The following is a 109,060-nucleotide window of genomic DNA, read 5'->3' as shown; positions in this document are numbered from 1 at the left end:
AAAATTACATCACAAAATTCGTAGGTACAACTATTGGTGCTTGTGAAGGTGTGAAAATTGATTTTGAAATTCAGTTCATAGACAAAAAATTCATATCGGCAGTACTACAAGCCTATCCATTATCAGAAAAAACGAAAGATAAGGTATATGAAAGAGTTGTATTAACAGCCAAATCAGATATTTATTCTAAAACTTTAGAACAATTAGCCAATGCTTCAACATGTGGTAGTGGACAATATGGTCACACGCTCTCCTTAACTCCTGATGGATATCTTACTGTAACATTTTATGACACATTTCCATATTTTCCAAATGCAGGGATTGTTGTAGTTTATAATATTGAAAAAACAAAATATAACTAATAAAATTAAATAGTTTTAGAAGTAATAAAAAGTTTACTACATATACACTTGACAAATCTTTTAAAATACAAGTTAATTACTTTTCAAAGTTTTTATTACTTCCAAAAACTAAAAAACATAAAATATTTAATACTGTCTCTTTCTAAAAAAAACGATACAACCTACCTAATTTATTAAAATCAGAATTATAAAAAATTTAACAACCAAGACAGTCAAGAAAAAGTATCTTTGCACTTAACTATGACAAAAAAGTTCTACATATTGCTACTTGTAATGCTTGGTTTCCTAATGGGACCAACGTTTACTTATGCACATGAGACAAAAAATGAAATGTCATGTTGTAAAAAAGAATCTCCAGTAAAAGATTGTTGCAATAAAAAAGATTCTACAAAAAAAGGGCACAATTGCGATAACAGCTGCTCAGGAAGCTCTTGTAGTTCTACAACCGGAAACTGTGGCTTTTCGACAATAGCTATATTTCAAACAGAAAACAATTCACTTTTTGATTTTTCTGAAAGAAAGCAAAATTATTATTATACCGAAATCTTTATTTCTTCGGATTTCCGTTCTATCTGGCTTCCACCTAAAATAAGCTAGATTTTTTTCCCGACAGCCATAAGTCTGTCTTATTCAAAAGCTATTTATAGGCTTTAAATCAAAACATTTTTTAATCCCGATTCTATTTACAGAAATAGCTTTATTTGCTATGTTTTCTGTTGTATTTTAGGATTAATCCATCCAAAAAAATTACATACAATGAACTCAATAAAAAAATTATTGATGGTAATGATGCTATTACTATCAGTTACTTTCGCCAATGCGCAAATAAAAAATAAATCTACCGAAACTGTAAAAATCAATGGTAATTGTAGCATGTGTAAGAAAACTATCGAAACTGCAGCAAACATCAATAAAGAAGCCAAAGTAAACTGGAATGAAACTACCAAAGTAGCAACCATTACTTACGATAACAAGAAAACGAATCTTGATGCTATACTAAAACGTATCGCAGATGCTGGATATGATAATGGCAAATTTACAGCTCCTAAATCAGTTTACGATGAACTACACGGATGTTGCCAATATGATAGAGAAACAAGCCCTAAAAAAGCAGAGTAATCACAATCAAATAATTGCCTGTTTATTGTAATTCGTATTTTTTTTACCACATAAAGACATAAATTTTATGTGTAAAAAAGATTCCAAAAAGAAATACATTTCTCTAGCTATGTGCATTTAAAATAAGTGAAACGTCTATTTTGAGAGTACAAAACCTATGACTCTATGTGTTAAAATCAATTACACTCAAAAATAAAGCATTAAAAAAAAATCATGTTCAAAACAAAACATATAATTACATTATTCGTCCTTGTAGCAACTATTTCTATAGCAAATGCACAAATAAAGATAGGAGACTCTTTTCCAGATATTCAACTTCAAAACAATAAAAACGCTACAATTAAACTAAATTCTTTTAAAGGAAAAACAGTTTTAGTAGATTTCTGGGCATCATGGTGTGCTCCTTGCCGAATGGCCAACAAAAAATTAGTGAAATTATATGACCAATACAAAGGTCAGAACTTTGAAATTGTTGGAATATCAATAGATATCGATAAAACAAAATGGTTAAAAGCCATAGAAAAAGATAAACTGAAGCACCAGCAATTAATCGACCCTAAAGGTTTTGATGCCAAAACGGCTGTAACTTTTGGAGTTGATGCCTTGCCTGCTACCTATCTTTTTGACGCATCAGGAAAACTGATTGCCATAGACCCAACTGAAGCGCAAATTATTGCTCAAATCAAAAAAAACAAAAAATAAAATGAAAACCATAAATATAAAATTCATAGCCGTTACACTTGTACTATTATTGACAAGTGTAAATTCTTATTCTCAAATTACTAAAGCCGAAATAATGGCAACAGGATTAACTTGTTCTATGTGCTCTAATGCCATCAACAAACAATTAAAATCTTTTACCGAAGTAGATAGTATCGCTACAGACTTAAACACAAATACGTTTACCGTTTACTTAAAAAAAGATAATTCATTACAGCCTAAAATATTGAGAAAAGCAGTTGAAAGGGCTGGTTTCTTTGTAGGTTCACTAGTTTTAACAGCTAAGTTTCATACGGATAAAATCGATGATAATACAACTCTAAAAGTAGATGATGCTACCTATACTTTTATCGATATAAAAAGCCCTGTAGCTCATGCTGAAGCAAAATACAGAGTACTGAATAAAGGTTTTGTAACTCAAAAAGAGTACAAAAAACTAGTTAAATCATATTCTAAGTATCCTGGTTATGCTACAGAAAATGAGGGTAATTATTACTTAAAAGCACTATAAAATGAAATATTTATCAATAGTCTTTATATTCCTTATTTCTTATAATATAGACGCTCAAGAATTATTTGTAGTAACCGAACCCGCCAGTAATGCTCCAGCGGGTTCTATCGGGGTACGTGTTGGACAATCGCTTATGGATAACAAACACGAAAGTGGCTCTATGTATAATTTAACACCTGAAGTGACATGGGGAATAAATAAAAATCTAATGGTTCGTACCTCAGCTTTTTTAAGTAACCAAGAAAACGGATTAGGAATTAAAGGGGGCGGTTTTTATGCCAAATACCGATTCTTTTCTGTAGATGATTTACAAAGTCATTTTAGAATGGCTGCGTTTGGAAGATACAGTTATAATACCTCCTTTTTTAATCAGGAAGCTATAGATTTAGCAAATGGAAATTCTGGTTACGAAGCTGGTTTAGTAGCAACTCAGTTAATTCATAAAGTTGCCTTGAGCTCATCTGTAAGTTATGTGCGTGTACTTAACAATCCTGATTATAGTTTTCCAGATGCTTTAGGGAAAAATGCAGTAAACTATACATTTTCAGTCGGTAAATTAATGTATCCTAAAAAATATACGAATTATAAGCAAACTAACATTAATGCAATGTTGGAATTTACTGGACAAACAATTACCGAAAACGGAAAATCATATCTAGATGTAGTTCCTTCTATTCAGTTTATAATAAATAGTCAGGCGAGAATTGACCTTGCTTACAAAAAAGAATTGTATAGCTCGATGCAACGCGCCGCATCGGATGGTATTTTTTTAAAACTAGAATACACTTTCTTTAATGTGACAAAATAATTTTTAAACTGTAGGTGAATTTTATTTCACGCAGATTTAAAAAGATCTAAGCTGATATAGGCAGATTTATTTATGATCTAAATTAAATCTGCTTTAATCTGCAGACCCGAGCGACATTGCGAATGGGCGAAGAAATCTGCGTAAAAAAAAATTGGCTAGAAAAATGTTTATATAGAGATCTCTTTTTAGTTGAGTAAAAGGTCGTTTTACTCAAAAGATTAGATCTCATTCCAAACCTAACAGGTTTACAAAACTTGTTAGGTTTATTTTAATAAAAGTCTAATCAACATCAGGACAAAACGTTCTGATTAAACGTATAACATTTACATCAAAATTAACAACCATCTGTTAATTAAATTTTACTTTCGTATTTCTTATGACAAAAAAATTCTACATACTATTAATTATAACGTTTGGTTTCTTTATGGGACCTACGCTTAATTTTGCACGTGGAATTAAATTAGAAAAGATATGTTTTAAAAACAAAACATTCTTAAAAGCCGATTGTAAAAAAGCCGATTTAAAAACAAAAGAACACAGATGTGCTAAGGGTTGTATAGAAAGTGCTACCGATTGTCCTGTAGTTTACTGTAGTTATTATTCACCTATGATTTCTTTTCAAATAGATAATCATTCTTTTTTTAATTTTTCAGAAAGAAAGCAAAACTATTATTATTCAGAAATCTTTATTTCTTCAGATTTCCGTTCCATTTGGCTTCCGCCAAAAATAAGCTAAATTCCTTTTACGACAGCCATAAATGCGTTTAATCCAAAACCATTTTAAAGCTGTAAATCATTAAAAAAATCCAATTCTTCAGGATATAACAGTATTTGTTATGTTTTTTGTTGTGTCTTGGAATTAATTCTTTCAAAATTATAAAAACAATGAATTCAATAAAAAATGTATTGATAGCAATGACTCTATTACTATCTATCACAGCTATTAATGCACAAATTAAAAAAGGTGATTCTTTCCCGAATATCCAATTACAGAATGATAAGAATAAAACAGTTAAACTAAATTCTTATACAGGAAAAATAGTTTTAGTCGATTTTTGGGCATCTTGGTGTCCGTATTGCCGAATAGCCAATAAAAATTTGGTGAAATTATATGACAAATACAAAGGACAAAGTTTTGAGATTGTTGGGATATCTGTAGATGTTGATAAAGAAAAATGGTTACAAGCCATAGAAAAAGACAAACTAAAAAATCCACAATTAATTGATCCAAAAGGATTTGATGCTAAATCAGTAGCTACCTTTGGAGTAAGAGGAATACCAAGTACATATCTTTTTAGTAAATCAGGAAAACTAATTGCTATCAATCCAACAGAAACACAAATAATTACTCAAATCAAAAAGAAATAAGTGTTTTACTAGAAGACACTATCTAAAATCAAATCATCACCAGAACAAACCGTTCTGATTAAACATACAAAATGAAGAAAATCTTATATTTATTATTACTGGTTTTTGCTTTTGCAAAAGTTCAGGCACAGATTATAAATCCTGTAAAATGGGAAGCTTCAATTGAGAAAAAATCCGACTCTGAATATTTGCTTTCTTTTAAAGGAGCTATCGAATCAGGCTGGCATGTATATTCTCAATTCACTCCCGAAGATGGTCCGCTACCTGCCGAATTCATATTTCATGATAACAAAAATAATTATGACCTTGTAGGAAAAACAACAGAAAGCGAAACCCAAAGAGAATTTAATGAAATATTTGGTGTAGATGAAATATTCTTTTCGGACAAAGTAGTTTTTACTCAATTGATTAAACAAATTAATCCTGAGAAAAAAACAATACAAGTAGAACTTTCATATCAAGTTTGTAAAGAAAATTGCATTAGCGAAACTAAATATTTTGAGTTTAATCTTAAAACACTTGCTGCAAAAGAAATCCAAGCTTCCGACATTGTAAACGAAAAAACGACTAAAAAGGATGTTGCCTCTGCGGCAGAAAAACAACCCGAATCGAAAGAATCTGATTCTAGTTTATACATGATTTTCTTTATTGCTTTCTTGTCTGGATTTGCAGCACTACTTACTCCTTGTGTATTCCCGATGATTCCAATGACGGTAAGTTTCTTTACAAAACAAAGTAAAACCAAAGCCAAAGGAATTAAAAATGCTATTATTTATGGTGTCTCAATCATTTTGATATATGTATTTCTTGGAACAGTAATTACCTTGATTTTTGGTGCCGATGCACTAAATGCACTATCTACCAATGTTTGGTTTAATGTTCTTTTCTTTGTGCTGTTGGTTGTATTTGCCTTATCTTTTTTAGGTGCTTTCGAAATTATGTTGCCTAATTCATGGGCAAATAAAGTAGATCGTCAGGCGGATAAAGGAGGAATATTAGGAATCGTATTCATGGCATTGGCGCTGGCAATCGTTTCTTTTTCTTGTACTGGCCCAATTATAGGTACTTTACTCGTTGAAGCAGCTTCTAAAGGTGGAATTGCTCCAATTGTAGGAATGTTAGGTTTTTCATCTGCTTTGGCATTGCCATTTATGTTATTTGCTATGTTCCCAGGATGGCTAAATACATTACCAAAATCTGGCGGCTGGCTAAATACAGTAAAAGTCTGTTTAGGTTTTCTAGAACTGGCTTTAGCATTTAAATTTTTATCTAATGCCGATTTAGTATTGCAATTGCATTGGTTTGAAAGAGAAATTTTCTTAGCTATTTGGATTGCAATCTTCGGTACTTTGGCATTCTACTTATTCGGAAAGATAACCTTGCCACATGATTCACCTTCTACTTCTATTTCGGTAGGTAGATTGTCTATGGGATTAGTGGTATTGGTATTTACAATATATCTTATTCCAGGTTTATGGGGAGCGCCTTTAAAATTAATTAGTGGTTTTCCGCCCCCAATGACTTATAGCGAATCGCCTTATGGTGTAGGTGGTTCAAGCAAAGGTTCTACCTCTGCAATAACACTACCTGATGGAGCTCATAAAGGACCACATGATATTATAGCTTTTACCGATTATGAAAAAGGATTGACCTATGCTAAAAGTGTAAACAAACCTATTCTTTTAGACTTTACTGGTTTTGCTTGTGTTAATTGTCGTAAAATGGAAGATTACGTTTGGTCAGATCCACGTATTTTATCAATATTAAATAATGAAGTCGTTTTGATTTCTCTGTATGTTGATGATAAAAGAGAATTACCTATCGAAGAACAATACACTTCAAAAGAAACAGGTAAAAAAATAAAATCAATAGGAAATAAATGGAGCGACTTCCAGATTACTCGCTATAAAGCAAATGCACAACCGTATTATATTATATTAGATACTAATGAGCAAAGCTTAAATAAACCTACAGGATATACACCAAACATTGCCGAATATGAACAATGGTTAAACTCAGGAATACAGAGTTTTAAAAACTAAATTATGAGTTCCGGATAGCACTCGGAAAAAGGTTTCTTATATTGTGAATAATCTAGAAAACACTAAGGTTCTGAGTTACAACTAAACCTGACAATAAATAAAAAAGCTGTCTAAATTTATATGCCTTCAAAAAGTTAAACACTATTTGGAGGCATTTTTATGATAGTTCGAATCTTAAAATTATCTTATTTTATGCATTTGGAGGTTAATCTACAAAATGAAATAGTAACTTTATGGCGATGAAAATTTTAATTATAGAAGACGACCAAAGAGTAGCCGAATTAATACAAAGAGGATTAGATGAGCATGGTTTTACACCTACACTTGCTTACGATGGTATTTCAGGAAAAAAATTAGCCCTTAATAATCAGTATGATCTAATTATTACTGACATTGTTTTACCTAAACTTGACGGTTTGGATTTATGTAGAGAAATACGCCAGGTAAAACCCAATTTACCAATCATAATGCTAACAGCTTTAGGTACAACTGATGATAAAGTAGAGGGCTTTGATGCTGGTGCTGACGATTATCTGACAAAACCATTTGAAATGAGAGAGCTTTTGGTTCGCATAAGGGCTTTATTAAAACGCAGTAATGGGATAATAAATAATACAGGATTCATTTTAAAATATGATAATCTTGAAATGAATTTGCAAACAAAAAATGTAAAAAGAAATGATATCGAAATAAATCTTACTCCCAAAGAATTTAAACTCTTAGAGTATATGATCCAAAATTCAGAACGTGTTTTATCCCGAACAGAAATTGCCGAAAAAGTTTGGGATACTCATTTTGATACTGGAACAAACTTTATTGATGTATATATTAATTACCTAAGGAAAAAAGTTGACAAAGATTTTGATAAAAAGCTTATTCATACCCGATCCGGAATGGGATTTATTTTAAAAGTAGAATGAAAATAAGAACTCGATTAACCCTATTATTTACGTTTACAACAGCTACTGTTTTATTAGTTTTTACCACTATTATCTTAATTTCCGCAAAGGAAAACAGAGAAAAAGAATTTTATGCATTACTAAAAAAGGAAGCCATTACTAAAGCCAATTTGTTTTTTAATGCTAAGGTAAACAGTAAAACATTACAAAATATTTATAGAAACAATCGAACTACATTAAATGAAGTAGAGGTTGCTATATACACTCCTTCTTTTCAATTGTTGTATCACGATGCTGTTGATATAGATGTTGTTAAAGAAACAAAACCAATGATTGAAGAAATAATTCATAAAAACGAAATACAATTTTATCAAAATGATTGGCAAGTAATAGGAATGAAATACAAATTTCAGAGAAAAGAATACATTATTACAGCAGCTGCATACGATGAATTTGGATATTTAAAATTAGAAAACTTACTAGAAACTTGTGTTATTGTATTTATCGTATCTATTTTACTCCTTTATATTGTGGGCCGTTTTTTTTCTAAGAAAGCATTCGAACCTATTGTTGAAATGACAGATAAAGCAAAAACTATTTCTGCTACAAATCTCCATTTACGATTGTATACTAACGAAAGTAAAGATGAAGTTTCGGAATTAGCAACTACTTTTAACAAAATGCTAAATCGCTTAGAAAACTCCTTCGATTCTCAAAAACAATTTGTTTCTAATATTTCTCACGAGTTACGAACGCCACTTTCAGCTATCATTACTGAATTGGAGCTCTCGACCAACAAGGAACGTAATAATGACGAATATAAAATTGTTATTCTTAATACGTTACAGGATGCCAAAAAAATAGCAAAACTGTCTAATAGTTTACTCGATTTTGCTAAAGCTAATTATGATCCTTCAGAGATTGCTTTCAAACAAGTTCGCATTGATGAAATTTTATTAGACGCAAGACAGCAGGTACAAAAAACAAATCCAAATTATAATGTTGCAATACATTTCGAAAATGATTTTGAAGATGATAAACAAATAACTGTTAATGGAAATGAATATTTATTAAAAGTCTCCTTTCTAAATCTGTTTGAAAATGGCTGTAAGTTCTCCGAAAATAATCAAAGTAAAGTTGTCATATCATTAAAAAAGGAAAAGATTATTTTACAATTTACGGATAATGGTATCGGTATTTTAGAAGAGGATTTAAAATATATTTTCAAGCCATTCTATAGAGGATTAAATAAAATATACGCGGAAGGAAACGGCATTGGACTATCTTTAACTCAAAAGATTATCTTACTTCATAAAGGGACTATCTCTGTTACATCTGATAAAAAATCGGGTACGATATTTACCGTTGAACTTTATCATGATATAAAAAATAACCTCGATTAGTTTTTAGACTTTGTAAGCTATAATTATAGCTGTTATAATAATTAAGTAACTGAAATGATTTATTGTCGCAATTACCGAAACTATCTAATTACTTGAAAAACAAGACACACCATTATATCATTTTCACTACTTATTTCTTTTATTAAACTTTTCATTTTAATTTATTAAACTGAGTAAACATGTAAGAACAATAGTACTATATTTAAAGCTAAGTTTTTAGAAGGTTTAAATTTGAAATTGAAAAAACAAAACACAACTACATCGAATAGAGCTTGTTTGGGATTATCGATTAAAACAAACTATCTAGAATGGTTTAAATCACAAAGAGAGAAGAATTAGACAATAATATTGATGAGTTAGTAGTAATTTCAATAAATTTAGTAAAGAAATGTTTTAGTTTTATTATTCTTGTCTTTTTTATTTCTTGCGGAAATCAAACAACTACAAATTAAATTTTGAATGTTGGAAAAGAATTAACTACGAATGATTTATCAAAAACAGATTCCACTGAAAATATTGTTTTTATTGGAAAAGAACTAAAGTAATAAATAAATTAAAAAAGCAAAACTCTAAATTTAAATTAGAAGTTAAAAATGGGGACTTAAATTATCCTTTTGGAGATTCCAAAGCCGAGAATGTTTTAATATTAAATAATGGAACCCAAAAAATTAATGTGAGATTAAAATATAATTCAAATAAAAAGAAATTTGAGATTTTAGGTTATACTTCTGAATAAAAACTACTGCTACTATAACGGATTAGGATAATTGGCTTTATGAAAAGTCGATTATTTAATTGCAATTAGATGTTTTTTGCTTTTTATAACAAAGTAAGTTGTTTGATGTTTTCAGCTTATTATTATTGGCAAAACATATATGTGGAATTCAAATCTGCTATTCCAGTAGACCTTGGACGTCCTCTAATTGTTTTCTCTCAAAATGAGTTTTACAGAATTGCATAACCAAATGAAATACCCCCAGATTTTTATAAAAACATTGAGGGAACTTTAAAAGATTGTGATATAGATTACATGTTCAAAAATGGTGTAATATATGCTAAGTATAAGCAAATAAATAATTATGAAACTATTTGGAATTATACAACTAAAACTAAAGATTCTGCTTGTTTTAATAAAAGAGCTTGGTGGAAGAAAAAAGTAAATTGATTAAAAAATGCATCAGGAAATAGGTCTTTTGTCTTCCAAACTATTTAAATATAATAAAAATTCTGCTCGGTTTTAAACCAAGCAGAATTTTATACTTACACCGTTTTTGGTACAGTGTCTATTGTTTTGTAAACCCATTTCAAATTAAAACAGGCTTAAAATCAATTTAATATTTTAATTTAGCAATAGCTGTAATTTCTCCACCTTCTACTTTCATTCCTCTAGCAGCCACCGCTGTAGTACCGTTAATTGTATAAACCCAGTTACCATCAGGTGTATTTATACCAAGTATAATAGAGTTATTATCTTCTGTAGCAATATTATATTTTGTAGTAGTCGAATTAATTACTTTAGGCACATTAGTTACCCAAATAAAAGTTTGATTATATACATCGGCTACTGCCAATTTAGGTACACCGCTATCTTTACCTATATCACCATACATTTGTAACAATACTTTTCCCTTACCGATATAACTGCTTGAAGAAATTTTATATCCACCAGATTTTTCCTGTACATTAAAGAAATAAGTCTTGTCAAATTCTGTAGTTCCCTTTTTAATTTTTACAACAGCAGATGGCTTAGTAGAAGTTATAACATTGTTACTTGTTGCGGTTGCACTAGAAAAACCATAAGCATCGCCATTCTCATCCTGAATTAATCCATTGGTAAAATAAGACCCTAAATAACTTGTACGGTCGTCTTTAATTACTTTTTCTAATTTTAATTCAGGATAGTTGTATACAGCAACCCATGTACTATCTGGGTAATTAGTCCCAAAAGTATCTACTCCATCTCCTTTAATACTCATGTAAGGCATAAAAACTTTATCTCCTACCTGTGTTGCCCATGTATAATGTGCTCTTTCTCCGTTTTTAGCCAATTTTTTAATGTCCTGTTGTGCTCCACCGACAATAAGTGATGATGTTGCATCAATTCTGTACATAGATGCAATTGCTGAAGCACCACTTCTTGGTACTTTAATTGTTAAAATCTCTTTGTTTACTGTAGCAAAAACCTGTACAGTTTCAGCTTGAAAGTTAGATGTTTTAGCCAACTTACCTTCTGTTGTTAGTGCATAAGTAGTTACAGCTCCAGGATTTCCTTGCCCATAAAGTAAACTAAAAAATTTATTCTGGTTTGTAATATAAAAACGGTATGAACCATCTTGTTCTAATCCATTGCCCTGAGTAGTGATAGATCCTTTAGTCACATCATCAGTAGTTAGTAAATAATCTGCCACGCCAGATGCGCCAGTAGTAACGGTAACAATATATTTTGTTTTGTCTGTTCCTGTACTTGGCGCTCCTCCATTAGGTGAATTGGAGTCACTGCTACAAGAGAACGATGTAAAAGCTATTAAGGCTGCGAATATCGCTAATGTGCTACTTTTCTTCATGATAGTTATTGTTTGATTTATTAAAATTATTTATTTGATTTGGTAAAAAAATACCTGAATTTTATATTGAAAGAACGACTTGGTTTTTGCAATGAAAAGTTGTCGTAAAGTTTATTATCCAACATGTTTTTACACTCTAAGGCAATATTATATTTCCCATCTGCAAAGGTGTAAACTGCATTTAAATCATGATTAAACTGTGCTGGAATATCGAATTTACCGACTTTTCCCCCACTACTTGGCCAATACAAATAATAGTCATGTACATATAATAAATTGTAACCAACTGAAAGATTATTACCCTTTTTTATGAAGTCATTAAAAAATACTGTAGCATCGGCATTACCAAAAAGAAAAGGAATATTTGGAACTCTATCTTTATAATTTAAGGATACTATATCCTTACCTGGTTCATATTTTATATTGTTACGAAGGTTTTGATATGTCATATTTACACCAGCGGTAAATCTATTCTTATATGAATATCTTATCTCTGTATCAATTCCATAATTTGAAACACCTTTTTGATTGACATTAGTTACCATCGTTTGATTTAAATTCAGCTCAGGTCGAATAAAATCAGCAGCTTCACGATACATAAGATTTACATCAAATGTCATCGCATTTACTTTCTTAAAACTAGTTTGGTAACTAAGTCCTACATTAAAGTTCTCACTCTGTTCTGGTTTTAAACCAATATTTCCTGATAAATTATCATTTACACTTCCAAAAACTTCCTCTGGAGCTGGTAGTCTATAACTTTTTTCAAAAGATGCCTTTATTTGTAAATTATGTTTTAAGTAATAACTACTCGCAGCACCATATCCCCAATAACTTTTATTATCAACATGTTTTATATAAGCAATATCTCCCCAATTACCTGAAGGATTATAACTTTCTGAATAGGTGTTTTTTAAAGTGTAATTTTTAATAAATACTGAAGTGCTCCATTTTTCGTTATAATCGAATTTATAACCTACTCCTAAAATATTTTTTTGAGATTTTTTAGGCTGCTGATAAAGTAAAGATTCAGGAACCAGTTCATCACTTTCTTTACGATCAAAAGTAGTAAACGTATTATTTAACATAAACGAATGTCTTTCTCCTAAACGATAAGTAAGGTTTGCTGTAGCAATTCCATTATTATTTTTGAACTTACGTAAGGTACGACTACGCTCTCCTCCTAAACCTTCTAATTCTATATAATCTCCAAACCAGTTGTATCTTCGATAAACGGTATCAATATTTTGTTCTTGTCCAAAATTATAATTACCCGTCACACTAAAATCTAATCCTTTTGTAAAGAAATCTTTTACCTGATATTTTACTGTTGGCATCAAAATATTTCCTTTTCTATAAACCTGTCCAAATACACTAACCATTCGTGCTCCTGTCTGTATATCTGCTTTATTTTCACCTGCTGTAAAACCAAATAATAATTTATCGGCATACTTTTTACCTGTCACTCCAATATTAAAAATTACAGTTTCATTACGATATTTGTCATGAAATCTTCTCACCCGCTGATTTGGATAATACTGTCCAGTCTTTAAATCTGCTACATCTACATTTACCCAATAGTTATTATCTGAGTAATTTTGGAAAGCATTAATTTCTGTAGTAAAACCACTCTTGGCGGTATAACCTGCATTTACAGTGGAACGATGTGTATTGAATGAACCAAAAGAATAGGATGCATCCAAATAGGTACGTGGCTTAGAATTTGTAACGATATTAATCGCACCTCCAAGAGCATCGCCTCCTAACCAAATAGGCACAACTCCTTTGTAAACCTCTATTCTATCAGCAAGATTTACAGGGATATTATTAAGTTGAAATGATGAACCAAAATTGTCCATCGGTACTCCATCAATAAAGAGTTTTATCTGATTGCCTGAGAATCCATTAATAGAAAGTTCTGATCTAGATCCTACTCCTCCCGATTCACGAACACGAACACCCGAAACTCTATCTAACGCATGGGATAAATCTAGTGTAGAGTTATGTAACTTTTTAGCATCAATTGCAGTTACGCTATATGATTGCTTATTTACTTTTTCGGTTTGAGTACGTCCCATTACCGTTATATTCTCTAATTCATTTAATTCGCTTTCTAAACGAACTGAAAGAATAATTTCGTTTGTTCCCTTAACTTCTATATGTTTTTTTGAAGTTGTAAACCCTATCGCTGAAACTTTTAAAATATAATTCCCTGCTTTAACATTCTTAAAATTATACTTGCCATTTTCATCGGACATAATTATAAAATCTGTGTTTTCGAGACTTACTGTTGCGAATGGAATACTTTGTCCTGAACTCTCCGTAACCTGTCCTGAGACTACGATTCCTTCATTTTGTTGGGCTGATAAAAAAAATGATATTAAAAAAAATATACTAAAAATTGAAATTTTGTGAGTTGACATGATTTTATTTAGACTAATTATAAATAACTTTGTTGCAAAAGTACCATGTCTCTCCCAATTAATTAGAGGGAAAAACGGATTATTATTTTGTAAAAAAGGATTATTATTATGAATATTAAATCGAAACTTCTAAAACACAACCAATCAATAGTTTCTATTGAGATACGTGATAGCTATGATCCAAAAAGTCACTTAACTCAAGAAAACATATCTATAAAAAATACCCCTTTAGAAGAAATAAAAAGCTTTCATTTAATAACTGACGGACTTGTAATTCTAGATACCCAAATGTACTTCTCAGAACCACAAACTATTTTATTTGAGATTAGTTCTGAATCAATTATAATGAATTTTATATATTCTAATAACGTCGAAACTCATATTGATCAACTAGAAACTGAAAAACTTACACGAGAAAATACACACAACATCTTCTATACGGCAAACTATAAAGCAACTTTTAAAATCCTACCATTTGAACAAATAAATTTCTTTTCAATCATTTTATCAAAAGATTTTTATTACAATATTATCAATGAAGATTGGGAACTTCATAGGAAATTCTCAAAAAACATTCTTTTAAAAAAATCCAGTTATTTGATTTCTAAATACATACCTTTTACAGCATCTATCCTATGGGTAATTCATGAAATTAAAAATTGCAACTATCAAGGTCCCTTAAAAAGAATGTACATCGAAACAAAGATAAAAGAGCTTTTAATTTTACAACTAGAAACTCTTATTGAGAAAGTGACTCCAAAAGAATTTTTAGGCGAAGATGATTATGACAAACTTCAACAGGCTAAATTAATTTTGGATAAAGATTATGTACATGCTCCTTCTCTACCTGAACTTTCAAGGATGATTTCTCTAAACGAATTCAAACTCAAAAAGGGATTTAAAGCTTGTTTTGGAACCACTGTAAAGAGTTATATTATTGAGCTTCGGATGAAACACGCTAAAGAATTATTTAAATCTAAATCCATAAGCGTTAGTGAAGTAGCCTATAAATGTGGTTACAAAGATGTTTCTCATTTCTCTGCAGCTTTTAAAGTTTTTTATGGTTTTTCTCCTCAAAAATTCAAGATCAATTGGAGCAGTATTAACGTTTTAGTAACTAGTTTTTTATTACTTGGTTAGTATATTAAAACAAACCATATAAATGATATATGTTCATTTAAGAATGGTTTAAATAAAAAATACCTAACATATTTTAAAAATCTGTTAGAGTAAAAAAGGAAATATTATATAAATAAGTTGAAAATTACTTATTTTGAGATATAATTCTTTTAGCACAATCAGAGGCACATAACAAGCCTCCTGCCATCATTATAATATCTTTAATAACTAATCGTCCAGCTCCCGATAAATACGGAAAACCATGCGTTGCTGTTCCTAAATCTGGCACCCAGGTTTCTGGAGTAGTAATTAAAAAAGTAAGTGTTACTAATGCCATACAAGCTGTAAGAACTCCACCTATAAGACCTATTTGGGTATTAAAAATTCCAAATAAGGTAAGTAATCCAATAATTATAATTACACCTCCTAGTGCATAAGAAAAGACATAAGTTCCATTCTCCATATGCCATTTGATATTTTCTTCGACTACTTCGCCTTCTTTATTTTTATGGTCTTTATATTCATTTGGGTTATTATAAAAGAAACTCATTAAGGGGCTATTTGCAACAAATGGCACAATTCCATCTGCTTCATATTGAAAAGCTTTAAGTCCACCAATCCAAACCATTACTATAAAAATGGCGATACGCATTAAATTAAAAAACTGACTTTGCAATTCTGATAAGATCGATACTATTTTCATGATTTTTATTCTTTATAAGGTATTAAATATAAAAAACAAAATTAGCCTCGTTACACTCTTCTCACAATGGACAGATAGGGATATTACCTAGACAAATCTGCTACGATAGATATGCCAACATTCTCTCGAAATGCAGTTGGCGCAATACCAGTATGCTTTTTGAAATAACGGCTGAAATAATTTTCGTCATCAAAATTAAGCTCTGCTGCGATTTGCTTCATGCTTTTATAACTAAGGTGAATGAGTTTTTTTGCCTCAAGGATCACTCTTTCGTGAATGAGCGTAGATGGTGTTTTTAAAAAATACTGTTTACATAATTTGGAAAAACTATTAGGCGAAATATTCATTTGAGCAGCATAAAAAGATGGTTGTCTTTCTTTATGAAAATTATTTTCTAATAAGTTTTTAAACTGAATTAGCGGGTGATGTAGGTTTCTTTCTTCATGAACAAGATTATCTTCTGATTTTATTTTACTGCATAATGCTAATATCAATTGCAAATAAGAACGCACTACTGCAATACCATAGCTAGTAGTGTTTTCAAGCTCTATAATTAGTTTTCCTAAAATATAATCTAATTCGATATAATTTTTAGGCTCTAGATTTACATAAGGTTGCTGGTATATATTATTAAATAAAAGTCCATTACAAGCAACTTCTTTTTTATGATATTCTATACAATAAAAATCTCCGTGAAATTGTAATCTCCTAGTTTTAATTGACTGTTTCGTATCAAAATGAACAATTTGATAGGGCGTTGCAAATAATATAATTTTTCCATCAAAAGTATATTCTATCAAATCTACGCTTACTTTTCCGTTGCCTTCAAGAAAAAAAATACTATACATTGGTGAACTACCATACAAGTTAATATAATCTGTATCGCATTCCTGAACCATGCAATATTTATGAGCTATTTCATTTTCTTTCATTAATTTTTTATTTACTATACCTTTTTATCTTAAAATAATTTTCAATAGTACTTTCTTATAACAAATCACTTTTTCGAAGCTTCACTCCTACTGCAACTTGTTTCCAAAAAAAAGCTGAATCTTGAGGATATTGAATTTTGATAAAATGGTTTTTTGATAATAAATTTGCTCTATCTCCTTGTTGATATATACATGCATTTACATAATCTATAACATGAAATGTATTAAAATTTTATCGAAACTGGGGCGAACTTCATCATTATTTGCAAAACAAACTTCTTCTTCGGTATAGATATCTAACATAAAAGGAATACCAATTATTTGTTTTATTCTCTCTAAAATTTCTTTATCAAAGGTAGGTATCATATAGCATTCTAAAAGTGATTATTCTAAAAATAGTAATTCTCTAATATATTATTAAATAAAAAAGCCGCTTCGAATTACGAAACGGCTTATTAAACTCAATATTTTAATTTAGCATCCAGTTACAGAACCATCTTCTAAAAGTGTTGGTAAACAAGGTATTTCTTGAGGACCAATACAAGGATAATTAGGGTAATCTGAAGGATTGGCACCTACAGGCGCCCAATCATTCTTATCACATCTAGGAACAGGTATTGGACCATTATAACCTTTGCCAATACTATTTTTTTGTTGATTTTTACTTAGTAATTCTACTCCATTTAAATTCAAAATTGTTTTTAACATAATAAATTAAATAATTAGATTTTTAAATTCATCAATCCTTTTTAAGTCCATTGATATTTAGACTTTTAAACATTTAAATATAAGAAAACGCCCTCGAAAATACCTGATTATTTTACAAATATATCGACTATATGAATTAATAATGTCGTCTAAAAATACTTTGATAAAGCCTAAAGAACCGCAATTAGAATTAACAAAAAAAATACCGAATTAGGATTTGCAAAATTAATTGTCCATTCCATTAATTTTATTCTTTTAGGAGGAAATATTTTTTTGTCTTCTTTATTAAAATAAAAAATCCCCCATATCCAATTTGTCGGATCTTGATGCCATTTATCTTTGGTCTCTTTACTTGGTTCCATAATTTACAAATTTGGCATTTTTGTTATAATCGTTAGAAAACAATATTTCACTTAAAAAAAAACAGGCCATCCTAATTAAGATGGCCTGTTGATTTATTCAAAACTAATTTTTCCATGTGGTCATCCTAAACGGACTAGAAGCACTTGTAAAAGTGTAAACAGTATTAGTATAATAAAGTCTAAAACTTTCTTTATTAACATAAATCCCTTTTGCATCTAAAAAATAGTTATCAAAGTCTGCTAGGAAAGCAGGAGTTGGATTAGCTACATTACCATTCCAAGATTTATGAGTAAGAATCAAGGTTTTATTAATAGGATCTTCTTTAACATTTACATAATGAAAGATTGAACCACCATCACTAAATAAATATTTAATAAAATTACCTTTAGAATGATTAAAATAAAGCTCTACAGCAATAATTATAGCACCTGCAGGTAAACTTGCATTTATTTTTTTTATTTCATTTTTAAATAAAATAGAATTTGTAGGCGCAACTTTTGTAACATCAACTTCATAATACCCAAAATCACTTGAAGGCTGTCCATTCAAAAGAATTTTATAATCCTCTGTTAAAACAAGAGGCTTATTACTATACTTAATAGTAGCCGATACTCCATTTGTTCCATTTGCGGTAAAACTTCCATCCGCATCATTATAAACAAATTCAGATAAGGCTTGCCCTTTAATCTCTATAGCAGGACTCACTATTATTCCGGTTGGAGAATATCCAATACCTACATTAAAACTTTTAGAAAGACCTGCTGCAATAGGGTCAGCAGTAGCAAAACGAGTGATATCATTAAAATTAAAATCAAATTGATTTACAGCTGTTCCGTCATTAGTTTCTAAAAATCTAAAAAGTGAGCGTGTGTCTGCTCCAATTACATTACCCTTCATCAATATATTTTTTGACAAATTAGCCCAATCTGCTGCAGTAGCTTTTATAAAACGCAATTCCTCAAACTTACGATTAGTTCTAAAAACAATATCACCTTTATCTTCTCCATAAAACAAAAACTGAAAATCGCCTAGATATCCTTGCCCTTTTAAATCTTTGGTTGGGTATGAATTTGAATCAGATAAAAGATGTATTCTGTTGGCTGTTGTAAAAACAAGACTTACAGTACTGCCCAGCTGAATCTCATATTGACTATCATGTTTTTTTGTGTCACTATCAAAATCTGATGCCATTGTTACTTTTCCTCCAGGAGAAAATTTAAACAAATGAGTATATCCTCCTAATTGTGTATTATCTGTAAAATAAACAGCTTTCCATCCATACTCTGATGAGAGCAATAAGTCGTCTAATTTTTTGGACTCAGCATTTGTTCTTGCAGTAGGCGTTTCATTAAACTTTTCTTCAGTATCACCGTTACTGCAAGCAACTAATTGAATTGCTACAAAAGCAACAATTAGCAACTTATATAAATATTTTATTTTCATACTATTTTTTTAAAAGTTAATATTTTCGAACTTAATATTCCAATTAATAATTGCCTTTAATTACATCTGTTGTATTTTTTTCAGCCTCATCTCTCAATGCATAGAAATCCATATTAAAAGTATCTTTGAAGTACTTAACTACTATGGCTTCCTTCTTCTTAATATCATTTCTTGCTTTTTCACTTCCTATACCTGCTAAAATAGCTTCATAATCTTGTTTAGTATTAATTAAAATTACTGATGCCGTCTCAGCAAAATCTTCAACAATATTAGACCTCGCATAACTAGTTATAAAACCCAACTCTCTAGATTTGGCATCACTGTCTAGATGCCAAATCGCTGTATATCCTGATGGAGTAATTTTGGCCCAAGCCTGCTCATCAAAAGGTTTAGTCTGGTTTAAAATATGAATGTATTCATGCTGAATAGTGTGAACAAACTCTTTAACAATTTCACGCTTTTTATTATCGAGATAATCTACTTCAAAAAGGGTTATTCTCTGACCTCCTTCTGCAATTCCTAAAATTCTAGTACCACTCTCATTTGAATTTACTCCACCAACCAAAACAAATTCTCTTGGTGCAATTTTCTTAACAAAATCAGCTCCACCAATGGTTTCGTAGCTTTTTAACCATATTTTTTTAACAATCTCTAAAGCTGGCTGTACTTTATCGATAGTAGGAGGAAACAAAAACCTACTATTATCAACAGTATTTTGATTCCATTTATATAACGTGTTAATATTATACGGATTAAGGTAATTTTTAACAATCCAATTATCCAATTCTGTTCGTATAGGTTGATTAAAATCTAATTGGCTTTCCTTAGGCTGATCTTCTTGACCACAACTAGAAAAAATTACAACTATTCCTGCAATTAATGCTGTTTTTTTATATTTGTTTACTATTTTCATAATACTTTATATTAAATTTTTATCTAGGATTTTTTTCGATACCATTAGTTGATGCACTAAGTGGTATTTGTAAAACTCTACGTTTATCATCTTTAGTTAAAATATTTATTGCACTATTTAAATTATCATGTTCTACTTCAAGATTAAAACGCTTCACATCAAACCATCTCATTCCTTCATGAACAAACTCTCTTCTTTTAGTCTCAGCAATAGCTTTAACATATGAAGTTTGCAATGGAGTCATAGCGTAAAACGGCGTATATTCATTAGCAATTACTGGATATTTAGCAACAACTTTTGCTTCTGTTAACTTATCTGTTGTAGGATTATAACCTTCTGTTCTTGTCCCTAAAAAGAATTCTAGCTCTGTATTTGCTTCAGTGATTCTATTAGTCATTATAAGCGCTTCTATCCTATTTAAATAAAATTCATCGTTTGTAAAAAGTACTGTTGCTAAAAAAGGAAATCCGATACTTGCTGTTATATTAGTATACTTAAAATATTCTTGGAACTTAGGCACAAAATATGTTCGTAGATTAGTAACAGAATACTTCGAGTAGATCCAATCTTTGTCATATATATTCGACTCTATTCCAAAAATTTCAACATTTTTAACTTTGTTTAAATAATATCTGTTACTGGATTTAGATCTTGCGTAGATAGAACCTGATGATACAATTAATAAATTTGTATTATGTTCTTCTTTTGCATAATCAATAAGCTGTAATTCCGGTCCTAAACTTGTATTCGCTATATAATCTCTAATTTTCCCAGCTGGTTTAGATCCTAATCCTTCTGTAAGTTCTATTACTTTAGCCCAGTTTCCTTTTATAAGATAAAAACGACTTGCAAATGCTTTTCCTGCTTCTTTATTAAAATGAAATTTTGGTTGGTTATACTCGTTGGTTACATATTTCAGACCTTCATCAATGTCTTTTTGAATGTAATCATAAACTTCTGCAACAGTATTTCTAGTATATTTTTTAATCAATACGTTTTCTGGTTCTGTTACATATGGAATGCCTAAATCAGTTGCAGCAGTTGCAGGATTATATTGTTTAGACCAGAATGTCACTAACATAAAATGGGAATAGGCTCTAGCTAATAATGCCTCTCCTCTTTGTGGGTTCAAATTAGTAGGATATCCTAGTTGTTCAATAGCCTGTAATGCCTTATTAGCATGCGCAATAGCACTGTAACAGGCATCCCAATAATTAGACTGGGTGTCTACACCAGTATCATCTTGCATTTCCCAGTTATAATTCTGGCTGTTATTAGGTGATGCCCCTGTAAATCTTCCATCTCCAACGTTGTCAGACATTGTTTCTGCAAAATCCATATACGTTCCTCCTATCGGATATGCATTAACTAATAATTCTGATATTTTCTCTGGAGTATCTATTTGTGTTCTATTATCAGGCGTTTCCGAAAGAAACTCATCGCAACTACTAATACTAAATAGTAATACTAATGCTAGTGCTATTTTTATATTTTTCATAATTTAATACTATTATAATGAAATATTTAAAGTAAATGTATACTGAGAAGTTATAGGAAATGCAACTCCTCCTGTATTACGGAATTCAGGATCCTGACCGTTTAATCTTTTATCTGAATAAATTAACCAAGGATTAACTGCTGATCCTTTTAGAGTAAACGTATTTAAACCCAACTTTTTCTTAAACTCTTTAGGAAATTCCCAGCTTAATGAAATGTTTTTCAATCGCACAAAATCGCCGTCAGCAATTCTAACATCTGAATAATTGTAAGTGTTATATGCTCTTGCAAGCATACGTTCACCATCATAATTAGCATTTAATCTCTTATCTGCGATAACTGGAACATTCGTTCTATTTTCATCACCTTGATTAATCCATCTGTTGGTAAAATCTTTTGTAAAAACAGTTAAATCGTCATATTGACTATCATAAATAGGGTTTAAGCGAACTTTATTTCCTGCTGATCCTACGAAAAATACATATAATGACCAATTTTTATAAGTAAACGTATTAGCAAGTCCAAATGATTTATTTGGCTCAATTGAGCCTTCGTATTTTAAATAATCCGTTACATTATCACTATCCTGAAAATTAGCTCCGGTAATGTTATTTTTAGCTCCATCTTGCATTACAAATGTTGGAAGCCCCTGATTATTTAAACCTGTAAATTGATAAGAATAGATAGAATTTCTAGGACGCCCTATAGCATTTCCACCATTTCCATCAACTAGGTCATAAACTGTTGGTTTATTTTCTAACCTTGTGATTTCTTGATTATACACAGAAAAGTTAAATGTTGTTGACCATTTAAAATCTCTAGCTACAATATTTTGTGTTGTTAAACCAATCTCTAAACCTTTAGTTTCCATGTTTGCATTATTACCTTGCTTAGTTTTTTGTCCACCAATACCTGATGTTATAACATAATCAACTAAATCAAAGGCTTTACGTCTGTAGATATCGGTCACTAATTGTACTCGGTTATTAAACAATCCTAAATCTAAACCAATGTTAGTTTCAAATTGTTTTTCCCAAGTTAAATCTCCATTTTGTAGTTGATCAATTTGGATACCTATTTCTCTATCATTTAAACTTAAACGATCAGCTATTGCACTCTTATATATCGCCAAAGAATTTGTTGCAGGACCGGCAGTTGCAGTAAGTCCATAAGAAGCTCTTAATGCTAAATTATTTACTGCTTTGAAATTTTGCATGAATTTTTCTTCAGAAACATTCCATTTACCACTAAAAGTATACGTTGGTAACCATCTCGAAGAACCACTATTTCCTTGTCTATTTGAACCATCATAACGACCTGTAACAGATGCGGTATAGCGACGATCATAGGTATAACCTGCTTTTCCAAAAAAACCAATAGTTCGCTCTCTTTCAGCATTAAACGCAAAATAAGAACTCCCTTCATTGATTATTTTTTCAATAATTCTAGGATCAGTAAAGGCTGTAAGACCTCTATCATACTGAATACCTGCAGCTGTAAAATTATCACTATTTCTATCTAATGATCTTAACTCAGTACCGAAAAAGCCTTCTACTTCGTGTTTGTCATTAAAAGTATTTCTATAATTCACACTATTTCTAATATTATAAGATGTCATATCATTGTTGAACTTTCTTAAAAATCCTCCATTAGGTAAAACGGATACTGGTGGCGTAGATAAATCATTTGGATCTTTGTATAAAAAGATATTTGCATCTCTTACAATTGTAGTTTCCATTGCGTTATAAGCACCAACAATATTTGATTCCTTTAGAATTTTATGCTCTCTTGTTGTATTGGCATAACGAACAGATCCTGTAAGGTTATAAGTTAAGTGCTTATTTATTTTATAGTCTAAATCCAACTGAAAACGAATATCTTTTACATTAATATCCAAGTAGTTGTTTTTTAACTCGTTAATAATATTCATAGGAGCCCAGTTATTACGATAGTACTCTAAGTTCCCATTCTCATCATAAGGTCTTAACGTTCTGCTTGTATTTAAAACATAGCTAAAAGGATTAATATCGAAATCTCTCGTTACTTTTCCAAAAACAGCATCCTTCTGGCTTTCATATGTACCTGGAGCTTGCTGGTCTCTAACAGAAGCCATCGTAGATAAAGTAATATTCAAATTGTCATTTATAAAAAATGTCCCTTTTATATTTGATGACAATTGTTTTACATTATCAGCAATAGTCCATCCTGGATCTGTATAATATGCTAAAGATGCATAAAACGTATTATTTTTTCCACCACCAGAAAAACTCAAAGAGTGACTTTGTGTTATAGATGGTCTGAATAAAACTTTAAACCAATCAGTATTGGCTAATTCATATTTTTTCAGAAAATTATTACGACCAACTATATCATTGTTAACTAAATAACCATCTGTTTCAGGTACATAAGTATTAATAGCTCTTCCTAAAATATTATATACGCCACCGTATCTTCCTTGAATAGTCGAAGGCAAATCAAGATACCCTTTAGATTCCATTTCTTTAAAAATACTCATAGATTCTTGTGAGTTCAAAATATCATATTGATTATAATTTGGTACAGCTCTAGCACTTTGTTCTAACGAGTAAGATACTTTTAAAGGAGAATCTCTACGCCCTTGCTTAGTAGTTACAACTACAACTCCATTTAAAGATCTTGATCCATAAATAGACGTAGCCGAAGCATCTTTAAGAATTTCGATACTCTGAATGTCATTAGAGTTCAAACCGGCAACTGAAGAACTTAATAAAGTTTCTGAATTTCCAGAAGCTAAATCTGCAAATGAAATATTGATAATATCTTCTTGTACAACACCGTCAATAACCCATAAAGGTTTTGTATCTCCAAAAATTGAAGATGATCCACGCACTGTAATTTTAGGAGCAGTACCAAATGTACCAGTGACGTTTTGAACTGTAACACCCGCCGCTTTTCCTTCAATCATTCTGCTGATATCTGCAACACCATCAACTTTTAACTCTGCTCCAGAAATTTTACTGATCGCTCCTGTAAAAGTTCTCTTTGAGGTTTTCTCATAACCTGTAGTAATCACAACCTCTTTTAAGTTCTGACCTACCTCACTTAAGCTAATTGTAAGTGGTGAATTTACAATATCAACTTCTTTCGTTTCCATTCCTACATAAGAAACTATAAGTTTTTTACTATTAGCTGGCATATCGATTACAAAATTACCATCAGAATCAGTAAGTGCTGCAACCTTACTTCCTTTTGCAAGTACTGTAGCCCCTGGTAGAGGGTCACCTCTTTGATCAACTACTTTTCCCTTTACAACAGGAATAAATAAGCTCTCAAACAGAGAACTTGATGCATTTATATCTTCAAAGCTAGCTGATTGAGAACTATCCTTTTGCAATATAATTTGATTACTTACTTCTGAGTAAGTAATATTAAACGGTTTAAGTACTCGATTAAGAATACTCGATAAAGTTTCATCATTAGCTTCGATACTCACTATTTGATTTAGTTGAGTCATCCTTGAGTTATAAGAAAACTTAACTTTTGCTGATTTTTCAAGTTTAGATAACGCATTATCCAAGCTTAAATTAACAACGTCAATAGTTACTTTCGTGTCCAACTTCCTTTGTCCTTTCACACTATTTGCCATAGTGACACTTGAAAAAACAAATGCCAAGACAAACTGAAATAATGTTATTTTCATGATTCGAAAGAGTAATCGTTGTTTAACAACAGGTTTTTTCATAATTTTGGTTTGTTTAATTAATACTATTTACTGGGTATTGAGGAACATCAAAAATTACTCTTTACAGAGAGTAATTTTATTTTATCTAAGCGTCGAAAATGTTACAGCATCTTCGGCGCTTTTTTTATATATCTTTTTTTTACATAAATATTAGGTTTTATTCACATCCATTAGATGTAATGATGATTTGATTTCCATTCATCTCATAACTTGTATTGTTACCAAGGCTTTTACAAATAATTTTAAGTTTCTCCGGTAGTGGTTGGTCACTTAACGAAGTAGTAAGATGGCAATCTTTAAGACTTGAATGGGGAAAATCAATCTTTACCAAATATGCTTGTTCTATTGTTTTAAATATCTGCGTAACTGGAATATCTGTAAATTCGAAGCTTAACTGCTCAATATTACCTACAGAATGCGCTAAAGACTCATCTTGTGTAATATCTGTAATTTTATTAAAAGTAAATCCTTGACGTACAAAACGTAAGGCTTGATTTGGCAATAAAACAACTTCTCTTCTTTTTGAACTCAAATTTTCAAGTAGTTCATTAGATCTTACTGTAACTTTTCCTGTACGAACAAGTACTTCTACATTTGGTTGATCCGAATAAGCTTTGATTCTAAAACTTGTTCCTACAACTCGCGTAACTATCTCATTGGCGAAGACGAAAAATGGTTTTTTGGGATTCTTACTAATTTCAAAAAAGCCTTCGCCAGATAGATAAACTTTTCTCTCGTTACCTATAAATATTTTAGGATAACTTAGCTTACTGTTTGGTTTTAACAAAACAGAACTGCCATCAGATAAAGTTATAATTTGTGATTTATTTGTATTATTAGTTTGTTCTACAAGACCTTCATTATTTTCACTTACAAGTTCTTTATAAGTAATAACAGTATCCGTTTTTGCATTATCTTTATAGTACCAAGTAGCAACAAATCCAAAAAGCAAAACAGCTGCAGCTCCACTAAGCCAATAATTACTCCAAAGTTTAAGTACAGGGGAGTTTGCTCCTTTTTGGGCAATTTTTTTTCTTTCAATCTTATTCCAAGTAGATTCTAGTGCTAATTGAATATCTGCTTGAGATAAAGTAATCTCAGGAACATTCATTGCTAATAACCACAAACGAGCTTCCTCTACTAATTTGGCACGTTTAGAATTTTCTAGAGTCCATTCCTCCCAACGATCCAAATCTTCTTCAGATTGTACCCATCTATGAAATGATTCATTAGCTAAAAAATCTTCTACTTCTGTATAATTGTTACGTTCTTGCATCTTAAAATAAGGGGTTACAAAAACATAGAGGACAGTTTTTATTTTATATACTCACTTATTTATGATTATTTTTAGATTTAATTAAAAAAAACTAAAAAAGGCTTGAAGATAAGAGTACTAAAAGAGAAATATTCCCTTTCCATTCTTTACGTAGATTCAATAAAGCTCGATGCAATAAATTGTTTGCCGATTGATAATTAACATTAAGCATGTCTGCAATTTGCTCAACACTAAGTCCTTCATTGTATCGTAGAAACAATGCCTCTTTTTGTCTTCCTGGCAAACTATTTAATAATTTATTAAGATGTGAAACTTTGCTAAAAGTCTCTTCATCTACAATAAGTTGATGTTCTACAGAAAAATCAAATAAAAATTCAATCGAATCTATAGTAGTAGTTTTTCGAAAAATATGATCACGCTCATGAAGTCGAGCAATTCTCTTACGCACACTAGATAACAAATATGCTTTTACAACAACTGAATCATCTAATGTCTCTCTATATACCCAAATATCTGTGAATACATCCTGTACACAATCTTGTACTTTTTCAGCAAAAGCTGAAAGGGAATTTCCATAACGTACTAATTGTGCATAATGCTTTTCAAAAAGTAATGAAAAAGCCTTTTCATCACCAGCCTTCAGATTATTCCAGAGTACAGAATCATCAAAGACATCTACCTTCGTTATTGTTTGGACTTTCATAATTTGGTTTTGGTTAATTGCCAATATTCAATGCAAATACACTGATGTATAAGACAGTCATAATCATCATTAAAGTGTATTGGTTTGAGAATTTTAATGCTAACAAATAAAAACTTACATTTTATTTTTTTGATGAATTGAAGTTCTACTGTATTTTTAAATTTATAAGTAGCAATCAATTCAACCAATGATTTTATTTTTATTAACATTTCAATGAATTTCAATCGTGATTGTATTACGAAAATTCTAATAAATACGCTTATTTACAAAACTTAAGAGCCCTCGATATCAGGTACAGTTTAGCAATGGATTTCTATTTATTAAACAAAACATTCAAAAAAGGAAAAGTTAAAATTAACCTTATATTTAATATTTTATTAACAAACATAAACAATTATGAATAGAAAAATAATTTATAATCACAAAATTTTAAAGAAATATAACAATGAAAATGAAATTGCATTTTTTTATAGAAATCTACTTTTTTTGAGCATGTCTATTCAAAATTCAATAACCTTAGGTTAACTTCTTTTTTTAGTAAAAAAGTCAAAAATACATAAACGATACTGTTTATCAACTGAGAGGTAAATCATCTAACAATAGCTTTCTCACCCTTAAAAAACACTGTTTTCTTATAGATTATAAGCATCTAATTACATTAAATAAGAAAAACAATTTAATTTTATGTAGAAATTTTCTTAAAACAGGTAACTTTATTGTTTTCTAACAACTTTAAAATTTTAATTATGGCATTTGAATATATAGAAATTGAAAGAGTAGAAAAACTTACTAAAAAAGAATTCATAGAAAATTATTACAAACCTCAAAAACCTGTTGTTATAACTAATCAGATAGAAGATTGGCCCGCTTTTACAAAATGGAATTTTGACTTTTTAAGAGAAGTCGCAGGTGATAAAACTGTTCCTCTATATGACAATCGCAAAACGGACCATACCAAAAAAGTCAATGAGCCAGATTTTACAATGACTATGTCCGAATATGTCGATATACTCGTAAAAGGACCTACTAACTTACGTATATTTTTATATAATTTAATGAAAGATGTGCCGTCAATGAAAGATGATATGCGATGGCCAAAACTGGGACTTCGGCTAATAAAAAGTTTACCATTGGTCTTTTTTGGAGGTCAAAATGCTAAAGTATTTATGCATTATGATATTGATTTTCCTAACATATTTCATATCCATTTTCAAGGAAAAAAACAGTGTGTATTAGTAGATCCTAAAGAAACAAAATACATGTATCGCCTTCCCTACTCTTGGATTTGTAATGAAGATATAGATTTTGACAATCCAGATTATGAAAAATTTCCAGCTCTTAAATTAGTAAAACCATATATAACTAACTTAGAACACGGCGAAATGCTTTATATGCCCGAAGGTTGGTGGCACTATATGAAATACACCACTCCAGGATTTTCGTTAAGCCTACGCTCTTTATCCGGAAGACCAACTAACTTACTTAAGGGATTGGCAAATGTAGCAGTTATTCGTCATTATGATAATTGGATGCGAAAGCGTAAAGGACAGGCTTGGCTTGATTATAAAGATGAAGAATCTATTAGAAGAACAAATGCTTTATTAGATGTTCAAAGCAACAAAGATTCGAAACTAACAGAGCTAAGAAAACAACCATAATACTACTCCAATATTATCAGAAATGACAATATTTAGGAAAAGAACTTTGTACTCTTCATATATATCTTAGCAAACTTTACAGTTAATTTTTCTGCCACAGATTAGAATGATTAAAAAATCACAGTTTCCTATCTACAATCCTAAAAGTGAGATTAATTCTTGGCAAGATATCCTTTGTAGTCTTAGGAACCTGATGTTGCCAAAAACTTTGTGTTGTTCCGCCCATTAATAAATAAGACCCGTGATGTAACGGGATTTCTAATTGTGGAATTTCTTTTTTAAATTTATGTCTTAATTTGAAAACTCGAGTTTCACCAAAACTGACTGAGGCAATAATAGCATCTTTTCCTAAATCTTGCTCACGATCACTGTGCCAACTCACTCCGTCTTTTCCATTTCGATATAAATTAAGCAAAACACTATTGAACTTTACTTGTGTCTCTGCTTCTACTCGATCTTTTATTTGCAATAATTCAGGTGTCCAATCTGGGCAATCAAGCGCAACACCAGTATCACTTTTGTCTTCATACCAAGAGATCATTCTAGGTACTTTAAGTGATTTATCATAAATTTCCATTTCGTATTCACGCCAAGCTGTTCTATTTAACAGCAGGTCATAATAATGATCTGATTCTTCCTTCGTAAAAAGAGAATCGTGCAATATCAATTCGGTGTCAGGCAGATCAAAAACCTTTCTTCCTCTATTGCCACTTGTAAAAATTTCGGTATCCTTAAAAAGTAACATGCTTATTGAATTAAGTGAAATCAACTAATAACTAGTATCTGCTTTTATTTAAAACAAAATTAGTATATATCATCACAAATCACGTATCTTTACTGTGATAAATTATCCCATTAACATATGTCGTTATTTTCTGAAAATATTAAGCACCTTAGAGCCCGAAAGGAAATTTCACAACGTGAAGTAGCCGAAGGTTTACACATCTCTCGTGATCGTTATGCCAAATATGAAGATGGAAAAAATTCGCCTCCACCGGAAATATTAGTAGCTATATCTCGCTTTTTTCACATTAGTATTGATATTTTGCTTTCGGTAGAAATGAAAAAAATTCCTATGGGCGAATTACTAAAATTAGGAGATAACCGAATATTATTACCAATTACAGTTGATAAAAATGGTGATAATTTAATCGAAATCATTCCGCATAAAGCAAAAGCAGGATACCTTACTGGTTACGCTGATCCTGAGTTTATCGAAAACTTACAGCATATCTCACTTCCGTTCTTAGGCCACGGAAAACACAGGGCTTTTCCGGTTGAAGGAGATTCTATGCCTCCGCATGAAAGTGGGTCTTTTATAGTTGGTCGCTATATAGAGAATTTAGGCGAGGTCCTTGATGGCAGAACTTATATTCTTATTACAAAAACTGATGGTATAGTTTACAAACGTCTTAACAAAAATGGAAAGAATGATTTAATGGCACATTCTGATAATACTTTTTACCCACCATATTTAGTAAAAGCTTCAAATATTTTAGAAATTTGGGAATATGTATGTAACATTGGTCGAAATGATAAAGAACAAAAAACTTCAGAAATAGACGATGTTAAAACTATGTTTTTAGAATTAAAAAACGAAATCAAAGCGCTAAAAAATAGTTGATTTTTAAAAATATAATCACCTAAATTCCATTTATCCTACACCATTTTTCTCTTTAAAGTTGGATATAATATATCTCCAAACTCTTTAATAGCGATGGGTTTACTCAAAAAATCGGTAACATATCGATTACTTTTAATTCGTTTTATTTCTTCTCTTACTAATGAAGACGAAAGAACAAATATTTGAGTTTCATGCCTTAAATCTTCTGAAAGCTTATCATACTCAATAAGAAATTCAAAACCAGTCATTATTGGCATTTGAATATCAAGAAGAATAACTAGAGATTGAGAAAAATTTTTACGATTATCTACAATCCATTCTATTCCCTCTTTACCATTATTAACAGCATTTACATGAGTTACATCAAGTACCTTTTTAAGCAGTTGTTTTATAACTAGCTTATCGATATCGCTATCTTCTATCAGCAAAAAAACATATTTAGATTCCATGGTGTTGATACTATTTTGGGGAATATGGTATTAACATTTTATTTTTATTTCTTAAATTATATACTATAATCTAGGTATTGTTACTACAAACTTACTTCCAACAGCAAATTCAGATTCTATCTCAATACTACCATTAAGACTTTTTACAGCTTCTTTCAGTATATACAAACCTAATCCCGAACCTTTATTACTATCAATAACATAGAACATTTCGAATATATGTTCTTTAAATTCTGGTTTAATTCCAATTCCATTATCAATTACTTCTATTTTATAAAAATCACCTTCACTATAAGTCTTAATTAAAATACGCATTTCTTGCTTACTTTCATCTGCATATTTAATAGCATTAGAGAGTAAATTGTGTATGATAATTTTTAATCTAAGACTATCACTTTTAATTACGTCTACTAAAATTTCAATATCTACTATAATACGATCTGAATTCTTTATGTGTGTATGCTGTATTATCGCTCCTTCAAACAAACTTATTAAACTAATATATTCTAAAACAACTCCTTTTCTTTTGTTTTTAGAGTAATCAATAATATCACTTATAAATTGATCTTGCTTAATTAAGCTTAATTTCATCAAATTTAGGTATTCTCTTATTTGACCTAAGTCATCCTCCATTTGAGTAATCTCTATCAACCCTTTGAGGGAAGTTATTGGAGACCTTAAATCATGTGAAGCGCTGTAAACAAATCTATCCAGTTCTTTATTAGCAAGAATTAAATTTTCATTATTCGTTTCAACTTCCTTTTTCGATATTATAATATTTTTAACCATTATTGAATAATAGATACAAACACTACTAACAATTATTAAAATAAAAACAATGTTAGTAAAGATCAGTTGATCTTTAATTACACGTGTTCCTTCTCCTAATATATCCGAAAATTCACGCTCATTTATTGTTAACTTATCACTTATTACACTAATTAAATTAAGAAAGTTTTTTTGATCTGCTTCACTTAAACTAGACGTTTTTATTTTTTTATCAATTGTTTTCCCAACCTCAGCTAATTCATTAACTAAGTTATCTGCCTGTTCCCACTCATTAATGGCTTTTGCTAAAAAAGAAACGGATTTAAAGTTTCTAAACAGCCAAATCATATCGTCTAAATCCTTTTCATGATTGCGACCATCTCTTAATCCATTTTTAACAGTATTAACATCTCCATTATTTAAGAGTACTATTCTGGCAATCCAATCACCTTGAGGTACTTTTAATTCTTCCTGATATAATTTCCACTGCTCTTCATCTTCTGTATACAAATATGTTATAAGGTGTCTTACTGCATCTTTCTGTCCTTTTGAATAGTGTGACTCTCCATTAACATACGCTCTATTTACAGATAAAATCTTAATTGTATAAAAATTAATAAAAATTAAAAATGCACAAGATAAAAATACTATTAGTAAAAGAATGTAAACATTTGGGAGCTTAAGGTTTTCTATAATTTTGGTTTTAGGCATATTATAAATAGTGATTATGAGGCTTATTTATACCAAGTCAATTAAAATTGATTTAAATTTAAGCATTTATTAGATAATTCTAACAAAAAAAAAATAAAAGCACATACATTATTTTAACAAGTTTAACTTTATTTATAATATTAATTTAATCTCTGGAGTAAAAAAACTGCACACTGTAAATCAGCACATCAAGTAAAATTCGCTTCAAAAATTAACATTTTATTGGTATTCTACTTAACCTATAGATTTTAATATAACCAAAATCTGAGTTACATTTGCACCATAATTTAGAGGATATAAATAAAAAGGCATATTAAATTTCCTTTAATTCTATAAGAGTTTGACACTTCCTTTATTTTATTAATGCATACAAATAGTTAGATATGATAGAATTAAAAAATATAACCAAGAAGTTTTACAAGACTGGAAGGGAAATTACAGCCCTTAAGAATGTCTCTCTTCATGTACCGCAAGGGAAAATTTTTGGTGTAATTGGTACTTCGGGAGCAGGAAAAAGCACCCTTATACGTTGCATTAATTTATTAGAGAAACCTACTTCGGGGGATGTAATCATTGATGGGAAATCATTATTACAACTATCGAATGCTGAACTAGCACAGGAAAGAAGACAAATCGGAATGATTTTTCAGCATTTTAATCTACTTTCATCTAGAACTGTTTTTGGTAATGTAGCTTTTCCGTTGGAGCTAGCGGGAGTTTCTAAAGACGAAATTAAGACCCGAGTAAAAGAATTACTAGAGCTTGTAGGTCTTGAAGAAAAAATAAATGATTATCCTGCTAGTCTTTCTGGAGGACAAAAACAACGTGTGGCTATTGCAAGAACTTTGGCTAATAATCCTAAAGTATTACTGTGTGATGAAGCGACAAGTGCTTTGGACCCAGGAACCACAAGATCTATTTTGGATTTACTAAAAGACATAAACAAACGATTAAATATTACCATCTTACTTATTACTCATCAAATGGAAGTTGTAAAAGCCATTTGTGATGAAGTTGCTGTGATTAGTAATGGTGAATTAATCGAGCAAGGAACTATTGGTGAAATTTTTGCCAATCCAAAGCATCCTTTAACAAGTGAATTTATTGCTTCTTCGTTACATATTGAAATTCCTGAAATATATCAAGAACGCCTTTCTGTAGCTTATAAAAAAGGACTAAATCCTTTATTGCGATTAGAGTTAAATGGTAAGTCGGTAAACGAGCCTATACTCACCCAAGCAGCACGCAAATTTAATATTAATGCCAATATTATAACCGCACAAACTGCATTTGCTGGTGACGTAAATTTTGGAATTCTTATTGTAGAACTTTCTGGTGACGAAAGTGAGCAAGATCAAGCAATTAATTTTTTTAAAGAAAAACACATAAAAACTGAAATATTAGGCTATGTCTGAATCTATTATAATATTATTATTAAAAGGTACATTAGAAACCATTACAATGACCTTACTTTCTGGTTTCTTTGGTTTTATCTTGGGGCTTCCAGCAGGGATATTTCTATTCCTAACCCGCAAGGGACAAATTATGGAACATGTTTTATTTAACCGAATTTTGTCGGTTATAGTTAACATATTCAGATCTATTCCTTTCATCATTTTAATTGTTTGGATGATTCCTTTTACCAGAGCATTAGTAGGAACTTCTATTGGAGTGAGTGCTGCATTAGTACCACTTAGCATTGGAGCTGCACCATTTATCGCAAGATTGGTCGAAAACAGTCTTTTAGGATTGCCTTCAGGATTAATAGAAGCTGCAAGAGCATTAGGAGCAACTCCTTTTCAGATTGTATATAAAGTATTGTTACCAGAGGCACTTCCGTCGATTATCAATGCTGCTTCAATTACCTTAATTACACTTGTAGGTTATTCTGCAATGGGTGGTGCTGTAGGCGCTGGTGGTTTAGGACAAATTGGGTATCAATATGGGTATATTGGTTATGATGCTACCATCATGAATGCGGTATTGATTCTTCTTGTTGCTCTTGTATTTATTATACAATTTGCGGGAGATGCACTTTCAAAACGTTTTGATCACAGATAAAAAATAATTTTAATATTAAAATAAGAACATGAATACAAGAAATAAATTTTCAATACTAGCCGGAATAGCACTACTTACATTAGTATTTGCAAACTGTGGGAAAGAGAAAAAAAACGACCCTAATCATATCATTGTTGGAGTTGCTGCAGGACCAGAATTTGCAGTTGCTCAAGCAGCCCAAAAAGTTGCAAAAGAAAAATACGGACTGGATGTAGAGCTAATTACATTTAACGATTATGTAGTTCCTAACGAAGCATTAAACCAAGGTGATATTGATGTAAACGCATTTCAGCACAAACCTTATCTTGATGAACAATCTAAACAAAGAGGGTATAAACTTGCTATCATCGGGAAAACCTTTGTTTATCCTATCGCTGGATATTCTAAAAAAATAAAAACACTTGCCGAATTACAGCCAGAAAGCACAATTATTATTCCTAATGATCCTACAAATGGTGGCCGTTCGTTACTATTATTGCAAAAAAACGGTCTTATAAAACTTAAAGATGGCGTTGGGCTTTTGCCAAAAGTAACTGATATTGCCGAAAACCCTAAGAACCTAAAAATAATGGAATTAGAAGCGCCACAAATAGCAAGAGCGCTTGACGATGCTAATGTAACTATTGCAATTATCAACAATACTTTCTCCTCTCAAGCTGGTCTTGTACCGTCTAGAGACGCCTTGTTTGTAGAAGATAAAGATTCTCCATATGTAAACTTAATTGTTTCTAGAGAAGATAATAAAAACGAAGAAAAGGTTAAAAACTTTCTTAAAGCATTCCAATCTGAAGAAGTAGCAAAAGTCGCTGAAAAAGAATTTAAAGGAGGCGCTGTTAAGGGCTGGTAATCTTTTAGTACCAATATTCAGTTGGCAGTTGCAACTACAGTAAAAGGCAGATAAGATATTGTATTAATATCTCATCTGCCTTTTACTTTTTTTCTTTCTACACAATCCACTGAAAATTGCCTCTGATAATAAACTTCGCATCTCACAACCTTTGAACCTTTCTAAACCATCTCCCCAGCTATCATTTTCCCATTAAAGAATACACCTTCTCTTTTCGGCAAACGAGCTACAGCTTCGGCTGAACAACTTGCTTTTACCAAAATAAAATTAGCGTCATTTCCTATTGCTGGCCATACCCTGTTTCCTGCATCGTTAAGTGGCAATACCTCGTTTGTTGTAGCAATATGCAAGGCACGGCTTAAACTATACTCATCTGTCCAACCATAAAGTTGTGCACATAATTTTGCCTTTTCAAGCATATCACAAGTCCCAAAAGGCATCCAATGATCTACGATACTATCTGTACCTGTCATTAATTTCACACCATATTTTTTTAAAGTTGGAATCGGCATTATCGTTTTACCAATAGGAATTGTCGAAACGACTCCTATACCAAGTACTCCCATTTGTTCTGCAACTTTTTCTAAATCTTTAGGCTCCATTTTTGCCAAAGCAAAACCATGACTTATATATGTTTTTCCTTGCAGTTGCTTATTTTCTTCAGTTCTTTTGATAATATGTTCTATCGCGGCTTTACCCGATGGAAGTCCTTCATGCAAATGAATATCAATTCCTTTATTAGTATCAATTGCAATTTGAACCATTGTATCCAACGATTTTTCCATATTTCCATCTACATTTGTTGGATCTAATCCTCCGATGAAATCTATTCCCATTGCTGCAGCTTCTCGTAGTAACGATTCCGATTGTGAATATAAAATTCCATGTTGTGGAAAAGCTACAATTTCCCACCCAAAACTATCTTTATTTTTATCTAAAGCCGCAAGTAAATGTTCTAAGCTTTTTAATCCGCTAACTGGATCAATATTACATTGACAACGGGAAAAATAGCTTCCCTGGCTTTGCATAAGTTTAATCGCTTCTTCTGCTTTATACTGAGAATCCGTGAGCAATTGCGGTATAATTTTTTGCTCCAGCGTTATCATATCTTTTACTGTATATCCTTTTCTAGGCGCAGCATTCCAGTTCCCTCCATAATACGTTTTATCAATATGAATATGCATATCTCGTAATCCTGGAAGCATTAAAAATCCTTTGCCATCAACCGTTTTTAATTTTGTTACTGGTTTATTTTTAGTAATACTTTTTATTTTACCATCTGCAATATGCAAATTATATAAAGCTGTTTTTGTCGCAACAACTTCATTTTTTTCATTGTATTCAAAACCTTCTTCTAATCTTACATTACTTAAAATATATTCTTTTAAAGCTGACTTCTTCCCATCCTCTGCCTGTTCTTGTGTCATTGCTGTAACGCCTATTCCCGAAAACAATGCGGCACCTGTAGCTGCTGCTCCCAATCCTAAAAATTTTTTTCGGCTTATTGTATTTTCTTCCATACGTTATATTTTATTTTCCTTTAGCTTCTTCTAATACTTTTATCATTTCTGTGTACCCACTTTTTTTAGCATGCGCTAATGATGTTATACCGTTTTTATCTGCAATATTTACATTACAGCCGCCTGCAATTAATGCTTTTACAATATTTACATGCACTTTACCTCCATCACTAAGTATGACTGCTTCTAATAATGCAGTCCATCCCAAATTATTAATATGATCTTTAGGGTAATTAGGTGTGTTAACTAACAATTTTACCACATCCAGATGTCCTTTTTCAGCAGCTGGAATAAGTGCCGAACCTCCATAACGATTATATACGCCAAAATTTGCTCCATGATTTAAAGCCAATTTTACGATCTCAAGATTCCCTTCTGCTCCAGCATATAAAAATGGACTATTGAGCATTTTATCTTGCGCATTTACATTGGCACCCGCATTAATTAATACTGTTGCTATTACATTATCCTGATTATAAACAGCCCTCATTAAAGGAGTTTCTCCATCAATATTTTTTGTTTCTAAAGAAGGTTTTTCTTTTAAAAGTGCAATTACATTATCAATATCTCCCGCTTCAACCGCTTCCATAAGTGTTTTATCTTTCATCTTATCTGTTTTTAAATCTGTTTGTTTAGAAGAACATCCCATTAATATTAGAACATATAAAATCGAGCAATATCGCAGATTGCTTCTGTTTTTATTTTTTTCCATATCATTTTTAAAATTCATAATTGTTTCCGGAAAACAATTGTTATTAATTGTTTACAAAAATCGGTTAGATTTTTTAACGGCAATGGTATTATTAATGAGAAGGATGGTAAAGATTATAACTTTCTTTAAAATCGCCTGGTGTTTTTCCTGCATATTTTTTAAAAACCTTACTAAAATAGCCGTTATCATTAAAGCCCAATTGGTAGGCTATTTCTTTTATAGATAAATCGGTGCTAGTAAGCAATCGTTTGGCTTCGAGAATTGTTCTTTCTTTTATCACGTCGCTTGCAGGCATCATTAAATACTTCTGAGAAAGTATGTTTAGATAATTAGGAGTAATACTGAGTCTATCAGCATAAAAACCTACTGAAGACTCTGTTTGAAAATTAGCATCTACTAAATCATTAAACTTCTTTATTACTTTTTCTGGCCTACCCGAAAAATGATATTCAGGAAACTGTTCCAAATAATCTTTTTGCAATAGCTTAAAAAGTAAATGCAAGCGAAGTAAAATTATTTCTTTTGTAAGTAAATCGTTTTGAGAAAGTCCAATTTCTATCTCTTGCAGATGATTTTTATTTTTTTGAAATTCTTCTTTCGTTAAAGAAAGGCATGACGGAACGCTTTGTCCAAAATATGGAAGCTGTGATAAATTAGAAAAAACAGTAATTACCTCAGCCGAAACCATAAGCTGAAATCCTATCGTATTTGCATTAAGTAACCAATTGTGTACTTGCCCTGGCCGTATAAAATAAACCTGATTATCTGCTACTGTATGCTGTGTAAAATCTATATTATGAAATCCTGTACCTTTCTCTACAAAAAATAACATGTAAAAATCATGTTTGTGAGGTTCCTCAAATGCATCTCGTCCCTTTACGCTATGCTGAAATAGTGTAATACCCAAAGTTTCTTCACCAAGAATATTACCAACAGATAAAATAGGAATGGAATAGTTGCTCAAGATAATGGTACTATTAATTATACTCTTCCAAAAATATATAATTAATTCTATAAAATGACTCCTATTTTTTTACAATGTAGATTAATACGAAGAATAAATATCTCAAGTATATTTATTCTTCGTATTGAATTAATCTATTTAAGAGTCTCTACATTTCCTGTACGGGTAAGTACTCCCCAACTCTGACTTTCTCCTTTTATAGCTCTTCTTAATGCCTTAAATAATATAACATACATCAATTGTCGGTATACAAATCGTTGAGGTATCAGCCAGATTAATTTTGTTAGTTTTTCTTTTTCGAATATAAAAGCAACAAGACTTACCAACATATCCACCAACATAAAAACTATGTAATAAATTCCTATTTTGTGCAAACTGTCTATATCGTTATGGTTCCAAATTAAACTCAGTATCAGTACTAAATCGGCCAGAGGAGCAAAAACAGGCAATATTATCTGAAAAATTAATAGATTTGGTAACGACACCATTCCTAATCCTTTGAATTTTGGATTAAAACAAGCATCTCTATTTTTCCAGAAAGCCTGCATTATACCATAACTCCATCGAAACCTTTGCTTCATAAACTCGTTAAGACTTTCTGGAGCTTCAGTTACTGCAATAGCTTCTATACAATTTATAATGCGATAATCATTTCTTAGTATGCGAATAGTCAAATCACAATCTTCGGCAAGAGTATCAGTTGTAAAACCTCCTGCTTTTTTGATAGCTTCTTTTTTAAATGCTCCAATTGCACCCGGAACAACTGTTATACCGTTGATTAAATCAAAAGCTCTTCTGTCAAAATTTTGAGCTGTAGTATATTCAATACTCTGCCATTTGGTAAGCATCGTATTTTCATTTCCTACTTTCACATTTCCCGCGATAGCTCCAATTTCCTGATTGTTTTTTAACTGCATTCTAAAACCTTTCATCAATTGCGAAATCGCATCCGTTTTGAGTTGCGTATCAGCATCGATACATACTACATAATCATTTTGTGTAAGTGTAATACCATAATTTAATGCCGAAGCTTTACCTCCGTTAAGTTTGGTATGTACTTTTACAACAGGATTATTTTTAAAAGCATCACTTACCATTTTAAAGGTGCGGTCTTTTGATCCATCATCTACAAAAACAATATCAAAATCAGAATAATCCTGGCGAAGTAAATTCTCTATAGTTTTTATTGCATTTATTTCTTCATTATAAGCAGGTACAATAATACTCACTTTTGGGGAGGAACCAATAATTGGATTGTAAACAGGCGGGTATTTATGATCTTTCCATTTTTTTATAAATGCCATTCCTGCCATAAGTGCAATACGTAAAAAACCTAGAAAAATAGCAACCCAAAACGTAGCTGTTATAAATTGTCCAAACCAATATACAAAATCAAAAACTATATTATCCAATGTTATATAATCTCCTTTTGCCTTGGGCATAATTTCATTTTTTGTTTTACCCAACAAATGCGAAACTGTTGTAAACTGAATCCCTCTATCTTTAAAATATTTAATTATTCTTGGTAAAGCATCTACAGTTGCTTGTCTGTTTCCACCAGCATCGTGCAACAAAATAATTCCTTTATCAGGATTAGCTTCATACTGTTTTATTGTTCTTGAATAAATAGTATCGGCGCTAACTCCTTTCTCCCAGTCGTTAGGATCAATGCTTTCACCTACTGTGTAATAATTTTGAATTTTACTTAATGCAACAGGTCTTAATTCGGCTTCAGTAGTCGGTTCTGCATCTGCATTATAAGGAGCTCTAAAAAGCACTGTGCTCCTTCCTGTAACTGCTTCTATCAACAATCTTGTTGTTTCCATTTCTGCCGAAGCTCTTTCTGAACTAACCAATGCTATATTGGGATGCGTAAAAGTATGGTTACCTATTTCGTGTCCTTCATTGTAAATTCTTTGCAGTAAAGGAATATTACCCTCCCCTTGCAATCCTATGATAAAGAAAACTGCTGGTACTTTTTCTTTCTTTAAGATATCTAATATTTGTGGCGTATAAGTAGGATCAGGACCGTCATCAAACGTTAAAACTACTTGCTTCTGAACATTCCCAAACTTGCTAATTACATATTTAGTTGGCAATTGCACATAACTTTGTTCTGTAATTATAGACTCAACAGGATCTGTTTCAAGATTTATAATTCCAGGTTGTGGATCTGTAATAACATCTAGTATTTCGCCATCTCCTATATAATCAGGCGTTTCGAATCTTGTGTTTACATGTTTGAGTTTTTTAAAATTAAATGGATTTTCTTTAATACTGGCATTGGTTAAACTTCGCTGATAATAGCTCCACAATCGCTGATCTTCACTTCCTAATCTCCACAATGCCGTTCCAGCAATTCCATATTCATCGGCAAATCGGATAGTATTAAAGTTGGTAGCTGCATCTGCAAAATAAACTTTATGTTCTTTCTCGTTACCATCTCGATAACTAAAAGAGTTATTATAACTATCATTATTAAATTTGATAGTTGCGCCATATTGTTTGGCTAGAGCAATTGCTTCATTATAACTTACTGTCACTCCTTGGCTGTTTTGTTGCCAATCATATCCATAACCTGCAAAACAAAGTATGATTTTATCCGAAGGGATTTCTTTAACGGTTTCGTCTAATATTCTTTCTATCCACTTCTGGCTGCTAATATCTCCTGGTACACTACCGCTATAATGCTCATCATAAGCCATTAAAAACATATAATCATTATATTGGGATAACGCTTTTATATTAAAATCGGTATCACCAGCCATTATATCCTGCGTAACTAAATATCCTAAAGGTTTTAATTTTTCATAAAGTTCTTTTTGGAAAGCTATAATCGGTTCATCACTATTTTCTTTAAACTCTTCAAAGTCAATATTAATACCCTGTAATTCATATTGTTTAAGATTCTTTACAATATCATTAATTAGTCTTTCTCTTTTTGTTTTATCATGAAGAATACGATGAATTAGATTCCCATCAAATTCACCTTCCCCGAGTGATTCATTGATATTATTAATTATCGGAACTATTTTTACATGACTTTTCTTCATTACTTTCAATGCCGCAGTATCAATTTCTGTTCGCAATAAATCGGTTTTAGGATCAATAAAAAACCATTCTGGAATAACCATATTAAGTTTATTGATATTCTTTTGCAATGAGAATAAGCTCTGTGGATCCCAATCAACATAAAAAGCAGCCCTTACTTGTTGTATATTTATAACAGCTGGTTTTGTTCTTAGTTTTTCTATTTTTCTCTTTTCTCTTAAGAAATAATCAAATCCTTTATATTTTTTTAATTCTTTCGCACTTAGTTCTTCTGGAACAATCGGGTTAGTTAAACTTAGTTCTGTTTTTACATTGGTACCCAAAAGAGGTAATGCTGGTTTCAACCCTCTTTTTAGCGTGATGAAGAAAATCGGAATCATTAAGAGGATAATAAATATAACAAATCTTGTTGACCACTGAAAACTTCTCCAACGATACTTAGTGTTGGTCTGAAATACTTGTTTTTTATTCTCCATGTAGTATTTATGTATAATTTGCTGTTATAATTAATCTTTTACTATTACCTCAAAAAACCTTCCTTTTTTATAAAATACTCAATCAAGGAATTTCATGATTTGTAATGTTTTTTAAATTAATCCTTGGTTTAATTTAAATTTAAAATTACTTCACTTAAATGAAAAACAGATTAACTTTTAATAATTTACCATGTATATTTATACTAATTAAATTATTTATTATATTTTAAAATTCAATACAATATATTCATAATAAGACACTTAATTAATACAATATTGAAAACACTATCAAAAGTCAATAATTACTTCCAAAAAATCAAAGAAAGAAGTATCCCGTTATTATCTAGAAACGGAAAAATATTAACCCAATTTATAGTAACCCTTTTCTTTCTTGGAGTTGCTATTTGGTTTGTTAAACAAGAACAAACTGAATTATCTCAGATCAAGAATAGTTTTACAAATGCAAAAATTCAATGGATAATTGCTGGATTTTTCACAACTATGCTCTACATTCTCCTCCAGGGATTAATGTACATAAACTCTTTTTCGGCAATTGGAGTTCGGATTAAACTTAAGCAAGCGCTCTCTTTATTTTTAAAACGAAATTTTATTAGCGTTTTTATTCCTGCTGGCGGTGTGACTTCACTCTATTTTTTTACAGAATCGATAATAGAAAAAGGTGTTGAAAAAACACAAGTACATTTGGCATCGACTATTTATGGATTTATTGGCATCTTGTCAGTAGTAATAGTTGGAATCCCTTTGTTTATTTATACACTACTAAATGGTACAATTACTTCTAGCGAATGGATCGGAATGTCTATAATCATTCTATTAATTCTTGTATTGTTTGCATTGTTTAATTCAATGGTAAACAAAGGATTCGCAAACAAATTATTTTTAAAATGGTTTCCAAAAACTGAAATATTCATAACCGATTTGCAAAATCATAATATCAATAGAAACAAATTTATTCGTACCGTTTTCATCTCTATTCTTATTGACATAATTGGGGTTGTACATTTGTATATTGCTATGATAGCACTACAGCTTGAACCTTCATTAGTTGCTGCATCCATGGGATATATAATAGCAGTTATCTTTCTTATCATATCCCCTTTTCTTCGAGGGCTGGGGCCTGTAGAGGTTTCAATGGGTTTTATATTAATACGTTATGGTTTTACCAATGCCGAGGCAATTTCTATTACGTTACTATATCGGGTATTTGAATTTTGGCTTCCATTATTCGCAGGAATGCTAACTTTTTTATCTAAAATAAATAAACTCTTAATGAGAATTATTCCGGCCTTATTACTATTTCTCCTTGGAATAATTAATATCATTTCAGTCCTAACTCCTGCAATTAGTGGCCGATTAATGCAATTAAAAGGCTTTTTACCTCTAGAAGCAATCCATCTATCTAATTATCTAGTTTTTACATCGGGGCTATTCTTATTAGTTACCTCATCATTTATGCTAAAAGGCTTAAAAATGGCTTGGTGGTTTGGTTTAGCATTATCGATAATTTCTCTTATAGGGAATCTTACTAAAGCAATAGATTTTGAAGAATCGACTCTTGCGCTAATAGTATGCATCAGTTTAATTGCAACCCGAAAAGAATATTATGTCAAAACCAATCCCAGACTCCGTCTATTGGGTTTACAAACTGCAATTTCAAGTATAATAGCGGTACTAATTTACGGCATTATCGGTTTTTATTTTTTAGATAAAAAACATTTTAATATTGATTTTAGCATCGGTCAATCCATTCGATATACTTTGCAAAATTACTTTTTGCTGGGGAGTTACGATTTGATTCCTTTAGATAATTTTTCAAAACATTTTCTAGCATCAATTAAAATTAGCGGGTTTATTTCTTTCGCCTTTTTAATTTATACGTTAATAAAACCTTATATATTAAAAAATTCTGTTACAACTGCAGAAAAAGAAATTGTAAAAGAACTTCTAAAAAAATACGGAAATTCTTCTTTAGATTATTTTAAAACTTACTTTGATAAACTTTTATTCATTTCACAAAACAATGATGCTTTTATTGCTTATCGAATTTCTGGTAATTATGCTGTAGTACTTGAAAATCCTGTCGCAAAAAATGAAGTCGAAATAAAGCAATGTATAATTGAATTTGACAATTATTGTTATGAAGCTGGATTAAAAAGCATTTATTATCGTATTCCCGAAGAAAATCTGGAAGTATATAAATCACTTGGTAAAAAATATTTTTTTATTGGTCAAGAGGGAGTTGTTGACTTAACAACTTTTAATTTAGAAGGGGGTAGTAAAAAATCGTTACGTAATGGATTAAAGAAAATTAGTGACTTACAGTTAAAAACCACTATCAATTTACCTCCTATAAAAGACGGGGTATTACAAAAAATACAATCCGTTAGCGACGAATGGCTAGAAGAAACTGGACGCAAAGAAATTCTTTTTTCTCAAGGTGTTTTTTTGTGGGACGAGCTAAAAAAACAAACTATAATCACGGTTGAAAATAACGAAGAAAAAATCATTGCATTTCTTAATATCATTCCAGATTATACTAAGAACGAAGGAACCTACGACCTAATTAGAAAAACTACTGATGCTCCAAATGGCATAATTGATTTTATTTTAATTGAACTTTTTAATCACCTAAAATCTCAAAATCTTACTGCTGTAAATATTGGTCTTGCGCCAATGAGCGGCATTAAAAACCCAACTACCATTCAAGAAAAATCAATGAAATATGTGTATGAAAAAGTAAAGTCATTTTCGCATTATAAAGGCCTAAGAGATTTTAAAGAAAAGTTTTCGCCTTCATGGCATAACCAATATATTGTCTTTACGGATGATTATGATTTAATACAAATACCGCAAGTTCTATCAAAAGTGATAAAACTATAATTTTTTTTTAGTTAAATTAAAATTATGAAAGTTCAAATCATTTTTATTTCCTTCATTTTGCCCAAAATAATTTTACAACCTTATATAAATATAATAACCAAAAACGCCTGCAAAGAAATCCTTACAGGCGTTTTTTATTTAATTTATAGTTCCAATCTGTATGGTTATTTTTTTACACATTTAAAAAATTTTAACCTATAAAAAACCTCAGAACCTTAATGTTCCAAGACCTTGAAACCTTTCTTCCTAACCACATTTAGAAGAACCGCAATCATTACAAGTAAGACAACCCTCCTGATAAATAAGATTCTCCGAATTACAGTTACTACATTTTTGACCATGCGCCTCGGTACCATCAACGATATAGCGTTTAAGTGCACGAGCAACTCCATTTTTCCAGGTACTAATAGACTCTCCATCCAACTGAAGACTGCCTATTAATTCAACAGCTTTATCTATAGGCATGCCATGTCGCAATGTACTCGATATTAACTTGGCATAATTCCAATATTCTGGATTAAATTTATGCGAAAGGCCTTCGATAGTTGTTTTATAACCTCGAGTATTTTTATACTGAAAATCATAACGACTGCTTCCGTCTTCATTTTTATTTTTGATAATAAATCCTTCTGATACCCAACGCGGAATCAAAATACCATCTTCATCATCTACAAGACCTGTGAAAATTTCATATGGTTTACCATCTATCAAACCTATAAAGGCAATCCATTTGTCTTTACTATTTTGAAAACGAACCACATCAGCTTCTAATACTTGAGGACGCTTAGTAGGAAAAATACTTGATACTGCCTGAACAGCTTCTTCTTTCTTTTCTGTATTCGCAATAAGTACTCCCGAACGTGAGCCATCGCGATATACTGTTACTCCTTTACATCCAGCTTCCCATGCTTCCATATACAATTTGTCAACCATTTCTTCTGGCGTTTCATTCGGCACATTGATGGTAACAGATATTGAATGATCTACCCATTTTTGTATCTTACCTTGCATACGAACTTTACTTAACCAGTCAATATCGTTGCTTGTCGCTTTGTAATAAGGTGATTTTTTTACCAACTCATCAATTTCTTCCTGACTGTAGTTTTTAGAAATATCATACCCGTTTATAAGCATCCATTCTTTAAACCTATGATGAAATACCACATATTCTTCCCAACTGTCCCCAACCTCATCAACAAAATCTACACGAGCATCTTTATCATTTGGATTCACCTTTCTTCTTCGTTTATAAACAGGCAAAAAGACAGGTTCGATACCCGATGTTGTTTGAGTCATTAAACTTGTTGTTCCTGTAGGAGCTATAGTTAGTAAAGCAATATTACGACGTCCATGTTCTTTCATTTGAAGATACAATTCTTCATCAGCTTCTTTTAATCTAAGCAAGAAGGGATTGTTTTTCTCTCTTTCTGAATCATATATAGCAAACATTCCGCGTTCTTTGGCTAGATTCACTGAGCCACGATAAGCCTCAATTGCCAGTGTTTTATGTATTTTCTCAGAAAAAATAACACCTTCATCGCTTCCGTAACGAAGTCCAAGTGCAGCAAGCATATCTCCTTCGGCTGTAATACCAATTCCTGTACGGCGCCCTTCTTTCGCTTTATTTCTGATATTAAGCCATAAATTTTTCTCCACCATTTTCACTTCATCACTTTCTGGATCTGCCTCTATTTTTGCTAATATTGCATCAATCTTTTCTAATTCAAGATCAATAATATCATCCATTATCCTTTGAGCAGCTACGACATGATTTTTGAAAAGAATAAAATCAAAAGAGGCTTCTTTAGTAAAAGGGTTATTTACATAGGACAATAAATTTATAGCTAATAAACGACAAGAATCATAAGCACAAAGCGGAATCTCTCCGCACGGATTTGTAGATAGTGTTTTGTATCCTAAATCAGCATAACAATCTGGTAAAGATTCATTTATTATGGTATCCCAAAATAAAATTCCTGGTTCTGCTGATTTCCACGCATTATGAATAATCTTACCCCAAAGTTCTTTAGCTTTAATCTCTTTTGTATACAATGGATTATCACTAAAAATTGGATATTTCTGAATATATATAGCATCCTCCTTGACCGCTTTCATGAAAGTATCATCTATACGAACAGAAACATTTGCACCTGTAACTTTACCCTGCTCCATTTTAGCGTCGATAAAGTCAGCTGCGTCAGGATGATTAATCGACACTGAAAGCATTAATGCCCCACGACGACCATCTTGAGCAACTTCACGAGTAGAATTAGAGTAACGCTCCATAAATGGCACTAATCCTGTAGAAGTCAATGCTGAGTTTTTAACTGGCGAAGCCTTAGGTCGAATGTGCGATAAATCATGCCCTACTCCTCCACGTCTTTTCATAAGCTGAACTTGCTCTTGATCAGTTTTCATAATTCCACCATACGAGTCTGAATTATCGTTACCAATCACAAAACAATTTGATAATGAAGCAACCTGAAACGGGTTTCCGATTCCTGTCATAGGGCTACCTTGAGGTACCAAATATTTAAAATCTTTTATCAAGTTAAAAATTTCATCCTCAGACAGCGGATTAGTATATTTTTTTTCAATTCGTGCTATTTCATTTGCAATACGATGATGCATATCATTAGGAGATAACTCAAAAATATTTCCTTGTGAATCTTTAAGAGCATACTTACTTACCCAAACCGTTGCAGCAAGGCTATCTCCCTTAAAATACGCTAAAGATGCTTGTATAACTTCATCTTGAGAATAGGTAATTGTTTTATTTTTTGTAGTTAATGATTCATCCATTATATTGATAATTTTAGGTATTTAATTCTGAAGCAAATCTAAAAACAATTAAACTATAAAAAAAATCAGAAGCAAAAAGCACACAAACAAAGCACCTCAAATAGCTAAATACCAAGTAAATAAAAATTTACCAACATAAGAAAGTTAACAAATTAATATATTTTTTATATAATATTACATTTATTGTTTTCTGTAAAAATCACATATTCTAGAAAACAAAACTAATATGTTAAAAAGTATACAAAACACAATAATACCTTTCTTTTTTTAGCAAAAAAGAATATTAATTAAGAGTTTTAACAAATCTTAATTTTTTAGAATATCTACTCATCCAAATAGTTTAAAATACCTAAAAATACTTTTCCCTTAATCAGCATTATTTTAGTTCAATTAATGAATACTCTTTCTCTTTAAAAACCTAGCCAATCTCTTAAGAAAAGCCATCTATTACTGTCTAACACCCCAAAAAAACCTTATCGTGTTATTTTTAAAATTTTAAGTGATAAATGAAAAAAAATACTTGACGGAACTTTGCAACTCAAAATAAACACTTTTGAATCAGCAAATTATATTTCATTATGATCAAACAAATTAGTCACATTACATTCATTATAACATTACTATTAACACTACTCTCATGTACTAATGATGTACTAAATAAAAGCATTTCATCAGGACCTATTCCTGAAGCAGATGTGGAGTACAATTATACTCCTGAAGAATTAGAAGTAACAGATTTAATAAATGAATATAGAGCTAGTATCGGCTTGAATACTTTAGAAACAATAAACTACGTTTCTGTTAAATCCGAAGAACACAATAATTATATGATCAGTAATAATGTAGTTAGTCATGATAATTTTGTAGCTCGCTCAGAAGATATTATCAAAGTTCTTGATGTTATAAAAGTTAGCGAAAACATTGCTTACAACTACAAAACTCCTCAAGCTGCCTTTAACGCTTGGCTAGCTAGTCCAGAACACAAAAAAAACATTACAGGAGATTATACTAACTTTGGCATTTCGATAACTAAAAACCCAATTAATGGCAGAAACTATTATACAAATATCTTTGTAAAGTATTAGTAGGTTGATTTTACTTTAAATATAAACTATTAACTTTTTTGCATCAATTCATCTATTTTAGAATTTGAAATTTTAGGGTTTGCGCCAACTGCCTCAGCAACCAAAGCGCCAACAGCACAAGCAAAATTAATTGCTCTTTGTGGGTTATTATTATTTCCAAGCAACGAAGTAATCAAGGCTGCAAGAAAAGAATCTCCTGCTCCTACTGTATCTGCAACCTTTATAGAGTAACCATCATTGCGATACAGCTTACCTTCCCATAACAGCAATGCACCATGTTTTCCTTTAGTCACACACAGCGCTTTACAATTTGTTTCTTTAGCCATAAACTCTATATTTTCTTCTAAGCTTGTAAAAGGAGAATTCATAACAGCTGCAATTTCTAATAACTCTTCATCATTAAACTTTATAAAATTAGCAGATTGCATTAGCTTTCTAATTATCTCATATGAATAATGTGGTTTTCTTAAATTAACATCAAAAACCTTATATACGTCATTCCTAAGGAGTTCTTCTAATGCAAAACGTGACACCGAATCTCTACAAACTAAACTCCCATAAATAAGTACATCTGCTTCTGTAACCAATTTTCTGGCAGCAGCATTGAGAACAATCTTATCCCAAGCCGATGGATAATTAATTTCATAACTAGCAGAGCCTTTTTCATTTAAAGAAACCTGAACTAAACCTGTTGGAAATTCTTCTGATTTAATAATAGTATCCGTTTCTAGTCCTAAACTCTTAATATGCTCTATAATTGCAACTCCATCAGCATCATTTCCCACACAACTTATCATCGCAACATCACAACCTAATGTTTTCATCCGTAAAGCAACATTAAGAGGTGCACCACCTATTTTCTTTTCATTCTCAAAAATATCCCAAAGTACCTCGCCATAAGATACAGCCTTAAGTTTTTTATCTTTATTCATACTAAAATATTTTATGATATTATCATTAAAATCAGTAACGTAAAACCAAACTAATCTAACGCGTTGGCCGTAATTTACAAAAATTATATTCAAAAAGATAAATTTAGAATTAAGTCTTAAGTATCTATTCTATAAAATCATACTTTTTATTTACAATCCTATGCTATATGATTTTTCAATAACTGATAACTTTTATAATTTTAAGATTATAAAAAAATTAATACCATCGAGATATTTACAAACAAAAAAGACAAGTCTATACGACTTGTCTTTTTAGTAAATTTAAGGTTGTAATTAAACTTTTTGTAATTGAAGAATACGCCTTTTTCTTTGTATAAATATATAAGTAATAAGTATCCCCAAAATTGACATTCCAACACCTATTAAATTAGGTGAAGCATAACTATATCCAGCGATTAAAGGCAATCCACCTAAAAAAGCACCTAAAGCATTTCCTATATTAAAACTTGCCTGAATTGCAGCTGAAGCAATCATTTCGGCTCCAGTTGCTGTTTGAATCATTAACATCTGAATTGGTGCTACAATCGAAAACGAAACACAACCCGTTAAAAAGGTTAAAAATAAAGAAGCATATTGATTAGAAGAAAAAGAATAAACTAAAAACAAATCGATTGCCATTACCGATAGTAACATCATTATAGTTCTGGCAGGTGAAAATTTATCAGCTAATTTCCCTCCAATAAAATTACCAATTACCATTCCTAATCCTGCTAAGATTAAAATGTAAGGAACATTTTCAGGAGAAAACCCAGAAACATTTGTAAGTAAAGGTGCAATATAACTAATCCAAGAAAACAATCCACCAAAACCAATAGCAGTTATTGCGATAATCAGCCAAGCTTCTGCTCTCTTAAAAAACTGCAATTGACTTTTCATACTTTCACCTGAATTAGATGCTAAATTTGGCATCCATAAGTAAATAAAAAGAAATGTAAGCAATCCAATTGCTGCAATGAGAACAAATGTATAGCGCCATAAAAAATGATGACCAATATAAGTTCCAATCGGAACACCAATTAAATTAGCCAATGTTAATCCAGCAAACATAATCGAAACCGCCTGCGCTTCTTTTCCTTTATCCGCAAGTCGACTCGCTACAACTGCTCCAACTCCAAAAAAGGCTCCATGTGGCAGCCCTGAGAGTAATCTTGAAGCAAACAAAATTTCATAAGTAGGTGCAATAATCGAAAGCGCATTAAACACAGCCAACATCATTGCTAAAATTAATAGCATTTTTTTTGGTGGATAATTTCTCCCTATAATAACCAGTAAGGGCGCACCAATTACAACACCCAAAGCATAAGCAGAAATTAAATATCCTGCCACAGGAATTGAAACATTCATATTAAGAGCAATGTCTGGTAATAAACCCATCATCACGAACTCTGTGATACCAATAGTTAAACCGCCCAATGAGAGCGCAATAAGACTTTTTTTCATTTGAATAGATAAGAAAAGGAATAGATTTTCTATGGGGCAAATTTACTCCTTCCATACATAAAATAAATTGTATATTTACGACATAAACTTGTATATATCAAGCATGACTAAATTAAATCAATTTGAAACTCTTGTTATAGATGAATTTGAAGAAGAAAAATTTCATCTTCCATCTCATAGTCATACCTATTATGAAATTATTTATATCGTAAAAGGCAATGGTATTCATCATCTTAACAAAAATTTGCTTCCCTATAAATCAGGTGACTTATTTGTAGTTTCACCAGAAGATGAACATTATTTTGACATTAAAAAAAATACACGATTTATATATATCAAATTTACTGATAATTATTTCAACTCAAATAAAAGCCTCTTTTGTGATGATTTACTTCTGAATACTCCAGAATGCTTTATGCGGGATAGGCTACTCAAAGAAACAGTCCTTAAACTAGACGAACCCTGCAAAACAATACTAAAAAATACAATTGAGAATATTACTGCTTACAATAGCAGGATTGATGTTACTACTTCTCCAATTGTTTTCTATCAAATTCTCTCTATCTTCGGATTGATAAAGGAAACCATGCGCAGTATGAATCCTAAAGCAAAAGGATCTTCTATTGATAGCGAGCAGATTACATCCTATATTCATCAAAAAATCTATTATCCAAAATTAGTTCAGATAAAAACAATCTCAGCTCATTTTAATATTGCCGAATCCTATTTTAGTGCTTATTTTAAAAAAGCATTCTCTATTAGTTATCGCGATTATATCAATAATTTGCGGACTACATTAATCGAAAAAAGGATTACCAACAACCAAATGCCAATCAAGCAAATTGCTCACGAGTTTGGTTTCACCGATGAAAGTCATTTATCGAATTACTTTAAAAAAAGAAAAAACATGAAACCTACTGATTTTAAAAAGTTATAAAATCATCTATTTCAAAATAAAAACACCATATAACTCGAATACATAATTTTGTGTATTTGAAACTTACCAGTCATTTATATAAAAACGACTTCAATCCGTTATTTCTTTTTACAAAATTATTTTAAAATTTTTATCAGACCATAATAACAATACAGTAAGGATACACATTATAAGCGAATTGTAAAAATGATTGTACTCCTGATGTGCCATATGAGCTGTAAATGCTCCTACTGCAAAAGGAAACAATAATAAAATTCCAATTGTTTTTATAGGCGGATTAAATAGCCCTATAACAATCAACAAAACACCTATAAACTCTCCAATACCAATATAGATGGTCCATATCTTGTTAAAGCCTAAAGATTCCATACTTTTCATCATTGATTCTTTTTGAAAAATTTTAAAAAGCGAGGCATAGCCAAATACATATAGATAATACAAATAACCAGACCAATGAATAATTGTTTTAATAGTTTCCATTTTTTATATATTTTATTTATCTAGCAAATATATTTACTAACTTGCATTTATATAAGTACATACAAAATTGTTAGGTACTAATAAAAAAGTAAGTACATATTATGAGAAAAGAAAATTCAACCAATAGCATTAATGAAAATTTTTTAAACGAAACTTGTGGTATTGCCTACACACTGTCTTTAATTGGAGGAAGATGGAAAATAAACATATTAAGCTATTTAATAAATGAACACAAACTTCGATATAGCGAATTAAGATCCAAACTTACTGGAATCTCTGAACGCATGCTCATTTCTAAACTTAAAGAGCTAGAAAGTGATGGATTAGTAAATAGAATAGTTCACCCGCAAGTTCCTCCTAAAGTAGAATATGAACTAACTACTCTTGGCAAATCTTTTGAAAAAATCTTAAAATTGATGGCAAACTGGGGAGAGGAAAATTATAAAAATGACAATACAACGGTCTTATAAAAAACAAAAAAGCATCCACCTGAGGTGGATGCTTTAAATATACTATTTCCAATAAAGCATTGAGAGTATTTACTCTTAAAGCCTAATCTAATTCATAAACCTACTAAATGATTGCCAGTATTTGTCTTTATAAATCTCATATTCAATATCAACCTGACCAGAAAATTTGTCTTTAATTTCTTCAAGCACTATTGAAGGCTTTCTAAAATCTTTACACGCAAAATAAATCTCTCTTAAACTATCAGCCGTTTCGCGTCCTAGATTTAAATATCCATCAGAATCTTTTAATTCTACCATTAAAAAATCGTCTTCAATTTCATTCAATAATTGAAACATGTCGTTATCAGGAAATCCATTATTATGCTCACCATCATACGGTATTCTTATAGCTATAATCCAAGGATGCGATGGTTTTGCATCCCATTCAAACAATGTCGAATTGATAACTGCCATCAATGGCATTCCATTATTAAGAGTAGCTTCAAGGCTTGCATAACCATCATTTTCAGTATCATGTCTTACCCCTTCATATTTTTCTACAAATTCTTTTTGTCTCCAAATCAGGAAATCCTTCAGTTTTTCAATAGGCACTAACTCTTTAGTAGCTTCAACTGGACCAATCACATTAATACTATCAATATTTTCGGTAAAATGCAGTTCACCAAGATAATTATCTAAAAAGATAAATGTTCCATTCGTTATAATTGATTTGTTCTCTTCTGTACAATCTAAATGAACAATTGTAATATCTATTTTATCTGGAAACTCATTATCCTCATTTGAATAAAAAAATAAATTGTCTTTATCAAAAGTATGACCATTCATTTGTATTCGTAAATTATTAATATCTATTGCTGGTTTTAGCGCAGTAAATTTCCAATTAGGAAGCTGAGGAGCAGCATTTACCAATTCTTCTACAAAAACAATCTGTTTAATATTACCATCAGCAGTAAGAACTAACTCGGCAGTGTCATCATTTAACATTCCTGTTAAAAAAAAATAGCCTTCTTTTAGCTCTCCCAATTTGGAAAATAATTTATCAAAAAAATCTTTTTCAATATTTTTTCCATTACTAACAGCATTAAAAAAAACTTTTTCATTTGTTTCAAACCAATTCCAAAAATCGGCATACGATTTTATAGCTATGTCTTTTTTTCCTAAAATACTATTGATTAATCCCATTATCTATACTCTTATTTTTCTATAAATTATTTTACAGTCGTTATGTATTATTTTACTTGCAAATATAACAAAAGAGCAAGACATTCAAAAATCAAATTAGCAAAAAAAACATCAAAGGTTATTATATAAATCAGTCCCTCACTCTGAAGTTTCAAGCTGAAGTACTACATTTTGATATTTTTCCCCCAAAGAAAAAATCTGCTCCACCAAAAACATCAAAACAACAGGAATAATAAAATATTCGACTTCATTCACAACATATAAAAAATAAGTCGTACAAATAAAAATTCGGAAATATTCAAGGTAATAAATCCATTTTCGTTGTTCTAACAGCGCTCCACAATTGATAAGAGTAATTATGATAAAAGACAAAACAAACATTCTATCAGATGTATCTAAAGAATCAAAATAATAAGTAAAAACAGTTAGCAAAAACGTACTTATACCAAGTTGTAAATAAAGGTAATTCTTAAATTTAAGTCGGTGACTTGGATTGTCTCTGTCTTGAAGAAAACGCTTTTCTAATATTGGACGGATATCTTGATCCATATCAGCAGGACTTCCAAATATGGCGTTCCAACGAGCTTTAAATCCTTTGGAGCGTTTCCATAGTTCATAAATTTCAAAATAATAATGAAAATGCTGCCAAAGAAAACTATAACTTTTTAAAGGATGCGTTAATCCGTATTTAGGTTGTTCTTCCTCTACTTGGAAAGTTCCAAAAATCCGATCCCAAAACGTAAACATATCTCCGTAGTTTTTATCCAAATATTTCTCATCAGAAGCGTGGTGAATTCCATGAACTGAAGGTGTAACAAAAACATATTCTAACCATTTTATTCTCTTTATAACTTGAGTGTGCGTAAAAAAAGAATAAGCACCATGCACAATTAGCATTGTAATAACCATCTTGGGATGAAAACCTATAAACGGCAATATGCACCAAAATCCAGTACGGATAATTGCCTGAAAAGTGGTTATTCTTGCAGCTGCAGTAAAGTTAAACTCATTACTATGATGATGTACAATATGTGCAGCCCAGAAAAAATTCACCTCATGTCCCAGCCTGTGATACCAGTACCAAACAAAATCTGTGGCGAGAATTAATCCAATCCAGACCAGGAAATTACTCGGAATATCAAAAATTCTGTAATTATTATAGATGTAGTAATACAATTGATAAAAACTTGCAGCAATAAAAAGATTAATTAATCGCTCAGCTATACCAATACTTATGTTTGAAACAGAGCTTTCATAATTGAATAATTCAGGTCTATTACTTCGTTGTGCCAATCGAAATTCTATATAAACAAAAAGAAAAAAAGCAGGCATGGCAAAAGCCAAAAAATTAATATGTTCCATCCTAAATACGTTAAAAATATTGAGTAAAAGACATTTCCATTGACTATATACTTACGCAACTAACCAATGCTGTATTTCAAAAAAAATATTAAAAAAATACAATATGTAGCCAATGAAAATTATCTTAAACCAGTTTAAAGCCAATTTTAAAACTCAATTGCTTTTAATTCTGTTTGAATTTTTTCTCAATCAATTTAATTTCTTTTACTTGCTGAACATCTGCCACTTTACGCAAAGCAATTACATAAGCCGCAATACGTGGTGTTATTTTATATTTTGCAGAAGTAGCAAAAACTGTTTCGAAGCTTTTCTCTAATATATCTTCCAAACGTTTATTAATCTGATTGATTCGCCAAGACTCTAAAAGACAATTCTGAAGCCATTCAAAATAAGAAACCGTAACTCCACCTGCATTAGCCAAAATATCTGGAACTACTAAAACATTGTTCTCATGCAAAATTGCATCAGCATCTGAAGAAACAGGACCATTAGCACCTTCAACTATAATTTTAGCACGAATAGATCCTGCGTTTACTGCCGTAATCACATCTTCTTTGGCGGCAGGAATAAGAACATCTACATCTAACAATAATAAATCTTCATGTTTTATGGCAACAGCATTTGGATATCCGTTAACGCTCTTGTTATTTAAATTAAAATACAAAATAAGCTCTGGAATATTAATCCCTTCTGGGTTATAAAAAGCTTCAGAAACATCACTAACAGCAACAATTTTTAATCCTTTTTCAAATAAAAATAAAGCAGAGTGAAGTCCCACATTACCAAATCCCTGAATGGCTGCTGTGGATCTTGCTGGTCTCAATTTTAATTTTTGAAGTGCCAGAATACTTATAATACTTACTCCTCTTCCTGTAGCTTCTACCCGACCCAATGAACCACCCGAATGCAAATGTTTACCTGTTACAACAGAGTGAATCGTTTTACCATGAATCAAAGAAAACTCATCCATTAACCACCCCATTTCATCTGGACCTGTACCCATGTCTGGAGCAGGAACATCTTTATCAGGTCCAAAAATATCCGACAAAGCATTGGTATATTCCCTTGTGATTTTTTCTAATTCTGTTTTAGAATGCAATCTCGGATCACAGATAATCCCTCCTTTGGCTCCTCCAAAAGGAATTCCCGTTACTGCTGATTTCCATGTCATCCATGCTGCGAGGGCTTTTACCTCATCTAGATTAACAGCTGTATCATAACGAATACCTCCTTTAGACGGTCCTAATGCCGTATTATGAATGACACGATATCCTTCAAAATTTTGTTCCTTACCATTATCAAGCGTAATAGAAAAATTTACTACGATTTGTTTCTCTGGTCTTTGTAGTTTTTGCCTAACCGATTCATCTAATTTAAGAATATCGGCAGCTATATTAAAACGATCAATCATCGATTGAAAAGGGTTCTGTTTAGCAATATTTGAGCTCATACTTTTTGGGTATTAAAATATATTTTTATTAAATAAGCATAGTAATTGAAATAGGAATAGCATAAAAAAACCCTTTCGAAATTGTTACGAAAGAGCCTAAATGTTTTTTTTATTAACAATAGCAAATTCTGCAACAGGGAGGAATTTTCATGTGGCAGCTTTGCATCATAATGTTACTATTTATAGAATATAATCTCATATTTATTTTATTATTAACCTTGAATGTTTTTTTACCATTAAGAAATTAAGTTCTATTAAGTTTAAAATACTTAACCGCTAAATTTTATTTTATCTCTAATTCTTCTAATTATAGCTATTTAAAAATGACACAGATTTAAACCTATCTAACTATTAGTAAAAACAAGAGCAATACTTAATAAAACTTAACTTCTTAATAGTTTATATTATTTACTTTTTAAACTAAATAACCACACCATAGAAAACCTCCTCATACAACAAATCATACATATAACACATTATAGTATCACAGTCATAAGGGATTGTATTTTTGCTTTCGTTTCTCATTTCTTTTACAAATCTATAAATATATTTCTAATATTCTATAGAATTAGTAGAGTTATTTTTGTAAAAATTTAAAACTCCCTGATTAACAAGTATTTAATCACTCTTTAACCAACCCGTAATACTCATTCTTGTATTTTGAGTAATCAATACTTCGTGAACCAGTTCATCACTTTTAAAAAAAACGGTTTTACCTTGTGTAGGGTTAATTTTTTGATTATTATCTAACTGATGAATAAGCAGTTCACCTCCATCGCTTTCTTGCCAATTGGCATTTAAATAACTAATCATTGAATATTTTCTGCTTGGATTATTTTTAAATTGATCTAAATGTTTTAGATAAAAATCACCCTTTTCATATAAAGAATAATGAAATTCATAACCCGTTATTCCAGCAAAACAACTACTATTTAAATAAGCAATAAACGCTTCAATTTGTACAAAGAATTCATTTTCGAATGCATTATTGTGCTTTTTGTCAAGCCAATAAATCGAATCACTACGAATAGCTCCATCATAAGTCACTTTATCCAGATTTCCGACTCCAGCATCGAGCAATAAACTTTTGGCATTTAAATCAAGAAGATTTTGTTTTAAATTATTTGCCAATTCTGTACTTAAAAATTGTTCGCATATACCTACTTTACTATCAATATAAGTAGCTATCAAAGCTTCAAAGCTATTTTCCATTTGTGTTTTTGATGGAATGCAAGTACAACCAACGTACCAAGGTAGGTTAAATAAAATATGCAGTACTATAATCGAAGATAAATAATAAAAGTTAAGCCATATTACAGTCTCCCAAAGCTTTTACATGTTTTTTTAGGTATGATAAATAATACAAAAAAAACTAATACTCTTAAAAAACTGTTGAAACAATAACGTAGTATCCATATAATTTTTAAATCCTAATAGATTATAATAAAAAAGCTGTCTCAAAAGGACAGCTTTTATTCTTTACAATTTACTGATATAACTACCGTAAATATCCTTGAACTCATATCCTTCGGAAAAACGATCCTTACTTAATTTTTTATATTCAACCAATCCCCATAATATAAACTCTTTCATAAAATAGTGATCTGCTGCTGGCAATTCTGGTTGGTGTTTTTTTAGTAAAACATCCAATGGTTTAATCCCATCAAGGATTTTCTTGTATTCAGCATCTAAACAATCATCTAATAATTCAAAACCACTTTCTGTAAAGAACCATTCGATTATATCTGTATATGGAGTTTTTTCGTCTGTTTTCTCCAATTTTTCAATTCTCGGAAAATACTTTGGAAAAAATGTTCGAATGGCATCGCCTATTAAGTGCTGAGCAACAATAGCTGCTCCCTCCTGCTCCCCTTCATAAACCAACTCAACCTTTCCTGTAATTGCCGGAATAATTCCCATAAAGTCCGATAAACGTAAAGTCGTTTTATCAACACCAGCACGCAAAGCACGGCGCTCGGCAGTACTTAATAAATTTTCGTAAGCTGTAATACTCATTCTCGCACTTACGCCACTCTTATTATCAACAAACTCACTTTCGCGAGCTTCAAAACTAATTTGCTCTAATAAATCCTTGGCTAAACCTGGTACATATACCAACTCTTCTTGATCGGTATCTAGTTTAGCTTCTTGCTCAGTAATCGTTCTAGCAATTGCGACTGTTTCTGGGTAATGCGTCAGAATCTGAGAACCTATTCTATCTTTTAATGGTGTAACTATACTTCCACGATTGGTGTAATCTTCGGGATTTGCAGTAAAAACAAATTGCATATCCAGTGGCATTCGTAATTTAAATCCTCTAATCTGAATATCTCCTTCTTGCAAAATATTAAACAGCGCCACTTGTATTCTTGCTTGTAAATCGGGTAATTCATTAATTACAAAAATACAACGATTGGCACGCGGAATCATTCCAAAATGTATCACACGATCATCTGCATATGATAGTTTTAAATTAGCTGCTTTTATAGGATCAACATCACCAATCAAATCGGCAACAGTAACATCCGGTGTAGCTAATTTTTCAAAAAAACGATCGCTTCTATGCAACCAACTAATTGGAGTTGCATCTCCTTTTTCAGAAATTATATCTTTTGCAAAACGCGAAATCGGATGCAACGGATCATCATTAATTTCCGAACCAGCCACAAACGGAATATATTCATCTAACAATTCGACCATTTTACGAGCCAATCTCGTTTTGGCTTGACCACGAAGACCTAATAAATTAATATTATGACGTGATAAAATAGCGCGCTCTAATTCTGGAATAACTGTATTTTCAAAACCATGAACGCCTTCAAAAACAGGTTTTCCTGATTTTATCTTTTCGCGAAGGTTATTTCGTAATTCATCTTTAATACTTTTGCTTTCGTATCCTGCTTTTTTTAGATCACCTAGTGTTTTTATATTTTCTACTTTCATTTTATTTATTTAAAAAATTAAAGAGTCTTAAAAACTCAAACCCCTTTTATAATTTTATGTTGCGTTTATTTTAATCGCATTGTAATCAAGCTTATTAAGGAGGTTAGGTTAAATCTAAAACCTTTAAAACTTAGTGATTTTGAGTCTTTAACCTAAATACTTAGCACCTCAAAAACTCTATTTAATCCTCTTCTTCCTATTCGCTTCATAATCTTCAAAAATCATCTCCCCTAAACCTTTCAGTCCAGTATAAAATGCTTTTCCTTGATTAGCTTCGGTAAAATGATTGACAAAACGTTGTAAATACGGATCATTTGCAATCATAAATGTGGTAATAGGAATATGTAATTTTCTAGCTTGTTGTGCCTGATTATAGCATTTATCTACAATGTATTCATCTAAACCATTACTATTCATATAATAAGAACCATCACGTTCACGAACACAACTTGGCTTGCCATCTGTAATCATGAAGATTTGTTTATTGGTATTTCGTTTACGGCGTAATAAATCCATTGCCAGTTGTAAGCCTGCTACTGTATTGGTATGATAAGGTCCAACTTTTAAATATGGTAAATCCTTAATAGCAATTGTCCAGGCATCGTTTCCAAAAACCAAAATATCGAGGGTATCTTTAGGGTAACGCGTAGTAATTAATTCGGCAAGAGCCATGGCAACTTTTTTAGCGGGAGTAATACGATCTTCTCCATATAAAATCATACTGTGACTTATATCAATCATCAAGACCGTACTCATTTGCGATTTATATTGCGTTTCCTCAACAACCAAATCGTTTTCTGTAAGCATAAAACTCTCTACTCCATTATTGATTTGAGCGTTACGCAAACTTTCTGTCAGCGAAATCCGTTCAAGCCCATCACCGAAATGAAATTCACGAAATTCACCCGTATGTTCATCTCCATTTCCAGCGTATTTAGTTTTGTGATTTCCGTTTCCTGAACGTTTTAAATTCCCGAATATCTGATCAAGTGCTTGTTGTCTTATCGCACGTTCGGTTTTGGCAGTAATTCCTATTCCCGAAGAACCATCTTCTTTTACTTCGTCTTTTATATACCCTTTCTTTTTCAGATCTTCTATAAAATCATCAATAGTGTAGTTTTTATCGGTGAGTTTATATTCTTTATCCAATTCCCGAAGCCAATCTATAGCTTCGTCAAAATCACCTGAAGTATGGGTAATTAGTTCCTTAAAAATACCAAAAAGTTTTTCAAACGGAGACTGATTTGGTGCTTCGTACGTTTTAAAATAAAACCCCTTTTTATGTTCCTCTTTCATAATTCTAAAATTACACCATTTTAGAGTCTAACAAAAACAAACAGATATTAATTTTTAGTTAAAAGATTACTTTAAAAGAGCCTCATAATCAGGTTAAAATCAATATTTATTCAAACTTCCCTTCCAGATAGTACCAAGCATTATTTTCCTGTTTAAAAGTAGAAAATTCATAATGCATTTGAGACTGCTTATTTTCATCTAAAAAATATGCTTTGAACGCTACAGTGTTTTCAGTAAAACTTATAATTTCTAATCGAAGCCATTCATTAGTCGTAGCCCAATTCAAAATATCTTCTTTCAGATAATATTTTCTTTCAGAAGAATGGGTTGTAGCCAATAAATAATCGGCATCTTTAATAACATAAGCCGAAAAACGAGAGCGCATTAAAGCTAAAGCTGTTGGTGCTTTTATATTATTCTTGAGATACTGACCACAACAATTATCAAAATCTAAGTCGGTATCGCAATAACATTTGGAGTTTTCCATGAAAGTAAAGTCAAATATTATTCGGCAGTATTTATCTTTTGGTGCAATTGATTCAGTAAAACCTGGTATTTACTAATCTCAATTAAATCTTCATCTTCTTCAGAAAAATCAAGCAATTCATCTAATATATCACTTACTTCTACTAGTTTATTATTCGCAGATTTATTTTGTTTCGCAGCAATTAAATCTATAATTTCCTGAACACTTTCTTTTAAACCGCTGAGTTTATCGTTTTCCATTTATTTATATTTTATTTATCAGAAGAAGTTTTATCTTCATTAAATTTCTTTACAATTTGTTTTAATTTTTCTTTACGCGCAATTTCAGCCTGTTTTACCTTATCCTGCGCTTTGTGCAACTTATCGTTGTGTTTCTTGATATTCCTTTCGTTATTCCTTCCCATTATTGTATCTCTTTTTTAATTTCTTCCAATGTTTTATTGGTAAAAATAAGTTCATTTATAATTGATTCTCGTAAAACAGCAATATCATCATAATCAAAATGTTTTGCCCACGAAGTTAATTGCTGTAAATTTCTTATTTGTTTAATTCTTTTTGCTGTATCAAAACTTGTTCTGAGTACTGCTTTATTATTGTATTCAGGATTATTTTTATGTTGATAATTGACATTGTTCTTATTAAAATCAGCCTCAATATAATACAGCTTATCGGTTGCATTATCAGGGTAAAAAGAACTCCAGGAAGCAAAACCTAATTTAAATTTAGACTCTGTTTCTGGTTCCAATGCGATTAAACGCCATTTACTATTGGCTAATCTTCCCCAATGATTTGAAAAACGATACATCCCTAAATCTGAATAATAATAGGCACTCCCTGCCTTACTTTCAAACTGAATTTTTAATCCTTCTACCTCATTCATGGTTACTTCCTGAAAAATACAAAATGTATTTTTGAATGAATTTGGATTTGGTCTAAAGTTTTTTTGCATGTGCAAATATAATCAGATTGTCATGAACTCCCTAAACCAAACAATATATTGATTAACTTTGCATCATCAATTTATAAATAAAAATATCATGACAAAAGCTTCTCAAGAAAAAATGTTGCAAAAAGGGGTTTATACAGGAATAATGGAGAAGGATGAAAATAACAATTATTTTTGTGGTATATACCTTTTGGATTACAAGATGGCTCATGCTAATCATGTAGTTGGAGATTGGATTACGATAAAGTCTATAATCGAAAATCCAAGCGATATTAGTTATAACAAATATCCAAAAAAGTCAAAAAACTTTGACAAAGCAAATAATAAACCTGAACAAAAATAAAACGATTCTTTTCAAAGTTTCGAACTTTAATACGCTGTTTACATAAGCAGCACACTTTTTACGTCTCAAAATCAATATCTTAGATATTTTTTGAATATTTTTTACTACGAAAGTAAAAAGTTAAAAAAAAGTGTACCTTTGCAAAAAATTTGTCTTTTTTTGGATTAAACAAATATTAATTTTAATCTAATAGACAAGTAGTTATCTTATTTATGAAAAAAATAGTTGAATACCGCAAGTTACTAAATGTAGACAAAACTGCAGAATTAAAAGATTTAAAAACCATTTACCGTAATGCTATGAAAGAATGTCATCCTGACAAATTTCAAGGCAACGATGCTGGTTTAAAAGAAGCAGAAGAAAAAAGTAAATTAGTCATTGAAGCTTATCATTTTTTGGTAAGTATCAATCCTGAGACAATTAAACTAAACTTGCCAGAATATACAGAAACAATCGCTACTTCATCTATTACAGATTACAAATTTGTAGAAGGTAGATTAATTATTGATTTCTCTAATGGTAGTGTTTACGAATACATCAGCGTACCAAAAGCTACTTATGTAAAAATGGTAAATGCAGATTCTCCTGGAAGATTTGCAAAAAGACATATTCTTAACTCTTTTACTTGGAGAAAGAAAACAAATCAAGACTAAATTCATAGTCCATATAGAAAAGCATCCACCTCTGGCGGATGCTTTTTTTTTGCTGCAAAAACACATTAATTATTGTTTTTTATTTAAAAATAAATATAAAAGAGTAACACCTACTTGCTAAAAGCACAATAAACATTCTGATTACGAAGTTTTTACCCTACAAAAATTATAACAAAATTTTAGGTTACAAAATTATTTATGTCTTATTATTTTAAATACTTTTGTTCCACAAATCAATTAACTAATTAATAATGAAAAAAATATTTTTTTTACTTACTGCTTCTATAGCAATAATTTCATGCAACAAAGTTAAAGACGGAGAATACCTTATTACTGGAACTGCAAAAGGAATTGAAAACGGGAAAACTATAATCCTACAAACTCAAGATCCAGCTACTGGAGCTTCAATCTCTCTTGACACTGTAAAAGTTGAAAACGGAAAATTCGAACTTAAAGGTAAAGTTACTGAGCCTGCATTTCACATATTACAAATACAAGATGTTCAAGGGCCTATTCCTTTAATCCTTGAAACTGGAGAGATTACTGTTGTTGTAGATAAAGACAGCATCCATAAATCTAAAATCTCTGGAACATACAACAATGATGAGTATGTAAAATTCAATGATGAGCTTATGAAAGTTCAAAAGAAATTAGTTGATTTCCAGAAAAAAAATACTGCAACTATGAATACTGCTCAACAAGCTAAAGATACAGCAGTAATCAATGGTTTAATGAAGGATTTTATGAAAATCCAAGGTGATGTTCAAAATGAAACAAAAGCTAAGTATACTACTTACGCTGAGTCTCACCCAAAATCTTTCATTAGTGCATTAATCATCAAAGGGATGTTAAACGACCCTTCAACTGATTTGAAAAAAGCAGAAGCTCTTTATACTAGTTTAGATGAATCAGTAAAAAACACTAAACCTGGTAAAGAAATAAAAGAAAAAATCGGTCAAATGAAAATGCCTGCTGTTGGTGCTAGTGCTCCTCCAGTTGGTAGCGCAAACTGAAGGTCAGATTTTTCTGCTCCTAATCCAGAAGGAAAAATGGTATCGCTTAAAGAAAGTTTAGGCAAAGTTACTATTGTAGATTTTTGGGCTTCATGGTGTGGTCCATGTAGAAAGGAAAACCCAAATGTTGTAGCTATTTACAAAGAGCTACATTCAAAAGGACTTAATATAATTGGTGTTTCTTTAGACAAAGATGCTAAAGCTTGGAAAGAAGCTATTGCAAAAGATAATTTAACCTGGACGCAAGTTTCTAACTTAAAATTTTGGGATGAGCCAATTGCAGCTCAATACGGTGTTCAATCTATCCCTGCAACATTTATATTAGATGCTTCAGGAAAAATAGTAGCACAGGATTTAAGAGGCGATGAACTCAAAGCAAAAATTATTGAGCTTTTAGCTCAATAATACCAGTAGTAGAATAAAACAAAAAATCTCCCTAGTGGAGATTTTTTTGTTTTATTTATACCCCACTAATTTCTAACGTAAACACCTAAAACAAATCAATTAATAGCTTAATATACCTTTTAGACTTCATACACCTAAAAAAGCAACACACCAAGATTCATGTACTAACGGAACAAAATCATAGTCTAACATCAAACTATTTAAAACAAAACCGCTCTAGTCATATTTTTTTTGATTTTATTAACTTTCATTTACTTTAAATACTACTTGTAATTAACCGTTTTTTAGGAAACCTCAATAACCAAATAAATATTTATCTCAATTAATTCTTCATGAAACCCATGACAAATTCATCAAAAAACAGCTTGAAATACTTGAGAAGTGATGAGCTTAAAACAAAAAACATGAAGTTTTTTGCCTAACAATGCCAACATTTAAAACAAAATGAAATATTTTTATCTAGCCATAATTTTTTATTTTATTCAATACCAATGATTTAAAAAACAACGTGAAATAAACTTAAAATTAAGTGTGATTTTAGTTTGCAGAATTAAAAAGTGTTCCTATATTTGCACCCGTCAAGCACAACAACGCAAGACAAAACAAGCTTAGGGGAGATACTCAAGCGGCCAACGAGGGCAGACTGTAAATCTGCTGTGAGAACTTCGCAGGTTCGAATCCTGCTCTCCCCACAAAAAAGTCCTGAATTACTTCAGGACTTTTTTTATACACAAAAACTAAAATTTTGTATTTATCGGATCATGCGCAAAAGTTGGGGATTATCCAAAAAGATTAGATAATCTGAATAAAAAGAAGTCTATTTTTCGTACTCCTCTAAATTGACTGCCGAAGCGTTTGTCAATCCTTCAGATCAATTTCCTAAAAACTGAGTGTCGCTTAAAGTTTTCATAAACGCAATAAGGTTGTTTTTTTCTTCTTCTGTAAGTGGAATTCGCTTGCCATTATCTTTAAAAACAGGATCAAGGTTATCGGCATCCAAAACACCATTATCAAAATAATCCAAAACAGATCTTAAAGTAGCAAACTGTCCAAAACTTCCATAAGGGGCAGTGTATTCTATGTTTCTTAAGGTTGGAACACGAAAACTCATAAAATCAGAAGGAATTCCCGTAACTCTACCGCGCCCCGCCTCATTGGTATTCATATTTAAAGGAAAACCTATATTTCTAAAGCTTTGGTCGGTAAACAATTCAGTACCGTGACAACTTGCGCATTTTTGCTGAAAGGTTTTATATCCCTGTAATTCGCTTGCTGTAAAAGATGCTTCTTTTTGCATTACCCTATCATATTTGCTATTGGCAGAAATTAAAGTATACTCAAACTGCGCGATACTTTTATAAATCCTTTCAGGAGTAATACTTTCATCTCCAAATGCTTTTCTAAACAAATCTTTATAAGCTGCGTCCTCTTTAATTTTACCAATAACTTCCAAAATAGAAGAATCCATTTCTTCATGAGTTATAATAGGAACAAGTGGCTGTGTTTCAAGCTGCAATTTACTTCCGTCCCAATTGTAAAACTTCATAAAAGCCAAATTTTGAAGCGATGGTGTATTACGAAGTCCTACCCTACCTTCTATGCCAATAGCTTGTGAATTATGATCTGTAAAGGCATTCGCTTGTATATGACAAGTAGAACAAGAAATAGTATTATCCGCACTAAACCTTTTTTCAGAAAAAAGTTTCCCCCCTAATTCTACTCCGTATTTAGTGGGCTTATTTTGACTTACAAAAGCATTAAGTTCAGGAAACCCAGAAGGAATATTTAGTGAGATTTCGGGATTATCAATAGAAATCATATCAGAGTCATCATTGCTACAAGATACAAGCAACAAGGAAAGTAATATGAAAGCGATTATTTTTTTCATTATAAATGAGTTTAAAAACAGAACCGCCTAACTTCTAAAATTAAAACGGTTCTGAAATATAATTTTTAGTTTTCTACACTAGAAACAGAAAACATACCTGTGATGTCACTTAATCCATTTCCTCCCAAATTATCAACAAACTTTACCATTTGAGTAGCAGTATGAATATTTGGCGTAGCATTATTATTCATCCCTGTTCCGGTAGACAAAGTAATTGTATTTGTTTTTCCACTTAATAACTTATCAAAATCAGCTTTAATTTTAATTTTCGGAACTTTACTACCAACAACTGCATTTGTAGTCAGGTTCAAAGTAATATCTCTGTATGCATTAACACCCTGCGTGAAGTTTGGCGCAGTTCCTTCCACAGTACTTCCTGTATGGATTGACATTACTTTATTATCAGTATCATAAAATCCTTCCACTTTTGTAAAACGGTATCCACTTCCCCATTCCCACATCATTTCTGTATCATTGGCACCTGCCGCTGCATAGAAATTAGGAAACCGTACTTGGTCTAAAGTATTTTGCTCTGATTTGATCCCTAACCCAAATTTAATTTGTTTATAGGTTGCTGACGGCACATTACTTAGAACATAGGTTAATGAAGCCGTTTTCGCCTGATCGATTACTGTAGCTCCTTTATCTAAATCATTTACATTATATGGAACTTCATCTCCGTTATCTTTCACAAGACGGATGTTACTGATCACATATTTCAATTCAGAAAAATGATGAACCTGCCCTGCAGCTGATGTATTTACTGTTGCTGATGTTGAAGCTGCATTGCCAAGAACAATAGTGGTGTTTTTAAAAGTATTATTAAATTCTAATATTACATTGTTGGCAACAGGATTGTTGTCATCACTTGAACACGATACGAATGCGAATGAGGCAATTGATAATAAAAGGTATTTTTTTAAATTTTTCATTTCTTTTGATTTAATTTTTGTAACTCTACTTATAAATTTAAACGGGGCAACGATAATTTAAATAGGCGGCGGTACAAAAATTTCTAGGCATGGTTCTAATTGCCCAAATTCCTTATAAAAAATTACTTTATTAGAATTTATGGCTTTTAAAACGATAACTTTAAATTCAATATTTGAAATCAAAGTCATATCTATTTTTTTACCAATAATGGTCAGTTCCAAATCGGTATTATCTGATTTTTCTAATTCTTTCTTTAAATGACATTTACCATGGCACTGCAGCTCAGGCTTGGCTATGTTGACACAAAACTCTTGTTCTATATTTTCCTGATTGAGTTTAAAGTGTACAATAATCAACGCCTGCTGGAAAGAAACCAGCAGAAATAGCATTGTCATTACGATACTAAAAACTTTTTTCATTTTTACTAGAAGTTAAATTTTAAAGACGTGAAAATATTACGTCCCATTCTAGGAATGTTTCCCCAGTCAGCATATGTGCTGTAATATTGATTTAATATATTCTCGGCACCTATCTGAACAGTGGTTCTAACTTTATTGATTTTAAAATTATAATTGGCTGAGATATTCCAGATTGAATAAGCAGACGTAAGATCTTCTCCATATTCTGGACTGTAATTTATCTGCTCAAAATCACCATTTAGGGAAGTCTGTATCCCAAAATTTTTATGCATAAAATGAAGCGATGTCTGATAACTAAGCGGGCGTATAAAAGGAAGATTCCCTCCTTTATCATCCATTCCGCGAGCATAAGTCAATGCTCCTTTCCAGTGCAGATGTGGCAGAATATCATAACTAACATTCACAGACATATTCAAAAGCGTCGCATAATCTAATGAAGTATATCCTTTTACACCAACTGACTGATAATTCATCGGGCTTCCCATACTTAAAACTCTCCCAATAATATAATTCTGAATATAGAAGTAATTGATTTTACCCTGAATGCTTAATTTTTCGTTTTTAAAACCTGCGCTAGCATTTCCTTCATACGAAATTTCATTTTTTAAATCAGGATTTCCAATATAATCATAACGGTCAAAACTATTATAGATATAATACCCGTAACCTTCAGATACGGAGGGTGCTCTGTGTCCGTAACCTGTTCCTACAGAAAAATTAAAATGATCAATATCCAAATTATAACCTGCATGAAGGCTAGGTAAAAATCTAGTTTTTTCTTGTGGTGCTCCAGGATGAAAAATCCAGTTGAACTCTACATATTTGGAGTAATTGTAATTAACGCCCAATGAACCTCCTAAATTTACCCGGCTTTTCTCTGAAATATCCCAGGAATTATTCATAGAAAGTCCTGCATAACGCGTCGTTACCCAAGGCCAACTGTAAGCAAACATCGTTCTTTTACTACGATCCTGTGGGTACATTCTCATTTCGGCAATAGAAAGATTATCATAGGCATTCAATTGAATTTCAGAAGAATAGTCATTATTTTTTAAATTGGCTTTAGAAACCAATCCATAGGTTGTACTCCAGCCTGGCATATCCATGTGAACCAAATTTTCAGGACGTGTAGTATCATCCATATAATGCTCAATCGCATTAAAATAAACCTTTGTATCAACCACTTTTATTAATCCTTCTTCAAATAATTGTTTATAAGAAACTGATGTAATAAGTGCTCTTGAAAGTGATAAATCCATTGGCAGGGCGGGATAACCAACATCTTTTGCCATATCAAAAATTGCATCCACTCTCACAGCTGACAAATCAGTTGTTTTATAGGCAAAACCTAACGAAGTGTTGAATTTTTTATATTGTGAATGCTTTACCTCATCATTTTCACCATCATAGTAATCGTCTGCTTTTCGATATGAAATACTTCCTTCAGCTACAAATCTATTGCCAGAATACGCCACATTTCCTAGATTAAAAAACTGTTTATTATTAAACTCAAATCCGCTTTGATATGTTCCGTTCCATTTTTTTTCCATACCGAAGGGCGTACTTTTTCTTTTTAAGTCAATACTTCCTGCAACAGTTGCACCGTGAAGGCTTCCTTCTTGTCCTGATTTTATATCAATTGTCGAAAGATTATTACTCTCCACATAAGACGTTACTGGGTCCATTTTATCGGTACAAGCCCCGAAAATGTGCATTCCGTCAATTGTAACAGTAGAACGTTCTGTGCTCATGTTATTTAGCAATGGTTCCCACGCGTAGGCACCGCGCTTTATGAAACTGATATTATCTGATGATGACAAAAATTCATCAACCGAAACTGCCATTTTCATTTCAGTTTCAATTTTCTTTTTGGTAGTATTTTTTACTTTTACTTCTTCTAAGTTTTTTATACTGTCGTGATGCACATATGTATTTTGAGCAGTTACTGACATTCCCAAAAAAAGTAGTATTATTATATATTTCATGTTTTTAGAATAATGTATCAATATAAAGTTCACTTTTTACCCCTTCGACTCCGGGAGTAAAATCTGTTGGAACAACAGTTCCTTTAATGATCAGCCCATTTTGATTCATCATTATTAAATTCAATGTCCAGTTTCCAGTCATCGTATAATTAACAACTCCATGATATAAACCATCGTTCTGCTGTGTCAAATCCTGATTATTCGGCGAAGAATGATTTCCCATTGAAGGCTCCGGCATTCTCGGATCTAATTTTAAAGTATAACCGCTCACTACTGAATAGGAAAACTGAGAAGGATCTGGAAAAATTCCCTCAGTAATAGTTGATTTATTATATTTATAAATACCCGCAGTCAATTTGTTTTCAGATACCGTTGGCCTTTGAGGAGCAATTAAAGCAATAACATATTGTTCATTATCCTTTCCAGTAAAGATTGCCATATTCAAATTTTTATTACTTTGTTTTTCGATCGAAATATCTTTGCTAACCTTATAATTCTGATTATCAGAAGTAAAACTCACATATAATTTCCAACTGTCTCCTATGGTACTTTCTCTTGTGAATACAGAATACCCCGTAAAATATTTGTTGGTCGCATCATATTGAAGATTATACTCATGCGGGCAAGAAGTTTTCTTTCCATCAGTGCTACTCAAAATTGGCAAAAAAGTTACTTCTGAAGAACTTATGTTCTCATTGGTCTGGGTGTTTACAATTTTAAAATGAAGTTCGTTGTAGCCTTTATAAAAAACTCCATTTAAAGCTTCAATGCTTATTTTATAAATACCGCTGGTAAACGAAACGGCTTCTTTAAACTCATAATATTCCGGAACCTCAGCGCTTGTTTCGGCTTCATAATCTGTTTTATCGATTGTGCAGGAAGTAATCACACAGAATAGTGCAATGACTAAAAATTTAAAAGATTTCATTGGTAATGAATATTAGAAAAACTGTTTAAAATATAGTACAAAGCTATCTGGTTTTACAAACCAGAAATGAGCAACTGTACTATGAAATTTGAATTTTCAATTGAGATAATATAGTCAAAGTATATTTTTCAATTACAACAATACGATCAATAATTTCGGTAATAAAAAAGATAATGTAAATAAAAATAGTGTTTCATGTAAACTCACTTCTTGTAATAAATTCACATTTATACTAATATGAAAATACATCACACTTTTTGCAACATTGAATAGTTACAATGACATCTAATTTTAAAAATAAAAACTAAAATATTGATCTACACCAACCAGAGCGGAGGGTGAAATGTAAGATTAGAAGCACCGATAGGCTTCTTTTCAAATAAAATAGAAGTGTTTTCTTTTGATTCTATAATAGGAATATTATCAAAACATACTTCAGCAGTGTTATAAACGTACACAAGCTCTAACTTATCTTTTAGACTGTCCTGCATTTTTCTTTCGTTGTCAGAATATTTTTTGATGCTTTTTTGAAGTTCACATCGACCATTACAACTATTGAAAGATAATTTACGCTGTACACAAATGGTTTTAGAAATTTCTTCCTGATTGATTTTGAATGAAGCATAAACGAACAAGCTACCAAATGATGGCGATAAAATTAAAATGGAAAGTACTATAATAATTAACCTTTTCAATTGCTTGTTTGCTTGTTTACTTATTTATTTCTGCAAAAATACGTCATTTTTACATTTATTTTAATAAACCTTTTGTTTTATTAAATAAAAAATCATTTCATACTCAACTACAAGTCCTTATTTAATCTTTACCAACTGTGTTTCAAAGTCAATCTGACATTAAAAGGAATCATTATAGTAAAATGTATTACCGCTACTAGACTAAAATATAGTTAGGCATCCTTCCTTTTATTTTCTAATTGTTAATTAGGAAATGCTAGGATTTATTTTTTATGTCCCATACCTCGCATTCTTAACTATTTACAACATTTCTAAACAACTAGTTATCTATAATTTTACAAGAATATTAGTTATATTTGAAGTGTGAAAAAATACTTATCCATATTATTTTTATCTGTTTACCTACTCTCAATTACTCAATTAGGTGAACTAATAAAATTACCTCTCTTGGTAGAACATTATATGGAACACAAACAGCAAAATAGTAATTTGACTATTTTGAACTTTTTACATATTCATTACCAAGCACAACATGTATTTGATGCCGATTATGACAAGGATATGAAATTACCTTTTAAATCACATACTCCTATATCTTCTGTTGTATTTTATCCACTAATACAAGAATATAAGACAATACAAAAAGTTGATTTTAAGTATAAAAAAGAATTTTTATATACATATTCTTTTTCCTATTCTTCTATTTCACTTTCGTCTATCTGGCAACCACCCAGAAACTGTTAATCGTTTTTTATTGGCTTAAAAACTTTCACGTCTAATGGCGCGTGTTTTTGCTATTCCTTATTTTTTATAACGACGATTAATAAAATAAACTTATGCTTACTAAAATAATTGAGTTTTCTGTGAAGAATAAACTCATCGTAGGGCTTTTTATAATTGCCCTGATTGGCTATGGCTCCTATGAAGCCACTCGCCTACCCATTGATGCTGTTCCTGATATAACCAACAACCAAGTACAAATTATCACAATAGCACCTCCATTTGGCGCGACTGATATTGAGCGATTGGTCACTTTTCCTATAGAACAGGCCAATAGCAATATCTCTGGAATGAAAGAGATTCGAAGTTTCTCCAGATTTGGATTGTCTCTGGTCACTATCGTTTTTGATGATGATATTGATGTTTACTGGGCAAGACAACAAGTTGCCGAACGCTTACAACAAGTACAAAATGAGATTCCAAAAGGCATAGGCACACCCACATTAGGGCCTATATCTACAGGACTTGGCGAAATTTATCAATATGTGGTTAAACCCAAAAAAGGATACGAACAAAAATTCAATGTAACCGAATTAAGAACGATTCAGGATTGGATTGTGAGAAGACAGCTCTTAGGTGTTAAAGGAGTTGCTGAAGTGAGTAGTTTTGGGGGTAAACTAAAGCAATATGAAATCAGTATTAGCCCTGACAAACTTAACGCTTATGGAATAACGATCAATGATGTTTTTACTGCTGTTCAAAACAATAATCAAAATACGGGTGGTTCTTATATAGAAAAAGGACCAACAGTACTTTATATTCGTAGCGAAGGTCTTATTGGGACTATTGCTGATATCGAAAACATAGCTATCCCTAATAAAAATAGTGACACTCCTTTATTCATAAGAGATGTAGCTCAGGTAAAAACTGGATTTGCTACGCGATATGGAGCAATGTGCTATAATGATGAAGGGGAAGTTTCTGGAGCAATAGTTATGATGCTTAAAGGAGCTAATAGTAGTGAGGTCATTAAAAATGTAAAAGAAAAAATTGCTCAAATACAAAAAACACTTCCTGAAGGTGTAGAAATAGAACCTTTTCTTGATAGAACAAAAATGGTAAATAATGCCATTGGAACAGTCGAAAAAAACCTGCTCGAAGGGGCCTTAATTGTAGTGTTTGTTTTGGTAATGTTTCTTGGTAATTTCAGGGCGGGCTTGTTGGTCGCATCAGTAATTCCGCTAGCCATGTTATTTGCTATTTGCATGATGAATTTCTTTGGCGTAAGCGGGAACTTAATGAGTCTTGGCGCCTTAGATTTTGGATTAATTGTAGATGGTGCGGTTATAATTGTAGAGGCCATCATGCATCAGCTCTCCAGTAATACTAAATATAAGGAGCATGCTTCACTTACTTCTGATCAGATGGATAAAACCGTTACAAGTTCGGCTAGTAAAATGATGAACAGTGCTGTATTTGGACAAATAATAATATTGATTGTTTACTTACCCATCTTTACATTACAAGGTATCGAAGGCAAAATGTTTAAACCTATGGCACAAACAGTTGCTTTTGCTTTGCTGGGTGCTTTTATTTTATCTCTTACCTATATTCCTATGATGAGTGCTTTTTTTCTAAGTAAAAAAACAAAACACAAAGAAAATCTATCGGATAAAGTAATGAAACGTCTTGAAAACACCTATCAAAATACACTAAAAAAGATACTTCGTTTTCCTAAAACTGTATTAGGTTCTGTATTACTGCTATTTATTTTGGCTGTTATAACGCTTACTACCTTGGGAGGAGAATTTATACCTGCTCTTGAAGAAGGTGATTTTGCTGTAGATACACGAGTACTTACGGGCAGCAACTTAAATACAACAATAGAAAGTACCCAAAAAGCAGCACATATATTAAAAAGCCAATTCCCTGAAGTGCTAAAAGTAGTTACTAAAATAGGCAGCGGCGAAGTCCCTACAGATCCAATGCCTATGGAAGCCAGTGATATGATGGTAATTTTAAAAGATAAAAAAGAATGGACTTCTGCTAAAACTTTTAATGAATTATCGGCTAAAATGAGTAAGGCTCTAGAAGATGTTCCAGGAATTACGACTGGGTTTCAATTCCCCGTACAAATGCGTTTTAATGAATTAATGACAGGCGCCCGACAAGATGTTGTTCTTAAAATATTTGGAGAAAATCTAGATACACTAGCAGTCACTGCAAGTAAACTGGGCAAAATTATTAATACAGTAGATGGAACTGCTAATTTATTTATAGAACCAGTTGCAGGTATGCCACAGGTAATTATAGACTACAACCGACCAGCAATTGCTCAACATCACCTGTCAATTGTAGATATTAATAAAGTTATAAATACAGCATTTGCAGGGCAAAGTACAGGCTTGGTGTTTGAACAAGAAAAAAGGTTTGATCTAGTAGTTCGATTAAATGCCAATGAAAGAAAAGATATTGAAGACATTCGAAACCTATTAATTCCCACACCAAGCGGCAATCAAGTTCCTTTATCGCAACTTGCTACTGTAGAAATTGAAAATGGTCCTAACCAAATACAACGAGAGGACACAAAACGTAGAATTGTTGTAGGTTTTAACGTAAAAGACAGAGATGTACAAAGTATTGTAAATGAATTACAAACCAAAGTAGATAAGGAACTAAAGTTGCCTGCTGGTTATTACGTTACTTATGGCGGTGCATTCGAGAATCTAAATCAGGCAAAAGACCGCCTTATGATTGCCGTTCCTGTTTCGCTGGTACTTATTTTTATTTTACTCTTCTTCGCATTCAATTCCGTTAAACATGGTTTGCTTATTTATACTGCAATTCCGTTATCAGCTATTGGAGGGATATTCTTCCTTGCTATGCGTGGTATGCCTTTTAGCATTAGTGCTGGTGTAGGTTTTATTGCCTTGTTTGGAGTAGCCGTTTTAAACGGAATTGTATTAATAGCTGAATTTAACCGACTTAAAAATAACGGAATGAAAAATCTGGCACAAATTGTTTTAACAGGAACAAAATCAAGACTTCGTCCTGTATTAATGACCGCTTTTGTAGCTTCTTTAGGCTTCTTGCCTATGGCTTTAAGCAACGGCGCTGGTGCCGAGGTACAACGCCCTCTTGCCACAGTAGTAATAGGTGGTTTATTAGTCGCTACTTTTTTGACCTTATTTGTATTGCCTCTACTCTATATATTGTTTGAAAAAGGCTTTAAAATAAAAAGTTTAACTCAAAAAGCAGCGTTTGTTCTGGTTTTATTTTCTGTCTTTTCAGCTGCAAATGCACAGGAAAAAATAAACCTTGAAACGGCACTAAAAATGGCTACAGAAAGAAATAATAGTATAAAAAACGAAAAACTTAGAACGGCCTATGCACAAGCGCTAATTAAATCAGGAGCTGATATTCCTAAAACAACCATTTTTGGAGAAGCAGGACAAATAAACAGCGCTTATGATGATACCAAATTTGGTGTTTCGCAAACTATTGCCTTTCCTACCATTTATAAAAAACAAAAACAACTTTTGTCTGAACAATGGAAAACATCGGTATTAAATACTTCATTAAAAGAACACGAAACTAAAAAAGCTGTAACACATGTTTTTTATACCATCTTGTATTTTAAAGAAAAAGAAAAACTACTGCAACAAGCCGATACTCTATTTAATGACTTTTATGCTAAAGCAAATCTTCGTTTGCAAAAAGGAGAAAGCAATATTCTAGAAAAAACGACTGCCGAAAACCAACGAGCTGCTGTTACTATACAATTAATGCTACTTCGACAAGAATTACAAGTAACCTTACTAGAGTTACAAGTGCTTTTAAACTCGGAAACTCCTATTATCCCTTTAGAAAAAAGCGTTAAGTATTCTTTTATACCAATGAGCGATGGAATTGAGAATAATATCCTTTTAAAATTGTCGCAGCAACAAAAAAATAATGCAGTAGCACAAACCCAATTAGAAAAATCCAGATACCTGCCAGACCTCACTATAGGCTACTTTAATAATAGTTTTAAAGGCATGGGGCCAGATAATAACTATTATAACAGTAGCAACCGCTTTAGTTCAATACAAGCTGGATTAGGAATACCGCTTTTTTCAGGAAGTCAAAATGCCAAAATAAAGGCCTCTAAAATTGGAGAAACTATTGCAGATAACGAATATGAAATGCAATTTCAAATTTTGAAAACACGATATAAACAAGTAATGACTACATATAAAATCAATACGGAAATAACGCAATATTTTGAAGGTACAGGCTTAAAAAATGCTACTTTAATTAAGGAAACTGCTAATAAACAATTTACTAACGGTGAAATTAATTTCTTAGATTTTGTAATGGTAGTCAATCAGGCTATTGGCATACAAAGCAATTATTTAGAAGCTGTAAAAGCACTAAACGAGAGCAGTATCGAACTTAATTTTATCACTTCAAATTAACTTTAAATGAAAAATATATCATTGTTTATAAGTATGCTTTTTATACTAAATGCATGCAAAAACACGACCGAAGAACAAGCAGTAATAGAAAAACCTTTAAACGAAAATAATGTAATACTTACTGATGCGCAATTCAAAAATGCAAATATCGTAACAGCTTTGTTAACGGAGAAAAATATTGCTACAGTTGTAAAATTAAACGGAAAAATAGATGTTCCACCACAAAATTTAGTATCTGTAAATGCTCCACTTGGAGGATATTTAATAAACAGTAAGCTATTACCCGGAATGCTGGTAAAAAAAGGTGAAGTGATAGCAACTTTGCAAGATCAACAATATGTCCAATTACAGCAAGATTATCTCATGGCTAAGTCTAAACTACATTTTGCCGAAATGGAATACGCTCGTCAAAAAGATCTTAATCAATCTAAAGCAAGTAGTGATAAAGCAACACAACTAGCCGAATCGGAGGTAAGCAATCTTCATATAACGGTAAATGCATTGTCAGAAAAACTTAAACTAATTAATATTAATCCGAATAATTTGTCTGCCAATAAAATTTCTAAAAGTATCCGCATTGTAAGTACTATAACCGGTTTTGTAAGCAAGGTCAATATTAATGTAGGCAAGTATATATCTCCTGGTGAGGTAATGTTTGAACTTATAGATCCTAGTGACATTCACCTAAATCTTACTGTTTTTGATAAAAACATTGCACAACTTGCTATAGGACAAAAAGTGATTGCCTACAGTAATGCTGAACCCAACAAAAAGTACGACTGTAAAATTATACTAATCAACAGAGACATCAACTCTAACGGAAATACTGAGGTGCATTGCCATTTTTTAAAGTATGATAAATACCTTTTACCTGGCATGTACATGAATGCCGAAATAGAAACAACATCTGCCTTAGCCAATGCACTACCTGAATTAAGTATTGTAAATTTTGAGAGTAAAAACTACGTTTTTATTGAAACTGCAAAGCAACGGTATCAAATGACTGAAGTTACTGTTGGAGCCAAAGAAAATGGCTATTTGGAAATTCTAAATCCTGAAAAACTTAAAAACAAAAAATTGGTTACCAATGGAGCTTATACCCTATTGATGAAAATGAAAAATAAAGAAGAATAAAAATTAATAACTTAAAACAAAACATTATGAACGGAGCACATTATCATTTAGTATTGAATCACTTGCCTATTATTATACCAATCGTAGGCTTATTGGTTCTCATTGGTGGGTTTATTGTAAAATCAGAAATTGTAAAAAGAACCGCTTATTGTATTTTTATACTGGGTGCTATAGCAGCATTTGCAGCTATAGCAACAGGCGAAGGAGCTGAGGATGTAGTAAAACAAATTGACGGAATTTCTAAAAGTTTAATTCACGAACATGAAGAAAAAGCTGAAGTTTTTGCCTTATTGTCTTATATATTGGGCGTAACCTCAATACTAGCCCTATGGAGTAATTGGAAAAAGAAATTATATGCAAATTACATAGGGTATGCTATAATTGCATACTGCCTTGTAGTTTTATTCTTTGCCCAACAAACAGGAACAACTGGTGGTGAAATTAGACACTCTGAAATTAGGTAGTATTCTAAATATTGATGTATAAATATAATTCAGTTATAATCCACAGCGGTTTCATAAATTCCCGCTGTGATTATAGTTGATTAAATTAGCTTAACCATTTTAAAAACAAATACTTAAATCTAAAAAAACATAGGATTTAGAATCATTCTACTCCTTTAAAATCATTGTATTATAATTGGTTAATGTAATTTTATATAAAGAAATAAAAGATTTATTATAAATATTTTCTTGTATGAAGCGAAGCTTCACAACTTTTTAGGAGCAGTAAATTTAATAACCTGAAAATAGTATATATATATATTTTAAGATTAAAATATCGTAAACATAGTCCTAAGAATAATCTAGATTGGGAAAATGCTACCCAAAATAAAACAGTATTACAAATAAGAAGTTATTGAACACTAATTTGGAGGTTTAAAGAAAATACAAAAGATCCAGACTGGATTAAACAAAATAAAAAATTAAACTATGCATGTTGAAACCCACTATATTAACAGAAGTGGCTGGCTAAGAGCAGCTGTACTTGGTGCCAATGATGGTATTTTATCTACAACTAGCTTGGCAATTGGTGTTGCAGCAGCGAGTGTAACTAGAGAGCCTATTTTACTTGCAGCAGTTGCAGGTTTGGTTGCAGGCGCACTTTCTATGGCTGCAGGCGAATATGTATCGGTCAGTTCCCAATCTGATGTAGAGACAGCCGATTTAAAAAGAGAAAAAGCAGCACTTGAAACCCAGCCAGAAGAAGAACTGGAAGAATTAACGGATATTTATATTCAAAGAGGGCTAAATAAAGAATTGGCGAAACAAGTGGCTATCGAATTAACAGCTCATAATGCACTTGAAGCTCATGCACGCGATGAACTAGGAATTAATGAAATCACACAGGCTAATCCTTTAATAGCTGCTTTTGCATCGGCTATATCTTTTATTATTGGAGGTTTGTTACCGCTTCTGGTAGCTATTTTTGCACCTATAAAAGAAATGGTGTTTTATCAATATGGTTTTTCGATACTCTTTTTAGCTTTTTCAGGGGTATTAGCTGCTAAAGCAGGTGGATCACATACTCTAAAAGCCGTTTTGCGAATTTGCATTTGGGGAACCTTTGCAATGGGCATGTCAGCTTTAGTGGGGTATCTATTTGGTGTTCAAACTGCTTAATAATTAAATAGTACTTGTATCTAACTTCAATATAAAATGTTGTAACGAAGCGGATAATTAATAAACCATACCTAAAGCAATTCAAATATGCCTGCAAATAATTTCAATATAAGTGGATTAACAGATAAAGAAGTAATTCTTTCTAGGGAAAAGTATGGTCTAAATAAGTTAGATTACAAAAAAGAGAATAACTTGTTAAGTACAATTAAACGGATTATAAAAGAACCAATGATAATTTTGCTCCTTGTTGCAGCACTTATTTATTTTATAAGTGGTAAAACAAATGATGGTTTTTTTCTAGTAGCAGCAATTGTTTTTCAAGTATCTATATCATTATTTCAATATTCAAGAAGCAAAAATGCATTAGAAAAACTTAAAGATTTTGCACAACCAAAGTGTAAAGTGATTCGCAATGGGAAGGAAGAAGAAATAAAAAGTGAAGAAATAGTTATAGGAGATAGTTTGATTGTTGAAGAAGGCACTTTAGTAGCAGCAGATGGTATTATAGTACATTCGAATGATTTTTCTGTAAATGAATCTATTCTTACTGGAGAATCACTATCTGTATTTAAAGATAAAACAAAAGAAGACAACCATATTTATTTAGGTACGACTGTAGCTACAGGTCTGGCAATCGCAACAGTAACTGCCATAGGCAATCAAACAAAATTAGGTAAAATAGGCACTAGCTTAGAGCATATTAAAGAAGAGAAAACACCTTTGGAAATGCAAATAAGTGACTTTGTAAAAAAAATGGTCATTGTTGGGGCAATTGTTTTTGCCATAGTTTGGATGATAAATTACTTATATTCACAAAATATAACAAATAGCCTGCTACAATCATTAACATTGGCTATGAGCATATTACCCGAAGAAATCCCAGTAGCTTTTACAACTTTTATGGCTTTAGGTGCTTGGAGATTAATGAAAATGGGGATTGTTGTAAAACAAATGAAAACTGTTGAAACATTAGGTAGCGCAACAATAATTTGTGTCGATAAAACAGGTACGATTACTGAGAATAAAATGACGCTTGCTAAATTATTTTTAATGTCAAGCCAAGAGATAATAACCTTAGAAAATATCGATACAGAAGAAGAAAAAGAATTGCTAACCGCTGCTATGTGGGCAAGTGAACCAATTCCTTTTGACCCAATGGAAATTGCATTGCATAAGGCATATAAAGAGATCTGCCAGAAAGACGATCGTTCAAATTACAAACTCATTCATGAATACCCACTTGGAGGAAAACCTCCTATGATGACTCATATATTTGAAGCCGTTGATGGTAACCGCATTATAGCTGCTAAGGGAGCGCCCGAAGCCATTTTGAAAGTGGCTAGGCTCTCAGAAATTGAAAAAAAACAAACTTCTGAAGCAATTAAAACCTTATCTGCAGATGGATATAGAGTTCTTGGTGTAGCTTTATCAACTTTTGATGGAAATTCTTTTCCTCTTAATCAGCAAGATTTTCCATTTAAGTTTTTAGGAATTGTAGCCTTTTATGACCCACCAAAGAAAAACATCCAAAAAGTATTAGAAAACTTTTATAGCGCAGGAATCGCTGTGAAAATAATAACAGGCGATAATACTCCAACCACACAGGCAATCGCAAAACAAATAGGGTTTAAAGATTATGAAAAAAGTATTTCTGGAGATGAATTGATGGCAATGAATGAAAATGAATTACAAGCCAATGTAATGAAAATAAACATTTTTACAAGAATGTTTCCAGAAGCTAAACTGAAAATAATAAATGCTTTAAAACAAAATAATCAAATTGTAGCAATGACTGGAGATGGCGTAAATGATGGGCCTGCACTAAAAGCCGCACATATTGGTATAGCGATGGGCAAAAAAGGTACAGAAATTGCAAAGCAAGCTGCATCACTAATTTTATTAGAAGATGACCTCTCAAAAATGGTAGAAGCTGTGGCTGTAGGCCGAAAAATATATGCGAATTTAAAAAAAGCAATTCAGTATATCATTTCAATACATATACCTATAATTCTAATAGTTTTTATTCCCTTGGCTTTGGGATGGATCTATCCAAATATTTTTTCGCCAATACATGTTATTTTTCTTGAATTGATAATGGGACCTACATGCTCCATAATTTATGAAAATGAGCCTATGGAAAAAAATACAATGTTTCAAAAACCCAAACCATTTACAACAACTTTTTTTAATTGGAAGGAATTATCTACAAGCTTTTTACAAGGAATAATTATTACAATCGGAACACTATCTATTTATCAATATTGTGTTTTTAATAATTATAATGAAGCATTAACCAGAACTATGGTTTTTACTGTTCTAATAGTTGCTAATATATTTCTTACCCTAATTAACCGCTCTTTTTATTATTCAATATTGACAACAATCAAATATAAAAACCCAATGGTGCCCCTTATTATTTTAATTACAATCATTCTTTTAGGGTTATTACTTTATGTAAAACCATTAACTCTTTTCTTTGAATTTGAGTTCTTAAATTCCAATCAATTAGTAATAGCAATTGCTACAGGATTTGTGTCGGTAGCTTGGTACGAAATTGTAAAACTATATAAAAGAAGCAAACAAAATATTGTCTAAATTTAATCTAATCTTAAGCGAGTCCAAAAAATAAACGAAGTCACAATTCGTTATTTCATTACTATCTAAAAACAAAACTGCAAGATGAAACTAATTACAATGTTCCTTTTATTGACGGTGCTTCCTATAAACTGGGAATCCGACTTTAATAATGCAAAAAAAATTGCAAAGGAAAAAAACGAATTAATTCTATTAAACTTCTCTGGTTCAGACTGGTGCGGACCTTGTATTGTAACGCGTAAAGACTATCTTGAAAATCAGTCATTCACAGATATGGCAAATGAAAATCTAGTATTAGTTAATGCTGATTTTCCTAGAAAGAAAAAAAACATTGGAACTCCTGAACAAGTAAAGCGTAATGAAGAATTAGCAGAAATATACAATAAAGAAGGAAGTTTTCCTCTCACACTACTTTTAGATACAAATGGCAAAGTATTAAAAAGTTGGCATGGGAAACCAGAAATGACTCCTGATGAGTGGACTGCCGAAATAAAAGCAATCTGTGATAGTAAAAAATAACATCCTAAAAAATCAAAAATATTCACAATCCCTAAAACTCATGGGAAACAACTTTACCATTACTGTTGTTGCAGAAAATGAGAAGATTGGAAACGAGAATATTAATCTGGCGATTGATGAAATCAAACGGATTGAAAAACTTTTGACTACCTACAAAGCCGACAGTCAAACTAATTTGATTAACGACAATGCTGGAATTGAACCTATCAAAGTAGATCTTGAAGTTTTCAATCTCATTGAAAGAAGTCTTGGTATTTCGAAAATTACACAAGGAGCTTTTGATATTTCTTATGGAAGTATCGACAAAAGTCTTTGGAATTTTGATAAATCAATGACTAAACTACCAGATACTGAAACGGCTTTAAAGATGGTACATCTTATTGATTACAGAAATATTATCCTAGACAAAAAAAACACAACTGTATTTTTAAAAGAAAAAGGAATGCGAATTGGTTTTGGTGGAATCGGAAAAGGCTATGCTGCTGAAATGGCTAAGCAAGTGCTCTTAAATCATAATGTTCAAAGCGGAATCATTAATGCAAGCGGAGATCTCTCAGCCTGGGGATTACAACCTAATGGCAAAAAATGGACTATTGGAGTTGCCAATCCCGACTCACCAACTGCTGCATTTTCGTATATAGAGATCTCTAATAAGGCAATCGCAACTTCTGGTAACTATGAAAAGTTTGTGACCATTAACGGTAAAAAATATTCGCATACCATTGACCCCAAAACAGGATTACCTGTAACTGGAATAAAAAGTGTCACCATTATTGCTTCAAATGCAGAATTTGCAGATGCAATGGCTACTCCAATTGCTGTTATGGGTATTAAAGCAGGTTTGTGTTTAATAGATCAAATTCCCGATTTATATTGTATTATCATTGACGACAACAATAAAATTTACACTTCAAAAAACATCAACTTGAAATGAAAAAGCCAAAACAAAAAGCGCTCGTACTATTCTGTAGCATTGCTTTTACAGGCATTCTACTCACCTCTTGTACTTCGGTAAAAGAATACCAAAAAGGAAAAATAAACGATTCTGAAATGGTACTTTCTAATAGAAAAATCGAAAAGACAGAACTTAGCTTTCAATCCTACCGTGAAGGAGCTTCCGGAGCAAATGCAGGAAAAAGTGGTGGTGGCTGCGGTTGTAACTAATTTTCATACTATCTACAAATGAAAAGAATATTTATTACAGGATTTGCCTTATTGGGACTACTCCAATCAAGAGCACAAAACGTTCCTACAGATTCTACCAGTTACAAAAGCAAAAAATTAAAAGTTGAAGAAGTAAATTTAGTTTCAAGTTATTATAACCAAAATGGAAACAATTCAGCGGTAACAGGAGGTATTGGCACTGAACATCTTACAGATATTGCAAATACCATCGATGTTAAATTGGTGAAATACGGAGAAACAGGAATCAAACATACTTTTAATGTCGAAGCTGGTATTGACCATTATACTTCTGCATCATCAGATATGATTGATTTGAGTGCCAATTCATCCGCTTCATCATCTGACATCCGTTTTTATCCTTCATTATCTTATCTAAGAGAAAATGAAGCAACAGGAAGAAGTATTGGTATTGGAGTTTCGTCTTCGACTGAATTTGATTACCAATCTTTTGGAGCGAATATAAGTTTCTCTCAAAAAACTAAAGATCGAAATGGAGAATTTACTGCTAAATTTCAAACCTTTATTGATCAATTAAAACTAATTATGCCAATTGAACTTCGTCCTCCAGGGAATAATGGTTATGGTAACGACAATAGAAATACTTTTGCAGGAACATTAAGCTATTCTCAGATTATAAACCAACGATTGCAAGTAATGCTTGTAGGTGATGTAATTAGTCAAAATGGGTATTTAAGCCTTCCGTTTCATCGAGTTTATTTCGCTGATGGTTCTGTTCATCAAGAAAAAATGCCTGATACCAGACTAAAGATTCCTTTGGGTATTAGAGCTAGTTATTTTTTAGGAGACAATATTATTATAAGAGCTTATTACAGATATTATTCAGACGATTGGAGTTTAAAAGCGCATACAGCCGATATTGAAGTTCCTGTTAAATTAACTCAAGCATTTTCATTGAGCCCATTTTACAGATATTACACTCAAACAGGAACGAAATATTTTAAACCTTATGGTGAACACACTGCTGCAGATGAGTATTACACTAGCAACTATGATTTATCAAAGTTCGATAGTAGTTTCTTTGGTATGGGAATGAAATATACACCTCCTAATGGAATTTTCGGTCTTAAACATTGGAACACATTAGAAATTCGCTACGGACATTACACTAGAACTACTAATATGACATCTGATATTATTAGTATAAACATTAAGTATAAATAAAAATAAAAACCAGGATCTGTAATTTCAGTCCTGGTTTTGTTTTATGCAAATTATATGGTAGTAAAAAATCTAGTAGTTCTTCCTTAATTTTTAATTTTAAAATTAAGAAGCCAAATTTTTAATCATTCCATTAAAAATAAAACCATGAAAAGGTAAAACAGAATACCAATATAACTTACCCAGTATTCCTTTAGGTCGAAATGTAGCTGCTTGATATAATACATTATTAATAATTTTAAATTCTAGCCAAGCTTCACCAGGTAATTTCATTTCAGCATATAAGATTAATTTCCCTTCTTCTTTGTTGGCATATACAACCCTCCAAAAATCTAAGGCATCACCTGGATGTATTTCGTTTTTATGAGTCCTTCCTCTTCTTGTTCCGACTCCCCCGAAAATTTTATCAATAAAACCTCGTAAATTCCAAAGCCAGTCTCCGTAATACCATCCTGTTTGTCCACCAATAGACCAAATTTTTTCAATAGTATATTCCCTATTTATAATTTCTTTTTTTCTTCGATCTCTAAAACAGTCTTTTTTAGGGATCTTAAGATAATTGGCTACGTTTCCTTTAAACTGTCCGCTAATCAATGAATCTTTCCAACTCGAAACAACTGCATCTTCATTAATTTTTATCAAAGCTCTTTCTAATGCCTGCGTATAAGTAATTGGTTGCACTCCTAAGAGACTATTAATCCTGTTATCCTTACAAACGACTTCTACTTTCATGCTACTAACCAGAGCTGAGGCTAGTTTATAGGAGGTAGAAGTAACAAAATAGAGCCAATAAGATGATAATTTTGGGGTCATTACTGGAATGGTATATATGTATCTTGTGAGTTTTTTTGCTTTAGCAAATTCTAATAACATCTGTTTATAGGTCAATATATCTGGTCCTCCAATATCAAAACTCTGATTATATGTTTTGGGATTTAACAATGATTTTGTTAAAAATTCTAAAACATCGCTAATAGCTATTGGCTGGCATTTAGTATTAAGCCATTTTGGAGTTATCATAACAGGCAACTTGTTCACCAAATCGCGTATTATCTCAAACGATGCGCTTCCCGATCCTACTATAATTCCCGCTCTCAAAGTCGTCGTTGGAATTGTCCCTTTTTTTAAAATATCCTCTACAGCCTTTCTTGAAGATAGGTGTTTAGATAGTGACTTATCATTTACAATGCCGCTTAAGTATATAACCTGTCTTGCATTAGTTTTATTTATTTTATCTATAAAGTAATTTGCCGAGATACTTTCTAATTCATCATAATTAGTAGCAGTACCCGACATAGAATGAATTAAATAATATGCTGCATCAATATCATTAGGAATACTTGCCAAAGTTTCAGAATTTAAAAAATCAACTTCAATAACTTTTATGTTTTTCTCAAATTCCTGAGGATAATAAAATCTGTTTTTATCTCTTACACAGCAAACAACATAATGTCCTTGCTCTATTAATAGTGGCAAGATTCGCTTACCTATATAACCTGTTGCACCTGTTAAGAGAATTTTCATGATTCTTTTTTTTTAAGGGGGTTACAATCTAAAAGTAACTAGACCATAATCCATTTGAAAAACCTGACCCGAAATTGATCCTGCTTTCTCAGAAATGAGATAATCTGCCATTTGGGCTACTTCTTCAACCTTTAAATATTTTTTCATAGGATGCCGTTCCATCATATTTTCTTTCATTCTTTCATTCCGTAAAATAGAAGCAGAAAGTGATGTTTCTGTAATTGTAGGTGCTATTGCATTTATGCGTATTATTGGAGCCAACTCAGCACCAAGTGATTTCACTAGCCCTTCTATCCCAGATTTAGCTGTCGCAATACTGGCATGAAAAGGCATTCCCAATTTTGCTGCAACTGTACTAAATAAAATAATAGATGGATTTTTTCCTCTTTTTAAGCTTGGCAAATATTTCTGAATAACTTTTACAGCACCAATTACATTAATTTCAAAATCCTCTCTAAAATCCTCAATACTTAAGCTCAAAATAGGCTTAAGATTTATAGATCCTGGACAATAAATTAGAGAATCTATATTTTCAATCTCTGGTAATACATCTTTAAGTATATCAACTGAGAAATGAACTAAATTTGGATGAGAAATATCCGGCTTGGTTCTACTAATATTATAAACAAAATTATGATCTAATTGCTGTAGTAAAATAGCATTACCAATACCTTTACTTCCTCCGATAATTGCGATTTTTTTCATTGTTTAATACTTAAATTAAGCACGCTTTTTATAATAGCTAAAGATAACACTTGTTTAACTATTAATAACTAACATTAAACAAAAAAAAATATTCTTTTAAGCCTATTTACTATTTTCAAAAAACTTCAGAAATCTTGATAACTAGCTTCAATTTTTAAGCAAAACAATACTTTATCTGTTTTCTAATTTTTTTAATTTAAGTCTCCATAGATGAAGTTTATTAATCATTAAAAGCATTCTAATTATAGTTGAAAATACAATAATATTAATAGCAATCATTAAAGTAATTGAAATAAAAGACTTTAAAATCAATGCTATAAAAAGTAAGAATACAAAAATAGCACTTACCATGAGAGCTGTTTTTTTATGATTAAGTCCTGTACCAAGAAGTAAGTGATGTAAATGCGATTTATCTGCACTAAAAGGGGAATTTCCTTTTTTAATTCTTCCCATATAAACTCGCAAAGAATCGAAAACTGGAATGGAGAAAAATAAAATAAGTAATAAAACGGTATAGCTACTAGTATGCTCTCTACCCAACTCTTGTTTTTGCAAAAACTTTATTGCTTCGGTAATTAAAATGAATCCGATAAATAAGGAACCTGAATCTCCCATGAAAATCTTTTTCTTGCCTAAGTTAAATTTTAAGAAACCTAAAACAGCTCCAATAAATAATGCGCTTGAGAAAGCCAAGTTATAATCATTAAAATAAATAGCCATAAAAAAGAAAATTGAAAACCCTAATAAGGATAGCCCTCCGATTAAACCATCAACTCCATCCATAAGATTAAAAGCGTTGACAACACCTGTTATCATTAAAATTGTAACCAAATATTGTTGCCAAATTGCAATTTCATAAACTCCAAACACCCCATACAAAGATGTTATTCTTGTTCCTGAAAATGCAATTACAAGAGCCAAAAACAACTGTATAATCAACTTATATTTTGCACTTATATCTTTTTTATCATCAATAACTCCAACTATCAGTAAAACAATTGCTGTTATAAATATTGGAAAGTATTCTTTAAGAAAAATAACTTTAAAATTTGAAACAAAAATTACGATAATTACTGATAAAGCTATTGAAATCCCTCCAACCAAAGGCACTGCACTTAAATGAACCTTTCTGTAATTAGGTTTATCTACAAGATTTATTTTGATGGCAATATTTCTAATTATTGGAACAAAAATAAGGGTTAAAATCAAAGATAATAATCCGTACGATAAAATTTCAAGTATTGTTTTCATGATTGGTTAGTTTTCGTAAAATAAATTACTGTTATTTATGTGTAACAATTGAAATTCCTGCAAAAAAGAAGCATCCAGATTTTGTAATTCAGAAGTAACCCCCACTTTATTTTTAATTGAAAGAGCTTCTTTTATTAACAATTCATATAGATTAGAAATATTTTTCCAAGTATATCTTCTTTCAGCAATTAATGCCATTTCATTGGCCAGGCTTATTAATTTTAGGGGAGATAATGTACCCAATTCTTCAACTAAATCTTCTACAGATGAGAAATAGACTGCTTTACCTTCTGTAGTTGTAATATTATATGAAACTTCAAAAGCAAGAACAGGAAGCTTTAAATACATTGCTTCTACAAGAGAGGGGTTTGTTCCACCAGCTGAATGTCCGTGAATATATAACGTAGCGTTTCCTCTTATTAAATCGATTTCCCGCTGATTGTATATAGGGTCAAATAAATGAATATTGGTTACGTCTTTATACTTTTCTTTTAATTTTTGCCCATAATCACTATTATTCCAGTTCCCAACAAAAACTAAAGCCATGTCTTTTTTAATTTTAAATGCTTCCAAAACTAAGTGTACATTATTCTCTGGTTCAATTCTGCAGACTTTTACAGCATAGCTTGTTTTTAGAAAAGGGTACTTTTCGAAATCATCTGTTATTGGAGAGACTTTCATTGTATGATCTGCTCCATATTCAATAACACGACTTAAGGTTTTGTATCGCATTGCTGTGTAATCTTGTATTGATTCATTATCTGAGATATCAATATGTGAGTATTTAACAGCAATCATCTCAGACCACCACAAATATAGTTTTGCCAATAAAGACCATTTGTCTCTTTTCCATTCGATACCATCGATTGAAATTATAACTTTTTTATTAGTAAATAATCTAATAAAAGGGATAAGCCATGCTCCTGCCACACCTAAAATCAATAAAACATCATTTTTCATTAAGGCATGAAGTATAGAAAGAGAATCATAAGGAATACTTTGAATCCCATTTGCTTCTAAAGGAATATAGTGCAATTTTGCTCCTTTATAAGACACCAATTGCTCTTCTTTTTTATATTTCTTTTTAGAACAATAAACTGTAAAATCATACTTGTCTGATAAGTTACTTACTAAATGATCGGCAAGCGTTTCAAACCCTCCATATTTTGCTGGTAATCCTACTGTGCCAATGATGGCGATTCTTTTATTTTTCATAGCTCGTTATATTTAAAATATACTTTGCCAAAATCATACTAAAAATGCAACTTGCTGATTTACAAGTTATTATGACTGAAAAAGAATTTAAATTTTCCATATTTTGGATTTCAATTTATTTATTGGAATATTATTTCAGCTGCCTTTTTTTCAAATAATTCCAAATTAAACTGTTTACTCATCTCAAAAGCATTGCAACTCATCCATTTATACAATTCATTGTTATCCAAAAGTTCATTCAACTTCTCGGATATCTCATCAATTTTTTTACTTTCAATTAAATAACCATTTTTATCTTCTACAACAAGTTCAGTGACTCCGCCCACAGGAGGTACAATTGTAGGCAGACCATAAGCCATAGCCTCAAGAATTGTTAAGCCAAATGTTTCAACCCATAATTTAGGGTCAGACAAATTCAATACAACACTAGCTTCTCTATAAAATGGATGTGTATCTGTTTGCGTTGGATAAATAACTAAATTTTCTGGAAGTACTACATCATTAAAATAATGTTCAATTTCTAAGGTCGAAGCATTTACCACTAGCTTAAAGAGAAATCTTGAATTAGTCAGCGCTAATTTTAAAAATTCATCTACTCCCTTATAAGTCTTGAGCGAGCATATCATTAAAACGATTTTTTCATCTTTATTCCAGTTTTTATTAGCCATGGCCTGTTTTACAAAATCTTCTTCCAAAACATTATAAATCACTCTTTTTTTAATATTTACTGGTTCTTTATTTGCTAAAAAATTAGAAACATAAACAACCTCATCAGCAAATAAATTTAAAACTCCGAAAAGAAATTTCTTGAATACTATAGGTTTCATACTTGTTTCATGCACATGATAAATTACTTTATTACCTCTTATTTTTCCAGCAATGGCTGCTCCAAAAGGAAGTACGGTATTTATATAAACTACATCATTCTTTTTTAAACTAAATAGCAATTTAAAGGCAAGTAAAAATTGACTGCTCATAAGAAAAAGGAGTCTCAATAAAGGATTTTTCATAAATTTATACCAGTAAAAATGACATTTTACATCTGGTAGTCCAGACAAAAAACCTTCACGTCCACCGCAAGTGTATAAATGCAGTTCGAGATCACTTTTAGCCCATCCGGCAAGTAACTGCTTCAGCACTTTAGGACTTCCGCTGTAATCGTTTAATAAATGAATTGCGATAACTCTCATATTATAAATTATTATAAATTGCATTTAAATGCTCTCCTCTACTCTCCCATGTAAATCGCTCTATATAGCGTTTTCTAGAATTAGCGCTCATTTCTGAAAGTAATGTTTTACTCAAATACAATTTATTTAAAGCTTCTTTCAAATTAAAAATTGTTGAGCAATAATCTGAATGAGGAACTACAAAACCACATTCGGGTGTGATGTATTGCCCCGGACCAATGTTATCAAGGCATATTACAGGTAATCCATACGATAAAGCCTCTGCTACTACCATTCCTGCTCCTTCATGTGAAGGAAACATAAAAACTGTTGCTTTTTCATACAACTTCATCAGTTCTTTACGTTCTATCCATTCAATTATTTCAACATTATCTTCAATATTACTCTCAGCTATTATTTTTTCATAAAAAACTCTTTCTGGACCTGATCCTACTAATGTTAATTTACAATTGGCACGTTCTGATAAAGAAACAGAATCTAGAAACGTAATAAATGAACGAATAGTAAGGTCAAAACCTTTTAATGGCACAAAACGTCCGGCACTTATAACATGAAAGTTGCTTTCTTTATCATTATTCTCTGTAGTAAAATCTTCTGAAGCTACTGACGGAAACACCGAATAATTATTCCCACTAAGATTAAGTTTTTCTACCACTCCTGTGTTCATACACCATATATGACTTGCATTTTTTATAGTCTTTTTAAGACCTGCAGAGTAGTTCCAAAATAAATTCTTCACAAGCCAGGTAAGACGATCTTTGACAAAGTATTTGAATGAATACGGTTTTAAATATACACTTGGAATAAGAGGATGATGCCCTACTGGTCCCCAAACCATAGGTTTTTCTAGTTTCCATAAAAAACTTGGCGTCCAGTCATTATGAAAGTTTACATTATGAACTATATCAAAATTGAGTTTCTTACTTTTAACATGAGCTATAATTCCTTTTTGCCACATATAATAATACAGCATAGCACCGCGACTGCCTTTCTTCCAAAATCTCATCCAGTAAGGAAGATCAAAATATATAAAAGTAATATTACTGTAAATAACATCAGGATTTTGCAGCATATACAATTCAATTGCTTCTTTATTATTTTCTCTTGTAACAGCTATTACTTTATTAAAACGAGCAATCTGTCGTATAAAGTTCCATCCCATTCCGTCTTCTGATCCTTTATATGGATTTACGGCATAGCAACTTGCCAAAATAATTTTAGTGCTCATAATCTCGTTTTTAAAAGTTTAGAAGGTACACCTCCAATAATACAATCTCTAGGAAACGATTTAGTAACTACACTTCCTGCTGCTATAACACAACCTTCGCCTATTTCTACACCATCTAAAATGGTCACTTTGCTTCCAATCCAACAATTTTTACCTATTTTTATTCCTTTTCTGGTAACACCTTGATGTCTTATTAAAATATCTTTATGCTCATAATTATGATTCTCAGGATGACAACTTAAATATTGTCCTACTATACAATCATCACCTATTTCAAGACCTCCAGCTCCTCCTAGATATGCAAATTCTCCAATACCAACATTATTACCTATTATGATCCTGTCCCCTAAATTATTTAATGAAGTCGAAATAATTATTCGGCTAAAGGCTCCTATACTTACATTATTTCCAAACCAAATACCATTTTTACCCAAGGCCGAAATTGCTACATGATTACCTAATCGTAAAAACTTGCCCCAATGTATTTTTGAAGGGTTAAAAAATGTAACTGCTCTACCAAGCATAAGTCCTTTTGCCTTTTTGAAATAAATAAAAACAAATAATCCTCTGATAACTGCGATGCCTTGTATCCAGAAAAATTGCAATAACGCTAATGAATCTAAACTTTCATCAAACTTAAAAGTAGGATTACGAAGTTGTATTAGTTTTTGTAAAAGAGTTTTCATATTACCTATTAATTAAAGTTTGTAAAACAATATCTAGCGTCTGATCAATTTCTTTATTTTCGATTGTTTTATAAACTGTAGTGCTACTTATTTTATCCAGTTTACTAAAAAGGATACGATAGTTTGTAGTTAGTTCATTTATAACTTTCGCATCTAACTCTTTTTTTCGGCTAAGAATTGTTTCTGAATCTGCAAAAAGAAAAAAATTGAATTTAGGTTTCAGTAACAACTTATAGCCTAGGAATGCCATTTTTTTTGACAAAACAAGGTTGCTTCTTTTACTATCTTCTATGAAATCAAAATAGTAACGATCATAGATTACAACATATCCTCTGATAGTATATTTGATAAAAATAATAAACTGACCCAAAAAATAATCAGCATAATAATACATAAACCGAATTAAAGATGATACTAAACTTTTATTAGTTCCTGAATGCGGAAGCGTATTTTCAAAACTTCCTTGAGCTTTTTTCCCTCTAAAGAGAACGCTAATAATAGGCAATACCGAAGGGCGGTGGCGCAAAACAACTACTGGTTTTCTTAATTGTTTTTCTATCATAATTTTTACATTTTCAATTATAGTAGATTTACCAGCTCCATCAACTCCACTAAAAGTTATTACATATCCTCTAGAGAAACTTCTAAAAATAGAATCATACAAATAATAAAATAAGTTTCTAAAATAATAGATTCCTTTGTTTTGTTTATTCTTTCTTAGTATTTTAAGTAAATATTTTTTAGAGGAACAAACATCCTGCTGACTTTGAATAAAGTCATTCTCTTTCTGTTCTTCGTAGATTTTATATTTTTCAGGAATTGTCTCATTATTTAAAATATAAAATGCTTTTATATAAGTTTGGGTATCTTTAAAGCACAAACTTTTTACTCCAAAATTATTAATATAAGCATTTTTAATAGCTTTTTTTGCGTCCATAAAAACTATATTTCTTCTCTTTAATTCCCATATTAAATCGATTGATAAAATTGATCCATCAGTCATTACTAGCTGTAAAGTGTTCATAAATGATTTTTTATTTTGAGAAACTTTTACAACTAATGAATGGTTTTTAACTAATTTAGAGATTGATTCAGATAGATCTTTGTTCAGTAAAATATCAATATCTGAATTAACACTAAGTTGTTCAGGACTGCCATCATGAAATTTAATTGTTGCATATTCTTGATTTTGTAATGCATCAAAAACATCCATGATTACAAGTTCTCTGGCGGTTTTTGCTTTTATGACAAAACTATTTAAAGCATCATTCCAAACTTGTAATAACCAATCAACTTGTATGTGCCATTTATCTTGTGCTGCGTATATTTTTAAGTAGTTAATGCAGTTTATAAGAAGGTAATATTTTAGATATTTATGAAGTATCTCTAGATCATAATTAAATAAAAAGCTGGCAGATTCTCCGCTACATTGCTCTTTTATATCGATATAAATTTCTTTCCAGGATTTTTTGTCTATCAAGATTCCTTGCTGTATAATAAAGTGGAAATAATCAAATCCTGTAGATCTGTCAAAAGCAAATAATTCCCAATCATACAATGAAATTTTGTCTTCATTCTCAAACATATTCCATGATGTAAAATCACCGTGAGAAAGGGAAACATTAATATAATCTTCTTCAGAAACTGCATTTAAAAGCATTCCGATTTTTCTCATCATATTCATAGGAAGCCTACTATCTATAGTGTTAAAAAAGTCAAATTTTAAATCACTAAATAATTCCCAATCTTTAATTTGGATTAAATGCTGTCCTCTAAAATTCATTTCTGTTAGTGCTTTTAGATGAGCAATTCCTATTTTATTAGTACGTATTCCTCCACAAGTAATATCTGAAAGTTGAACTATATGCTCTGAAATTTGTTTTGACTCTGGTGTCTGAAAAAAATCAAAAGTTCCATTAGATAAAATCTTATGCTCTGATTTAATTAACCTTTTAGCATTGTCAGTAGTTGCTATTTTAAAGAATGATCCATCAGTATATAAAATAGCTTTATTATTAACACCAACAGTTCCTGTAAATAAAGCCCAGTTATCTGTACAATCAAAAAAAGTTTTTTCTTGTTTCTTAAAATAATAAGTCATTTTATTGAAAACTATTTTCTGCACTTTTAAGCCAAAAATGATTTTAACTGCCAAACTGAATATTTTAGCTCTAATACCTCCAACATTATAAAATTTCAAGAAAAGAGGTTCACTATCATTTGCGTTCCAAATCCATCTAATAGTTCCATTTATATTTTTAATAAATAGAACATCCTGAACTATATCCAGTTCACTATTTTTTTGATTAGAAATAGTGTATCCGATTTTGCTAAATATATTTTCCATAATAAAAAAGTTTTATTAATCACTATATTTGGAAAATCGTGCCTAAAACATAAACTACTATAAAACAGCTATTTATATAATATAAATTATTTTTAATTTCCATATTTTGGAAATAAAACATAATTTTGGAAAATTAATTATGTGACAAGATCGGGTCTTCTTTTCCTTAAATAAATTTTCTGTTGCGACGTAAAATGCATATTACTTTTAAAACAAACAGAAAAAATGATCATTTGATAAAACAAAATCCCATAATTACTTTCACCAAAAATTCCAAACTCGGTAAACGAATTTATTAAAACAGGAATAAGGATTCCGATGAGCATCAGACGATTTTCTTTATCCTCGTAGATGAATGCACGGAAAGTAAAAAATAATTGGAAAATGGCTATGCAAAGACCAATAAATCCTAAATTCATTAACACTTGCATAAAAGTATTGTGTGTCATCTTACCAGGATAAGTATGAACACTTTGAAAAAACTCTTTATAATCGATCCTCATATAACCAAAACCTAAAAGGGGTTCTCTTGGCAAGCCTTCGGTTATTAATGCTTGCCAAAAAGGCAATCGCCCAGTTAAGGTGAGTATTTCTTCCAATCGTTTTTGATCGCCTCCTTTTAAAATAATTTGATTTACTGCAAACGGAACTACCATGAGCACTCCGGCTATAATAGCTAGTTTTAATCCTTTCTTTTTAGTTTGATTGATATGAAAAAAAATAATTAAAAGTACTCCTATCAACGAAGATCTTGAGCCTGTCATGAATAAAGCATAAAATATTACAAGTATTTTTATTACTGTCCATGCTTTGCTTTTTTTTCTATATAAATCAAAAATAAGGCAGGCAACACCAACTCCAGCGAGCATTCCTAGCTCATTTGGATTCATCATTACACCACCCAATCTGGCTTCTTCTCCTCCATTGGTAAGCCTGAAAAACGTATCAGGATCGATCCACATTCCCACAACAAAAATGGTTTGTAAAACAAACACGGAATTCCCTAAAAGATGATAAAGTCGAATTGTATGCCCCTTAAAAAAGGCGTCTAATATTTTGATACTTTTGATAAAAAAGAAAGCAAAAACAAGACTTTGAAAAGTCATAAACCATTGTAAGGCACTAAAACCTGGATTTGTACTCCACATAAAGGATAAAAAACCCAATGCTAAATAACCAAAATAAAATAAGGGTGAAAATATATTTTTGTAACTTAAGGTGTTTACTGCGCCATAACGAATTATTTTATAATATATAGCAATCGAAGAAAGCATAAGTCCCATTCGCCCAACAACTTTTATGGCTCTAGTAATATTTACATTTTCACTCCATGTAAAAAAACAAGCTATCATAAGTAGCAAAACAATAAACATATAATTGTTTATTATTTTTAAAAAAGGTTCGTGGTTAAGGATTTGCTTTTCCATTATATTTGATATAAATCTGTATTGAATTTTAAGAGTAGTTCATTCCAATTGTAATTTTCTTTTACCATTTTTATAGCATTGCGCTGCATCTCAATAAATTTATCATGATTTTTATAGTCTAGAAAAATTTCACTCATAGCTGCTTCTAATTTTTTACTACTTTGGCTATAAATTGTTTTGCCCGAATTGTATTTTACTACTTCATAACCAATATTAGTTGCAGCTGTTACAATACAAGGTTTTCCGTAACTAGATGCTTCTATCACCGAGAGTGGCAAGCCTTCATTTCTTGAAGGATGAACAAAGACATCCATTTTCTGCAATAATTCATCCTTTTCCTTACCAAATTTGCTTCCGTAAAGAATAACACTATTATCTAATAAATTTTTGGAAATAATATTTTGTAGCTCATTTTTTTCTTTACTGTCTCCAATTATCCATAACATTGAAGAGGGTTCTTTAGCATGAAACTTTTTAAATGCTTTTACCAAAGTATCCAAGCCTTTCGTATAAATATCTAATCTGCCTATAAACCCAAAAACTATGTTTTCATCAGTAATCGTCTTTAACTCTATTGGCATGTTATTTTCAAAGCCATAGGGTAACAAAATGAATTTATCAGTATCAAATATTCTTTTTAAACCGTGTACCTCGCTTTTACCAATACAGTGAATTTTTTGAGCCGTTTGCAGTATTTTTTTTTCAAAAAAATAAAAATATATTTTCTTCAAAGTAGCACTCTTTTTCATAGCAATAACATTATAAGCTCCGTGGGGAGTAAGGACAAATTTTATATTATATCTAAAAAATAATTTTGCCAAAGAATAATATACTGGAATCCATCCTCCATGAAGGTGAAAAATTGCTTTGCCTTTTTTATTAATTATTGCCTGTTGAAGTTCTTTTGAAAAGGAAAAAGGAAAATTCATTTTTTGAAACAGATGTGTTTCAAAGTTTCTTTCTTCAAAATTTATTTCAAGATTATCAGCAATTCCCCAAACAGCAACTTTTTCACCAAAAAGCTGTTGTTTTGTAGCCAATTGATGAACTACTTTATTAACTCCGTTCATCCTTTGAGGATTTGCTTTTCCGAGAATTAAGTGAATTATTTCCATAATTGAAATTGCTTTTTGTTTAACTGATATTGCCAATACAAAATCATTATAATTTGATTTATAATTAGCCCTGTAACAGCACCATATAAACCAGAATATTTTAATAGAAAATGAAAACTAGCCAGCGAAGTAAAAAACGAAAGTAAATAGCCCATAAAGAAAACTTTATTCAGCATCAATACCCTAATCATGATTCTTATCGGGTATCCTAAAAAGATAAAGAAATAAAGAACAGCTACCATTTTTATTACATAACCATAATGTTCATATTTTAAACCTCCAGCCAATACTATAATTTGATCAGAAAAAACAAAAAATAATATTGTTAATATACCAAATCCAAAAGCACCTCCTATAGTTAATTTTAATAAATACTTCTTTGCAGCCGCACTATTTTTATCATATATCATGGCTATTTTAGGAAGGAAATAATTTTCTATTGTCTGTAAGCCAATATTTATGATTCCAAAAAATGATTGTACTAATCTTAAAGCACCCAATGCCTCGATACCCAGATAGATTCCTGAAATAAGAATAAAAAAATTACTTGAGCACCATTGTAATAAGGCTACACTCAACAGCCATTTACCTTGTTTTAAATGAGCCTCAAAAAATACCCTCCAAGCAATTGGTTTTTCATAATTCTTTATCATAAATAAAAAGCCTGGGAGCGTTGAAATTAAATTAATAATTCCAAAAATTAATAAAACCTCTGATAAGTCTAATTTCTTTAGTACTAAAAATAAAAAAGCTAGAATTAAGAATAGAATATCCATAAATAATACTCTTTTTATTTTGGATACTCCTAAAAGTAACTTTCTAAAAAAATCATTAATCAAAAATCCTATTGTAAAACAAATAACAGCACTTGGACTTATTTGAAACAAAATTCTATCTTTTAGAAAATGAAACATACCCGTTATTATTAGTAAAGGTATAATCAATAAAAAAAGTACGCCGAAAAATAAGGTTGTAATGTATTGCTCTTTATTTTCTGTTTTTGCAATAGTAACTTGAAACGGCTGAATGATTAAGGCATTATTGACACTTAATAAAAGATATGCAATCAATAAAACCGAAGAATATAAACCGAAACTTTTTATGTCTAATTTTTGGGCTATTACCAGTGTTAAACAAAAATTTGTACCACTAGTAATTACTTGATCTATGAGAACTAAAAAAGAATCTTTGACTAGTAATGTTTTTAGTGTGTACATTTTATAAACTTATTTATTTAAATATTTTCTATAAATATTCTTAGCACAAGAAAAAATACTGGGGTTATAGCCCGATTTATTAAGAATAAACGACATATTAGGTAAATGATATTCTTCTAGTAATAACTCAATGGCTATTATTGTTTTTTCAGCAGTTTTACGACTATCTAATACAACAAAATTTTGAGAAGCTAAACTCATAAACAATAATGCGAGCCTCCCCCTATTTATAGCTTGGTTGTGAATAATACACAACTCATGATTTGTCATTTTTTGTTCAATTTCATTTTTAAAAACAGATTGGATTGCACTTAAATATTTAGAGTCCGAAAAGTTGATATAGTTATTGTGATCTATTTGATTAAGAAACTCGCCAGTAGTATCAACAACCAATACTTTTCGTCCTTGAGCGCAGAAAGCCTCGATAAGATTTTTAGAATGAAACAAGTGTTCTCTTGTGTTATCGTAAGAACTAATTGTTATAATCCCTTTGTCTTGAACGAATCCTTTTAGCTCCATTTGTAATGCCTCTTTTAAAAAATGATCCTCAATATGGGTAGCAACTTTGATATATGGGGTTGCAATTGCAACGGGAATACTACTATTTTTTTCGATGGTATATATGTCATTGACTTTTGCTTTTGCAAAATGAACGATATATATTAATACTATAGACCCAAACATTCCCATTATAGCTGCAACTATAATTATTATAGATCGTATTGGTGAAACGGGAGTTGCCGAAATCTCGGCAGGACTAATAACTTTATGAAAAGCAATTTTAGCTGATTTTGCTATTTCTGCATCAATTCTTTTTTCATTGAGAAAATTATAGTTTTTTTCATATAAATTAAAATCTCTGTTTAGAATAGTTAATTTTTTTTCTTTTTCAGGAAGTCCTATAAAAGCTTTTTCAGATTCTTTAATTTCGTTTGAAAGTTCTGAATATTTTGTTTGCAAGTTGTTTTCTGTGTTTTTTATACTCTCTATCTGATAATCTGTCAAGTCTTTTAGTTTAGCATCTATTACTTTTACTTTTTCGTTCTCAGGAGTATAAGTAAGTAGTAGATCTTTTTTTTCTGCTTGTAAACTTTTCATATTTTTAACCATCTCTGTGGAAAGTAAATCTGTAAAGGCTTCAAAATTTGGTGCTAAATCTAAGTAACTCCCTTTTGCGTTAGCTATATATTTATTTAGATCTTTTATTGCATCAAGACTCATTTTTAAGTTAACTTTTTCTATTTTTAGCTGTGCAATTTTTCTTAAATCAGTCTCCGTTTCCTGGGGTATATTAATGATATGCTCTTTATCTTTAAAATTTTGAATATTATTTTCTGACGAAGAAAGTTTCTTATTAGAGCTGTTAATCTCTTTTTTTAAAAAATCAACAGTGGTATCTGCTGCTCTAAATTTACTTTCGATATAATCTTTTACATAAACTTCTGCTAATTTATTTACAAACAAAGCAGCCTTCTCTGGCACATTACTTTTAAGATTTATACGGATTACTGGCACATCTTTATCAACCGATACAATATCAAGATTCTTATTAATCTTATCCATTAATTTTTGTCTACTCAAAAACTCAAATTCATAGGAATCTATAACTTTTAAGTCTTTTTTTGATTTTATAAATAGTTCATTCAAATGGATCAAAATAATACCTCCATTAATTAAAAAAGGTTTACCAAAATAACCATTCATTCCTTTTTCTGAATCTGGATAATAGAATACAAATTCTTTATTTGAGATAATATCTAAACCATATCTTTTATCTAGTGCCTTTTCAGAGTTAAACGTGCCATCTATTAAAATTGGAGAGTTCCTAAACAACTCTACAGATCGTACACTCCCTTTTCGATATATTTCTTTATTAAATGGTAGCTCATCAAGTGTTTTTCCTATTAACAAACTTGATTTTAGAACTTCTATTTCTGTTGCTATTTTATTTGCAGAAGCAAAAACATCAAAATCTTTAAAAAGATTAGTACTAGGAACTCCTTCCTGAACATCAGCTAGTTTTAACTTGGCAGTACTTTCATACATAGGTGTTACATAATTAAGATACTTTTTTGCTCCTAATATCGAAATTACTACTGTGAAAATTATAATTGGTAATCCTCTAAAAAATGGCTTTAGTATTCGTATATTTTCGTTCATAAGACCTTTTTATAATATTCCTTTAATTATTGCTGCGGCACTTATAGTTGTTGCCAATGGAATTATAGTAGCTATTCTTTTATCAAACTCTTTATTCTTTTTTGAAGGAACAATAACAATGTCACCTGGACGCAATTGTATATTGGTATTTACAATATTGTTTCCAAGTGTAAGATCTATACTGGTAACCCTCACGTTTTCTCCTTCTTGTCTTAAAATTTTAATTAATTTTAAATTGGCATAAAATTCAAATCCACCCGTTTTACTAATCATTTCTAAAAGACTAACATGGTCCTTGTCTATTGAAACTGTATTTGAATTTCGTACTTCTCCTAAAACAATAATCTCTTTATTGAGCACTTTTATATCTACAATTGGATTAATTAACCATTTTTTTAAATCATTTTTAATCATTTCTTTTAGCTCTGGAACTGTTTTATCTAGTACGTTTATTGTACCTATTTTAGGTATTTCAATAGCACCATTTGTATCTACCATTAGCCATTTTCCATAGACTTCATTTGAATTGTAAATTCCGTAAACTGAACCAACACTTAAATTATCCTCTCCCCATACAGAGATTGATATTTTGTCGTCTTTTCGTATTTTATATTGATAATTGGGATCGTATAAAAAAGATTTATCATCATTAACTTTTGCATCACTTACTAGTAAATTTTGTGTTTTACAGGAACAAAAAAGCAGCGCCATTAAAAAAAATGCAATAAAACTTTTCATAGTAGGTATATTTAGTTAAAAAATGGATAGCAAACGCTTAATTAGACCTGGGCATACTTTTTTTAATTCCTCCTTGATAGCAATTATTTTAGTAATAATTACTGCTATTTTTTCATTAACATCATTTCCTTTTATTACATAATCAAAAGCACCAAATTTTAGAGCATCAACAGCAGTTTTTATATTTTCCTGCCCTGAAATCATGATTACATAGATATTAGGGTTGTAGCGTTTAATTTTTTTGAGCACTTCAAATCCTGTAATGTCTTCCATATTATGATCCAGAAAAATAATATCTGGATTTTGATGTAAATTATTAATACAATCACTACCATTAGAATAGTGTGTAATGTCACTATAGTTCATATTGATGAGATATTGATTATATACATTCGCACAAAAAAAATCATCATCTACTATAAAAAATTTAAATTGAGTTTTAGTTTCCATGTTATTCTTTTTTTTTATTGATAACATATAAGCTAAAGTTAAGCCAAAAACACAAACAACTAAAAAACAAGACCTTACAACAACAAAAAACTAATATATTTTCCGTTTTATAGAATATTTTCCAAAAAATGGAAAAAACAATTCTAAATTTCTCCTTTCAATTGTTCTATAACAGTGAGCAATGTGGATTTTATTTGATAAAATAAATTACTAATCTTTTCTTTGTCTTTACCTTCTTTAGTTATTTTTTCCAAAATTTTAATATCCTCAACACTACTTACTATTCCCATGCCTTCAATACTAGGTTTGATCTTGTGCATAAGTTGGCTCAATATTAAAAATTCACCCGAAGAGAGCGCTACTTCTGCATTAGGTATTACCTCTTTTATCTGATCAATAAAAATTATAATCATTTTTGTAATAAACTCAGGGTTTCCTCTACTAATACTCTCTAAAATTTTTAAATTATAAAGTTTTACCTCTTTTCCTTTATTAGAATTATCAGCTATCTCAGATTTTTTATTCGTAAATCGGGAAATTGTTTCTATTAAATCAAACTCCTCAAAAGGTTTAGTAATATAGTCGTCCATACCTGCATTTTTACATTTATCAACTTCACTTTTAAAAGCATTTGCCGTAAGAGCAATTATAGGGGTTTGTAGTTTTAATTCTTCCCTTATTTTCATAGTTGTCTCAATACCGTCCATTTCAGGCATTTGTACATCCATTAATATAATATCAAAACTTTTATTTTTTAAAATTTCAATCGCCTCAATACCATTGGTCGCTTCGGTAACAATACAATTAAAATAATTTAATGAATTAATAGCAACCATTCTATTGATAATATTATCTTCTACTAATAAGACATTTATACCAGCAATATCAATATTAATTTCATTTTGAATCTTTTTAATATTATTAATATTCCCTTTTTCTAAATCAATTACAACGTTAACAGTAGTGCCTAAACCTTTTTCACTTTGTACATTAATTTTACCATTCATTAGCTGGATTAGTTCTTTAGTAATAGCCATACCTAAACCTGTACCACCAAATTTTCGGGTAATTGCTTTATCTTCCTGTGAAAATTTATTGAAAATATTTTCCGCATAACCTTGTTCCATGCCAATTCCTGTATCTACAACAGAAATTTGTAGCCTTTGAAAAGCTTTAGTATCTTTTAGAACTTCGCATTTCAAAAATATTTTTCCTTTAATAGTAAACTTTAAGGAATTTCCAATTAGATTAAATAACACTTGTTCTAATCTCAAAATATCTCCTTTTAAAACGCTGTGAACATCTTTAGAAATATGCGAAATTAACTTCAATCCTTTTTTCTTTGCAAGAGGCTCAAGTACATTAATAACGTTCGTAATTGCTTCTTTAAAAATAAAGTCTTCTTCTTCAAGTGACATCTCTCCCGCTTCAATTTTAGAAATATCTAATATATTATTTATAATTGATAACAAATGTTTTGAAGCTACTGTGCTATTCTCAACGTATTTTTTTTGTAAATCGGTTAATTGTTGTCTTCCTAATTCTCTTAAAAAGCCAATTATGCCATTAAGAGGAGTACGTATTTCATGACTCATATTAGCTAAAAAAGCTTCTTTTGCTTTAGATGCTTGTTCAGCCTTAATTTTCTCATTTTCAAGCTCAATTTCCATTTGTTTTTGCTCTGTAATGTCTAGATGAATCCCTATAGAACCTACTAAATTACCTTTATCATCATAATTAGGTGCTCCTCCAATGGCCCACCATCTTAATTCTCCCCTTTTATTTTTTACGGGCATTTGATAAACATCTGATAAACCTTTTTCTCGCAATTTATTCTTAGTATTCATCATTTCGATATTCTTACCAAGAACAAATATTTTTGAAGGATTCAAACCAATAAGTTCTTCAACTTCAAATCCTGATATAGTAGCAAAACTTTGATTTGCATATTGGATAATTTCATTAGTATCTACTTCAATAAGACCTAAGTTCATATTAGCAATAATGTTACGATATTTCTCTTCTTGAAACTTTAATTTAGTTTCTACTTTTTTTCTCTCTGATATGTCTTGAATAAAAGAGCAGAAAAATACTTCACCATTCTGTTCCAATGGTATAATTGATATTTCAACGGGAAATTCGTGTCCACTATTATTTATTGCAGGTAGTTCGATTTGCTTATTCAAAATAGGTCCTTTACCTGTTTCTTCATAATATTTAAGTCCCTTTGTATGGCCTTTTTTATGACGTTTCGGAATTATGGTTTCATTTAATGTTTTACCTAAAACCTCTTCTTTTTTCCATCCAAAAATAATTTCGGCTTGATTGTTCCAAAAAGTTATTTTTCCAATACTATCTATTGTTACTATAGCATTAAGTGACGAATTCATTATAATACGATTACGTTCTTCACTTTGCTTTAATAAATTTTTACTTTTAATTCTCTGAGTTACATCTGTTGATTTCCAAAGGTGTCCAATACACTCATCGTCAACCATAATTGGTATATAGTCTCTTTCAAAAAAGCGATTATCTAAAGTTTCTAGTATTTCACCAGTTACAATTTCTTTATTAGATAAAATTTCATCAATTCTATTCCTATAAGCTTCGCTATCTTTAAATAATAACTGAGCATCATTTAGATATTCCGTTGGTTTTTTTCCTATCATCTCCTCTGGGGAAGCTTTAATATTACGGATGTCACATAAATACTGATTAACAAATAAGATAGTATCATTATTATCTACAACTAAGATACCCGATTGCAAGCTTCCCAATAATATTTTTAAAAATTGGGCAGTCTCAAATAATTTTTTTTCAGTCTCTTTTCTTTTTGTTATTTGCTCGTTTAAATATTTTGAAATAAAAAGGAGATCATTTTTTTCATTTTCACTTATAGATCGATACCCTTCGTCCAATTCTGTAAGGCTTTCATATAACTTTAAAATAGACTCTTGTTTTAATTCATATTCTTTCTTTAAACTCTGATTTACTTCATTGTATTCATTTTCACTTACTTTAAAAGAATGATCCATTAAATCTTTATCTCTTTCAAATGACAAATATGAGTCGTTAACCGTTTTTATAAAAGACTGAAAATCTGGATGATTTTTAAGCTCATCAGTTATATTTTTATTGATTTGTCTTTGTAAAAGTTTATGAATTTCCATAACTAGTCTATTTCATTTATACAAGTAATAGTCATTGTTTGGTTATGAAGTATGCATTCTCCAAAAGGTTTTAGTGGCGAAATCTCTCCATAGGAATAAAAACCAGAAAGAATCGTATTATTTCCGAAAACATCTGAAACGGCTTCAACTTCTTCATCAATACGGGTTCCGAGGATTAATTTTCTTCCTACGCAACTTATTAAGAGCGCTAGTTTTGGACTAAAACTATTTACTTCTAAGCAAGAAGATGCAGCATCACTTGCAGCATCAATTAATCTGTCAAAGTTTGCCTTCATAAACCGCACTTTACTTCCCTCTGGAACATCACCCGCAAAAGTCATCGTTTGATTCATTTCATCTATAGATAAAATAGTTCTAACAATAGGTTCATCTACTTCTTCAATCTTAATCGACAACGGAAAAAGTAAAGCAGAACCAGGTAATTCATCAGCATATTTTCCTAAATAACTTTTATAAAGATCTAATACATTTTTACCATCAATTTCATATAGAACATTGCTTTCCGATTTTGTAACTATCCTTTCTAATCCAAAACTTTCCCAGCCACCCAAAGAGCCATGAGATACCAATAACTTCTGTCCATAAAAACCAATAGCTATAATTTTACCTTGAGTTGGTCGGGCATTCAATCCTACAACAGTCTTTTCAAATTTTGCAGCATCGCCAGCAAGGCCACCCACAATTAATACTTTTTCTCTTTTTACAGCATTCATGCCATTTACTAACTCACTCCCATTAACTTTTCCTCCATCAGATAACACAAGAACTAATTTTAAGTCCTCCTGAACAAATTTCTCAATTAAGGAAGAACCAGCCTCAAAGCTATTTTTAAAATCTGTTATATCTACTTCATAAGTTTTAATTACTGTCGAGGAAAATTTAATTGCAGTAAGAGATATTGTATCATCAAGAACTTCATTGTCATAAATCTCCCCAGCTGAAGAACATAATATTAATTGTGAAGATGGAAATTTATTTTTCAATTGATCGAAAATTGCATCATCAGAAACTAAATCTCTTGATCCAAAACCTAAAACTAAGTCGGAGTCAGTAAAATCTAAATTATCATTATTTAATTCTCTTACAAAAGAATTGTTTTCAAATAAAACTGTGGCTACTTTCATTTAAATCATTTTTTTTAGTTTGACCCGCTTGAATTAAATTATAAATTGTAGATTTTCCAATATCTAATTGTTTGGCCGTTTTTAATACATCTTCATTATTCTTTTTTAAGTAATGCAATATAATTTCAGAAGTAAACTCCTTTAATGTTTTATCTTCAGACAAGAAAAAATCGGTATCATTTATTGTGTCAAAAGTTAAGTCTTCTACACAAATTTCATTGCTCTCACACATAACGCAAGCAAGATCTATTATAGATTTGAGTTCTCTTATATTTCCCGGAAATTTATGTTTTAGGAGTTTTTCTCTAGCTTCTTTGGTTATAGTAATTGTTTTCAATTTATTTTCTTTAACAAACAAATCGATAAAATGTTTTGACAAAAGTAAAATGTCGTTACCTCTATCTCTTAAAGGTGGTAATTCGATTGGCAAACCAATAATTCTATAATACAGATCTTCTCTAAATGCTCCCTTTTTAACCTCTTCTTTTAAATCTTTATGAGTTGCAATAATTAACCTGGCATTAAACTTAATAACTGCCTTTCCGCCAAGTCTTGTAACTTCGCGTTCTTGAATTACTCGTAGTAATTTACTCTGAAGATTTAAATCTAGCTCGGCTATTTCGTCTAAAAAAATAGTTCCACCATCGGCTTGTTCAAATTTTCCCATATATTTTTGATCTGCACCAGTAAAGGCTCCTTTTTCATGTCCAAAAAGCTCACTTTCGACCAATTCTTTTGGAATGGCAGCCATATTTAATGCTATAAAAGGCTTATTTTTCCTCTCTGAATTGTAATGAATTGCTTTTGCAACAATCTCTTTACCAGTTCCTGTTTCTCCAGTTATAGAAACATTTATATTAGTACTTAAAGATTTATTTATTTTATTAAAAACAGCTTTTATTGCTTCACTTTGTCCTATTATAGTATTTTCAAAACTAAACTTTTGCTCAAGTTTTTCCTTCAGTTCTTCGACTTCATTTATGAGATTTAAGTTTTCTCTGATTTTAATAATTGAATTCCAAAGCAACTCTTTTGTGTGATTGCTTTTTACAATGTAATCCTTTGCACCAGATTTTAAAAAATCAACAGCTACTTCGATTTCTTCCTGACCACTTATAATTATAATTGGAATTTGATTATTTGTTTGTTGAATTTTTTTAAGAAGTAAATCACCTGTTATATCTGGTAATCCAAAATCTAAACAAATTATATTAGGACTCTGAAATAAATTATCCAAACATTCTTTTCCCGTTTTAAATAAAAAAACTTCAAAATCAGGATTTAACTTAAGGTGATACTTTAAGGTTTCTCCAAAAAAAGGGTCATCTTCAACTAAAAAAATTTTGAATAATTTCATAAGTATCTGTTTGTTAAAATTCGATATATTCTATACCAAATTACAAAAAAAAACTCTATGTCGTTAATTTTCAATTATATATTTATCGATTACTGTATGAAAAAAATTCCAGATCATAAAGAAAGAAAACTTCATTGACAATGCGTTTGCAAAAGGTCCTGTCACAACTATTTGTAAAGTTCTCGAATATCCGAACGTTCTAAATTTATGCTGCCAGTTTGCAAAACATATTAAATATAATTAATTGATAATCAGCTAACCATATATATCTTTATAAATATCGTAAAAAAT

The 109,060-nt window shown here is 31.0% G+C and carries 91 protein-coding genes, 1 tRNA gene and 1 pseudogene; 36 read left to right on the top strand and 57 right to left on the bottom strand.

Annotated features, from left to right (window positions below; translation table 11 throughout):
• The 11 genes from IUY40_RS16230 to IUY40_RS16180 form a co-directional block, all read left to right on the top strand.
• On the top strand, positions 1 to 362 hold a 362-nt coding region (locus IUY40_RS16230; RefSeq protein ID WP_195737906.1), incomplete at its 5' end, for a hypothetical protein.
• Positions 363 to 602: 240 nt separating this feature from the next.
• Positions 603 to 959 carry a hypothetical protein gene (locus IUY40_RS16225; protein ID WP_195737905.1) on the top strand — a complete coding sequence of 119 codons (357 nt, stop codon included), beginning with the start codon at positions 603 to 605 and terminating at the stop codon, positions 957 to 959.
• 159 nt (positions 960 to 1,118) lie between these two features.
• The gene (locus IUY40_RS16220) at positions 1,119 to 1,481 is read left to right on the top strand and encodes a copper chaperone (protein WP_195737904.1); all 363 of its coding nucleotides are present in this window, start codon (positions 1,119 to 1,121) and stop codon (positions 1,479 to 1,481) included.
• A gap of 213 nt (positions 1,482 to 1,694) precedes the next feature.
• Positions 1,695 to 2,183, top strand: coding sequence for a TlpA disulfide reductase family protein (locus tag IUY40_RS16215; RefSeq protein WP_195737903.1), 489 nt, complete (start codon positions 1,695 to 1,697; stop codon positions 2,181 to 2,183).
• A gap of 1 nt (position 2,184) precedes the next feature.
• A complete protein-coding gene (locus tag IUY40_RS16210; RefSeq protein WP_229335600.1) occupies positions 2,185 to 2,712 on the top strand; it encodes a heavy metal-associated domain-containing protein in 528 nt (175 codons plus the stop codon).
• Position 2,713: 1 nt separating this feature from the next.
• Positions 2,714 to 3,520: a hypothetical protein gene (locus tag IUY40_RS16205; RefSeq protein WP_195737901.1), complete on the top strand. Its 807-nt coding sequence runs from the start codon at positions 2,714 to 2,716 to the stop codon at positions 3,518 to 3,520.
• Between the two features lie 376 nt (positions 3,521 to 3,896).
• Positions 3,897 to 4,256 (top strand): hypothetical protein, encoded by a 360-nt coding sequence (locus IUY40_RS16200; protein WP_195737900.1) that lies wholly within the window; start codon positions 3,897 to 3,899, stop codon positions 4,254 to 4,256.
• Positions 4,257 to 4,405: 149 nt separating this feature from the next.
• Complete coding sequence (locus IUY40_RS16195) at positions 4,406 to 4,888, top strand: TlpA disulfide reductase family protein (protein ID WP_195737899.1); 483 nt, start codon at positions 4,406 to 4,408, stop codon at positions 4,886 to 4,888.
• 71 nt (positions 4,889 to 4,959) lie between these two features.
• Entirely contained in the window at positions 4,960 to 6,930 is a 1,971-nt protein-coding gene (locus IUY40_RS16190) for a thioredoxin family protein (RefSeq protein ID WP_195737898.1), read from the top strand.
• Positions 6,931 to 7,169: 239 nt separating this feature from the next.
• The gene (locus IUY40_RS16185) at positions 7,170 to 7,850 is read left to right on the top strand and encodes a response regulator transcription factor (RefSeq protein ID WP_195737897.1); all 681 of its coding nucleotides are present in this window, start codon (positions 7,170 to 7,172) and stop codon (positions 7,848 to 7,850) included.
• A complete protein-coding gene (locus IUY40_RS16180) occupies positions 7,847 to 9,232 on the top strand; it encodes a HAMP domain-containing sensor histidine kinase (protein WP_195737896.1) in 1,386 nt (461 codons plus the stop codon). The genes IUY40_RS16185 and IUY40_RS16180 overlap by 4 nt, the downstream gene beginning before the upstream one ends.
• A gap of 1,331 nt (positions 9,233 to 10,563) precedes the next feature.
• On the opposite strand, the gene IUY40_RS16175 is transcribed toward IUY40_RS16180, so the two are convergent.
• Positions 10,564 to 11,796 (bottom strand): DUF4374 domain-containing protein, encoded by a 1,233-nt coding sequence (locus IUY40_RS16175; RefSeq protein ID WP_195737895.1) that lies wholly within the window; start codon positions 11,794 to 11,796, stop codon positions 10,564 to 10,566.
• 26 nt (positions 11,797 to 11,822) lie between these two features.
• Positions 11,823 to 14,219, bottom strand: coding sequence for a TonB-dependent receptor (locus IUY40_RS16170; RefSeq protein WP_195737894.1), 2,397 nt, complete (start codon positions 14,217 to 14,219; stop codon positions 11,823 to 11,825).
• A 108-nt stretch (positions 14,220 to 14,327) separates the two neighbouring features.
• Here IUY40_RS16170 and IUY40_RS16165 point away from each other — a divergent pair, with 108 nt between their 5' ends.
• On the top strand, positions 14,328 to 15,359 hold the full coding sequence (locus tag IUY40_RS16165; protein ID WP_195737893.1) for an AraC family transcriptional regulator: 1,032 nt from the start codon (positions 14,328 to 14,330) through the stop codon (positions 15,357 to 15,359).
• Between the two features lie 124 nt (positions 15,360 to 15,483).
• On the opposite strand, the gene rclC is transcribed toward IUY40_RS16165, so the two are convergent.
• The 11 genes from rclC to IUY40_RS16110 form a co-directional block, all read right to left on the bottom strand.
• Positions 15,484 to 16,044: a reactive chlorine resistance membrane protein RclC gene (gene rclC / locus IUY40_RS16160; RefSeq protein ID WP_317190936.1), complete on the bottom strand. Its 561-nt coding sequence runs from the start codon at positions 16,042 to 16,044 to the stop codon at positions 15,484 to 15,486.
• Between the two features lie 80 nt (positions 16,045 to 16,124).
• Positions 16,125 to 16,973 (bottom strand): helix-turn-helix domain-containing protein, encoded by an 849-nt coding sequence (locus tag IUY40_RS16155; protein WP_229335598.1) that lies wholly within the window; start codon positions 16,971 to 16,973, stop codon positions 16,125 to 16,127.
• A gap of 207 nt (positions 16,974 to 17,180) precedes the next feature.
• On the bottom strand, positions 17,181 to 17,339 hold the full coding sequence (locus tag IUY40_RS16150) for a hypothetical protein (RefSeq protein ID WP_195737891.1): 159 nt from the start codon (positions 17,337 to 17,339) through the stop codon (positions 17,181 to 17,183).
• 108 nt (positions 17,340 to 17,447) lie between these two features.
• Positions 17,448 to 17,666 (bottom strand): hypothetical protein, encoded by a 219-nt coding sequence (locus IUY40_RS16145; RefSeq protein WP_195737890.1) that lies wholly within the window; start codon positions 17,664 to 17,666, stop codon positions 17,448 to 17,450.
• 185 nt (positions 17,667 to 17,851) lie between these two features.
• Complete coding sequence (locus IUY40_RS16140; protein WP_195737889.1) at positions 17,852 to 18,043, bottom strand: hypothetical protein; 192 nt, start codon at positions 18,041 to 18,043, stop codon at positions 17,852 to 17,854.
• A 103-nt stretch (positions 18,044 to 18,146) separates the two neighbouring features.
• Positions 18,147 to 19,487 carry a DUF4302 domain-containing protein gene (locus IUY40_RS16135; protein WP_195737888.1) on the bottom strand — a complete coding sequence of 447 codons (1,341 nt, stop codon included), beginning with the start codon at positions 19,485 to 19,487 and terminating at the stop codon, positions 18,147 to 18,149.
• 43 nt (positions 19,488 to 19,530) lie between these two features.
• Positions 19,531 to 20,400 carry a putative zinc-binding metallopeptidase gene (locus IUY40_RS16130; RefSeq protein WP_195737887.1) on the bottom strand — a complete coding sequence of 290 codons (870 nt, stop codon included), beginning with the start codon at positions 20,398 to 20,400 and terminating at the stop codon, positions 19,531 to 19,533.
• Between the two features lie 19 nt (positions 20,401 to 20,419).
• Positions 20,420 to 21,898 carry a RagB/SusD family nutrient uptake outer membrane protein gene (locus tag IUY40_RS16125; RefSeq protein ID WP_195737886.1) on the bottom strand — a complete coding sequence of 493 codons (1,479 nt, stop codon included), beginning with the start codon at positions 21,896 to 21,898 and terminating at the stop codon, positions 20,420 to 20,422.
• Between the two features lie 12 nt (positions 21,899 to 21,910).
• Entirely contained in the window at positions 21,911 to 25,618 is a 3,708-nt protein-coding gene (locus tag IUY40_RS16120) for a SusC/RagA family TonB-linked outer membrane protein (RefSeq protein WP_195737885.1), read from the bottom strand.
• 157 nt (positions 25,619 to 25,775) lie between these two features.
• The gene (locus tag IUY40_RS16115; RefSeq protein WP_195737884.1) at positions 25,776 to 26,894 is read right to left on the bottom strand and encodes a FecR family protein; all 1,119 of its coding nucleotides are present in this window, start codon (positions 26,892 to 26,894) and stop codon (positions 25,776 to 25,778) included.
• Positions 26,895 to 26,985: 91 nt separating this feature from the next.
• On the bottom strand, positions 26,986 to 27,597 hold the full coding sequence (locus IUY40_RS16110; protein ID WP_195737883.1) for a sigma-70 family RNA polymerase sigma factor: 612 nt from the start codon (positions 27,595 to 27,597) through the stop codon (positions 26,986 to 26,988).
• Positions 27,598 to 28,343: 746 nt separating this feature from the next.
• Here IUY40_RS16110 and IUY40_RS16105 point away from each other — a divergent pair.
• The gene (locus IUY40_RS16105) at positions 28,344 to 29,255 is read left to right on the top strand and encodes a cupin-like domain-containing protein (protein ID WP_195737882.1); all 912 of its coding nucleotides are present in this window, start codon (positions 28,344 to 28,346) and stop codon (positions 29,253 to 29,255) included.
• A gap of 118 nt (positions 29,256 to 29,373) precedes the next feature.
• Here IUY40_RS16105 and IUY40_RS16100 read toward each other — a convergent pair whose 3' ends face one another.
• Positions 29,374 to 30,000, bottom strand: coding sequence for an alpha-ketoglutarate-dependent dioxygenase AlkB (locus IUY40_RS16100; RefSeq protein ID WP_195737881.1), 627 nt, complete (start codon positions 29,998 to 30,000; stop codon positions 29,374 to 29,376).
• A gap of 117 nt (positions 30,001 to 30,117) precedes the next feature.
• On the opposite strand from IUY40_RS16100, the gene IUY40_RS16095 reads away from it, so the two are divergent.
• On the top strand, positions 30,118 to 30,879 hold the full coding sequence (locus IUY40_RS16095) for a LexA family transcriptional regulator (RefSeq protein ID WP_195737880.1): 762 nt from the start codon (positions 30,118 to 30,120) through the stop codon (positions 30,877 to 30,879).
• A 35-nt stretch (positions 30,880 to 30,914) separates the two neighbouring features.
• Here IUY40_RS16095 and IUY40_RS16090 read toward each other — a convergent pair whose 3' ends face one another.
• Positions 30,915 to 31,328: a response regulator gene (locus IUY40_RS16090; RefSeq protein ID WP_195737879.1), complete on the bottom strand. Its 414-nt coding sequence runs from the start codon at positions 31,326 to 31,328 to the stop codon at positions 30,915 to 30,917.
• 63 nt (positions 31,329 to 31,391) lie between these two features.
• Positions 31,392 to 32,807 carry a HAMP domain-containing sensor histidine kinase gene (locus IUY40_RS16085; protein ID WP_195737878.1) on the bottom strand — a complete coding sequence of 472 codons (1,416 nt, stop codon included), beginning with the start codon at positions 32,805 to 32,807 and terminating at the stop codon, positions 31,392 to 31,394.
• A 383-nt stretch (positions 32,808 to 33,190) separates the two neighbouring features.
• On the opposite strand from IUY40_RS16085, the gene metN reads away from it, so the two are divergent.
• From metN to metQ, 3 genes are read left to right on the top strand one after another with little or no spacing between them, the layout of a single operon-like run.
• Positions 33,191 to 34,222 carry a methionine ABC transporter ATP-binding protein MetN gene (metN, locus tag IUY40_RS16080; RefSeq protein ID WP_195737877.1) on the top strand — a complete coding sequence of 344 codons (1,032 nt, stop codon included), beginning with the start codon at positions 33,191 to 33,193 and terminating at the stop codon, positions 34,220 to 34,222.
• Entirely contained in the window at positions 34,215 to 34,868 is a 654-nt protein-coding gene (metI, locus tag IUY40_RS16075; protein WP_195737876.1) for a methionine ABC transporter permease MetI, read from the top strand. The genes metN and metI overlap by 8 nt, the downstream gene beginning before the upstream one ends.
• A gap of 28 nt (positions 34,869 to 34,896) precedes the next feature.
• Positions 34,897 to 35,715: a methionine ABC transporter substrate-binding lipoprotein MetQ gene (metQ, locus tag IUY40_RS16070; RefSeq protein ID WP_195737875.1), complete on the top strand. Its 819-nt coding sequence runs from the start codon at positions 34,897 to 34,899 to the stop codon at positions 35,713 to 35,715.
• A 161-nt stretch (positions 35,716 to 35,876) separates the two neighbouring features.
• Here metQ and IUY40_RS16065 read toward each other — a convergent pair whose 3' ends face one another.
• The 4 genes from IUY40_RS16065 to IUY40_RS16050 all read right to left on the bottom strand — a co-directional run bounded on the left by IUY40_RS16065 (position 35,877) and on the right by IUY40_RS16050 (position 42,438).
• The gene (locus tag IUY40_RS16065) at positions 35,877 to 37,235 is read right to left on the bottom strand and encodes an amidohydrolase (RefSeq protein WP_195737874.1); all 1,359 of its coding nucleotides are present in this window, start codon (positions 37,233 to 37,235) and stop codon (positions 35,877 to 35,879) included.
• A gap of 10 nt (positions 37,236 to 37,245) precedes the next feature.
• Positions 37,246 to 37,947: an ankyrin repeat domain-containing protein gene (locus tag IUY40_RS16060; protein ID WP_195737873.1), complete on the bottom strand. Its 702-nt coding sequence runs from the start codon at positions 37,945 to 37,947 to the stop codon at positions 37,246 to 37,248.
• Between the two features lie 91 nt (positions 37,948 to 38,038).
• Entirely contained in the window at positions 38,039 to 38,911 is an 873-nt protein-coding gene (locus IUY40_RS16055) for a helix-turn-helix transcriptional regulator (protein WP_229335596.1), read from the bottom strand.
• A gap of 134 nt (positions 38,912 to 39,045) precedes the next feature.
• Positions 39,046 to 42,438 (bottom strand): polysaccharide deacetylase family protein, encoded by a 3,393-nt coding sequence (locus tag IUY40_RS16050; RefSeq protein ID WP_195737872.1) that lies wholly within the window; start codon positions 42,436 to 42,438, stop codon positions 39,046 to 39,048.
• A 276-nt stretch (positions 42,439 to 42,714) separates the two neighbouring features.
• Here IUY40_RS16050 and IUY40_RS16045 point away from each other — a divergent pair, with 276 nt between their 5' ends.
• Positions 42,715 to 45,339 carry a phosphatidylglycerol lysyltransferase domain-containing protein gene (locus IUY40_RS16045; RefSeq protein ID WP_195737871.1) on the top strand — a complete coding sequence of 875 codons (2,625 nt, stop codon included), beginning with the start codon at positions 42,715 to 42,717 and terminating at the stop codon, positions 45,337 to 45,339.
• Between the two features lie 246 nt (positions 45,340 to 45,585).
• On the opposite strand, the gene IUY40_RS16040 is transcribed toward IUY40_RS16045, so the two are convergent.
• Complete coding sequence (locus IUY40_RS16040; RefSeq protein WP_195737870.1) at positions 45,586 to 48,141, bottom strand: adenosylcobalamin-dependent ribonucleoside-diphosphate reductase; 2,556 nt, start codon at positions 48,139 to 48,141, stop codon at positions 45,586 to 45,588.
• A gap of 578 nt (positions 48,142 to 48,719) precedes the next feature.
• Between IUY40_RS16040 and IUY40_RS16035 the strand changes: the two genes are divergently transcribed.
• Positions 48,720 to 49,226, top strand: coding sequence for a CAP domain-containing protein (locus IUY40_RS16035; protein ID WP_195737869.1), 507 nt, complete (start codon positions 48,720 to 48,722; stop codon positions 49,224 to 49,226).
• 29 nt (positions 49,227 to 49,255) lie between these two features.
• Here the strand turns inward: IUY40_RS16035 and IUY40_RS16030 are convergent, their stop codons facing one another.
• Together IUY40_RS16030 and IUY40_RS16025 are read right to left on the bottom strand one after the other, a co-directional pair.
• Positions 49,256 to 50,158 carry a carbohydrate kinase gene (locus IUY40_RS16030; protein ID WP_195737868.1) on the bottom strand — a complete coding sequence of 301 codons (903 nt, stop codon included), beginning with the start codon at positions 50,156 to 50,158 and terminating at the stop codon, positions 49,256 to 49,258.
• 294 nt (positions 50,159 to 50,452) lie between these two features.
• Positions 50,453 to 51,619 (bottom strand): MFS transporter, encoded by a 1,167-nt coding sequence (locus IUY40_RS16025; RefSeq protein WP_195737867.1) that lies wholly within the window; start codon positions 51,617 to 51,619, stop codon positions 50,453 to 50,455.
• Positions 51,620 to 51,722: 103 nt separating this feature from the next.
• Here IUY40_RS16025 and IUY40_RS16020 point away from each other — a divergent pair, with 103 nt between their 5' ends.
• On the top strand, positions 51,723 to 52,556 hold the full coding sequence (locus IUY40_RS16020) for an AraC family transcriptional regulator (RefSeq protein WP_195737866.1): 834 nt from the start codon (positions 51,723 to 51,725) through the stop codon (positions 52,554 to 52,556).
• 108 nt (positions 52,557 to 52,664) lie between these two features.
• Here IUY40_RS16020 and IUY40_RS16015 read toward each other — a convergent pair whose 3' ends face one another.
• Positions 52,665 to 53,036, bottom strand: a complete 372-nt coding sequence (locus IUY40_RS16015) for a DoxX family protein (protein ID WP_195737865.1) — start codon at positions 53,034 to 53,036, stop codon at positions 52,665 to 52,667.
• Between the two features lie 101 nt (positions 53,037 to 53,137).
• Between IUY40_RS16015 and IUY40_RS16010 the strand changes: the two genes are divergently transcribed.
• The gene (locus IUY40_RS16010; protein ID WP_195737864.1) at positions 53,138 to 53,506 is read left to right on the top strand and encodes a helix-turn-helix domain-containing protein; all 369 of its coding nucleotides are present in this window, start codon (positions 53,138 to 53,140) and stop codon (positions 53,504 to 53,506) included.
• A gap of 87 nt (positions 53,507 to 53,593) precedes the next feature.
• Here the strand turns inward: IUY40_RS16010 and IUY40_RS16005 are convergent, their stop codons facing one another.
• The 10 genes from IUY40_RS16005 to IUY40_RS15960 all read right to left on the bottom strand — a co-directional run bounded on the left by IUY40_RS16005 (position 53,594) and on the right by IUY40_RS15960 (position 63,174).
• Positions 53,594 to 54,688 (bottom strand): DUF695 domain-containing protein, encoded by a 1,095-nt coding sequence (locus tag IUY40_RS16005; protein WP_195737863.1) that lies wholly within the window; start codon positions 54,686 to 54,688, stop codon positions 53,594 to 53,596.
• Positions 54,689 to 54,826: 138 nt separating this feature from the next.
• Positions 54,827 to 56,050 (bottom strand): sterol desaturase family protein, encoded by a 1,224-nt coding sequence (locus IUY40_RS16000; protein WP_195737862.1) that lies wholly within the window; start codon positions 56,048 to 56,050, stop codon positions 54,827 to 54,829.
• Positions 56,051 to 56,213: 163 nt separating this feature from the next.
• On the bottom strand, positions 56,214 to 57,500 hold the full coding sequence (locus IUY40_RS15995) for a Glu/Leu/Phe/Val dehydrogenase (protein WP_229335594.1): 1,287 nt from the start codon (positions 57,498 to 57,500) through the stop codon (positions 56,214 to 56,216).
• Between the two features lie 618 nt (positions 57,501 to 58,118).
• The gene (locus tag IUY40_RS15990; protein ID WP_195737861.1) at positions 58,119 to 58,712 is read right to left on the bottom strand and encodes a 2OG-Fe(II) oxygenase family protein; all 594 of its coding nucleotides are present in this window, start codon (positions 58,710 to 58,712) and stop codon (positions 58,119 to 58,121) included.
• Positions 58,713 to 58,979: 267 nt separating this feature from the next.
• Complete coding sequence (locus IUY40_RS15985; RefSeq protein ID WP_195737860.1) at positions 58,980 to 60,443, bottom strand: AAA family ATPase; 1,464 nt, start codon at positions 60,441 to 60,443, stop codon at positions 58,980 to 58,982.
• A 177-nt stretch (positions 60,444 to 60,620) separates the two neighbouring features.
• Complete coding sequence (locus IUY40_RS15980) at positions 60,621 to 61,739, bottom strand: VWA domain-containing protein (protein WP_195737859.1); 1,119 nt, start codon at positions 61,737 to 61,739, stop codon at positions 60,621 to 60,623.
• A 106-nt stretch (positions 61,740 to 61,845) separates the two neighbouring features.
• The gene (locus tag IUY40_RS15975; RefSeq protein ID WP_195737858.1) at positions 61,846 to 62,226 is read right to left on the bottom strand and encodes a YchJ family metal-binding protein; all 381 of its coding nucleotides are present in this window, start codon (positions 62,224 to 62,226) and stop codon (positions 61,846 to 61,848) included.
• 17 nt (positions 62,227 to 62,243) lie between these two features.
• Positions 62,244 to 62,465 (bottom strand): hypothetical protein, encoded by a 222-nt coding sequence (locus IUY40_RS15970; RefSeq protein WP_195737857.1) that lies wholly within the window; start codon positions 62,463 to 62,465, stop codon positions 62,244 to 62,246.
• Positions 62,466 to 62,476: 11 nt separating this feature from the next.
• The gene (locus IUY40_RS15965; protein WP_195737856.1) at positions 62,477 to 62,629 is read right to left on the bottom strand and encodes a hypothetical protein; all 153 of its coding nucleotides are present in this window, start codon (positions 62,627 to 62,629) and stop codon (positions 62,477 to 62,479) included.
• A complete protein-coding gene (locus IUY40_RS15960) occupies positions 62,629 to 63,174 on the bottom strand; it encodes a hypothetical protein (RefSeq protein WP_195737855.1) in 546 nt (181 codons plus the stop codon). The genes IUY40_RS15965 and IUY40_RS15960 overlap by 1 nt, the downstream gene beginning before the upstream one ends.
• A gap of 88 nt (positions 63,175 to 63,262) precedes the next feature.
• On the opposite strand from IUY40_RS15960, the gene IUY40_RS15955 reads away from it, so the two are divergent.
• From IUY40_RS15955 to IUY40_RS15935, 5 genes and pseudogenes are all read left to right on the top strand, one after another.
• Complete coding sequence (locus IUY40_RS15955) at positions 63,263 to 63,514, top strand: hypothetical protein (RefSeq protein ID WP_129538942.1); 252 nt, start codon at positions 63,263 to 63,265, stop codon at positions 63,512 to 63,514.
• Between the two features lie 212 nt (positions 63,515 to 63,726).
• A complete protein-coding gene (locus tag IUY40_RS15950; RefSeq protein ID WP_039115207.1) occupies positions 63,727 to 64,167 on the top strand; it encodes a KTSC domain-containing protein in 441 nt (146 codons plus the stop codon).
• Positions 64,168 to 64,418: 251 nt separating this feature from the next.
• Positions 64,419 to 65,180, top strand: coding sequence for a DUF4369 domain-containing protein (locus IUY40_RS15945; RefSeq protein WP_195737854.1), 762 nt, complete (start codon positions 64,419 to 64,421; stop codon positions 65,178 to 65,180).
• An 18-nt stretch (positions 65,181 to 65,198) separates the two neighbouring features.
• Positions 65,199 to 65,585: pseudogene (locus IUY40_RS15940) on the top strand (TlpA disulfide reductase family protein); the annotation flags it as partial.
• Between the two features lie 611 nt (positions 65,586 to 66,196).
• Positions 66,197 to 66,277, top strand: a tRNA-Tyr gene (locus tag IUY40_RS15935).
• 179 nt (positions 66,278 to 66,456) lie between these two features.
• On the opposite strand, the gene IUY40_RS15930 is transcribed toward IUY40_RS15935, so the two are convergent.
• From IUY40_RS15930 to IUY40_RS15905, 6 genes are all read right to left on the bottom strand, one after another.
• Positions 66,457 to 67,473, bottom strand: a complete 1,017-nt coding sequence (locus tag IUY40_RS15930; protein ID WP_195737852.1) for a cytochrome-c peroxidase — start codon at positions 67,471 to 67,473, stop codon at positions 66,457 to 66,459.
• Between the two features lie 65 nt (positions 67,474 to 67,538).
• The gene (locus IUY40_RS15925) at positions 67,539 to 68,405 is read right to left on the bottom strand and encodes an MbnP family protein (RefSeq protein ID WP_195737851.1); all 867 of its coding nucleotides are present in this window, start codon (positions 68,403 to 68,405) and stop codon (positions 67,539 to 67,541) included.
• 57 nt (positions 68,406 to 68,462) lie between these two features.
• Entirely contained in the window at positions 68,463 to 68,825 is a 363-nt protein-coding gene (locus tag IUY40_RS15920; RefSeq protein WP_195737850.1) for a hypothetical protein, read from the bottom strand.
• Between the two features lie 5 nt (positions 68,826 to 68,830).
• The gene (locus tag IUY40_RS15915; RefSeq protein WP_195737849.1) at positions 68,831 to 70,810 is read right to left on the bottom strand and encodes a TonB-dependent receptor; all 1,980 of its coding nucleotides are present in this window, start codon (positions 70,808 to 70,810) and stop codon (positions 68,831 to 68,833) included.
• 4 nt (positions 70,811 to 70,814) lie between these two features.
• Positions 70,815 to 71,738 carry a hypothetical protein gene (locus tag IUY40_RS15910; protein WP_195737848.1) on the bottom strand — a complete coding sequence of 308 codons (924 nt, stop codon included), beginning with the start codon at positions 71,736 to 71,738 and terminating at the stop codon, positions 70,815 to 70,817.
• 317 nt (positions 71,739 to 72,055) lie between these two features.
• Positions 72,056 to 72,433 carry a hypothetical protein gene (locus IUY40_RS15905; protein ID WP_229335592.1) on the bottom strand — a complete coding sequence of 126 codons (378 nt, stop codon included), beginning with the start codon at positions 72,431 to 72,433 and terminating at the stop codon, positions 72,056 to 72,058.
• 447 nt (positions 72,434 to 72,880) lie between these two features.
• On the opposite strand from IUY40_RS15905, the gene IUY40_RS15900 reads away from it, so the two are divergent.
• The 10 genes from IUY40_RS15900 to IUY40_RS15855 all read left to right on the top strand — a co-directional run bounded on the left by IUY40_RS15900 (position 72,881) and on the right by IUY40_RS15855 (position 85,847).
• Positions 72,881 to 73,177 carry a hypothetical protein gene (locus IUY40_RS15900; protein ID WP_195737847.1) on the top strand — a complete coding sequence of 99 codons (297 nt, stop codon included), beginning with the start codon at positions 72,881 to 72,883 and terminating at the stop codon, positions 73,175 to 73,177.
• A gap of 92 nt (positions 73,178 to 73,269) precedes the next feature.
• Complete coding sequence (locus tag IUY40_RS15895) at positions 73,270 to 77,610, top strand: CusA/CzcA family heavy metal efflux RND transporter (RefSeq protein ID WP_195737846.1); 4,341 nt, start codon at positions 73,270 to 73,272, stop codon at positions 77,608 to 77,610.
• A 6-nt stretch (positions 77,611 to 77,616) separates the two neighbouring features.
• On the top strand, positions 77,617 to 78,744 hold the full coding sequence (locus tag IUY40_RS15890) for an efflux RND transporter periplasmic adaptor subunit (protein ID WP_195737845.1): 1,128 nt from the start codon (positions 77,617 to 77,619) through the stop codon (positions 78,742 to 78,744).
• Between the two features lie 26 nt (positions 78,745 to 78,770).
• Positions 78,771 to 79,208 (top strand): hypothetical protein, encoded by a 438-nt coding sequence (locus IUY40_RS15885; RefSeq protein WP_195737844.1) that lies wholly within the window; start codon positions 78,771 to 78,773, stop codon positions 79,206 to 79,208.
• A gap of 468 nt (positions 79,209 to 79,676) precedes the next feature.
• Positions 79,677 to 80,366, top strand: a complete 690-nt coding sequence (locus IUY40_RS15880; protein WP_195737843.1) for a VIT family protein — start codon at positions 79,677 to 79,679, stop codon at positions 80,364 to 80,366.
• Positions 80,367 to 80,453: 87 nt separating this feature from the next.
• A complete protein-coding gene (locus tag IUY40_RS15875; protein ID WP_195737842.1) occupies positions 80,454 to 82,961 on the top strand; it encodes a cation-translocating P-type ATPase in 2,508 nt (835 codons plus the stop codon).
• Positions 82,962 to 83,045: 84 nt separating this feature from the next.
• On the top strand, positions 83,046 to 83,480 hold the full coding sequence (locus IUY40_RS15870; RefSeq protein ID WP_195737841.1) for a thioredoxin family protein: 435 nt from the start codon (positions 83,046 to 83,048) through the stop codon (positions 83,478 to 83,480).
• 40 nt (positions 83,481 to 83,520) lie between these two features.
• A complete protein-coding gene (locus IUY40_RS15865) occupies positions 83,521 to 84,414 on the top strand; it encodes an FAD:protein FMN transferase (protein WP_195737840.1) in 894 nt (297 codons plus the stop codon).
• Positions 84,411 to 84,644: a DUF4266 domain-containing protein gene (locus IUY40_RS15860; protein ID WP_229335590.1), complete on the top strand. Its 234-nt coding sequence runs from the start codon at positions 84,411 to 84,413 to the stop codon at positions 84,642 to 84,644. Before IUY40_RS15865 ends, IUY40_RS15860 begins: the two co-directional genes overlap by 4 nt.
• Before the next feature lie 18 nt (positions 84,645 to 84,662).
• A complete protein-coding gene (locus IUY40_RS15855; protein ID WP_195737839.1) occupies positions 84,663 to 85,847 on the top strand; it encodes a DUF3570 domain-containing protein in 1,185 nt (394 codons plus the stop codon).
• Between the two features lie 102 nt (positions 85,848 to 85,949).
• Here the strand turns inward: IUY40_RS15855 and IUY40_RS15850 are convergent, their stop codons facing one another.
• From IUY40_RS15850 to IUY40_RS15770, 17 genes are all read right to left on the bottom strand, one after another.
• A complete protein-coding gene (locus tag IUY40_RS15850; RefSeq protein ID WP_195737838.1) occupies positions 85,950 to 87,368 on the bottom strand; it encodes an SDR family oxidoreductase in 1,419 nt (472 codons plus the stop codon).
• Positions 87,369 to 87,389: 21 nt separating this feature from the next.
• Positions 87,390 to 88,073, bottom strand: coding sequence for an SDR family oxidoreductase (locus IUY40_RS15845; protein WP_195737837.1), 684 nt, complete (start codon positions 88,071 to 88,073; stop codon positions 87,390 to 87,392).
• 171 nt (positions 88,074 to 88,244) lie between these two features.
• Positions 88,245 to 89,324 (bottom strand): MraY family glycosyltransferase, encoded by a 1,080-nt coding sequence (locus tag IUY40_RS15840; RefSeq protein WP_195737836.1) that lies wholly within the window; start codon positions 89,322 to 89,324, stop codon positions 88,245 to 88,247.
• 6 nt (positions 89,325 to 89,330) lie between these two features.
• Positions 89,331 to 90,539 carry a DUF1972 domain-containing protein gene (locus IUY40_RS15835; RefSeq protein WP_195737835.1) on the bottom strand — a complete coding sequence of 403 codons (1,209 nt, stop codon included), beginning with the start codon at positions 90,537 to 90,539 and terminating at the stop codon, positions 89,331 to 89,333.
• Positions 90,540 to 90,658: 119 nt separating this feature from the next.
• The gene (locus IUY40_RS15830; RefSeq protein WP_195737834.1) at positions 90,659 to 91,729 is read right to left on the bottom strand and encodes a glycosyltransferase family 4 protein; all 1,071 of its coding nucleotides are present in this window, start codon (positions 91,727 to 91,729) and stop codon (positions 90,659 to 90,661) included.
• 1 nt (position 91,730) lies between these two features.
• Entirely contained in the window at positions 91,731 to 92,957 is a 1,227-nt protein-coding gene (locus IUY40_RS15825; RefSeq protein ID WP_195737833.1) for a glycosyltransferase, read from the bottom strand.
• Entirely contained in the window at positions 92,954 to 93,643 is a 690-nt protein-coding gene (locus tag IUY40_RS15820) for an acyltransferase (RefSeq protein WP_195737832.1), read from the bottom strand. Before IUY40_RS15820 ends, IUY40_RS15825 begins: the two co-directional genes overlap by 4 nt.
• Position 93,644: 1 nt before the next feature.
• Positions 93,645 to 95,990 (bottom strand): hypothetical protein, encoded by a 2,346-nt coding sequence (locus tag IUY40_RS15815; protein WP_195737831.1) that lies wholly within the window; start codon positions 95,988 to 95,990, stop codon positions 93,645 to 93,647.
• Between the two features lie 137 nt (positions 95,991 to 96,127).
• A complete protein-coding gene (locus IUY40_RS15810; protein ID WP_195737830.1) occupies positions 96,128 to 97,417 on the bottom strand; it encodes an O-antigen ligase family protein in 1,290 nt (429 codons plus the stop codon).
• Positions 97,417 to 98,532, bottom strand: coding sequence for a glycosyltransferase family 4 protein (locus IUY40_RS15805; protein ID WP_195737829.1), 1,116 nt, complete (start codon positions 98,530 to 98,532; stop codon positions 97,417 to 97,419). Before IUY40_RS15805 ends, IUY40_RS15810 begins: the two co-directional genes overlap by 1 nt.
• Positions 98,523 to 99,749, bottom strand: a complete 1,227-nt coding sequence (locus IUY40_RS15800) for a hypothetical protein (protein WP_195737828.1) — start codon at positions 99,747 to 99,749, stop codon at positions 98,523 to 98,525. Before IUY40_RS15800 ends, IUY40_RS15805 begins: the two co-directional genes overlap by 10 nt.
• 9 nt (positions 99,750 to 99,758) lie before the next feature.
• On the bottom strand, positions 99,759 to 101,909 hold the full coding sequence (locus tag IUY40_RS15795; protein WP_195737827.1) for a GNVR domain-containing protein: 2,151 nt from the start codon (positions 101,907 to 101,909) through the stop codon (positions 99,759 to 99,761).
• Positions 101,910 to 101,918: 9 nt separating this feature from the next.
• Positions 101,919 to 102,647: a polysaccharide biosynthesis/export family protein gene (locus tag IUY40_RS15790; protein WP_195737826.1), complete on the bottom strand. Its 729-nt coding sequence runs from the start codon at positions 102,645 to 102,647 to the stop codon at positions 101,919 to 101,921.
• 15 nt (positions 102,648 to 102,662) lie between these two features.
• Positions 102,663 to 103,097 carry a response regulator gene (locus IUY40_RS15785; protein ID WP_195737825.1) on the bottom strand — a complete coding sequence of 145 codons (435 nt, stop codon included), beginning with the start codon at positions 103,095 to 103,097 and terminating at the stop codon, positions 102,663 to 102,665.
• 143 nt (positions 103,098 to 103,240) lie between these two features.
• Complete coding sequence (locus IUY40_RS15780; RefSeq protein WP_195737824.1) at positions 103,241 to 106,267, bottom strand: PAS domain-containing hybrid sensor histidine kinase/response regulator; 3,027 nt, start codon at positions 106,265 to 106,267, stop codon at positions 103,241 to 103,243.
• A gap of 2 nt (positions 106,268 to 106,269) precedes the next feature.
• On the bottom strand, positions 106,270 to 107,412 hold the full coding sequence (locus IUY40_RS15775; RefSeq protein WP_195737823.1) for an FIST N-terminal domain-containing protein: 1,143 nt from the start codon (positions 107,410 to 107,412) through the stop codon (positions 106,270 to 106,272).
• Positions 107,387 to 108,769 carry a sigma-54 dependent transcriptional regulator gene (locus tag IUY40_RS15770; RefSeq protein WP_195737822.1) on the bottom strand — a complete coding sequence of 461 codons (1,383 nt, stop codon included), beginning with the start codon at positions 108,767 to 108,769 and terminating at the stop codon, positions 107,387 to 107,389. The genes IUY40_RS15775 and IUY40_RS15770 overlap by 26 nt, the downstream gene beginning before the upstream one ends.
• Positions 108,770 to 109,060 lie beyond the last annotated feature (291 nt).

It is taken from the genome of Flavobacterium sp. ALJ2 (assembly GCF_015594725.1).
Lineage (GTDB): Bacteria > Bacteroidota > Bacteroidia > Flavobacteriales > Flavobacteriaceae > Flavobacterium.
The sequence above is the reverse complement of the archived record's forward strand: the minus strand, read 5'-3'. Positions and strand labels throughout refer to the sequence as shown.

Coding starts and splice junctions, on each gene's coding strand:
- IUY40_RS16225 (WP_195737905.1), top strand. CDS start 603: ATGACAAAAAAGTTCTACATATTGCTACTTGTAATGCTTGGTTTCCTA.
- IUY40_RS16220 (WP_195737904.1), top strand. CDS start 1,119: ATGAACTCAATAAAAAAATTATTGATGGTAATGATGCTATTACTATCA.
- IUY40_RS16215 (WP_195737903.1), top strand. CDS start 1,695: ATGTTCAAAACAAAACATATAATTACATTATTCGTCCTTGTAGCAACT.
- IUY40_RS16210 (WP_229335600.1), top strand. CDS start 2,185: ATGAAAACCATAAATATAAAATTCATAGCCGTTACACTTGTACTATTA.
- IUY40_RS16205 (WP_195737901.1), top strand. CDS start 2,714: ATGAAATATTTATCAATAGTCTTTATATTCCTTATTTCTTATAATATA.
- IUY40_RS16200 (WP_195737900.1), top strand. CDS start 3,897: ATGACAAAAAAATTCTACATACTATTAATTATAACGTTTGGTTTCTTT.
- IUY40_RS16195 (WP_195737899.1), top strand. CDS start 4,406: ATGAATTCAATAAAAAATGTATTGATAGCAATGACTCTATTACTATCT.
- IUY40_RS16190 (WP_195737898.1), top strand. CDS start 4,960: ATGAAGAAAATCTTATATTTATTATTACTGGTTTTTGCTTTTGCAAAA.
- IUY40_RS16185 (WP_195737897.1), top strand. CDS start 7,170: ATGAAAATTTTAATTATAGAAGACGACCAAAGAGTAGCCGAATTAATA.
- IUY40_RS16180 (WP_195737896.1), top strand. CDS start 7,847: ATGAAAATAAGAACTCGATTAACCCTATTATTTACGTTTACAACAGCT.
- IUY40_RS16175 (WP_195737895.1), bottom strand. CDS start 11,796: ATGAAGAAAAGTAGCACATTAGCGATATTCGCAGCCTTAATAGCTTTT.
- IUY40_RS16170 (WP_195737894.1), bottom strand. CDS start 14,219: ATGTCAACTCACAAAATTTCAATTTTTAGTATATTTTTTTTAATATCA.
- IUY40_RS16165 (WP_195737893.1), top strand. CDS start 14,328: ATGAATATTAAATCGAAACTTCTAAAACACAACCAATCAATAGTTTCT.
- IUY40_RS16155 (WP_229335598.1), bottom strand. CDS start 16,973: ATGAAAGAAAATGAAATAGCTCATAAATATTGCATGGTTCAGGAATGC.
- IUY40_RS16150 (WP_195737891.1), bottom strand. CDS start 17,339: ATGATACCTACCTTTGATAAAGAAATTTTAGAGAGAATAAAACAAATA.
- IUY40_RS16140 (WP_195737889.1), bottom strand. CDS start 18,043: ATGGAACCAAGTAAAGAGACCAAAGATAAATGGCATCAAGATCCGACA.
- IUY40_RS16135 (WP_195737888.1), bottom strand. CDS start 19,487: ATGAAAATAAAATATTTATATAAGTTGCTAATTGTTGCTTTTGTAGCA.
- IUY40_RS16130 (WP_195737887.1), bottom strand. CDS start 20,400: ATGAAAATAGTAAACAAATATAAAAAAACAGCATTAATTGCAGGAATA.
- IUY40_RS16125 (WP_195737886.1), bottom strand. CDS start 21,898: ATGAAAAATATAAAAATAGCACTAGCATTAGTATTACTATTTAGTATT.
- IUY40_RS16120 (WP_195737885.1), bottom strand. CDS start 25,618: ATGAAAAAACCTGTTGTTAAACAACGATTACTCTTTCGAATCATGAAA.
- IUY40_RS16115 (WP_195737884.1), bottom strand. CDS start 26,894: ATGCAAGAACGTAACAATTATACAGAAGTAGAAGATTTTTTAGCTAAT.
- IUY40_RS16110 (WP_195737883.1), bottom strand. CDS start 27,597: ATGAAAGTCCAAACAATAACGAAGGTAGATGTCTTTGATGATTCTGTA.
- IUY40_RS16105 (WP_195737882.1), top strand. CDS start 28,344: ATGGCATTTGAATATATAGAAATTGAAAGAGTAGAAAAACTTACTAAA.
- IUY40_RS16100 (WP_195737881.1), bottom strand. CDS start 30,000: ATGTTACTTTTTAAGGATACCGAAATTTTTACAAGTGGCAATAGAGGA.
- IUY40_RS16095 (WP_195737880.1), top strand. CDS start 30,118: ATGTCGTTATTTTCTGAAAATATTAAGCACCTTAGAGCCCGAAAGGAA.
- IUY40_RS16090 (WP_195737879.1), bottom strand. CDS start 31,328: ATGGAATCTAAATATGTTTTTTTGCTGATAGAAGATAGCGATATCGAT.
- IUY40_RS16085 (WP_195737878.1), bottom strand. CDS start 32,807: ATGCCTAAAACCAAAATTATAGAAAACCTTAAGCTCCCAAATGTTTAC.
- metN (WP_195737877.1), top strand. CDS start 33,191: ATGATAGAATTAAAAAATATAACCAAGAAGTTTTACAAGACTGGAAGG.
- metI (WP_195737876.1), top strand. CDS start 34,215: ATGTCTGAATCTATTATAATATTATTATTAAAAGGTACATTAGAAACC.
- metQ (WP_195737875.1), top strand. CDS start 34,897: ATGAATACAAGAAATAAATTTTCAATACTAGCCGGAATAGCACTACTT.
- IUY40_RS16065 (WP_195737874.1), bottom strand. CDS start 37,235: ATGGAAGAAAATACAATAAGCCGAAAAAAATTTTTAGGATTGGGAGCA.
- IUY40_RS16060 (WP_195737873.1), bottom strand. CDS start 37,947: ATGGAAAAAAATAAAAACAGAAGCAATCTGCGATATTGCTCGATTTTA.
- IUY40_RS16050 (WP_195737872.1), bottom strand. CDS start 42,438: ATGGAGAATAAAAAACAAGTATTTCAGACCAACACTAAGTATCGTTGG.
- IUY40_RS16040 (WP_195737870.1), bottom strand. CDS start 48,141: ATGGATGAATCATTAACTACAAAAAATAAAACAATTACCTATTCTCAA.
- IUY40_RS16035 (WP_195737869.1), top strand. CDS start 48,720: ATGATCAAACAAATTAGTCACATTACATTCATTATAACATTACTATTA.
- IUY40_RS16030 (WP_195737868.1), bottom strand. CDS start 50,158: ATGAATAAAGATAAAAAACTTAAGGCTGTATCTTATGGCGAGGTACTT.
- IUY40_RS16025 (WP_195737867.1), bottom strand. CDS start 51,619: ATGAAAAAAAGTCTTATTGCGCTCTCATTGGGCGGTTTAACTATTGGT.
- IUY40_RS16020 (WP_195737866.1), top strand. CDS start 51,723: ATGACTAAATTAAATCAATTTGAAACTCTTGTTATAGATGAATTTGAA.
- IUY40_RS16015 (WP_195737865.1), bottom strand. CDS start 53,036: ATGGAAACTATTAAAACAATTATTCATTGGTCTGGTTATTTGTATTAT.
- IUY40_RS16010 (WP_195737864.1), top strand. CDS start 53,138: ATGAGAAAAGAAAATTCAACCAATAGCATTAATGAAAATTTTTTAAAC.
- IUY40_RS16005 (WP_195737863.1), bottom strand. CDS start 54,688: ATGGGATTAATCAATAGTATTTTAGGAAAAAAAGACATAGCTATAAAA.
- IUY40_RS16000 (WP_195737862.1), bottom strand. CDS start 56,050: ATGGAACATATTAATTTTTTGGCTTTTGCCATGCCTGCTTTTTTTCTT.
- IUY40_RS15995 (WP_229335594.1), bottom strand. CDS start 57,500: ATGAGCTCAAATATTGCTAAACAGAACCCTTTTCAATCGATGATTGAT.
- IUY40_RS15990 (WP_195737861.1), bottom strand. CDS start 58,712: ATGGAAAATAGCTTTGAAGCTTTGATAGCTACTTATATTGATAGTAAA.
- IUY40_RS15985 (WP_195737860.1), bottom strand. CDS start 60,443: ATGAAAGTAGAAAATATAAAAACACTAGGTGATCTAAAAAAAGCAGGA.
- IUY40_RS15980 (WP_195737859.1), bottom strand. CDS start 61,739: ATGAAAGAGGAACATAAAAAGGGGTTTTATTTTAAAACGTACGAAGCA.
- IUY40_RS15975 (WP_195737858.1), bottom strand. CDS start 62,226: ATGGAAAACTCCAAATGTTATTGCGATACCGACTTAGATTTTGATAAT.
- IUY40_RS15970 (WP_195737857.1), bottom strand. CDS start 62,465: ATGGAAAACGATAAACTCAGCGGTTTAAAAGAAAGTGTTCAGGAAATT.
- IUY40_RS15965 (WP_195737856.1), bottom strand. CDS start 62,629: ATGGGAAGGAATAACGAAAGGAATATCAAGAAACACAACGATAAGTTG.
- IUY40_RS15960 (WP_195737855.1), bottom strand. CDS start 63,174: ATGCAAAAAAACTTTAGACCAAATCCAAATTCATTCAAAAATACATTT.
- IUY40_RS15955 (WP_129538942.1), top strand. CDS start 63,263: ATGACAAAAGCTTCTCAAGAAAAAATGTTGCAAAAAGGGGTTTATACA.
- IUY40_RS15950 (WP_039115207.1), top strand. CDS start 63,727: ATGAAAAAAATAGTTGAATACCGCAAGTTACTAAATGTAGACAAAACT.
- IUY40_RS15945 (WP_195737854.1), top strand. CDS start 64,419: ATGAAAAAAATATTTTTTTTACTTACTGCTTCTATAGCAATAATTTCA.
- IUY40_RS15930 (WP_195737852.1), bottom strand. CDS start 67,473: ATGAAAAAAATAATCGCTTTCATATTACTTTCCTTGTTGCTTGTATCT.
- IUY40_RS15925 (WP_195737851.1), bottom strand. CDS start 68,405: ATGAAAAATTTAAAAAAATACCTTTTATTATCAATTGCCTCATTCGCA.
- IUY40_RS15920 (WP_195737850.1), bottom strand. CDS start 68,825: ATGAAAAAAGTTTTTAGTATCGTAATGACAATGCTATTTCTGCTGGTT.
- IUY40_RS15915 (WP_195737849.1), bottom strand. CDS start 70,810: ATGAAATATATAATAATACTACTTTTTTTGGGAATGTCAGTAACTGCT.
- IUY40_RS15910 (WP_195737848.1), bottom strand. CDS start 71,738: ATGAAATCTTTTAAATTTTTAGTCATTGCACTATTCTGTGTGATTACT.
- IUY40_RS15895 (WP_195737846.1), top strand. CDS start 73,270: ATGCTTACTAAAATAATTGAGTTTTCTGTGAAGAATAAACTCATCGTA.
- IUY40_RS15890 (WP_195737845.1), top strand. CDS start 77,617: ATGAAAAATATATCATTGTTTATAAGTATGCTTTTTATACTAAATGCA.
- IUY40_RS15885 (WP_195737844.1), top strand. CDS start 78,771: ATGAACGGAGCACATTATCATTTAGTATTGAATCACTTGCCTATTATT.
- IUY40_RS15880 (WP_195737843.1), top strand. CDS start 79,677: ATGCATGTTGAAACCCACTATATTAACAGAAGTGGCTGGCTAAGAGCA.
- IUY40_RS15875 (WP_195737842.1), top strand. CDS start 80,454: ATGCCTGCAAATAATTTCAATATAAGTGGATTAACAGATAAAGAAGTA.
- IUY40_RS15870 (WP_195737841.1), top strand. CDS start 83,046: ATGAAACTAATTACAATGTTCCTTTTATTGACGGTGCTTCCTATAAAC.
- IUY40_RS15865 (WP_195737840.1), top strand. CDS start 83,521: ATGGGAAACAACTTTACCATTACTGTTGTTGCAGAAAATGAGAAGATT.
- IUY40_RS15860 (WP_229335590.1), top strand. CDS start 84,411: ATGAAAAAGCCAAAACAAAAAGCGCTCGTACTATTCTGTAGCATTGCT.
- IUY40_RS15855 (WP_195737839.1), top strand. CDS start 84,663: ATGAAAAGAATATTTATTACAGGATTTGCCTTATTGGGACTACTCCAA.
- IUY40_RS15850 (WP_195737838.1), bottom strand. CDS start 87,368: ATGAAAATTCTCTTAACAGGTGCAACAGGTTATATAGGTAAGCGAATC.
- IUY40_RS15845 (WP_195737837.1), bottom strand. CDS start 88,073: ATGAAAAAAATCGCAATTATCGGAGGAAGTAAAGGTATTGGTAATGCT.
- IUY40_RS15840 (WP_195737836.1), bottom strand. CDS start 89,324: ATGAAAACAATACTTGAAATTTTATCGTACGGATTATTATCTTTGATT.
- IUY40_RS15835 (WP_195737835.1), bottom strand. CDS start 90,539: ATGAAAAATAAAAGAATCGCCATCATTGGCACAGTAGGATTACCAGCA.
- IUY40_RS15830 (WP_195737834.1), bottom strand. CDS start 91,729: ATGAGAGTTATCGCAATTCATTTATTAAACGATTACAGCGGAAGTCCT.
- IUY40_RS15825 (WP_195737833.1), bottom strand. CDS start 92,957: ATGAGCACTAAAATTATTTTGGCAAGTTGCTATGCCGTAAATCCATAT.
- IUY40_RS15820 (WP_195737832.1), bottom strand. CDS start 93,643: ATGAAAACTCTTTTACAAAAACTAATACAACTTCGTAATCCTACTTTT.
- IUY40_RS15815 (WP_195737831.1), bottom strand. CDS start 95,990: ATGGAAAATATATTTAGCAAAATCGGATACACTATTTCTAATCAAAAA.
- IUY40_RS15810 (WP_195737830.1), bottom strand. CDS start 97,417: ATGGAAAAGCAAATCCTTAACCACGAACCTTTTTTAAAAATAATAAAC.
- IUY40_RS15805 (WP_195737829.1), bottom strand. CDS start 98,532: ATGGAAATAATTCACTTAATTCTCGGAAAAGCAAATCCTCAAAGGATG.
- IUY40_RS15800 (WP_195737828.1), bottom strand. CDS start 99,749: ATGTACACACTAAAAACATTACTAGTCAAAGATTCTTTTTTAGTTCTC.
- IUY40_RS15795 (WP_195737827.1), bottom strand. CDS start 101,909: ATGAACGAAAATATACGAATACTAAAGCCATTTTTTAGAGGATTACCA.
- IUY40_RS15790 (WP_195737826.1), bottom strand. CDS start 102,647: ATGAAAAGTTTTATTGCATTTTTTTTAATGGCGCTGCTTTTTTGTTCC.
- IUY40_RS15785 (WP_195737825.1), bottom strand. CDS start 103,097: ATGGAAACTAAAACTCAATTTAAATTTTTTATAGTAGATGATGATTTT.
- IUY40_RS15780 (WP_195737824.1), bottom strand. CDS start 106,267: ATGGAAATTCATAAACTTTTACAAAGACAAATCAATAAAAATATAACT.
- IUY40_RS15775 (WP_195737823.1), bottom strand. CDS start 107,412: ATGAAAGTAGCCACAGTTTTATTTGAAAACAATTCTTTTGTAAGAGAA.
- IUY40_RS15770 (WP_195737822.1), bottom strand. CDS start 108,769: ATGAAATTATTCAAAATTTTTTTAGTTGAAGATGACCCTTTTTTTGGA.